Origin of the sequence: Spongiactinospora sp. 9N601, from assembly GCF_044326295.1 — a bacterium.
Taxonomy (GTDB): Bacteria; Actinomycetota; Actinomycetes; order Streptosporangiales; family Streptosporangiaceae; genus Spongiactinospora; species Spongiactinospora gelatinilytica.
The window spans coordinates 1-113,536 of record NZ_JBIRBB010000011.1; the positions used below are offsets into that span (position 1 = coordinate 1).

At 70.4% G+C, this 113,536-nt stretch carries 106 protein-coding genes, 4 tRNA genes and 2 pseudogenes (1 of these 112 cut by a window edge); 70 read left to right on the forward strand and 42 right to left on the reverse strand.

Annotation, left to right across the window (positions count from 1 at the left end; all coding sequences use genetic code 11):
- Positions 1-420 precede the first annotated feature (420 nt).
- Together ACH34R_RS25685 and ACH34R_RS25690 are read right to left on the reverse strand one after the other, a co-directional pair.
- Positions 421-897, reverse strand: a complete 477-nt coding sequence (locus ACH34R_RS25685) for a hypothetical protein (RefSeq protein ID WP_397564080.1) — start codon at positions 895-897, stop codon at positions 421-423.
- 377 nt (positions 898-1,274) lie between these two features.
- Positions 1,275-1,565: a hypothetical protein gene (locus tag ACH34R_RS25690; protein WP_397564081.1), complete on the reverse strand. Its 291-nt coding sequence runs from the start codon at positions 1,563-1,565 to the stop codon at positions 1,275-1,277.
- A 44-nt stretch (positions 1,566-1,609) separates the two neighbouring features.
- On the opposite strand from ACH34R_RS25690, the pseudogene ACH34R_RS25695 reads away from it, so the two are divergent.
- From ACH34R_RS25695 to ACH34R_RS25770, 16 genes and pseudogenes are all read left to right on the forward strand, one after another.
- Positions 1,610-1,846 (forward strand): annotated as a pseudogene (locus ACH34R_RS25695) (helix-turn-helix domain-containing protein); the annotation flags it as partial.
- A 106-nt stretch (positions 1,847-1,952) separates the two neighbouring features.
- Positions 1,953-2,315 carry a hypothetical protein gene (locus ACH34R_RS25700; protein ID WP_397564354.1) on the forward strand — a complete coding sequence of 121 codons (363 nt, stop codon included), beginning with the start codon at positions 1,953-1,955 and terminating at the stop codon, positions 2,313-2,315.
- A gap of 60 nt (positions 2,316-2,375) precedes the next feature.
- Positions 2,376-2,546, forward strand: coding sequence for a transposase (locus ACH34R_RS25705; RefSeq protein ID WP_397564082.1), 171 nt, complete (start codon positions 2,376-2,378; stop codon positions 2,544-2,546).
- A gap of 313 nt (positions 2,547-2,859) precedes the next feature.
- Positions 2,860-3,786 carry a hypothetical protein gene (locus ACH34R_RS25710; protein ID WP_397564083.1) on the forward strand — a complete coding sequence of 309 codons (927 nt, stop codon included), beginning with the start codon at positions 2,860-2,862 and terminating at the stop codon, positions 3,784-3,786.
- Positions 3,787-3,791: 5 nt separating this feature from the next.
- The gene (locus ACH34R_RS25715) at positions 3,792-5,681 is read left to right on the forward strand and encodes a hypothetical protein (protein ID WP_397564084.1); all 1,890 of its coding nucleotides are present in this window, start codon (positions 3,792-3,794) and stop codon (positions 5,679-5,681) included.
- 196 nt (positions 5,682-5,877) lie between these two features.
- Positions 5,878-6,447 (forward strand): hypothetical protein, encoded by a 570-nt coding sequence (locus ACH34R_RS25720; RefSeq protein WP_397564085.1) that lies wholly within the window; start codon positions 5,878-5,880, stop codon positions 6,445-6,447.
- A gap of 258 nt (positions 6,448-6,705) precedes the next feature.
- Positions 6,706-8,010 carry an IS256 family transposase gene (locus ACH34R_RS25725; protein WP_397564086.1) on the forward strand — a complete coding sequence of 435 codons (1,305 nt, stop codon included), beginning with the start codon at positions 6,706-6,708 and terminating at the stop codon, positions 8,008-8,010.
- 76 nt (positions 8,011-8,086) lie between these two features.
- Positions 8,087-9,763: a lysostaphin resistance A-like protein gene (locus tag ACH34R_RS25730; RefSeq protein ID WP_397564087.1), complete on the forward strand. Its 1,677-nt coding sequence runs from the start codon at positions 8,087-8,089 to the stop codon at positions 9,761-9,763.
- A gap of 53 nt (positions 9,764-9,816) precedes the next feature.
- Complete coding sequence (locus tag ACH34R_RS25735) at positions 9,817-10,707, forward strand: hypothetical protein (RefSeq protein WP_397564088.1); 891 nt, start codon at positions 9,817-9,819, stop codon at positions 10,705-10,707.
- A 136-nt stretch (positions 10,708-10,843) separates the two neighbouring features.
- A complete protein-coding gene (locus tag ACH34R_RS25740) occupies positions 10,844-11,860 on the forward strand; it encodes a lysostaphin resistance A-like protein (protein ID WP_397564089.1) in 1,017 nt (338 codons plus the stop codon).
- Positions 11,854-11,994: a hypothetical protein gene (locus ACH34R_RS25745; protein ID WP_397564090.1), complete on the forward strand. Its 141-nt coding sequence runs from the start codon at positions 11,854-11,856 to the stop codon at positions 11,992-11,994. Before ACH34R_RS25740 ends, ACH34R_RS25745 begins: the two co-directional genes overlap by 7 nt.
- 102 nt (positions 11,995-12,096) lie before the next feature.
- The gene (locus tag ACH34R_RS25750) at positions 12,097-13,095 is read left to right on the forward strand and encodes a thymidylate synthase (protein WP_397564091.1); all 999 of its coding nucleotides are present in this window, start codon (positions 12,097-12,099) and stop codon (positions 13,093-13,095) included.
- 29 nt (positions 13,096-13,124) lie between these two features.
- Positions 13,125-13,592 carry a nucleoside-diphosphate kinase gene (locus ACH34R_RS25755; protein WP_397564092.1) on the forward strand — a complete coding sequence of 156 codons (468 nt, stop codon included), beginning with the start codon at positions 13,125-13,127 and terminating at the stop codon, positions 13,590-13,592.
- Complete coding sequence (locus ACH34R_RS25760) at positions 13,589-14,452, forward strand: hypothetical protein (RefSeq protein ID WP_397564093.1); 864 nt, start codon at positions 13,589-13,591, stop codon at positions 14,450-14,452. Before ACH34R_RS25755 ends, ACH34R_RS25760 begins: the two co-directional genes overlap by 4 nt.
- A 238-nt stretch (positions 14,453-14,690) precedes the next feature.
- Complete coding sequence (locus tag ACH34R_RS25765; protein WP_397564094.1) at positions 14,691-14,822, forward strand: hypothetical protein; 132 nt, start codon at positions 14,691-14,693, stop codon at positions 14,820-14,822.
- Between the two features lie 13 nt (positions 14,823-14,835).
- The gene (locus tag ACH34R_RS25770) at positions 14,836-15,483 is read left to right on the forward strand and encodes an exonuclease domain-containing protein (protein ID WP_397564095.1); all 648 of its coding nucleotides are present in this window, start codon (positions 14,836-14,838) and stop codon (positions 15,481-15,483) included.
- An 843-nt stretch (positions 15,484-16,326) separates the two neighbouring features.
- Here ACH34R_RS25770 and ACH34R_RS25775 read toward each other — a convergent pair.
- On the reverse strand, positions 16,327-17,550 hold the full coding sequence (locus tag ACH34R_RS25775) for an ATP-binding cassette domain-containing protein (RefSeq protein WP_397564096.1): 1,224 nt from the start codon (positions 17,548-17,550) through the stop codon (positions 16,327-16,329).
- A gap of 384 nt (positions 17,551-17,934) precedes the next feature.
- Here ACH34R_RS25775 and ACH34R_RS25780 point away from each other — a divergent pair, with 384 nt between their 5' ends.
- Positions 17,935-20,799, forward strand: a complete 2,865-nt coding sequence (locus ACH34R_RS25780; protein WP_397564097.1) for a BTAD domain-containing putative transcriptional regulator — start codon at positions 17,935-17,937, stop codon at positions 20,797-20,799.
- Between the two features lie 100 nt (positions 20,800-20,899).
- Here ACH34R_RS25780 and ACH34R_RS25785 read toward each other — a convergent pair whose 3' ends face one another.
- Positions 20,900-21,058 (reverse strand): hypothetical protein, encoded by a 159-nt coding sequence (locus ACH34R_RS25785; protein WP_397564098.1) that lies wholly within the window; start codon positions 21,056-21,058, stop codon positions 20,900-20,902.
- Positions 21,059-21,276: 218 nt separating this feature from the next.
- Between ACH34R_RS25785 and ACH34R_RS25790 the strand changes: the two genes are divergently transcribed.
- From ACH34R_RS25790 to ACH34R_RS25835, 10 genes are all read left to right on the forward strand, one after another.
- On the forward strand, positions 21,277-22,284 hold the full coding sequence (locus tag ACH34R_RS25790) for an ATP-binding cassette domain-containing protein (RefSeq protein ID WP_397564099.1): 1,008 nt from the start codon (positions 21,277-21,279) through the stop codon (positions 22,282-22,284).
- 1 nt (position 22,285) lies between these two features.
- Positions 22,286-23,059, forward strand: a complete 774-nt coding sequence (locus tag ACH34R_RS25795; RefSeq protein ID WP_397564100.1) for an ABC transporter permease — start codon at positions 22,286-22,288, stop codon at positions 23,057-23,059.
- A complete protein-coding gene (locus tag ACH34R_RS25800) occupies positions 23,056-23,844 on the forward strand; it encodes an ABC transporter permease (protein WP_397564101.1) in 789 nt (262 codons plus the stop codon). The genes ACH34R_RS25795 and ACH34R_RS25800 overlap by 4 nt, the downstream gene beginning before the upstream one ends.
- Positions 23,845-23,906: 62 nt before the next feature.
- Positions 23,907-25,184, forward strand: a complete 1,278-nt coding sequence (locus ACH34R_RS25805; protein WP_397564102.1) for a hypothetical protein — start codon at positions 23,907-23,909, stop codon at positions 25,182-25,184.
- Positions 25,181-27,508, forward strand: a complete 2,328-nt coding sequence (locus ACH34R_RS25810) for a lantibiotic dehydratase (RefSeq protein WP_397564103.1) — start codon at positions 25,181-25,183, stop codon at positions 27,506-27,508. Before ACH34R_RS25805 ends, ACH34R_RS25810 begins: the two co-directional genes overlap by 4 nt.
- Positions 27,478-27,852: a hypothetical protein gene (locus tag ACH34R_RS25815; RefSeq protein WP_397564104.1), complete on the forward strand. Its 375-nt coding sequence runs from the start codon at positions 27,478-27,480 to the stop codon at positions 27,850-27,852. Before ACH34R_RS25810 ends, ACH34R_RS25815 begins: the two co-directional genes overlap by 31 nt.
- Entirely contained in the window at positions 27,849-28,094 is a 246-nt protein-coding gene (locus ACH34R_RS25820) for an acyl carrier protein (RefSeq protein ID WP_397564105.1), read from the forward strand. The genes ACH34R_RS25815 and ACH34R_RS25820 overlap by 4 nt, the downstream gene beginning before the upstream one ends.
- A 50-nt stretch (positions 28,095-28,144) precedes the next feature.
- Entirely contained in the window at positions 28,145-29,542 is a 1,398-nt protein-coding gene (locus ACH34R_RS25825; RefSeq protein ID WP_397564106.1) for an AMP-binding protein, read from the forward strand.
- The gene (locus ACH34R_RS25830) at positions 29,542-30,789 is read left to right on the forward strand and encodes an ATP-grasp domain-containing protein (RefSeq protein WP_397564107.1); all 1,248 of its coding nucleotides are present in this window, start codon (positions 29,542-29,544) and stop codon (positions 30,787-30,789) included. Before ACH34R_RS25825 ends, ACH34R_RS25830 begins: the two co-directional genes overlap by 1 nt.
- A gap of 109 nt (positions 30,790-30,898) precedes the next feature.
- Positions 30,899-31,876 carry an IS3 family transposase gene (locus tag ACH34R_RS25835; protein ID WP_397564108.1) on the forward strand — a complete coding sequence of 326 codons (978 nt, stop codon included), beginning with the start codon at positions 30,899-30,901 and terminating at the stop codon, positions 31,874-31,876.
- Between the two features lie 517 nt (positions 31,877-32,393).
- Here the strand turns inward: ACH34R_RS25835 and ACH34R_RS25840 are convergent.
- From ACH34R_RS25840 to ACH34R_RS25860, 5 genes are all read right to left on the reverse strand, one after another.
- A complete protein-coding gene (locus ACH34R_RS25840) occupies positions 32,394-33,182 on the reverse strand; it encodes a metallophosphoesterase (RefSeq protein ID WP_397564109.1) in 789 nt (262 codons plus the stop codon).
- 38 nt (positions 33,183-33,220) lie between these two features.
- Positions 33,221-34,210 (reverse strand): NAD(+) diphosphatase, encoded by a 990-nt coding sequence (gene nudC, locus ACH34R_RS25845; protein ID WP_397564110.1) that lies wholly within the window; start codon positions 34,208-34,210, stop codon positions 33,221-33,223.
- Positions 34,211-34,295: 85 nt separating this feature from the next.
- Entirely contained in the window at positions 34,296-35,318 is a 1,023-nt protein-coding gene (locus ACH34R_RS25850; RefSeq protein ID WP_397564111.1) for a hypothetical protein, read from the reverse strand.
- A 101-nt stretch (positions 35,319-35,419) separates the two neighbouring features.
- The gene (locus tag ACH34R_RS25855) at positions 35,420-36,289 is read right to left on the reverse strand and encodes an HAD-IIB family hydrolase (protein ID WP_397564112.1); all 870 of its coding nucleotides are present in this window, start codon (positions 36,287-36,289) and stop codon (positions 35,420-35,422) included.
- A 253-nt stretch (positions 36,290-36,542) separates the two neighbouring features.
- Positions 36,543-36,755, reverse strand: a complete 213-nt coding sequence (locus ACH34R_RS25860) for a hypothetical protein (RefSeq protein WP_397564113.1) — start codon at positions 36,753-36,755, stop codon at positions 36,543-36,545.
- Between the two features lie 27 nt (positions 36,756-36,782).
- Between ACH34R_RS25860 and ACH34R_RS25865 the strand changes: the two genes are divergently transcribed.
- The 3 genes and pseudogenes from ACH34R_RS25865 (at position 36,783) to ACH34R_RS25875 (ending at position 39,140) form a co-directional block, all read left to right on the forward strand.
- Positions 36,783-36,920: a hypothetical protein gene (locus ACH34R_RS25865; RefSeq protein ID WP_397564114.1), complete on the forward strand. Its 138-nt coding sequence runs from the start codon at positions 36,783-36,785 to the stop codon at positions 36,918-36,920.
- Between the two features lie 784 nt (positions 36,921-37,704).
- Entirely contained in the window at positions 37,705-38,049 is a 345-nt protein-coding gene (locus ACH34R_RS25870) for a tetratricopeptide repeat protein (protein WP_397564115.1), read from the forward strand.
- 69 nt (positions 38,050-38,118) lie between these two features.
- Positions 38,119-39,140 (forward strand): annotated as a pseudogene (locus ACH34R_RS25875) (IS5 family transposase).
- A gap of 77 nt (positions 39,141-39,217) precedes the next feature.
- On the opposite strand, the gene ACH34R_RS25880 reads toward ACH34R_RS25875, so the two are convergent.
- Positions 39,218-40,603, reverse strand: a complete 1,386-nt coding sequence (locus tag ACH34R_RS25880; RefSeq protein WP_397564116.1) for a transposase — start codon at positions 40,601-40,603, stop codon at positions 39,218-39,220.
- A 24-nt stretch (positions 40,604-40,627) separates the two neighbouring features.
- On the opposite strand from ACH34R_RS25880, the gene ACH34R_RS25885 reads away from it, so the two are divergent.
- Positions 40,628-40,897, forward strand: a complete 270-nt coding sequence (locus tag ACH34R_RS25885) for a hypothetical protein (protein WP_397564117.1) — start codon at positions 40,628-40,630, stop codon at positions 40,895-40,897.
- Positions 40,898-41,092: 195 nt separating this feature from the next.
- Here the strand turns inward: ACH34R_RS25885 and ACH34R_RS25890 are convergent.
- The 4 genes from ACH34R_RS25890 to ACH34R_RS25905 form a co-directional block, all read right to left on the reverse strand.
- Positions 41,093-41,167: transfer RNA gene (locus ACH34R_RS25890), tRNA-Val, on the reverse strand.
- A gap of 5 nt (positions 41,168-41,172) precedes the next feature.
- Positions 41,173-41,245: transfer RNA gene (locus tag ACH34R_RS25895), tRNA-Gly, on the reverse strand.
- 79 nt (positions 41,246-41,324) lie between these two features.
- Positions 41,325-41,395, reverse strand: a tRNA-Cys gene (locus tag ACH34R_RS25900).
- A 63-nt stretch (positions 41,396-41,458) separates the two neighbouring features.
- Entirely contained in the window at positions 41,459-43,489 is a 2,031-nt protein-coding gene (locus ACH34R_RS25905; RefSeq protein WP_397564118.1) for an N-acetylmuramoyl-L-alanine amidase, read from the reverse strand.
- 182 nt (positions 43,490-43,671) lie between these two features.
- On the opposite strand from ACH34R_RS25905, the gene ACH34R_RS25910 reads away from it, so the two are divergent.
- From ACH34R_RS25910 to ACH34R_RS25925, 4 genes are all read left to right on the forward strand, one after another.
- Positions 43,672-43,959 (forward strand): hypothetical protein, encoded by a 288-nt coding sequence (locus ACH34R_RS25910; RefSeq protein ID WP_397564119.1) that lies wholly within the window; start codon positions 43,672-43,674, stop codon positions 43,957-43,959.
- Positions 43,960-43,971: 12 nt separating this feature from the next.
- Positions 43,972-45,792 carry a glutamine--fructose-6-phosphate transaminase (isomerizing) gene (gene glmS / locus ACH34R_RS25915; protein WP_397564120.1) on the forward strand — a complete coding sequence of 607 codons (1,821 nt, stop codon included), beginning with the start codon at positions 43,972-43,974 and terminating at the stop codon, positions 45,790-45,792.
- A 117-nt stretch (positions 45,793-45,909) separates the two neighbouring features.
- The gene (locus tag ACH34R_RS25920) at positions 45,910-46,986 is read left to right on the forward strand and encodes a hypothetical protein (protein WP_397564121.1); all 1,077 of its coding nucleotides are present in this window, start codon (positions 45,910-45,912) and stop codon (positions 46,984-46,986) included.
- Between the two features lie 92 nt (positions 46,987-47,078).
- Entirely contained in the window at positions 47,079-48,167 is a 1,089-nt protein-coding gene (locus ACH34R_RS25925) for a mechanosensitive ion channel family protein (RefSeq protein WP_397564122.1), read from the forward strand.
- Here the strand turns inward: ACH34R_RS25925 and ACH34R_RS25930 are convergent.
- Together ACH34R_RS25930 and ACH34R_RS25935 are read right to left on the reverse strand one after the other, a co-directional pair.
- Positions 48,144-49,724: a hypothetical protein gene (locus ACH34R_RS25930; protein ID WP_397564123.1), complete on the reverse strand. Its 1,581-nt coding sequence runs from the start codon at positions 49,722-49,724 to the stop codon at positions 48,144-48,146. The genes ACH34R_RS25925 and ACH34R_RS25930 overlap by 24 nt on opposite strands.
- Positions 49,725-49,768: 44 nt before the next feature.
- Positions 49,769-50,476 carry a hypothetical protein gene (locus ACH34R_RS25935; protein WP_397564124.1) on the reverse strand — a complete coding sequence of 236 codons (708 nt, stop codon included), beginning with the start codon at positions 50,474-50,476 and terminating at the stop codon, positions 49,769-49,771.
- 144 nt (positions 50,477-50,620) lie between these two features.
- Between ACH34R_RS25935 and ACH34R_RS25940 the strand changes: the two genes are divergently transcribed.
- Positions 50,621-51,226: a hypothetical protein gene (locus ACH34R_RS25940; protein ID WP_397564125.1), complete on the forward strand. Its 606-nt coding sequence runs from the start codon at positions 50,621-50,623 to the stop codon at positions 51,224-51,226.
- Here ACH34R_RS25940 and ACH34R_RS25945 read toward each other — a convergent pair.
- Positions 51,219-51,833 carry a TetR/AcrR family transcriptional regulator gene (locus ACH34R_RS25945; protein ID WP_397564126.1) on the reverse strand — a complete coding sequence of 205 codons (615 nt, stop codon included), beginning with the start codon at positions 51,831-51,833 and terminating at the stop codon, positions 51,219-51,221. The genes ACH34R_RS25940 and ACH34R_RS25945 overlap by 8 nt on opposite strands.
- A 97-nt stretch (positions 51,834-51,930) precedes the next feature.
- Here ACH34R_RS25945 and ACH34R_RS25950 point away from each other — a divergent pair, with 97 nt between their 5' ends.
- On the forward strand, positions 51,931-53,100 hold the full coding sequence (locus ACH34R_RS25950; protein WP_397564127.1) for an FAD-dependent oxidoreductase: 1,170 nt from the start codon (positions 51,931-51,933) through the stop codon (positions 53,098-53,100).
- A gap of 63 nt (positions 53,101-53,163) precedes the next feature.
- On the opposite strand, the gene glgC is transcribed toward ACH34R_RS25950, so the two are convergent.
- The gene (gene glgC, locus ACH34R_RS25955) at positions 53,164-54,399 is read right to left on the reverse strand and encodes a glucose-1-phosphate adenylyltransferase (protein ID WP_397564128.1); all 1,236 of its coding nucleotides are present in this window, start codon (positions 54,397-54,399) and stop codon (positions 53,164-53,166) included.
- A gap of 82 nt (positions 54,400-54,481) precedes the next feature.
- Here glgC and glgA point away from each other — a divergent pair, with 82 nt between their 5' ends.
- The 3 genes from glgA to ACH34R_RS25970 all read left to right on the forward strand — a co-directional run bounded on the left by glgA (position 54,482) and on the right by ACH34R_RS25970 (position 57,620).
- Positions 54,482-55,663, forward strand: a complete 1,182-nt coding sequence (glgA, locus tag ACH34R_RS25960) for a glycogen synthase (protein ID WP_397564129.1) — start codon at positions 54,482-54,484, stop codon at positions 55,661-55,663.
- 4 nt (positions 55,664-55,667) lie between these two features.
- A complete protein-coding gene (pgeF, locus tag ACH34R_RS25965; protein ID WP_397564130.1) occupies positions 55,668-56,402 on the forward strand; it encodes a peptidoglycan editing factor PgeF in 735 nt (244 codons plus the stop codon).
- Positions 56,403-56,489: 87 nt separating this feature from the next.
- Positions 56,490-57,620 carry an MBL fold metallo-hydrolase gene (locus ACH34R_RS25970; protein ID WP_397564131.1) on the forward strand — a complete coding sequence of 377 codons (1,131 nt, stop codon included), beginning with the start codon at positions 56,490-56,492 and terminating at the stop codon, positions 57,618-57,620.
- Between the two features lie 13 nt (positions 57,621-57,633).
- On the opposite strand, the gene ACH34R_RS25975 is transcribed toward ACH34R_RS25970, so the two are convergent.
- The 3 genes from ACH34R_RS25975 to ACH34R_RS25985 all read right to left on the reverse strand — a co-directional run bounded on the left by ACH34R_RS25975 (position 57,634) and on the right by ACH34R_RS25985 (position 59,709).
- Positions 57,634-58,605 (reverse strand): hypothetical protein, encoded by a 972-nt coding sequence (locus tag ACH34R_RS25975; RefSeq protein WP_397564132.1) that lies wholly within the window; start codon positions 58,603-58,605, stop codon positions 57,634-57,636.
- A gap of 90 nt (positions 58,606-58,695) precedes the next feature.
- Positions 58,696-59,100, reverse strand: a complete 405-nt coding sequence (locus ACH34R_RS25980) for a nitroreductase family deazaflavin-dependent oxidoreductase (protein ID WP_397564133.1) — start codon at positions 59,098-59,100, stop codon at positions 58,696-58,698.
- Positions 59,101-59,145: 45 nt separating this feature from the next.
- The gene (locus ACH34R_RS25985; protein WP_111168590.1) at positions 59,146-59,709 is read right to left on the reverse strand and encodes a GNAT family N-acetyltransferase; all 564 of its coding nucleotides are present in this window, start codon (positions 59,707-59,709) and stop codon (positions 59,146-59,148) included.
- 116 nt (positions 59,710-59,825) lie between these two features.
- Between ACH34R_RS25985 and ACH34R_RS25990 the strand changes: the two genes are divergently transcribed.
- From ACH34R_RS25990 to ACH34R_RS26045, 12 genes are all read left to right on the forward strand, one after another.
- On the forward strand, positions 59,826-60,893 hold the full coding sequence (locus tag ACH34R_RS25990) for an alpha/beta hydrolase family protein (RefSeq protein ID WP_397564134.1): 1,068 nt from the start codon (positions 59,826-59,828) through the stop codon (positions 60,891-60,893).
- Positions 60,894-60,960: 67 nt separating this feature from the next.
- Complete coding sequence (locus ACH34R_RS25995) at positions 60,961-62,289, forward strand: FAD-dependent oxidoreductase (RefSeq protein WP_397564135.1); 1,329 nt, start codon at positions 60,961-60,963, stop codon at positions 62,287-62,289.
- A 48-nt stretch (positions 62,290-62,337) separates the two neighbouring features.
- Positions 62,338-62,547, forward strand: a complete 210-nt coding sequence (locus ACH34R_RS26000) for a DUF5957 family protein (protein ID WP_397564136.1) — start codon at positions 62,338-62,340, stop codon at positions 62,545-62,547.
- Between the two features lie 105 nt (positions 62,548-62,652).
- Positions 62,653-62,994 (forward strand): NADH-quinone oxidoreductase subunit A, encoded by a 342-nt coding sequence (locus ACH34R_RS26005; RefSeq protein WP_397564137.1) that lies wholly within the window; start codon positions 62,653-62,655, stop codon positions 62,992-62,994.
- Entirely contained in the window at positions 62,985-64,163 is a 1,179-nt protein-coding gene (locus tag ACH34R_RS26010; protein ID WP_397564138.1) for a hypothetical protein, read from the forward strand. The genes ACH34R_RS26005 and ACH34R_RS26010 overlap by 10 nt, the downstream gene beginning before the upstream one ends.
- Positions 64,164-64,394: 231 nt before the next feature.
- The gene (locus tag ACH34R_RS26015) at positions 64,395-65,279 is read left to right on the forward strand and encodes an NADH-quinone oxidoreductase subunit H (RefSeq protein WP_397564344.1); all 885 of its coding nucleotides are present in this window, start codon (positions 64,395-64,397) and stop codon (positions 65,277-65,279) included.
- Entirely contained in the window at positions 65,276-65,797 is a 522-nt protein-coding gene (locus tag ACH34R_RS26020) for an NADH-quinone oxidoreductase subunit J (protein ID WP_397564139.1), read from the forward strand. The genes ACH34R_RS26015 and ACH34R_RS26020 overlap by 4 nt, the downstream gene beginning before the upstream one ends.
- Positions 65,794-66,099 carry an NADH-quinone oxidoreductase subunit NuoK gene (locus ACH34R_RS26025; RefSeq protein WP_397564140.1) on the forward strand — a complete coding sequence of 102 codons (306 nt, stop codon included), beginning with the start codon at positions 65,794-65,796 and terminating at the stop codon, positions 66,097-66,099. Before ACH34R_RS26020 ends, ACH34R_RS26025 begins: the two co-directional genes overlap by 4 nt.
- On the forward strand, positions 66,096-67,904 hold the full coding sequence (locus tag ACH34R_RS26030; protein WP_397564141.1) for a proton-conducting transporter membrane subunit: 1,809 nt from the start codon (positions 66,096-66,098) through the stop codon (positions 67,902-67,904). Before ACH34R_RS26025 ends, ACH34R_RS26030 begins: the two co-directional genes overlap by 4 nt.
- Before the next feature lie 4 nt (positions 67,905-67,908).
- Positions 67,909-69,381, forward strand: coding sequence for a NuoM family protein (locus tag ACH34R_RS26035; protein ID WP_397564142.1), 1,473 nt, complete (start codon positions 67,909-67,911; stop codon positions 69,379-69,381).
- Positions 69,378-70,751 (forward strand): NADH-quinone oxidoreductase subunit N, encoded by a 1,374-nt coding sequence (locus ACH34R_RS26040; RefSeq protein ID WP_397564143.1) that lies wholly within the window; start codon positions 69,378-69,380, stop codon positions 70,749-70,751. The genes ACH34R_RS26035 and ACH34R_RS26040 overlap by 4 nt, the downstream gene beginning before the upstream one ends.
- A 98-nt stretch (positions 70,752-70,849) precedes the next feature.
- Entirely contained in the window at positions 70,850-71,539 is a 690-nt protein-coding gene (locus ACH34R_RS26045; RefSeq protein WP_397564144.1) for a CHAP domain-containing protein, read from the forward strand.
- A gap of 9 nt (positions 71,540-71,548) precedes the next feature.
- Here ACH34R_RS26045 and ACH34R_RS26050 read toward each other — a convergent pair whose 3' ends face one another.
- Both ACH34R_RS26050 and ACH34R_RS26055 read right to left on the reverse strand, forming a co-directional pair.
- Entirely contained in the window at positions 71,549-72,862 is a 1,314-nt protein-coding gene (locus ACH34R_RS26050) for a S28 family serine protease (protein WP_397564145.1), read from the reverse strand.
- 4 nt (positions 72,863-72,866) lie between these two features.
- A complete protein-coding gene (locus ACH34R_RS26055) occupies positions 72,867-73,424 on the reverse strand; it encodes an NADPH-dependent FMN reductase (protein ID WP_397564146.1) in 558 nt (185 codons plus the stop codon).
- 122 nt (positions 73,425-73,546) lie between these two features.
- Here ACH34R_RS26055 and ACH34R_RS26060 point away from each other — a divergent pair, with 122 nt between their 5' ends.
- Positions 73,547-74,497 (forward strand): AraC family transcriptional regulator, encoded by a 951-nt coding sequence (locus ACH34R_RS26060; protein WP_397564147.1) that lies wholly within the window; start codon positions 73,547-73,549, stop codon positions 74,495-74,497.
- Here ACH34R_RS26060 and ACH34R_RS26065 read toward each other — a convergent pair.
- Both ACH34R_RS26065 and ACH34R_RS26070 read right to left on the reverse strand, forming a co-directional pair.
- The gene (locus ACH34R_RS26065) at positions 74,494-74,694 is read right to left on the reverse strand and encodes a DUF397 domain-containing protein (protein ID WP_397564148.1); all 201 of its coding nucleotides are present in this window, start codon (positions 74,692-74,694) and stop codon (positions 74,494-74,496) included. The two genes, ACH34R_RS26060 and ACH34R_RS26065, sit on opposite strands and share 4 nt — an antisense overlap.
- The gene (locus ACH34R_RS26070; RefSeq protein ID WP_397564149.1) at positions 74,682-75,503 is read right to left on the reverse strand and encodes a helix-turn-helix transcriptional regulator; all 822 of its coding nucleotides are present in this window, start codon (positions 75,501-75,503) and stop codon (positions 74,682-74,684) included. The genes ACH34R_RS26065 and ACH34R_RS26070 overlap by 13 nt, the downstream gene beginning before the upstream one ends.
- A gap of 223 nt (positions 75,504-75,726) precedes the next feature.
- Between ACH34R_RS26070 and ACH34R_RS26075 the strand changes: the two genes are divergently transcribed.
- Genes ACH34R_RS26075 through ACH34R_RS26085 form a run of 3 tightly spaced genes read left to right on the forward strand, consistent with a single transcriptional unit; the run spans position 75,727 to position 77,533 of the window.
- Positions 75,727-76,248 carry an ATP-binding protein gene (locus ACH34R_RS26075; protein WP_397564150.1) on the forward strand — a complete coding sequence of 174 codons (522 nt, stop codon included), beginning with the start codon at positions 75,727-75,729 and terminating at the stop codon, positions 76,246-76,248.
- Between the two features lie 8 nt (positions 76,249-76,256).
- Positions 76,257-77,168 carry a ketopantoate reductase family protein gene (locus tag ACH34R_RS26080; protein ID WP_397564151.1) on the forward strand — a complete coding sequence of 304 codons (912 nt, stop codon included), beginning with the start codon at positions 76,257-76,259 and terminating at the stop codon, positions 77,166-77,168.
- Positions 77,168-77,533 (forward strand): ArsR/SmtB family transcription factor, encoded by a 366-nt coding sequence (locus ACH34R_RS26085; protein ID WP_397564152.1) that lies wholly within the window; start codon positions 77,168-77,170, stop codon positions 77,531-77,533. The genes ACH34R_RS26080 and ACH34R_RS26085 overlap by 1 nt, the downstream gene beginning before the upstream one ends.
- 141 nt (positions 77,534-77,674) lie before the next feature.
- Here ACH34R_RS26085 and egtD read toward each other — a convergent pair whose 3' ends face one another.
- The 6 genes from egtD to ACH34R_RS26115 form a co-directional block, all read right to left on the reverse strand.
- Entirely contained in the window at positions 77,675-78,640 is a 966-nt protein-coding gene (egtD, locus tag ACH34R_RS26090) for an L-histidine N(alpha)-methyltransferase (RefSeq protein ID WP_397564345.1), read from the reverse strand.
- 33 nt (positions 78,641-78,673) lie between these two features.
- Positions 78,674-79,384: an ergothioneine biosynthesis protein EgtC gene (gene egtC / locus ACH34R_RS26095; RefSeq protein ID WP_397564153.1), complete on the reverse strand. Its 711-nt coding sequence runs from the start codon at positions 79,382-79,384 to the stop codon at positions 78,674-78,676.
- Complete coding sequence (gene egtB / locus ACH34R_RS26100; RefSeq protein ID WP_397564154.1) at positions 79,385-80,728, reverse strand: ergothioneine biosynthesis protein EgtB; 1,344 nt, start codon at positions 80,726-80,728, stop codon at positions 79,385-79,387.
- Entirely contained in the window at positions 80,722-81,945 is a 1,224-nt protein-coding gene (gene egtA, locus ACH34R_RS26105) for an ergothioneine biosynthesis glutamate--cysteine ligase EgtA (RefSeq protein ID WP_397564155.1), read from the reverse strand. Before egtA ends, egtB begins: the two co-directional genes overlap by 7 nt.
- Positions 81,946-82,039: 94 nt before the next feature.
- Entirely contained in the window at positions 82,040-82,279 is a 240-nt protein-coding gene (locus ACH34R_RS26110; RefSeq protein ID WP_397564156.1) for a zf-HC2 domain-containing protein, read from the reverse strand.
- A 98-nt stretch (positions 82,280-82,377) separates the two neighbouring features.
- Positions 82,378-83,007, reverse strand: coding sequence for an RNA polymerase sigma factor (locus ACH34R_RS26115; protein WP_397564157.1), 630 nt, complete (start codon positions 83,005-83,007; stop codon positions 82,378-82,380).
- A gap of 153 nt (positions 83,008-83,160) precedes the next feature.
- Here ACH34R_RS26115 and ACH34R_RS26120 point away from each other — a divergent pair, with 153 nt between their 5' ends.
- The 3 genes from ACH34R_RS26120 (at position 83,161) to ACH34R_RS26130 (ending at position 87,458) form a co-directional block, all read left to right on the forward strand.
- Positions 83,161-84,117: a sigma-70 family RNA polymerase sigma factor gene (locus ACH34R_RS26120; protein ID WP_397564158.1), complete on the forward strand. Its 957-nt coding sequence runs from the start codon at positions 83,161-83,163 to the stop codon at positions 84,115-84,117.
- A gap of 65 nt (positions 84,118-84,182) precedes the next feature.
- Entirely contained in the window at positions 84,183-85,949 is a 1,767-nt protein-coding gene (locus tag ACH34R_RS26125; protein WP_397564159.1) for a thiamine pyrophosphate-binding protein, read from the forward strand.
- A gap of 87 nt (positions 85,950-86,036) precedes the next feature.
- Positions 86,037-87,458: an NAD(P)-binding protein gene (locus ACH34R_RS26130; RefSeq protein ID WP_397564160.1), complete on the forward strand. Its 1,422-nt coding sequence runs from the start codon at positions 86,037-86,039 to the stop codon at positions 87,456-87,458.
- Between the two features lie 306 nt (positions 87,459-87,764).
- On the opposite strand, the gene clpX is transcribed toward ACH34R_RS26130, so the two are convergent.
- Positions 87,765-89,063 (reverse strand): ATP-dependent Clp protease ATP-binding subunit ClpX, encoded by a 1,299-nt coding sequence (gene clpX / locus ACH34R_RS26135; protein WP_397564161.1) that lies wholly within the window; start codon positions 89,061-89,063, stop codon positions 87,765-87,767.
- Positions 89,064-89,439: 376 nt separating this feature from the next.
- On the opposite strand from clpX, the gene ACH34R_RS26140 reads away from it, so the two are divergent.
- The 8 genes from ACH34R_RS26140 (at position 89,440) to ACH34R_RS26175 (ending at position 99,511) form a co-directional block, all read left to right on the forward strand.
- Positions 89,440-91,023 (forward strand): alpha/beta hydrolase, encoded by a 1,584-nt coding sequence (locus ACH34R_RS26140; protein ID WP_397564162.1) that lies wholly within the window; start codon positions 89,440-89,442, stop codon positions 91,021-91,023.
- A 512-nt stretch (positions 91,024-91,535) separates the two neighbouring features.
- Positions 91,536-91,607: transfer RNA gene (locus tag ACH34R_RS26145), tRNA-Cys, on the forward strand.
- 114 nt (positions 91,608-91,721) lie between these two features.
- Positions 91,722-93,854: an NAD-dependent DNA ligase LigA gene (gene ligA / locus ACH34R_RS26150; RefSeq protein ID WP_397564163.1), complete on the forward strand. Its 2,133-nt coding sequence runs from the start codon at positions 91,722-91,724 to the stop codon at positions 93,852-93,854.
- A gap of 855 nt (positions 93,855-94,709) precedes the next feature.
- Entirely contained in the window at positions 94,710-95,456 is a 747-nt protein-coding gene (locus ACH34R_RS26155) for a lytic polysaccharide monooxygenase (RefSeq protein ID WP_397564164.1), read from the forward strand.
- Positions 95,457-95,757: 301 nt separating this feature from the next.
- Positions 95,758-96,519, forward strand: a complete 762-nt coding sequence (locus ACH34R_RS26160) for an IclR family transcriptional regulator (RefSeq protein WP_397564165.1) — start codon at positions 95,758-95,760, stop codon at positions 96,517-96,519.
- 41 nt (positions 96,520-96,560) lie between these two features.
- Complete coding sequence (locus tag ACH34R_RS26165; RefSeq protein WP_397564166.1) at positions 96,561-97,706, forward strand: sensor histidine kinase; 1,146 nt, start codon at positions 96,561-96,563, stop codon at positions 97,704-97,706.
- The gene (locus ACH34R_RS26170) at positions 97,699-98,340 is read left to right on the forward strand and encodes a response regulator (RefSeq protein WP_397564167.1); all 642 of its coding nucleotides are present in this window, start codon (positions 97,699-97,701) and stop codon (positions 98,338-98,340) included. Before ACH34R_RS26165 ends, ACH34R_RS26170 begins: the two co-directional genes overlap by 8 nt.
- A gap of 88 nt (positions 98,341-98,428) precedes the next feature.
- Complete coding sequence (locus ACH34R_RS26175) at positions 98,429-99,511, forward strand: hypothetical protein (RefSeq protein ID WP_397564168.1); 1,083 nt, start codon at positions 98,429-98,431, stop codon at positions 99,509-99,511.
- Here ACH34R_RS26175 and ACH34R_RS26180 read toward each other — a convergent pair.
- Together ACH34R_RS26180 and ACH34R_RS26185 are read right to left on the reverse strand one after the other, a co-directional pair.
- Positions 99,501-100,427, reverse strand: a complete 927-nt coding sequence (locus ACH34R_RS26180) for an ROK family protein (RefSeq protein ID WP_397564169.1) — start codon at positions 100,425-100,427, stop codon at positions 99,501-99,503. The two genes, ACH34R_RS26175 and ACH34R_RS26180, sit on opposite strands and share 11 nt — an antisense overlap.
- An 18-nt stretch (positions 100,428-100,445) precedes the next feature.
- Positions 100,446-101,630 (reverse strand): ROK family transcriptional regulator, encoded by a 1,185-nt coding sequence (locus tag ACH34R_RS26185; RefSeq protein WP_397564170.1) that lies wholly within the window; start codon positions 101,628-101,630, stop codon positions 100,446-100,448.
- Between the two features lie 314 nt (positions 101,631-101,944).
- Between ACH34R_RS26185 and mmsA the strand changes: the two genes are divergently transcribed.
- From mmsA to ACH34R_RS26200, 3 genes are all read left to right on the forward strand, one after another.
- Positions 101,945-103,492: a multiple monosaccharide ABC transporter ATP-binding protein gene (mmsA, locus tag ACH34R_RS26190; protein WP_397564171.1), complete on the forward strand. Its 1,548-nt coding sequence runs from the start codon at positions 101,945-101,947 to the stop codon at positions 103,490-103,492.
- Entirely contained in the window at positions 103,489-104,787 is a 1,299-nt protein-coding gene (gene mmsB / locus ACH34R_RS26195; protein ID WP_397564172.1) for a multiple monosaccharide ABC transporter permease, read from the forward strand. The genes mmsA and mmsB overlap by 4 nt, the downstream gene beginning before the upstream one ends.
- Positions 104,788-104,864: 77 nt before the next feature.
- Complete coding sequence (locus ACH34R_RS26200; protein ID WP_397564173.1) at positions 104,865-105,986, forward strand: substrate-binding domain-containing protein; 1,122 nt, start codon at positions 104,865-104,867, stop codon at positions 105,984-105,986.
- Between the two features lie 22 nt (positions 105,987-106,008).
- Here ACH34R_RS26200 and ACH34R_RS26205 read toward each other — a convergent pair whose 3' ends face one another.
- The 8 genes from ACH34R_RS26205 to ACH34R_RS26240 form a co-directional block, all read right to left on the reverse strand.
- Positions 106,009-106,383 carry a 4Fe-4S dicluster domain-containing protein gene (locus ACH34R_RS26205; protein ID WP_111169294.1) on the reverse strand — a complete coding sequence of 125 codons (375 nt, stop codon included), beginning with the start codon at positions 106,381-106,383 and terminating at the stop codon, positions 106,009-106,011.
- The gene (locus tag ACH34R_RS26210; RefSeq protein WP_397564174.1) at positions 106,380-107,963 is read right to left on the reverse strand and encodes an FAD-dependent oxidoreductase; all 1,584 of its coding nucleotides are present in this window, start codon (positions 107,961-107,963) and stop codon (positions 106,380-106,382) included. The genes ACH34R_RS26205 and ACH34R_RS26210 overlap by 4 nt, the downstream gene beginning before the upstream one ends.
- A complete protein-coding gene (locus ACH34R_RS26215; protein WP_397564175.1) occupies positions 107,960-108,946 on the reverse strand; it encodes an ABC transporter substrate-binding protein in 987 nt (328 codons plus the stop codon). The genes ACH34R_RS26210 and ACH34R_RS26215 overlap by 4 nt, the downstream gene beginning before the upstream one ends.
- Positions 108,943-109,338, reverse strand: a complete 396-nt coding sequence (locus tag ACH34R_RS26220) for a 4Fe-4S binding protein (protein WP_397564176.1) — start codon at positions 109,336-109,338, stop codon at positions 108,943-108,945. Before ACH34R_RS26220 ends, ACH34R_RS26215 begins: the two co-directional genes overlap by 4 nt.
- Positions 109,335-110,972, reverse strand: a complete 1,638-nt coding sequence (locus ACH34R_RS26225) for an FAD-dependent oxidoreductase (RefSeq protein WP_397564177.1) — start codon at positions 110,970-110,972, stop codon at positions 109,335-109,337. The genes ACH34R_RS26220 and ACH34R_RS26225 overlap by 4 nt, the downstream gene beginning before the upstream one ends.
- Positions 110,969-111,727 (reverse strand): ABC transporter ATP-binding protein, encoded by a 759-nt coding sequence (locus ACH34R_RS26230; protein WP_397564178.1) that lies wholly within the window; start codon positions 111,725-111,727, stop codon positions 110,969-110,971. The genes ACH34R_RS26225 and ACH34R_RS26230 overlap by 4 nt, the downstream gene beginning before the upstream one ends.
- A 5-nt stretch (positions 111,728-111,732) precedes the next feature.
- A complete protein-coding gene (locus tag ACH34R_RS26235) occupies positions 111,733-112,599 on the reverse strand; it encodes an ABC transporter permease (protein WP_397564179.1) in 867 nt (288 codons plus the stop codon).
- A gap of 482 nt (positions 112,600-113,081) precedes the next feature.
- Positions 113,082-113,536, reverse strand: partial view of a hypothetical protein gene (locus ACH34R_RS26240; RefSeq protein WP_397564180.1) — the 3' portion only. The gene runs 121 nt beyond the window's last position; 455 of the gene's 576 nt are visible here — the last part of the coding sequence; its start codon lies off the right edge, out of view; it ends in the stop codon at positions 113,082-113,084.

Sequence of the window (113,536 nt, forward strand, 5' to 3'; positions counted from 1 at the left end):
GAAACCGCGGGCCTGTGGAACCCGCCCACCCGGCGCGACAGCCGGGCATCCACGCTGACCGCAGCGGGGCAATCGACCTCCAGCCGAATCCCTCAGCCGGCCAGCTCAAGGTCGAGAAAGATCGAGGCTAGGCTATAGCCTGCGCCAGAGTTAATGACTCAGGACACTAGACCGGGGGACGCGTCGGCTCGTCGACAGGCCGTAGCGCGGCCGCCTGATGTACGAGCCGCACGCCGAAATGAAGAGCCGTACGACGCGATCACCAGGGCACGGATGCGGTATGTCAAGTAAAGGCCGATGACTTCATCTTTCGGATGCCTGTACCAAATAGGCGTTGTCGAGCGCGGATAAATTGTCAGTCCGGTTGGCGGGATAGATGTCAGTGTGGCCATGTCGGTGAGCCGCTGAGCCGGATGTTACTCACCGGCTCTTTCGATCGACTCGGCCGAAGCATCGAGTCGATGAGTTCTGGAGCCACCTCAGCGGCCCGCTCAGCGGCCCGGTTTGTGATGTAGCGCGACGTGTGCATGTTGCCGGTTCCCCGGCGTTCACCTCGGCCTGGGGCCGCGCACCGGCTCGGTACGGCGCATGCCGACAGGACGGCCCGCCCGGCGCCCAGTGGAACCGCAGCCGGCCGTAGCGGCGCCGGGCCGCGTCGGCCGAGATGCCCAGCCCGGCGCCGACCTGCGCCCAGCTCGCCCCGGCCTGCCGGTCGGCCAGCACCGCCAGCCGCACCGCCTCGGCCGCCAGCTCCGCAAACTCGCGTACCGCGCGGGTGTGCAGGCCAGGGCCTGGTTTCCTCGCCACCGACAAGTCACCGGTGAGGTTGTCCACCGCGTGGGTCTGGGTCCGCGCCTCCTGTAGCGTCCAGGCCAGCGCGGCCCTCAGCCTGCTCACCGCATCGAGGCGGCGCCGTTCCCGGTAGGCCGCCTGGCGGCAGGCGGCCGAGCACCAGCGCCGCCGCCCCCGCACTGCCTGGCCGCACCGGCAGATGTCACTCATATGCGGCGCATTACCCCGTATATGAGTGACGATGCCCCCCGGGGCGGAGCAAGGGGAACCTGGCGGACATGGCGCAGGCGTGGGTCAGCCTGGGGCCGGTTGGCCGTGGCGGGGTCGATCAGCTCGACCCGTTGCACAATGGTCTCCCGCACGCCCTGGTCGAGCTGGGCCGTGACGCGGCCCCCTGAGCAGCGACCAATCGGCCAGTGGCGGTAGCGGGCCGACGCCAGCGGACCTATCGCCATCCAGCGGTCTGATACAGGTGAGCTGCTCTACGTGAAGACGCGGTCGACGACGGCGGCCTGCTCGGCGGTGCCCGCACGGAAGTACCGGGCCGAGGTGTCGAGGGAGGCGTGGCCGAGCAGGGCCTGGACCTGGGCGACGTCGGCGCCGCCCGGCCGGCGGCATTGCCAGGAGATGCCCAGCGCGCAGCCGCACGCGATGGTGCCGTTCATCTGAGGAAGCCGGCGCTGCCACTCCTTATCCAGGTCGTAGGCGTCCGACCGCCGTGGGATGAGCTTGCCGCACAAGCAGCAGATGATGCGGAACATCGGGCGCGCCATGGCCTCGTCGCCTTCCTGTCCAGGGCCGGGGTGTGCTGTGCCCCATGCTGCCCGGCGGCGACCGGTCCGCGGGCCTGATCCGGCGAACGAGGCGACCCGCGGCCAGGCGAGTTCCGGCCGTCGCGTCAGCCTTCGGACAACGGCAAGGGCAACGGCACGGCAGGGTGGCCTCTCGATCGCGCAAGGTGCATTACGTGCGGCAGGTCGTGCACGCGTTCAACGAGCGGGGGTTCGACTCGCTGGACCCAAGATGGAGCGGGGGGCGACCGCGGAGGATCAGTGAGTGGGTCCGCGAGCGTATCTGCCTGATCGCCCGGGCGACCCCCACCGAGTGGAGGCATCACCGCGTTCTCCACTTGGAGCCTGGCCAAGCTCGCCGCCCACCTGATGCGGATCAGGCTGGTGACCTCGATCAGCCCGCAGCACCTGGCGCGGATCTTGAAGGCGGGCGGGGTCTCCTGGCAGGCCACTACGACCTGGAAGAGCAGCGACGACCCCGCCTTCATCGCCAAGATGCAGCAGGTCCTGGCCCTGTATGACACCCGGCCGCAGGGCGGGCGGGTCATCTGTGTGGATGAATTCGGCCCCCTCGGCCTCCAGCCGCGTAAGGGCCGCACCTGGCGGCCGCGTGGGCGTCCGCGGCGGCTGCGGGCGACCTACCACCGTGACGACGGCGTCCGGCACCTGCTCGGCGCGTTGGACCTGGCCACCGGCAGGCTCTACTACCGGATCCGCCGCCGCAAACGGTGAAAGGAGTTCCTGGCCTTCCTCAAATCGCTGCGGGCCAAATGGCCGGGTGAGCGCCTGTATGTGATCTGCGACAACTACTCGCCGCACAAACGCGCCGAGGTCCGGGCCTGGGCCCGGGCCAACGACGTCGAGCTGGTCTACCTGCCGATCTACGGCTCCTGGTTGAACTGGATCGAGTCCGTATTCGCGGGCCCTGCGGTACTTCGCATTGCACGGTACCGACCACCGTAGCCATGAGGAGCAGAACGCCGCCATCGCGACCTACATCCGCTGGCACAACCAGCACGCGGCCCCGAAGGTCAGCTTCGCGGCCAGTTCCCCGATCCGGTCGTAGACCGGTTACCCCACCAAGGTTGCGTGATGTGCCACTAGTATGATTGTTTACGGATATTTATCCCTTTATGGTCGCCGTCGCCCGGGCAATAGTATGGCGAAAATTGAGCCCACGGATACGTAGTTCGATCACCGATACCACCTCCGGGCCCCAGATTTGTCGGTGGTCGCTCGTATGGTTGTCGTGCTGGCGAGGTTCAAGGAGACGAGCATGGCGAATGGCGTTGCCTCCGCTGAGGCGACAGGCGGTGCGGGGACGATCTTCGAGTATCGGGTGGCTGCGCTTGCGCTGAGTAGATTGCTTCGCGGGGCGCATCCGCCGGTGGGACCCCACAGGCCCATTATCACTGTGGCACTTCAGCAGAGGATTGCTGGCAGCTTGCTCGACGATGTTGTCGTGCGGGCCGGCTCTACCAGCCTGAGTACGACGATCGAGTTCCAGGTGAAGAAGACACTGTCCGTCACGGGCAGCAGCAGGGAGTTGATCTCCGTCCTCGGCCAGGCGGTGGAGACATGGCGACAGCGCCCAGACGACCTCGAAAGTGGCCGCCTTATCCTCGGGATCGCCGCAGGAGGGCCCGAGGCTGAGCTCAATGATCTCGCGCAGCTGGCATCGAAGGCACGCGGTCATCACACGGCAGCGTCGTTCCGGCTCCTGCTCAGCGAGTATGTTACGAGTCGGCAGCTGCGCTCCCGATATGAGCACCTTGTTACGGCGCTGAGTACAGCGACCGGTATCACAGAACAAGCGTTGGTCGAGGTTGAGGCTCATCGGGTGCTATCGCGCCTGCACGTCTGGACCGTCGACCCAACTGAAGATGGGCGCGATTGGCGTCAAGGGCTCGACGACGCGAGGGCGCTGGCTGATGCTAGCGGTATGACTGCCAGCGACCTGCTGGGCAAACTCACCGAGTTCGCCCAGACCATTGGGCCCAATGCGGGCAACATGGACGCTGATGCAGTCCGGGCGTCCTTCCGTAGTAAGTTCGCTGTGGACCTCGCGGCAGCAGCCCCCGCGCCCAATGCCGCCACGATCAATGCCAGACATGAAGGCTCCGGCTCAATGATCGTCGGTCAGACGATGACCTTCCACGGTCTGACCATCAACACGCACATCCCCGGCAACCCTCCATCGTAGGGAGCGTGACAAGCGTGGAGGCGGTATTCACTGGCCCCGGCCCGGCGTTCGCCGCGGAATACATGTCGATCATCTACGGCGAAGAGTTCGTCGAAGCTGTTCCGATCACGGCGAGCGAACTGCGTCCCGGCTCAGAGGACTGGTTCATCCGGCGTGAGGGTAAGGGATGGTATGAGAGCGAGCACTGGCTTCACGAGCCCGGCGTCATCGTCCTCGTCGGCGACCTTGGGACAGGGCGCGGGACAGCAGCTCTCCATAGGCTCCAGCAGAAGTGTCCGCCGAACCGGTTGATGAGGCTGGAGACCAGATGGGAACGGCCCCGTGTCCGGCTGCTTCCGTCAGCCATCCCGGGGTACGGATACCTGCTCGACCTGTCGGAGTACAGTAAGCGTCCCGCCGATGACTTCGGGAGGGAGCTGCGTGATTGGGCGGCGGAGTCAGGTGCTTACCTGGTCGTCCTCGCGGCCGAGGCGGCTTCAAGGGAGACGTGGAGCCGTCCTCTCGTCGATCGCACTGTGCAACTGCGCGCACCTAATGGTAGGGATCTCGCCGCCAAGGAGCTGCAGGCGGCAAGCCTCAACCACCTCGCTGCGCGTCTTGACGAGAGCGCCTTCGCTAAAGTCTTGGCGTCCCCGCTCCCCGTGAGCGAGGTGCTGAGGCTGATCTGCATTCTTCGAGATAACCCTGACGCCGGCGGCGAAACAATCGCCGAAGAGTTCCTCGGCTGGAAGAACTGGTTCGAAGAGAGGTGCCCGGTCGCATTCGAGCCCCGTACGCTCATATGGTCAGCCGCGATGTGTGATGGCGGGCTGACGACCTCTGTGCTCGCCATGGCCGAGGCGCTCCGAACCCAATTCGGGCAGAAGCAGCGGAGTCTTGCTGAGATCTTCGGGGAGGCGTTCCCCTCGACACGCCTCAAGGAGGCGCAGCTCACGGAGGAAGGTGACCGCGTTTGCTTTTCTGAGGAGTATCATGGGCTCGCCGAAGCGGTTCGCCTGCACCTCTGGCGGCAGTTCGCGGGGTACCGGGACGAGTTGGCTGAGTGGGCGGTCGGCCAAGCTGCGAGTCTGGCGGTCGAGGACGATGCGCGCCGGATCGTTACCGCGCTTATGGACGTGGCCGTTCACTTCCGCCTCCACTCCCTGGTCCAGAAGCTGTTCGACGCACTGGCCACCATGCGGCCCAAGCTGCTCGTCGAAGCGCTCTCAAAAGCGGCACTGGACCCTGTGTTCGGGGCATACATCCGCGATCGTTTGTATGCTTGGCCGGCCCGTCGTTCGCAGGAGGTCGTCGACATCGTCGCCGCTGTGTGCCGCGGCGAGTTCGGACGAGAGAAGCCCAGCATGGCGATCACCAGGCTGGGGCGGGCCGCGCTCAACTCGCCGAACCCGGTCAGCCCAGCCCTAGTAGAGGCGTTCACGTCGCTGGTAGTTTCTCGGCGCCGTGAGCTGTTGCTCAAATCCGTCTGGGTGTGGCTCGGCTCGGCCGGGATGGAACGTGCCGGTATTAGCGCCTTCCTGTGCCTGGCGAGTACCGACGAGGGCATCCGCGCGCTCTTGGATGAGCGCAGTCACGAGATCTCCGCTGATGCTGTCAGCGAGAGGCTTGTCCAAGCCTTCCAGAAGGCGATCGCTCGCGAAGAGACCTACGAGGCTTCCTTTGCGGTGATGAAGTCCTGGGGACAGGCTACCGACCTGGTGGGTCGGGATCGCATTGTCGAGCTCTTCGGCGCTGCCGTGAGACCGAATACGCGCGGCAACATCATTTATGACCTCCAGAATGCCGAGGAAACGAAAGGCCTCATTGGCGATGTCCTGACATACGCCATTCAGCAGCCACAAAGAGCGTTCGGTGCTGCTGAGGTGGAAGAGGCCGACGGTGCCACTGTGGCCTGAAAGGCCGCTCAGGCGCACGCGGACGATTAAGTTCAGGATGGCCCTGCCGACCACGGTTCCGGGAATCTCATTCGTGGGGCGAGGGCGGACCTGGTACCGCCCTGCCCTCCCCGGCAAGGCGACTCCGGAGTACCCGACCCCCGAGCGGCACGTCTCCGCGGCAGCGGCGCGGGCCGCGGTCCTCTCGGATGTCAATATGGTTGCGCGCACGATTACCCAGACGCTTGCTCCTGACGAGGTATTCAGTGCCGAGCAACGGGTGCGAGTCAAACTCGCAGACTGGCAACGCACATCGGCATATCGAGACATCGAGTTCCTGACTCGCATCCGAGTGACTCTGGGAAGACGCGACGCTGTTCGATCTGAGCAGTTCGCTGATGCTCGGCGGTCGGCATGGCTCGCCAGCTTCATCGCTGAAGACGCCTCGATGGCAGCGCTTAACACCCATCTGGCCGATGTCACTCGTGCTCGAGTGTGGTGGCTGAGGCAGCAGCTCAACCAGCACGAGCCCGACTTGTCCTGGGAGGTATTCGATGAACGGGTCCGACCTCTAATCGCCGACGCCCACCGGCCTGAACGTGACATCGACCGGATGGCGCGGATCCTTGTCGCAACCACGGACCGGATTTCCGAAGATCCTTCTCGTCTGCCCATCCTCCTGCAGGTTATGGAGACGACGTTTGACTTTATGAAATGGCCCGAGCTCTCAGCCGAGGTCCGCGAGCTTCGTACGAGGGCTGTGGCCGATCGGGACAGCGATACATGAGTCGTTTTCATCCCCTTGTGGCGCTGGTTACAGCGTGATCGCGAAGTCGGCGTTCACCTGATGGTATAGAGAGCCCCTGGTAGACGGGGTGATCACCACAATCACGTCCGTCATAAGCTGGGCTCCGGATGCTGTTCACGCCAGGCGCGAACGGCTTCACTCAGCTGTAGCTCCAGCGCAGGACCCGTCCGGCTCAAGGCGTGCCCAGGGGGACTGTACGGTTTTCGGTGTAACTCCTGATCATGGAGAACGTACCTGATGAGTACTGTGATCCAGGCATCGACGGAGATCGACCTGGAGGACGCCGCAGTGGCGCGCAAGAAGCCCGAGAACTCGACGGATCGGGAGCTGGTGGCCACGCTGGTCGACCAGGCCCGGGCCGAGGGAGTGGAACTGGTCGGTGAGAACGGGCTGCTGGGCCGGCTGACCAAGCTGGTGCTGGAGTCCGCGCTGGAAGGCGAGATCACCGACCATCTCGGCTACGACAAGCACGAGCGAGGCGGCGGCGAGACGGGCAACACCCGTAACGGCAGCCGGTCCAAGACCGTCATCACCGAGGTAGGACCGGTCGAGATCACCGTCCCGCGGGACCGGGACGGCAGCTTCGAGCCGAAGATCGTGCGCAAGCGGCAGCGGCGCCTGTCCGGCGTGGATGAGATGGTCATCTCGCTGGCCGCCAAGGGCCTGACCACCGGCGAGATCTCCGCGCACCTGGCCGAGGTCTACGGCGCCGACGTCTCCAAGCAGACCATCTCCACGATCACCGACAAGGTGCTGGAGGGCATGACCGAGTGGCAGAACCGGCCGCTCGACCCGGTTTACCCGGTGATCTTCATTGATGCCATCCACGTGAAGCTCCGCGAGGGCCAGGTCGCCAACCGGCCCATCTACGTTGCGCTGGCCGTCACCGTCGACGGCGAGCGCGACATTCTCGGGCTGTGGGCCGGCGACGGCGGCGAGGGTGCCAAGTTCTGGCTGCACGTGCTCACCGAGATCAAGAACCGCGGCGCCGCCGATGCGCTGATGGTGGTCTGCGACGGCCTCAAGGGGCTGCCGCCGGCCATTGAGGCCGTCTGGCCCCAGGCCGTCGTGCAAACATGCGTCGTCCATCTGCTGCGCGCCTCGTTCCGGTATGCCGCCCGCCGACACTGGGACGCCATCGCCAAGGCACTCAAGCCCGTCTACACCGCCCCGACCGAGGCCGCCGCCCTCGAACGCTTCATGGAGTTCGCCGAGCTCTGGGGCGGCAGGTACCCGGCGATCGTGAAGCTGTGGGAGGACGCCTGGGCCGAGTTCGTGCCCTTCCTCAACTTCGACACCGAGATCCGCCGGGTGATCTGCTCGACCAACGCCATCGAGTCGGTCAATGCCCGGATCCGGCGGGCGGTCAAGGCCCGCGGCCACTTCCCCAACGAGCAGGCCGCGCTCAAGTGCGTCTACATGGCGATCATGAGCCTGGACCCCACCGGCAAGGGCCGCAAACGCTGGATCACCCGCTGGAAGGCCGCCCTGAACGCCTTCGCCATCACCTTCGAAGGCCGCTTGACCCCGACCACCCGATAACTAGTCAAGATCGAGATACACCGAAAACTGGACACACCCGTTCAGCCAGGTCGTCGCCGCGCTGATCGTCCTCGCCATGCTGATCGTTCCCACCCTGGCCGTCAAGGCGGGCGAGTGGCTGCGCCGCGGCCGGACCCGCCGCCCCTCCTACACCCTCGACACCGACAGCATCGAGCCCTACCAGGAGGAGCTGCGGGCGGCCATCCCGCCGCCGGTCGCCTGCGCGCTGGATGAGGCCACGGCGACGGTGGCACAGCACACCCGGGCCGACCGGGTGCTCCTGGCCGAGGTCACCATGCCGGGTCATCACCACGACGGGCCCTGTGCATTCGATTGGAACGCCACCACCCTGCCGAAGATACGGCCGTTCCCGGCACCCTTCATCGCTGTTGGCCGCGAACTGCGGCAGGGGTCTCGCCTGGACATGCTGCGGTTCGTGCTGGCTCATGAGGCCCGGCACCGGGCCCCCGGCCTGCAGGTCCCCCAGTTCCTGCTGCCGGTGGCGGGCACCGCCGGGTTCTTCCTCGCTGGGCTGCTGGCCCCCACCCTGGCCAGCGCCGTGATAGCAGCCATCGCTTTGAGGGTCGCGGTCACGCTGGGCCACTGGTTGGTCGAGCTGACCTGCGATCACGCCGCCGCACGGGCTCATGGCGACGGCGGGCGATTCTTTGCGACCTGTACCCCCCGCCGGTTCCGTTCCTGCGCCCGCGCCTGGCCCTGGTGGCAACGTGTTCTGGCAGTGGCGACCAGGCTTCAGCCGTCGCATCCGCCGATGTGGCTGCGCGCCTGGTACTGCCGCCGGGTCCACCGTGCCACGCTCGATGTGGACCCGTCTCGGCCGTTGACGGTCGGGCTGCTCTTGTTCCTGGCAACATATGTGCCGTCGATGATCTCGACCGTGGCAGGCTGGATGGACCAGGCCAGCCGGGAGGGCGCGCACGACGGGATGCCCGTCACCTACCACATGGCGGTGACCGTCGTGACCTGTGCGCTGGCCTGGTGGTGCGCGTCCGGGGCCAGGCTGCGGTACCGGGTCATCGTCGCCCTGGCCGTCGTTTCCGTGCTGTTCGCCGTGGAGCGCGTGCCCGAGCCATGGAATTCGATCGCCGATCCGCTGGTGATAGCCGCGCTGGCCGGCTGGCTCGCCGTCCGCCACCTCGGCCCGGCCGCGCGGCCGTTCCCGGTCCGGCGCAGCGACCTGCTGCTTCTGGCGGTCCCGCTTCCGGCCATGTCGTTCGCCAGCGACATCTGGGGCCGGATGCTGGAGTGGCTGCCCCCGCCCGGCTCCGAGAAGACCCAACTGGAGACGCTGGGGATCAGCGGTGACGCCGAGTTGCTGGCCAAGATCGTATGGACCAGTGTCCTGGAAGAGGCGACCTCGACGCTGCTGATCATCGGCCTGCTGCGGCGCCGCATGCCGGTATGGGCGATCTTCACCGTCACCGCCGTGCTGCGGATCGGCGTCCACCTGTACGCAGCCGGGGGCGCTCTCGGGCCGGTCGCGATGTCGGTCACGATGACCGCCCTGTTCTTGTACTGCCGCAGGCTGTGGCCCCTCGTCATCGCGCACGCCATCTACAACCTGGTGGTGAGCTACCTGCCGCTGCCGCTCACCGCGATCGTGATGGGAACGGTCGCCGTCGCGCTCATCGTGTGGGCGACCCGGCGACTCACCGGGCACGGCCCACGGGCCACAGGCACGGTCACCGCTCCGGCAGACGCGGTCACCGCTCCGGCGGCCCCCGGCAGGTGACCGCCATGACACCGCCACACCGGCAACGAACAGGAAGGGAAGAGGGGGCGCTGATGCGCATCCAGTGGGAGGCCCTGCCGCCCGAACTCCGCGATGACCTGGAGGCCGGGCTCGGCGCGGTCATCAAGGCCGAGCCCAGGCACGGCGGGGCGATGCCGGGGGTCGCCGCCCGGCTGTGGCACGAGGACGGCACGAGCACCTGGCTCAAGGCGTGCCCGCGCGACCATGACGCCGCCTGGCTGTATGAGCGGGAACGCCGCGCCGGGCTGATCCTGCCCCGCGATGCGCCGGCGCCGCGTATGCGGTGGTCCAGCACCGATCACGGGTGGGTCGCCATGGCCCACGTATTCGTGAACGGGGCACCGGCGGACCTGTCGCCCGGCTCCGACGACGTTGCGATGGCGCTGGCCACCATCGCCCGGCTCGGCGAGCTGCTGACCCCGTGCCCGCAAGGGGCGACCCCGGTGGCGGCCCATCTGTCCAACCTGCTGGCCAAAGCGCACGCCATGCTGGACGACGACGATGCGCTCCCCGGCCGCGACCGGGCGATGTACCGGGACGTGCTCGATGGATTCGACCCGGCCGGCCTGGTGGGCGGCACGTTGTTGCACTTCGAGCTACACCCGGGCGCGCTCCGCCTGGTCGCGGGGAACATGCTCGTGCTGGATTGGGGACTGGCCTGCCAGGGCCCGGCCTGGGTCGAACCGGTCCTGTTCGCTCCCTGGCTGATCTTCGCGGGGCACTCACCGCGGCGGACGGAGTCCCTGCTGGCCGACCTCGCGGTGTGGCAGGCCGCGCCGCCCGATCCGGTTACGCGGCTGATCGCCCTGTGGACCATGTTCCGCTTCCATAAGGCCGCGCACGCGCCCGCCTCGGCGCGCGCCGGGTGGGAGCATGCCGCCCGGTCCGGCCGCGCGTGGCTGAAACTCCGGCTCGCCGGGTGAACCGCATCGTGGGCGTCTCGCACGGGGCGCCCTTCGCCGCCTGTCCCTGCCCGCTCATCCACCTTTGCCCGCCCGTCCTCCTCCTTTGTGCGGGGGCGGGACGCCCATTGATCACGAGGCCCCCGGAAACAGTCTTATGACAGCCCCCTCAACCACCCCGGGCGCATCTCGTGCGCCGTTCCATGCTCGCCCGTTACAGGCCGGGCTGCTCCTTACCCTGGTCGCCTACCTGCCCTCGGTGGCCCTGACCGTCCTGCGCTGGCTCCCCGGCTCGCCCAGCCGATCGGTGCTCCTCGCGCTCACCGGCCCGGTGCTGGCGTTGCTGCCCATCATCGTGCTCACCGGGTACTGCCTGCCCGCCCTTCGGCCGGGCGGGCGTGCCGCCGTCGCCGGCGCGGGCATCGGCGCGGCCATCGCCGTGTATACGCTGCCCTCCCCCTGGTCTACGGTCGTCTTCTGCCTGGCCCTGACCGCGCTGTGCGGCATGCTCGCCGTCCGCCATCTCGGGCCGGCCGCGCAGCCGTTCCCGCTGCGGTGGTGCCGGGATGGGCTGCTGGCGTTGATCCCGATCCCGGTGATGCTCGCCTCCGCCGCGCTGATGTACCTGGGCAAGGCGGTGTTGCCGCCGCCCGGCCCCCGCCAGACCCAGATGCAGGCCCTCGGCATCACCAGCGAACCCGTGCTGCTGGCCTCGATCGTGCGGACCAGCGTGATGGAAGAGGCCGCCTCGGCGCTGCTGGCCCTGGGCCTGCGGCGGCGTGGCATGCCGGTCTGGGCGATCGTGGCGATCAACGCGGTCGTGCGGGCGGCGGTCCACGTGTATATGGGAGGTGGCGCCTTCGGGCCGGTGCTGATGTCGGTCACGATGACGCTGCTCATCCTGCGCTACCAGAGGTTGTGGCCGCTCATCGTCTCGCACGTGACCTACAACCTCGCGGTGAGCCACCTCCCCCCGCACGCCACCTTGGCCGGCATCGCGGCGATCACCCTCGGCCTCCTGGCGGCCCTCGCGGTACGGGCCGCCCGGCGCATCATCGGTCGCCGCCTGCCGCGCCCACCACAACCTGACCTTGACCGGCCGGACGGCCCCGCGAGCGCACCCCCCGGTCCGCCCTCCGTCACCGCGAACGGACAGCGACCGCCGACATGCTGATACGCCCCCTCCCCGAATACATGGGCTTGGCGCTGACCTGGGCCTTCTTTCATCCTCCACCGATCCTGCCGCTACTGCCGATGGAGTTGCTCAAGCCGCTGATCACGCCTCTGGCAGTGATCTGGAGCGGTTGACCTCCTTATCCCGATGCATTGTGTGGGCACGCCAGAGCCCACGTACGCCTCCCCGGCCGAACGAACAACCGAATAGCCCCCACCGGCTCCCAAGGAGCGCCTATGCACCCCGCGATCTACGACCGCTTCGAGGACGCCTACCTCACCGTCCTCGGACACGTCCTGCACAAGTACGAGTACCGCCCCACCCCGCGCGGTGCTCCGGCCAGCGAATGCCTCAACATCAGCTTCACCCTGCGCGACCCCCGCAACCGGATCGTCTACCTGCCCCAGCGGCGCACGAACATCGTCTTCTGCTACGCCGAGCTGCTGTGGTACCTGACCGGCCGCGACGACCTCAACATGATCGGCTACTACGCGCCGAAGATGCGGAACTACTCCAGCGACGGACAGCGGATGACCGGCACCGCCTACGGCCCCAAGCTGTTCGGCCGCCACCACCCCGAAGGCGCCGGCCAATGGGACCGCATCGTGGACCTGCTCGCCCATGACCCCGGCTCCAAACGCGCCGTGATCTCGATCTTCGATCCGGCGGAGCTGGAAAAACCCGACAACCCCGACGTGTCCTGCACCATCGCCCTGCAGTTCCTGCTGCGCGGCGGCTGCCTGCACGCGGTGACCTTCATGCGCGGCAACGACGCCGTCACCGGCCTGCTCAGCGACGTGTTCTCCTTCACCGCACTCCAGGAGTTCACCGCCCACCACCTCGGCGTCCCGCTGGGCACCTACACCCACCACGTCGCCTCGATGCACATCAACGACACAGACGCCGACCGGGCCGCCACCATCTTCGCCGCCGACCGCCCGCGTGCCTCTTTCCCGGTGATCGCGATGCCACCGACCCGCTGGAGTGACCTGGACCTCATCACCCGCTACGAACAAGCGCTGCGCCTGGGCGAGCAGCAGCTCAGCCTCCGCGACCTGGCCTGGCAATCCTTTCAGCCCTACTGGCAGCAGGTGATCCTGTTGCTGGAGGTCTACCGGCAGATCCGCCACACCGACCACCCGATCACCCCCGGCGTACTGAACGCCCTCGATGCCGGTCACCGGTGGCTCATCGCCAACCGCTGGCCCAGCAGGATCCCCCGGGACGCGGCGTGACCCCGGCCGGCGGATGGGGCCGCTGGACGGTGATCCTATGCAAGCCGGACGCCGTTCGCCGGGGCCTGGTCCCGCAGATCCTCGCCTGGATCGCCACCGTCGTGAACATCCGCATCACCCGGCAGGTGACGGCCACCGAGGGGCAGATCCTCGCGCACTACGCCGACATGGTCGCCATCGACCACCGTTTCCCGTTCGATGTCGCCGCCGAGTTGCGCCGCAACTACGCCGGTTCAGCCGTCACGGTGGCGCTCGGCCACGGTTCCTGCGGCGACACCGCGCGACAGGTCCGCGCGCTGCTGGGCCACTACGACCCCAAGCGCGCCCGCACCGACACCATCCGCGGCCACTTCGGCATCGACACCGCCGAAAAGGCCGCCGCAGAGGGCCGATTCATCGACAACCTCGTGCACAGCAGCGACGACGCCACAGGCGCCGAGCGCGAGTTCGGCATCTGGTTCGACGAACCGTTCCGTCGATACCTGGAGGAGCCATGATCCCTGAGACCACCGGCGCGGGCAGGCTACGGCTCATGCCCGCCGATCAGCAGGCGACGCTCGACCCGTACATGGCGCAGATCATCACCAACCGCAAGTCCGGCCTGTCGCTGAACCACATCATCGGCTGCCCGCTGGACTGTGGGTACTGCGTGCGGCACTTCTGGGGCAACTTCGAGCAGAAGATCCCCCAGCTCCTCATCCCCACCGACGAGGCCGTCCAGCGGCTCATCGAGCATCCGCAATTCCGGGCCGGTACCACCCCGATCCAGCTTTTCAACAAGGCCACCGACTCCTTCCTGCCGGGAGTGAAGCCGCACACCTTCGACGTCCTGGAGGCGCTGGACGCGCGTGGCCTGAGCAACCTGGTGCTCATCATCACCCGCTTCCACGTCACCGAGGCCGACATCCAACGGCTGGAACGGCTGAGGCATGTGCGGCCGACCCTGCTGTTCACCTACAGCGGCATCCGGGATGCCCGGGTCGAGCCGATCGCGAAGTCCACCACCACCGTGGACTCCATCAAAGCCGCCGCCGTGAACCGTGAACGGACCAAGGTCATCCTCTACTGGAGGCCGATCGTCCCGGGCTGGAACGACGACCCCGCCACGATGACGCATGTACTCGACGTGGCCGCCGGGGCGAGGGTGGACGCGATCGTGTTCACCGGCTACTACCACAAACAGGAAAACGCCGGCCACCTGCGTGAACTGGGCGTGGAGGTGCCCTACGGCCAGGACTGGCAACGCCGCAAGGTCCTGCCCGCCGACCTGGACGCCCGGGTCGTCCAGGCGTGGCGGGATTCCGGCATCGGCATTCCGCTGTTCCGCAAGACCTCCTGCGGCGTAACCGCCTCCTAGGAACTGCCGGACTACAACGGCCACTACGGCGTGCCCGAACTGTGCGACATCTGCCCGCCCGACCAGGTCGCCCGCTGCGCCGCCGCCCTACGCGCCCCCACCGACGCCGAGTTCGCCGCCGCGCTGGACTCCTTCGGCTTCGACCCCGGCACACCGTTCGCGATCGAGGAAGGCCACGTACTGACCGGCGGGCTGGGCGAGCAACGCCGCTACGCCCTTCGGATACCAGATCTGGGAGGTGGATCACCCGCATGTGCACACCGCGCACGGCAGGGCTCTGCAAGGCTACGACCTGACCGACGACCAGCGGCAACGCCTCGACAGTGCCCGCGAGCGGCTGGCCGCCGCGGCCCGCCACGACGACGACTAGAAAGAGAACCCACATGCCAGACCAGCCGTGGACCGGCGCGCCGCTGGTCGCGCTCGACCTGGAAGGCAGCGGCGCTCAAGACCACGAGAACGAGGCGATCTTGGAGATCGCCTTCGTCCCCCTCGTCGCCGGCCGCCCGGACATGGCCACCGCCTGGCATTCCCTGGTGAACCCGGGGCGGCGAATTCCCCGCCGCCCCTGGTCCCCACCCGGACTGACCAGCGACCAGCTCGCCGCCGCCCCACCCATAGACGACCTACACCCTCAGCTTCAGGCCGGGTTGTCCGGCCGGGTGCTGGTCGGCCACAACATCGGGGTGGACTGGCGGCTGCTGCACCGCCACCTGCCCAACCTGCAGATTGCCGGATTGATCGACACACTCCGCCTCGCACGTGTGATCCACCCCGGCAGACAGCGGCTCAGCCTCACCGATCTGCTGGGCCAGCATGGCCTCACTCAGCAGATCGACGTTCTGGTTCCCGGGCAGCAGCCACACCGGGCGCTGTGGGACACCGCCGGAGCCGCATTGCTGCTGCCCGACTTGATCCGGCAACTCCCCGGCGAAGGCACGCTGTCGTTCAGTGCCTTGGAGAAGATCGCCGGGTTGAGCGTGAACGACGAAAGGAACGCGGTCGAACAGCAGCTTCCCCTAGAGTTCTGAGTGCTTTTGTCCCCCAGAGTCGCCTGTGGTAGGAGCCGGAATGGCTCGGCGCCATAGGGCGCCTATGGATGGACGAGAAGCTTATGACCCTTCGCAATCGCCTCAGCAAACCGCTCCAACAGCAGCAGATGCCGATCGTGGTCGTCCACTGCCTCCTCACGGCCGCGCTCACGGCGCGTACAGTGCGCTGACCACTTACGCCTGACCATCGAGCCGGGCTGGCCCGCCGCCTTGCGGCACGCCGGACGGTATCTAGCCGACCTCGCCCAACGTGGTGAGCTCACCCGCGGCCTGCGCGCCGTACCCGCCCACCATCTGCGGTTCGCCTGGAAACGAGCCGGCATCCCGCCCGACAGCAGGCCCTGCTCGCCGCCACCGCGGCGCACGTCATACTCCACCGCCCACCTCCCCGCACCTTCGAGGTGATCCGCGTTCTGGCGGATCCCGATCTGGCTAGGTTCACTGCGGTGACCAGCGACATCACCGACCCCGGCCACCCGGCCGACGAAGCAGCCTGGCTCCGCCACGCTCTGGCCGACCACATCCGCGACCGCGCCGCGTCCATTAGCCCGCAGGTCGAATCCGCGTTCCGGACCGTCCCCCGGCGTGTGTTCCTGCCCGGTGTCGATCCGGCCGTCGCTACGTCCCTAAGGTCGTGGTCGCCAAAAGAGCAGCCAACGGCAACGCTCTGTCGTCGGCGTCCAGTCCCAAACTGGTGGCCGCCATGCTGGACAGCTCGACGTAGGCCCCGGCGGGCACATTTTGGAGATCGGAGCCGCCGCCGGGATCAACACCGCCCTGATGGTCCAAGTCACTGGGCACAGTGCGTGTACCTTGGTGCCGTCAGCATGAGCGAGCGTCACACAGGTCGTCCAGGAGGGCGGCGACGCCGGCGGATTCGGCGGCGTCCCTGATACGGCTGTTCTGGGGCTGGTCGTCAACGCGGCCGAACACGATGTTGTCGTGCGCGGTGAGCTTGTAGCGGACGAAGTCCTGGAACACCACAGCGCAGCCGTGACGCAGCCCGCGCAGGTCGGTGGCGGGGTGGCCGTCGCGGGTGAGTGTTCCGCCGGTGGGGGCGTACAGGCCGGCCAGAAGTTTCGCGGGGGTGGTCTTGCCGGACCCGTTGGCTCCGACGAGGGCGATGATCTCGCCCTGGTGGAGGGTGATGTCGATGCCGTGCAGTGTGGGGCGGTCGGCGCCGAGATAGGTGAAGGTCAGACCGCGCGCACGCAGCGTCTTGAACGGGCGTGCGGGTTCGGCGGGCCAGGGGGGCGGCTCGACGGCCGCGGCTGCGAAGGCGTGCAGGTCTTTGAGGAAGTAGAGGGACTGGCCCACGTCGTTGAGCATCTGACCGGCCATCGCCACGCGGCTCGACAGCAACCAGAGCCCGGCCAGGCCTGTGGCGGCGGCCAGGGACACCACGCCGGTGTTCACCAGCGCCCAGACCGCGGCGATGACCCCGACGATCAGGGCGCTGGAGGCGAGTTTGGCGGCGATCTCGCGTCCCGCGTGTGTGCGGATCAAGCGGGCCATGCCGTCCAGCTCCCGGGCGTACTCGCCGTCCCAGTGGGCGTGCAGGGCCGCGCCGAGGTCCAGGGCCCGGATCTCCTTGGCCTCGTCCCGGCCGGTGAGCAGCCGTTCCAGGTACTCGCGGCGGCGGCTCTCGGCCAGGGAGTGGTGCATGGCATACAGGGCGTTGCGCCGGTCCTTGGCGGCCTTGAACAGCGGCAACGCGCTCAGCGTGGCCAGCGGGAGCAGCCACCAGGCCATGGTGATGAACACGCCCGCCATGGCCACCACGGTCAGCACCGCCTGCGCCATCGCGACCAGCATCGTGATCACCTTGGCGGGCTCGCGCCGCGAGGCGTGCACCGCGCGCTGCAACCGGTCGTGGAAGTCCGGGTCCTCGAACTCCGGTAGTTCGGCGTGGGCGGCGGTACGCAACACCAGCGAGATGACGTGCCGGTCCACCCGGTCGGTGAGGATCTGCTGCCGCATCCCGCTCAGCGCTTGCAGGATGCCGCCCGCCGCGCCGAGCGCGACCAGCGCTGTCGCCCCGGGCACCAGCCGCCACTGCTCTGGACCCCCAGGCCGAGGCCGACCTCTTCGCCCGCATCCGTCACCTTTTCGCCGGCAGCACCGTCCTGCTCATCTCCCACCGCTTCTCCAGCGTTCGCAGCGCCGACCGCATCTACGTCCTGGACCACGGCCGAATCATCGAACACGGCACCCACGCCCAACTTATGCACACCCAGGGCCACTACGCCGACCTCTTCCTCACCCAGGCGGCGGGCTACCTCACCAGCACGCAGTGACGCCGGAAGAAGTGGACATGAAGTGGCCTGTGGAATGGACATTCCAGCGCTGTACCGTGCTCACGAAGGAATGGCCACCCATCGAACGCGCGAGGCGTTGGCACCGACCTAAAGAACTAATGGTTTCTCGATTATGGCTGAGGTCAGTACAGACGCGGGGTCCTACGTCTTTCGCGTGCTTGGGCCGCTCGAAGTCACAGGATCTTCTGGTCGAATTGACATACCGCCGGGACGGCAGGAAGTGATCCTTGCGGCTCTGGTGCTCAACCTCAACCGCGTGGTCGACACCGCGTACCTGGTGGACCTTGTCTGGGCGGAGAACCCGCCGAACACCGCGCGTACGCAGGTGCAGATATGTGTCTCCAGGATCCGCAAGGCGCTGGTCACCGGCGGCGCTGGAGCCACCATCGACACCCGGGCACGCGGATATCTGCTGCGGGCCTCGGAGGAGGCCACCGACGTCGGACGCTTCCGCCGCCTGGTCGATGACGCCCGGGAGCTGGCCCGTGCCGGGCGCAAAGCGCAGGCCGTCGCCCAGCTCCGCGAGGCTGCACGGCTGTGGCGAGGACACTGCCTGACCGGCGTGCCCGGCGAAGCCCTCACCAACGCCGCCGTGCAACTGGATGAGAGCCGGATCGAAGCACTTGAGCTCTGTCTGCGGCTTGAGCTGGAGCTGGGCCGGCACGACCGCTTGATCGGCGAGCTCCAGTTGCTGGCCGCCGAGCACCCTTTGCGGGAACGGCTGCGCGGGTATCTCATGCTCGCTTTGCACCGGTCCGGTCGGCAGGCCGAGGCCCTGGAGGTCTACCGGCAGGCCCGCGAACTGCTGGCGGAGGAACTCGGCCTCGACCCGGGCAAGGAACTACAGGACCTGGCGAACGCCATCTTGGCCGATGACTCGGCTCTGACCGTCGCGGCGGAGATCGAAACAAGGGAGCCCGCACCGGCCATCGAACCGAAGGCGGCCACCAGGCCGATGGTGACGCCACGGCAATTGCCGGTCGATGTCGTTGATTTCGTGGCGGACGATGTCCTGATCAAGGGGATATGTACGGCGCTGACCGAACGACAGCACCAGGATTTGTCAGGTGTCGTACTCCTGACCGGCAGGCCTGGAGTCGGCAAGAGCACGATGGCCATCCATGTCGCGCACCGCCTGGCAAGCGGCTGGTATCCCGACGGGCAGCTCTACTGTGACCTCCGCGGTACCAGCGAGCAGCCGCTCGATCCGAGACAGGCGCTGGGCCGTTTCCTCCGGGCGATGGGTATTCCGGGCCAGGGCATTCCCGAGCCGATGGACGAACGCGCCGAGATGTACCGCAGCCTGCTGGCCGAACGCCGGATATTGGTGGTGCTCGACGACGCCGCGGGCGAAGCGCAGGTCCGGCCGCTGTTGCCCGGCAGCGGGCGGAGCGCCGTCGTGGTCACGAGCCGCAGCGGGCTGACGGGCCTGCCCGGCTCCTGCGGCTTCGCCCTGGAGCCGCTCGACATGGATCGAGCCGTCAGACTGCTCGGCAAGGTACTCGGGGAACAACGCATCGCCGCCGAGGCGGACACGGCTCGGGTCCTCGTGCGTCTGGTGGGCGGGCTACCCCTGGCATTGCGTATCGTCGCCGCCCGACTGGCCGCCCGGCCGCACTGGTCGCTCGCCTCGATGGTGCGCCGGCTTGAGGACGAGCACCGCCGTTTGGATGAGCTGGTGCACGGCGAGCTCTCGATCCGGGCCAGCCTGGCCCTCAGCTACGACGGTCTGGCGGCGGCGGACCGCCGGTTGCTGGGCCTGCTCGCCCTGGTCGACGGTACGGAGATACCGAACTGGGTCGGCGCGGCGCTGACCGACGACCGCGGCTCAGATCCCGCTCATCTGCTCGAACCGCTCCTTGAGATGCGGCTGCTTGAGATCATGGCGATAGATCCGGCGGGCGAGTTCCGTTTCGAGCTGCCGCAGACCGTCCGGATGTTCGCGTACGACCGGCTGATGGCGGAGGTCTCCGCTGCCGACCGTGCCGCCGCGGTGCGGCGCCTGGTCGGCGGCTGGACCGCGCTGGCGGAGTACGCGCATCAACAGATCTACGGTGGGGCGTACACGATCGTCCCGGGCCGCGCCGAGAAATGGCATCTTCCAGTGGAGTACGTACAGCGCAACCTGAACGATCCGCTCGGCTGGCTGGAGGAAGAGCACGGCAACCTGTCGGAGGCTGTCGAGCTGGCGGCCCGATTCGGGCTGGACGAGGCCTGTTGGCAGCTTGCCACCACCCTGGTGGCCTTGTTCGAGGCCCGCGGCTTCACGGACCTTTGGGAGAGCACCCATAAAGTGGCATTGCGAGTCGTTCGGGAGTCGGGCAACATCCTCGGCCAGGCAGCCACCCTCCGCTCGCTCGGCGCCCTGCACCTCAACCGCGGTGAATATTCCACCGCCGCTCCGTATCTGGACACGGCGTCGAGGATTTTCGAGGAGATAGCGGAGCCGACCGGTCGGGCGCTGTGCCTGCGCGACCAGGCGCTGATCGTGCGGGAAACCGGCGACGATGACCGGGCGCTGGCGCTGTACGAGCGAGCCGAGCGATTCTTCGTCACGGCGGGGGATATCATCGGCCGGGCCCATGTGCTGGGTGAGATGGCATACATCCACATGCGGCAGTCAGATTTCCCCCAGGCCCGTTCGTATCTCGACGAGGCGCTCGGCATCTGCCGGTCGGCGGGCTTTGATCGTGGTCAGGCCATGCTGCTGCGGCGGCTTGGCCAGATGCTGACCTATCAGGGCGAGTTGGAGGCCGCCGAGCGGACATTTCTAGAGGTGCTCGCGATGGTGCGAGCGAGCGGTGACATCGTCGGCGAGGGTTATCTCCTGTTCGATCTCGGCCGGGTCAACGTTCAACTGTTCCGCGTGGACACCGCCCTTCAGCACTTCAATCAGTCGATCACCGTGCGGGAGGGGTTCCTCAACCACAAAGGGGCCGCCGCCGTACATGCGGAGATCGCCGCTCTGCTCAAGTAGTCTCTGAGCCGTCCGAGCTATCGGAGCCGCTCGTCGGCACAGGAGCACTCGCTCCTGTGCGGAGAGCGTCTCAGCCTTTTTCGCGGGCGGGCGTGTTCTGTCAGGTCCACGGGGTATCGCCGAACGCGCTCATGGCCAGCGGCGTTCCGGTGACCGAGAGCCCGTGCTCTGATCGCTTCGGGAGCTCGGCCGTGCCCGGGAACAGGGTGAACGCGATGGCCGCGACAGCCGCGAAAGCGGCGGACTTCTTGACGTTCATCTCAGGTCTCCTTCGATCGTCATCCCTGCGGCGTTGCCGCGTCGTTGCAATAAGCGTGCGGCCGACGCCCATTCCGGCCGCATTTCGCCGCTATCACCGCGTTATCAGCGCCATTACCGGTGCTGATGCAGATGGAATGCCTGGGCGATAAGCCGCCCGGCGAGATTGATCGTGCCGATCCCGCCAGCCCTTCCGGGGCGGCATTCAAGGAGCAATAGATGACCCTAAATAGCCTCGATCCGGCGACGCTCGCCCCAGACCGCGTCCCGGACACAAAACCGCAGGCCACCCCCGCGATCAACGCCGTCGATCTGGCCCGGGAGTTCGACCGGAAAGGACCTCCGGTGCGTGCGCTTCGTGGCCTTTCCCTGACCGTCGCCCAGGGCGAGGTGCATGGGCTGCTCGGCCCGAACGGCGCGGGGAAGACCACTCTCGTCAAGATCCTCAGTACCATCCTCCTGCCGACCAGCGGGCGGGCGACGATCCACGGCCACGACGTCGTGCGCCAGAGTCACGAGGTCCGTCGCTTGATCGGCCTGGTCATGGGCGGCGACCGCGGCCTCTACACGCGACTGACCGCCCGGCAGAACCTTGAGTTCTGGGGCGCCGTACAGAAGGTTCCGCGCAAGCGCCTGCGTTCGCGCATCGAGTACCTGCTGCACCGGCTCGGCCTGGAGAAGAAGGCCGACGTGCGGGTCGAGACGTACTCACGAGGCATGAAGCAGCGGCTGCATCTGGCCCGCGGCCTGATCAACGACGCCCAGGTCCTGTTCCTCGACGAGCCGACCATGGGCATGGACCCCGTCGCCGCACGCGAGTTCCGCACACTGATCCGTGAGCTGCGGGGGGAGCGGCGCACGATTCTGCTCGCGACGCACGACATGGCCGAGGCCGAGAGCCTATGCGACCGGGTCAGTTTCGTGCGCGACGGCGCGATCGTCGCCACCCGCTCGCCGCGAGCCGTGACTGAACTGGTGTCGGTCGCGCAAGGTCTCGAACTGGACGGCGTCGACGCCTGCCTGACCGCGGCGCTGGCCGGGCTCCCGGGCATCACCTCGGTCACCACCGAGGGCGGGACCACACGGGTCCTGATCCGCTCGCCGGACGACTTCCGGCAGGTGCTCTGCTTCGCGGCCGAACGCGGCGTCACCTCACTACGCACCCTCCAACCCTCCCTTGAGGACGTCTACCTGCGGCTCATCGGCGACCGCGGGCTGGAGGTCTGACATGGACCTGGATGCCGTGCGCGCCGGGTTCCTGCTCCAGTTGCGCTTCTATCGTCACTATCCCGACCAGCTCACCCCTCTGCTCACCGCCCCGCTGTACGGCGGCATCTTCGCGATGATCATGAGCAGTAGCGGGCGGCAGGATCTGAGCGGTGCCGCCGCGCTCGCGCCTTTCTACATGGCCCTGTGGGCGTTCGCGCTGTTCAGCGGTGGCTGGATCATCCAGACCGATCGCTGGGAAGGCACGATCGAGTATGTCGTGTCGGCCCCCGCCGGCTTCGCGGGCGTGGTCTTCGGCCGGATCGGGGCGACAGTGCTCCCCGGGATCCTGGCATTCGCCGAGACCTGGCTGTTCGCCCGGTACGTGCTGCACAGCGACGTCACGGTGCATCACTGGGGCCTGTTCATCGTCTCCTTCGTCCTGACCTTGTTCGCGACGGCCGCGACCGCGCTGCTGATGGCCGTGGCCTTCGTGCTGGCCCGCAACGCTGTCACATTCTCCAACTCGGCCAGCTTCCCGTTCTACGTGCTCGGCGGGATCCTGGTGCCGGTCGCTCTGCTGCCGGACTGGATGCAGCCGCTGTCGAGGACGGTCTACCTCTCCTGGTCGGCCGATCTCCTGCGGGGCGCAATGGACGCCGGACCGGTACCGCACCCGGTGCTCGGCATCGCCATGATCGCATTGCTCGGGCTCTGCGCGCTGATCGCGGGCACCGCCGTGTTGCGGTGGCTGCTCGTCCAGGTGCGGCGCACCGGGGAATTGGGGCTGCGATGAACCTGCTCCTGGTCATCCGTCGCGCCTTCTGGCTCGGCGCCCGCGACTATATGTCGATCTTCACCTGGAAGACCTGGCTGACCAACTGGTTCGTCCGGGTCGTTGCCCAGGTCAGCTTCTTCGCCCTGGTCGGGCGGATGGTCGGCTCGCCGGAGCAGACCGAGTTCCTGCTGGTCGGCAACGCCGTGATGCTGGCCGCGATGGTCGGCATGTGGGCCGTCAACATGGTCAGTTGGGAGCGCAGTGCGGGCACCCTGCCGCTGCTGGCCGCCGGGCCGACCCATCCCGCGGTCGTGCTCGCCTCTCGCGGCTCGTACCTGATCATCGACGGCACGGTCTCGGCCTCCGGCGCTCTGCTGGTGACGGCGTTCCTCTTCGGCATGCCACTGCCGTGGCCGCACCTGGCCGTGGTGATCGGCCTGATCGCGGTGGTCGCCGCCTCGGCGTACTGCTTCGGGATTCTCGCCGGCAGCCTGCTGCTGGGCTTCCGGTCGATCGAGATGGTCGTGACCAACGTCGGCCTGGTCACCCTGATGTTGCTGTGCGGAGTGAACGTGCCGCTGGACTTCTATCCCGAACCGGTCCAATGGGTGTCGTCCGTACTCCCGCTGACTCACGGGCTGCTGGCCGTACGCCGCACGATCGCCGGGGATCTCACCGGCGCACTGCTACCGGCCGCACAGGAGGTGCTGGTCGGTGCGGGGTGGCTGACCGTTTGCCTGCTCATCGTCACCACGATCATCCGGCGCGGACGCAGACGCGGCACCTTGGACTTCGCGTCGTGACCGCTCCCCCGCCCGTACCGCCGTCCGCTTCGACGGGCTCGAACCCTGCCCGAAGGAACCCGATGACCACCAGCTCCCTGACCTGCGGGCCGCTTTCCCTGCAACAAGAGGCAGCGCAGCGCAACTGGCACGGGAAGGACATCATCTCGAAGTCCTTTGACCTTCCCGCGTCGATCTCCGAAGAGGAACTACACCGGCGCGTGCGCCGGATGATCGAGCGAGAGCGCGGGCTGCGGACGGTCGCATACGACCGGGAGGGCGTCACGTACGCCGATCGGCTCGCGGCCCCGATCTACTACGTCACCTGTGCCACTCCGTCCCAGATGGACGAGGCGTCCCGGGCGGCCCGCCGGGTGGAGTGGGCACCGAACGGACCCATCTGGCGGCTGGTGGTGTTCCGGCGTACGGGTGCCGCCCCGAGTGCGCCCCGGCGCGCGCTGCTGGTCATCGACCATATGATCTGCGACAACGTCACCGTCGGCCTGATGGTCCGCGAGATCCTCACCGGCCGAGAACCGGACGCCGTCCGGGGCGGTGGTCGTCATGACGAATGGTCACGTCAGCAACGCCTTCACTTCGACCCCGGGGACCCCGAGGTCCGCAGGCGGGCGCGCGAGTTCTGGACGGCGGCGCTGGGGGGCACGTCACCGCGCCGGGCGACACCGCTGCCCGGTGTGCGCGACGCTTCGCCCGGCGTGAGCCGCGGGGCCGTCGCGCTGAGCGTCCACGTCCCGGTTGACGCCGAGAGCGCCGCCGCAGCCGCCCGCGAAGCCGGGGCGACCCCGTTCACGCTCGCCCTGGCATCGTTCGCGGCCACCCTGGCCAACGGCGCCGGCCTTGATGACCTGTCATTCGCGATCACCACCCCCGGCCGCCCGCCGGACTTCGCCGCCGCCTACGGCTGGATGGCGACTCAGGTCCCGCTGCGCGTCGCCGGGGAGGGCCTGCGGGAGTTCGGCACGGCGCTGGACGCCGTACGCGGGGCCTGGAGCCGGATCCTGGGCCGGCTGCACAACCCGTGGGAGTTCGTCGTCGCGGCCTGCGCCGACTCCGGCGAGCTGGACTGGGACCCCTGCGGGCGGAGACAACTGGTGATCAATTATTTCGCCGAACCGGTGGCCGGGATCACCGGCGAGCACTATCGCGACAAGCATCCGGAGTATCTGCGCGGGATGCGCTGGATCGAGCTACAGGTGGTTCCGCTCGTCTCGGGCGGCTATCTGTTCAGATTCCTCTGCGACTCCGACGACGTCGACCGGGAAAGCGTCCGCGACCTGCTGCGACGGCTCGCCGACGGCTACACCGACCACGTGAACACGATTCTGGGAGCCATCCGATGACCACAGCGCATTCCGTCCGCATCGGTGAGAGCGAGTGGAGCCTTTGGCCGACGGCCATGGTCCGCAGCGCGGGCTTCCCCGCCGACGCGGTCCAGCGCCTCGCCGATGACCGCCTCGCCGCCTTGGCGGACCAGGCCGGCGCCGACGACGCCGAGTTCCGTGCGGCCTGGCACGCCGCCGCCGAGCGCACCAGCGGGGAACTGGCCACCGTGGCCGGGTCCGACCGTTTCCGCCTGGCGGTGAACTGGCAGAACGCCCGGTTCCTGGACACCGGGGTCGAACCGTTTCTACGCCAGGTCGCCGAGGGCAGGCCCGCCACCAGCAGGCGGCGGGACCGCGAGAAGGCCATCGCGACCTACTGGCAGCGCTACTGCCTCAAGAACGAGTCCATCGGGTTCTTCGGGCCGACCGCCTGGGCGTCGGTCGGCGGCGACGCTGCGCTGGACGTCACTCCGGGCCGTGATGTGGTCGCCGAGGGCACGGTCTACCTCGAACGGTGGGCGGTCGACACGCTCGCCCGCAGCCTGGCCGCGAAATACGACCTGCGGCCCTGGTTGCGCCCACGCCGCAGCTCGATGCTGCGCCTCGACGGCGACCGGGCCCGGCTTCCGTACGGCAGTGGCGAGACGGTCGACCCGCTGACCGCCACCGTGCTGACCGCGGCCGACGGCACGATGACCGCCCGGCGCCTGGCTCGGCTGCTGATCGACGCACCGGACCTTCCGGTGGCCACCGAGGAGGCGGCGTTCGCGCTGTTCGACCGGCTGCGGCGCAAACGATGGCTGATCTGGCGCCTCGAACTGCCCACCTCGTTGACCGCCGAGGAGGACCTGCTCGCCCTGCTCGACGGGATCGACGACGAGGCCGTACGGGCGGAGACGACCGGCCAGGCCGGCGAGCTGGTCGAAGGCAGGCGGCGGCTGCAAGCCGTGTGGGACGAGCCCGCTGAGCTACGCCGCGAGCTCGACCGGCTGGGGCAGACCTTTCACCGGCTCACCGGCACCGAGAGCACCCGTAACGCCGGACGTGCGTACGGCGGACGCACGCTCGCGTACCTTGACTGCCGCCGTGATGTGTCCGTGCGGATAGGCGACCGGTTCGTCGAGTCGATGCGCCCGATCACCGGTGTACTGGACAGTATCCGCTGGCTGACCTGGTGGATCCGCGAGCGGCTGGAGCCGGATGTCCGCGCCGCGTACCGGTCCGCCCGTGACCGCGTCCCTTCCGGGGCCGACGTGGACGTGGCCACCTTCTGGGGCGAGTGCACGCCGCTGATCGGCGGCCGGTTCGACGCGGTCGTGCAGGAGGCCATGGCCGAGTTCCACCGCAGGTGGGAAGCCGTTCTCGGGGACGGCGGCGGCGAACGCCGCGCGGAGTTCACCTGGGTGGAGCTCGAAACGGCGTTCAAGGAGATGTTCGACGCGCCCGGACCCGGTTGGACCCAGGCACGGCTGTCCTGCCCGGATGTGATGGTGGCCGCCGACAGCGAGGACGACGTCCGGGAAGGGAACTACACCGTCATCCTCGGCGAGGTCCACCCCGCGATGAACTCCCTCGACTACATCTCCCTCATCCAGAGCAATCGCGACCCCGATCTGCTGCGTGCCGGGCTGGACGCCTCCTTCCCCGGGCCCCTGCTCATGCCGGCCCTGCCGACCGAGAGCCGGCCGCCCTTCACCAACCGCTCTCACCCGGGTCTGCACCGCGACCACGACCACCGGTTCGTCACCATGCCGCACGTCCCGCTGCCCCGGACGGGAATCACCGTCCTGGCGGCAGACGCCCTCGTGCACGACGACGACGGCCGGCTCGTCGTGTCGACACCGGGCCACGACGCGGGGTTCGACGTCTTCGACCTGTTCAGCGAGATCCTGAAAGGACTGATGCTCCAGCACTTCGGTCTGTTCCCGATCAGGTCGCACCGCCCGCGCATCTCGGTGGACGACGTGATTCTCGCCCGCGAGGGCTGGCGCTTCACCGTGGACGCGCTGGAATTTGCGCGGATCAAGGACGCCCCATCCCGCTTCGTCGCGGCGCGCCGGTTCGCGGCGCTGTTCGGTCTTCCCCGGTGCGTCTTCGTCAAATCCCCGGTTGAGACCAAACCGTTCTACGTTGATTTCGCCGCGCCGATTTTCATTGACATCCTCGCCGCGGCCATCCGCCGCGCGTCGCGGGAGGGGGCCGCCGGTGCGGCGACCACTCTCACGTTCGTCGAGATGACGCCCGGTCCCGACGAGCTTTGGCTCGGCAGCGCCACCGGCCCTCGTTATACCTCGGAGCTGCGCTTCGCGGCGTGCGACCGCCGTACGCCGAACAGCCGATGAACGGCTTCTCCTCCATCCTGACCGCGCTCGGCGTCGAGCACATCCACCTCGCCTATCACTACGTGGACGCCGATGACCTCGACGGCTACAGCTCGCTGCTGGACGCCACCGTGCAGGTCAACATACCCGATCTGTTCCAGGCACGGACCCGGCACGAACCGCGGAAATTTCTGGCCGTTGGCCGCCGCGTCGTCGTACTCGGAAAAGTCCATACCGAAGGTCCGACCATGGCGGTCGAATTCGCCGACGTCTTCACCTTGTCCAACGAGGCGCTGATCCTGCGTCAGCATCGCTATCTGTTCGCCGGCAACATCAGTTCACAGAAAGAGGAATCAGTTCGATGAATCGCGCAGCTACCGAACTCGACCAGGTCGTCGCGCTCGTCGAGGAGGTCGTCGGAGTCCAGGGGCTGACCGCCGACAGCAATCTCTTCGACGTCGGCGGCGATTCGCTCACCGCCGCCCATCTGTCCCTGCTGTTCGAGGAGCGCTTCGGCACCCCCATGGACGTCTTCACCATCTACGCCTCCGAGAATCTGGCCGAGATTCACCAGGGGCTGCTCGTCAACGCCGGGTCCCCCGCATGACCACCCTTGACACCAAGCCGCAGGGGACGCGTTCCGCTCTGCTGAGCCGGGTGCGGGACATCGCCGCCGAAAGGGCCGGACGCGTCGCTATCGCCGGGCCGCGGGCCACCCTCACCTACCGTGAGCTCGTCGAGCGGGCCGATACCTGGGCCGGGTCGCTGGCAGCGTACGCGCCGCCGCCCGGGGCCGTGGTGGCGCTCCGGGTCCTGGACTCGACGTTCCTGGCCCCGGCCTTCCTGGCCGTACGGGCCGCGGGATTGGTACCGCTCCTCGTCGATCCGCTCGCCCCGGCGGCACGGCGGGCCGCCGTCCTCGAAGCGACCCGGCCGGCGCTACTGATGGACGTGCTCCCCAGTCCCGAGATCGCCCCGGGCGCACCGCAACCGCGGACGCTGCGCGACGACGCGGGATACATCAGCTTCACCTCGGGCACCCAGGGCCCGCCGAAGGGCATCGTCGCGCACGAACGCGGCGTGCTCCACTTCGTCGACTGGGAGATCGCCACCCTCGGCATCCGCCCTGCCGACCGGATCGCCATGATCAGTCCTCCGACGTTCGACGTCGTCTTCCGCGAGATTTTCGCCGCTCTGTGCGCCGGTGCGCAGCTCATCACGGCCGATTCTGCCACCCGCGCCGATCCGCGTGCGGTCGTCCCCTGGCTGGCCGAGCAACGGATCGATATCGTGCACGCGGTCCCTGGACTGGCAACGCGCTGGCTTGCTGCGACACCGGGCGCGAGGCTCGACCACCTGCGATGGACGATATTCGCCGGGGAGCCGCTGCACGCCTGCCATGTGGACGGCTGGCGGGCCATGGCCCCGCATTCGCGGATCGGCAACCTCTACGGTCCGTCGGAGACCACGCTGGCCAAGTTCTGGTACCCCGTGCCGGTGGAGCGCCGTCCTGGTCTGCAACCTGTCGGCCGGCCGCTGCCGAACACGCGCCTGCTGCCACTGGAGGCCGCCGATGGTCTCTTCCGGGTCGGCATCGAAACCCCCGACGGGTCCTTCGGCTACCTGGACGGCACGGCGTCCGCAGCGGACAGGGCCGCTTTGCGGCGGACCGCAGGCACCACGGTCTTCCACAGCCAGGACAACGCCACCATGGACGAGGATGGCAACTTGATCATCAAGGGCCGCCTCGACTCCCGGGTCAAGCGGCGCGGCGTCTTCGTCGACCTCAGTGCCATCGAGGAGGCGGCGAACCGGCTCGCCGGCGTCACCCAGGCCTGCTGTGTGCAGACCGGCCCGGCAACCGGCGGCACCATCCTGCTCTGCGTCGAGACCGACGAGGCAACCTCGGCGCGCCAACTGCACAAGGCCCTGCTGCGCACCCTCGGCCCGGAATCACCGGATCAGGTGATCGCACTGCCCAGCCTGCCACTCTCCGCGAACGGCAAGATCGATCGGCAGGCGCTCCTCGCCGTCGTCGAGACTGGAGCCGCCTGATGACCGGCCGCTTCGTGGTCATCGTCGACCCGTACTCGTCCGGCGTACTCTACGCCCCGGCCGTGCGCCGCGCGGGTTTCACCCCAATCGCCGTCCGATCCACCCCGTTTCCCGCAGCCCAGTTCACCGCCGCTTTCCGTCCGGACGACTTCGATCGGGCGCTGATCCAGGACGACGGCGTCGAAACTCTCGTGGCGGAGCTCGCCCCGCTGGACATCGCCGCGATCATCCCGGGCTCAGAGAGCGGGGTCACCCTCGCCGACCGGCTGGCGGCACGCCTCACCCCCGCGTCCGCCAACCTGCCCGCTCTCGCCCACTGTCGCAACCACAAGGGCCACATGACCGCCGCAGTCGCCGCGGCCGGGCTGCCGGTCACCCCAACGGTCTGCGTACGCGACCCGGAACAGGCGAGCTCCTTCGTCGTCCGCCCGGACGTCGCCGGACACGACCTGGTGATCAAACCCACGACCAGTGTCTCCACCGACGGCGTGACCCTGGCCCCGGGCGGACGGGGCTGGCGGCCGATCGTCACAGGACTGCTCGGCCGCACCAACGCCACCGGCGTACGCAACGAGGAGGTCGTTCTCCAGCGCCGCCTGATCGGAACCGAATACGTCATCAACACATTCACCGCCGACGGTCGGCACGCGGTCACCGATGTCTGCCGCTACACCAAGGTGAGCAACGGCGACAGCTTCGCCGTTTACCGGGACGTCGAATTCCTGGCCATGGACGAACCCCACGTTCCCGAGCTCATCGCCCACGTACGCCAGGCCCTGGACGCCCTCGGATTCCGATTCGGGCCCGCGCACACCGAGGTGATGCTCACCCCGGACGGGCCGCGCCTGATCGAGGTCAACTCCCGAATCGCCGGAAGCGGCATGGCCGCGGCGGCGGCACTGGCCACCGGCGACAACGCCGTCGGACGGTTCGTCAGACATCTGCGGGGCGAGCGTGACCAACCTGATGGTTTCACACTGCGCCGAGCGGTGAAGGTGGCTATGTTCATCGCCACCGACAGCGGGGTCGTCACGAACACCGCAGCGTACGAGTCGATCCGTGCCCTGCCGACCTGCCGGGGCATGCACCTGAACATCCGCGACGGCGACCAAATCCAGGCGACCACAGATCTCTTGTCATCGTTACGGCTCGGTTGGGCCCTGCTGGCCCACCAGGACCCGGCTCAGGTGGAACGCGATTACGTCAAGCTGCGGCGGTATTCCGCCAGCATGCGAGTCCTACGCTAGCCCACGGCTTCCCGGTGACCCCGGTGATTTCGGTGATGGAGCCCTGGGTCGGCGTCCTCGCCACCCCCCAGCGCTGAACGCCCGGCCGTACCTCGCGGAAAGTGAGAATATGCCACCGAGCACCCGAGCCACCCCGCCACTCGGCGCCCGGGACGCGGGGGGTGGCGGAGAAGCCCGCGATCTCCTTATACCGCTCCGAAATCTCGGCCGGCTCTGGGGCCGCGGCTGGTCCCATGAAACCAGCCGATCAACAGAGGCGCACGATGAACGCGCCGATCGCCGGTGCGCCGCGCCGGGTCATCGTCGGAGTCTCCGGCGCGACCGGGACGGCGAGCGCCGTGAACGTCTGAAGGAGAAGATCGAGACGTTGTTCGAGGACAGCCATCAGACGTACGGCTATCGGCGGATTCACGCGGCTCTGCTCCGATCGGGTGAACAGGCCGACGACGAGCTCGTCCGGAACCTGATGCGCGAGCTGGGCCTGCGGCCCTCACAGAGCCGGCCGTGGCGCCCGGTCACCACCTCGCCGGACGGTTCGTTCCAGGGGATTCCCGACCTGGTGCGGCGGGACTTCACCGCCGAGCGGCCGGGTATCAAGCTGGTCGGCGGTATCACCTACATTCCCACCTGGGAGGGGTTCGTTTATCTCGCCACGGTGATCGACTGCCATTCCAAGATGGTCGTGGGCTGGGCGATGGCCGACCATTATAAGACCGCGCTCATCTGTGACGCGATCGACGTGGCCGCCGGTAATATCGCGTTGGAGGAGGGGTGTGTCTTTCATTCCGACCGCGGCTCGAACTATACGAGTGGGGAATTCGGGCGGCACCTAGCCCGGTACGGCATGCGGCGATCCGTTGGGCGCACGGGTGTGTGCTGGGACAATGCGCTTGCGGAATCGTTCTTTGGCGCGTTGAAGAACGAGCGGCTCAACGGGATGGTGTTCACCAGCCGGGCCAAAGCGCGACGAGAGGTTGTCAAGTACATCGAGGGTTTCTATAATCGGCGGAGGCTTCATTCCGCGAATGGGTACCGGACACCGCTTGAGGTGCACCATGAGTACCTGAGCCGGCAGCTCGCATCATGAACTGATCATCAGGAAGCTGTGCGGAGGACGCGGGGCACCTCAGAGCGTTCTACCGTTCGGCGCTGCAGCCCTTCCTGGAGCGCATCAACGCCTACCTGGTGCGCTGGATCCGCAAGAAATACAAGCGGTTACGGTCCTTCAAGAAAGCCGACCAAGCCTGGCAGCGCATCACCCGCCAGCATCCCCGGCTCTTCGCCCATTGGGCATGGACCGCTTGTTACTGGTGATCAGGATGATAAGAGCGGAGTGACGGGAGACTGTCACGCTCCGTTCTGTGGGAGCCCGGGGGCGTGATTCCCCCGGGCGACCCGACCTAAGGGCCTGGTGTCGCTGCCGTTGCTGAGCGATGAGCTGTTCGCGGTCTTGGATACTGAGGTGGCGGGGTGGCCACGCTGCTCAAGCGGCACGGCTGGTCTGCGGCGGGGGATTCAGGTGCGGCGCGTCGGCAAAAGCAGGTGCGCCTGGTGGGCCACGGCGTCGGCGTGTTCGGCGACGGTGGTCCGGCCGATCGGGGCGCTCACCAGCGCAATACGTATGGCTCCTGCATGCGCTGGAAATGGCCGACGTTAACGCAGTCGGTCACCCCAATGCGCATTCGCCCTGACAGCGGCTGATGTACGTGGCCGAACAACGACCAACGCGGCTGCTGCTCAATGATCAGATCCAACAGGGCCTCTGAACCACGTTCAGGCCGGCCAGCGACAACGTCATAGGTGAGTGCCGGCACCGCTGGCGGGATGTGCGTGCACAGAACATCGACATCAGTCAGCTTCTCGACACCGGCCTTGTACTCGTCCGCGGTGCGTAGGTAAGGCATCCACACGTCGGAGCGCCCTCCTCGGTCGGCCGGGTTCCGCAGTCCGCCGCCGACGAACCCGAATCGCAGGCCGCCGATCTCGGCCACCGCGCCGTCCAAGACCGTGAGTCGGTCATTGGCGAACTCCGACCACAGCTCCGGGGCATCGACGTTGCCGGGCGTAGCGTATGTTGGCACGGTCATGGCGGCGAACAGCCGGGAATACTGCTCGCGGATCGCGTCCCGGAGCATGTCGGCGGCGTTGTCCAAACCGTCCCACAACCGTCGGCTGTACTCGGCCAGCTCCGCTCGCATCTGGCTGCGCCGGAAATGCGCGAGGGTGGCCACCTTCTTCGGGCCGAACAAGCTACCCAGGATACCGCCGCTGTAGTCGTGGTAGTCGACGAGGTTGATCAGATCGCCCAGCACTACGAGCACGTCAGCGCCGTCACCTGCACGCGCCAGCGCGTCCGAATTGCCATGGACATCAGAAACCACGTGGATACGCACGCCATCATTCCTCTCGAGCAGGATTCATCTACCGTGGCCTAGAACTGCCGGGATGGAAGGTCCTGCCCGTACCATGATTCGATGAGCTGGGCGGCTAACGAAGAGCCGAGAGGCTTTAGCATTTCTCCGGTCTCGATCATTCGGCGAAACCTGTCGCGAGAAGCCCAGACGGCTTCGTCCACTTCATCGCCGTCCAGGGTGAGCCCAGAATCATGCGATTCAGCCCGGGCTATGAACCCGATCATCAAGCCCGTGGGGAAGGGCCAAGGCTCGCTTGCGGCATAGCATACCCGCTCAATCCTTACCCCATAATCTTCGGCGGCTTCCCGGGCAACAGCACTCTCAAGCGATTCGCCAGGATCTACGAAACCGGCAATCAGCGAAAGCCGGCCCGTGGGCCAGCCACGTCGATGGCCGAGCAGTACTCGTTCTTCAGCGTCGACCACTAACGCCATGACGGCTGGATCGCTAGTCGGGTAGTGCTCGGCTGAACACGCCGGACAATAGCGCATGTGCCCCCAGGCGGCCGAGACGGTCATGCTTCCGCAGCGAGGGCAGAAACGATGTCGCTCGTGCCAGTTATCGAGCGAAACCGCATGGACGAGTAGACCCACTTGGGTTGATGAGAGCAGCTCGCCACCCTCTCGAAGACCACAGAGCCATGTTGCGCCCGCGGCCGACTTGTCCAAGCTCTCCTGACGCACCGAAAAGTAGCTCAAGCCGGAGGAGTCGTCTCCCAGGTAGTATCGCTGGCCTCCTTCCCATGCTTCTTCAGAAGTAGGAGAGAATGTGACGATATCCAGCCCCTCAGAGCGATTTCTGCGGACAATAGTCTGACCATTTGAAATCAGGAAGCATCGGGCTCCATCGCTCTTCCAGAGCGAATTCAGCAACCGTTCATCGGTTCGTCGATGAGTATGGCGCACCATTCCCGTCCGCGCAAATGTAGGCGCGTCATTGGATCGCTTACCTTGACGGGCCCATGAAGCGGGAGCGTAATGCGGATCACGCGACCTGGATTCATTCATGAACAGTCGGCCTCTCGCATGAAACGGGTACGACCATGGTCGGGAAGTTGTTGATAGCTCCGTCGGCGTGCAGAGCCGAGATTCGTCATGGAGTGCCACTCAGAGCCGTGTGAATTATAGACTCTCTACGGGAAAAGCCGGAGAGCGGAGCCACCGGATTCAGCGCCGCTAGCAACGCACGGCGGTCACGGCGGCTTGACGGAAACCTGCTCACCGACCATTCATCATACTTTTCATCATAATTTTGAAATCGCAGTAAGGCCTCCCGGAAAGCTCGCTCCGCATTGTCGTTTCCCGGGCGATGCTTCAACGCGAGGTATCTGATCAACACGCTCATACAATCGTCAACGCTATGGAAAGTTGAATCTTTCACCAATTGGAGATCGGCCGTTATCTCCTTAATCACCTGCTCGCCATCTTCCATTGCGTAGTAGACTGGATGCCATTCCATCCTTTTCGGCATCCTGCCGGATTTGGCCAGATCGAGCAAGATTGGCACTTCATGCCGCATAAGACAGCTACTATTGTCGTAGGGCGCCTCGTAGGCGGCCAGAAAGATGTGAACTTGTCCAGAGTAAAGCTCCAAGAACCTTCGTGATATTACATACCACAATGGGGATTGTAGCTTCCATTCTTGATGAATTCGCAGTTGGTTGAGTATCGAGCCGAGCGCCGTCGACTCCAGTACCTCGAATCCCTTCCTTGCTGCATATTCACTGATATCGGCTCCGCCCGACCAGAGCGCCAGCCTTCTGTCCTTCCGCACGAGTAGCAAGTTCGACAAGATATCAGCGAATTCGCAGTACTTATGGCTCGCAGGCTTTGACCTCATTTGACCGTACTGCCGATTTATGGCCTCCTGTTCACGAAGTCCGGCAAGTAGCAGCTTCCAGGATTCCGTAGTGGTCTCTATGGGTACACGCGCGTACCGCATTAGGCGGCTGTAGACCTCCCAAGACGGATGTCGCTCGGGATTATCGTCATAGTGAACGGACGGCGCCACCACCCCAGAGTTCAGCAGTGTCTTCACCGAGAGCACACGGGGATCCCGGGGATCCCGTTGCCTTTCGGCCGATCGGTATGCGTATGTATCCAGTATTCCCAGCATGGCCGCCCTCACCTCTAGTCGTATATGGCATTTGACCAATCAAATAATCGCTCACTGACGCCATGCTGGTTTGATGAGCCCAATACGCTCAGCCTTGGCGATCACCTCGTGAGTCGTTGACTCTGTCCATACCGGCTGATCCAGCCTGCCACACCCTGATCTGAATTACGTCCGATTATACCCATGGAAGCGGCCCGGACCTCGGGTTCGGCGTTTTCGACGGCCAGGGCGATGTCGGCGATCTCGAACATTGGAAGGTCGTTATGGCTGTCGCCGAAACATATTAGAGCGGGGGCATTCAGTTCGGTTCTCAGGCTGGACAGCGCTGCAGCCTTGGTCGCCGTCCGCGACATTACATCGAGCCGCCAATCTCCTTTAGCGTAGATGTCCTCAGACAAGACTTGATAGCAGGTATCGTGGCTTGCGGCTAAGATGTCACGTAGTTCGAGGAGTGGTTCGTAGTCGCCGACGATTGCGATATTGAAAACCGCATAACGGTCGATTGACGACAACTCGCATATGGGCAGCAGGCGGGGGTCATTCCTCCGACGGGCGAGGAACGCCTCAACCCTGGGAGTTGACCGGTCGGCTTGCCAGCACACACGATCTCGCTCCTCATGCATGACGAAGACGATCGGCCGAATCCGTCGATGCCTGCCACTCCACTCAAGTACATCGTCGGCGACATCGGGTGTGAGCACCTGCGGAGGCCTTGCCCGACCAGTGTTCGGATCGACGATAATGGCGCCCCCATACGTGACAACAGGCAGCCGGAGCTTCAGGGAAGCGGTAAGTGGTGCGGCAGAGGTAAACGAGCGAGCTGTGGCGTAGGTAAAAAGACCGCCGTCTGCGACGTACTGGTTGATAACAGCAACCGTCTCTGCGCCGAGAGTAGTGTCCGGGCGAAGTAGGGTGCCGTCGAGGTCCGATACGAGTAGCGAGCCTTGTAGCACCGTCCATGTCTTCGTCATTTGTGAATGACTGGGCAGGTTCTATCGCTCTGTATGAGCGGGTAGAGCCAACTCCTACACTGAGCAGCAACGCGACCTGCCCCCTCTTTAAGCCGGGTGTCGCGCTCGATATCGGCTAGGGTTGCGAACGGGTCTCCAGCTCCAAAACGATCTGTGGTAATCACGAGGGCACGGTCTATCTGTGGATCAGCGGGCATCGACGGTATGCCGTCTTGGAGGGCGGAATCCGCCTTCGTCTTGGTGGCGGTACTCACTATGGGTTGCTCACTTCCTCTTCGGGATTGGTGAAGTCGACGCCGAACAGGGCGTCGTGATCCAGCAGCGTCCACAACTCGACAGTGTGTCCGTCGGCGTGGTGACACAGCGCCACCTGACGTCGTTGCCGATCCTCGACCGGCGCCGCTGACATCTGCGCAGCGTCGGTGGCGTGAGCGGCGGTGGCTGCGGTGGCGGTGTCGGTGACCACACCCCGGCCGGGCCCGGGAGCGTGGTCATGAACCAGGAAGACCCCAGCGTCATCACCAGCACGGGCGACACCCGCCGCCGGCCCACGACGACCGGGATCGGGATCTTCGTCTCGGGGAACCACAGGTTGCACCGGGCGATCTGCCCAGGCTCGCGAGCCACCTGATCCCCCCGGGCCGGCACTCGCATACTCCGGCCCGGTCACGGCCGGCCGACGATCTGTTCTGCGAGCAGCGGGGCGGGCATCGTCGGCCACGTGGTGAGCAGGAGGGGGATCTGCGACTCGAACGCATCGGCCATCGACCCGCGCGAGGGCCGCTGATGCTTCGGTGGGGCATTGGATGCCGGCGCTTGGCGCAGTGTGTTCCGGGAGATTCCCAGTCGCCCGGTGATCGCCTTGATGGCTATCCCTTTGGGCTCGGCGGATCTGCGCCTGCTCCTCCATTTTGATCGCCCTCCTAGCATCAAGGGGGTCGGTTTTCAGACAGCTTCGGTAGTCGGCGAACCCGTGCTCGACAGGGCGAGACTAAGCCGCCCAAAAGGGCCCCAGCTTTTCGCGACCGGCGGTCTTCGTTTGAAAGTGTCTGGTGATGGTGTCCCATCGAGTGATGTAACTGGGAACTATCAAATCGGACATCGCACGGGTCAGGAACTCCGCCTGCGGGAAAGTTCCACCACTCCGCGCGACGCGATCTGTCTGGTGCGTATTTCACTCCTGTGACGTGTGTTCGATGGGGTGGCCATACCTTCGTGCGCACGGTACAGCGCTGGAATGTCCATTCCACAGGCCACTTTATGTCCACTTCTTCCGGCGGGCTTTCGGTGGGCCCACGCGCGGAGGCGCCATGCGTGGCCAACGCCCCTCCACCATGCGACGCCTGCGTGTGGCGCACGAAGTGACAACCTCGCCCGTACGGCTGGTCTCCCGCTGCACAGGTGTACGTCGGAGTGTGAGCACAGCCCAGCAGGCCGCCATGATTTACCACAGCGTGGCTATCACAGCCCAACGCCTGCGTGATCCGGCCGCCGAGGCCGCTGCCCTCTGCAACCTGGGATGGGCCCGATACCAGGCCGGCGAATATGCTGACGCCGGGGAGCTGAAGGAGCGGGCGCTCGCGCTGTTTGAAGAGGCAGGCGATCTGTGGGGACAAGCTAATACTCTGCACGTCATGGCGTATGCCAGGCGCATGACCAAGGGGCATGCGGAGGCACTGGGCCTGGGTGAGCGGGCACTCGCGCTGTATAAGCAGCTCGGTGACCGGCTGGGGGAGGCCAATGTCCTGGGCGGGTTCTAGGAGCTGTTTGGGGTTCGGATCTTGGTGAGGTCCGGTGGCGGGCTGGTCGTGGCTGATAGAACCTCGGGTGTGGCACGCTTTGATGTGACGGATGCCGAGTGGGCGTTGATCGAGCCGCATCTGCCGGTGGCGGCTACCGGACCGCTGCCACGGCGGGTGCGTGATCAGTTCAACGGGATCTTGTGGCGGTTTCGCACCGGGTCCGGCCGGCGTGACGTCCCGGAACGGTATGGGGCGTGGTCCACGGTCTACTCCCGGTTCAACGGCTGGGCCAAGACCGGGGTGTTTCAGAGGCTGATGGACGCGCTGATCGCTGAGGCGGCATCGCGTGGGCAGGTCGGGCTGGAGCTGGTCAGTGTGGACTCCACGATCGTGCGGGCGCATCAGGAGTCGGCCGGGCCGGCGGTGGCCGGGGAGACCCTGGATGCGCTGGAGCAGGCGCTGACCGAGGAAAAGGGGGCTCCGCTTGCGGAGCAGCCGCCGGTGCTGCGGGTGATGTGCCGCAGGTCGCATCCGGCGTCGAGGGAGCGGGTGCGTCGCCGGGCCACGATCGCGTCCTGACCCGGCGACGCCGCGAGGCCCGGGCGAAGGCTGCCGGGCTCGGCCGATTCCGGGGCGGGCTGAGCAGCAAGGTCCATGCCGCGGTCGACGCGGCGGGGTTGCCGTTGGCCTTCGTGCTCACGCCCGGGCAGGCCGCCGACTGCCCGCGGTTCATCACCGTCCTGGACAAGATCCGCGTCCCCGGCCGGGTCGGCCGTCCTCGGACCCGCCCGGCTGCGGTGGCCGCGGACAAGGCGTATTCCTCCAAGGCCGATCGGGCCTATCTGCGCCGCCGCCGGATCATCGCGGTCATCCCGGAGAAGAGCGATCAGCAGGCCAATCGGAAGAAGAGGGGTTCGGCCGGCGGGCGGCCGGTCGGCTTCGATGCGGTGCGCTACCGGCTGCGCAACACCGTTGAGCGTTGCTTTCAGAAGATCAAGGCCTGGCGCGGGCTGGCGACCCGGTACGACAAGTCCCGGGAAAGCTACGAGGCCGGGCTCCACCTCCGAGGCTCGGTCATGTGGCTGAAACTCCTCACCTCGACCACATGATCCGAACCTCAAACAGCTCCTAGGAGCATTCTGAAGATCTTGCTCGGTGGGTCGGCATGGGTCGGCCCACCGTCTCGTCATGGAGTGATCAGGGTGAGAGTCCAGATACCGTTGGTGTGGGCGAGTCCGAGGGTGATCAGGCGGCGGAGGTTGAGAGCGGCGGCGCGGTGGTGGAGCCAGCGGTCGTTGGCACGGGTGCCGCGATAGCGCAGGCGGCGGTTGCCGCGGGCGACCAGCCAGGCCACGGCGCGTTCCACCATCGGCCGCCAGCGGCGGTAGTCGTCCTGCCAGGCGGGGTCGGTGGCGGCCTGGTGGCGGGCGGCGGCCTGCAGATCGTGGTGCGGGCGGATGGTCACCACCCGGCCGGTGGCGGCGGTGGTGCAGCGATCACGCAGGGGGCAGGCGGCGCATAAGCCGGTGAAGGTGGCGCGGCGTTGCCGGTAGCGGCCACCTTGTGCCGCGAGGGGGACGGTGTGCCCGGCCGGGCAGGTCACCGTGCCGGCGCCGGTGTCGATGGAGAAGTCGTCCAGGGTGAACCCGCCCGGGACGGCGGGTTTGAGCGCGGGTGGTTTGATCAGCAGCCGGTGCCCTGCGGTGGTGAGGGTGGCGCGCAGGCCGGCGGCGGCGTAGGCGGCATCGGCCAGGATCTGCAGCGGCCCGCGCTCATGGGCGAGCAGGGCGGGGGCGACGGCGCTCTCGTGGTAGGCGGCGCCGGCGCCGGGTCGCAGGGCGACGGCGGTGAATAGGCCGGTCTCCGGCTCGACGGCCAGGTGAGCCTTGTAGCCGTCGTCGCGTTGCTGTCCGCTCTTGTGAATGTGGCGGGCCTGGGGGTCGACGGTGGAGATGATCCGATCCGCAGGGGTGCGGCGGGCGATCCGCCATCGGCCATCGGTGCCGTCGGTGCCATCAGAGTCGTCGGCGGGTTCGACGTCCTGGCCGGCGATCAGCGCCAGCAGGCCGATCGCGTGTTCGGCTGTTTCGTCCAGGTCTTGGCCGCTCAGGCGGTCCAGCAGGGTGAGCGCATCGGCGACCAGCCCGCTGACCAGGGCGTTCTTGGCCTCCTCGTCGTCCCAGGCGATCTTCGGTTTGCCCGGGGCGGTGTAGTCATGCGCGTGGCAGTGGGCCGCCACGATCGCGCTCGCGCCGGGCACCTGGCGGGCCACCCGGCGGATCGCGGCGATCAGCTGGGTGATGGTGTCCTGGGTGGCGACCGCATCGGCCAGCACCGCCGAGTCCAGCGCCCGCCGCGTCCGGCCTGTCAGCACCCCGGTCTGCTCCACCACGGTGCGGACGATGCCGAAGATCCGGTCCGGGTCTGATGAGCGGGCCAGCCGACGCCGGATGTAGGTCAGCAGCGACGGATCGAACCCCCGGTCATACAGACCCAGCCCGCAAGCGGCCTTCCACCGCAGATCGAACCGCAGCGCTCCGACCGCCTGTGGCGCCCGGCCTGTGACGGACACCCGGGCGGCGCCACCGGCACCGGTATGCCGGCCTCCGGCGAACCGGCGGAAGAGGCGGTGCCGCCGGTCGTTGCCGGGGCGGTGTTTCACGGGCTGCGGCACCATCACAAGACGGTGCTGGACGAACTGGACGTCCCCGAAGTGCTCGTGTGTGAGCGGATGGGGCACCAGATGGGCGGCATCCAGGGCCGGTACAGCCATGTGACCGAGCTGATGCGGCGGCGGTTGAACAGCGGGCTGCAACGCCGCTACGCCGGCCTGGCGAAGACCGTCCGAGCGGGAGGGAAACGATGAGCCGGGGGTGGTCCCGATGCTGCCCGCCGGCAGGCGAACTCCACCCGAGACTGGGTGGTGAGGGAGCGGTGACCCCTACCCGTGGGAGAGTCGGGAAATGATCTTCGGGGAGCGGCATGCTCCCGTTCTGCTCCCGTTCTCATGATCAACGATCTTAGGAAGTGTGATCCCCGGGCCTGTGGCCAGGGGAAATGGTGGTGGGCGATACTGGGATTGAACCAGTGACCTCTACCGTGTCAAGGTAGCGCTCTCCCACTGAGCTAATCGCCCCACAGAGCGGACGACGGGATTCGAACCCGCGACCCTCACCTTGGCAAGGTGATGCTCTACCAGCTGAGCCACGTCCGCGTGATCGCCTGGGGCGGTGTGCGCCCCGGCGTGCTCGACCACTCTAGCGGATTTCGGGGGTGGACGATCCGGCGGTGAGAGGTGGAGACGGGATTTGAACCCGCGTGCACGGCTTTGCAGGCCGCTGCCTCGCCTCTCGGCCACTCCACCGGAAACCGCAATGACCAGGGGATTCTATCGCGGAGGGGGTGAGGGCGGGGGTGTGACGCGCGGTCAGGGGGAATGCTCGACGTCTTTGGCCTTGACGAACATGACGCGGTGGCCGAACTGGATCTGGTGGTAGGTGAGCCTGCCGCGTACCAGCCGGTGGCGGGCGGGGTTGAAGGATGAGGCGCGCAGGTAGGTGGCGGGGACGGTGAGGCCGATCGTGTAGCGCTGGCCCGCGGGGAGGCGGTACTGGAGCGGGACCAGTTTCTGCCGCCTCATCCCCCGGGGGTAGGCGGAGGCGCCGGGGTAGGCCCGGCCGTACACGGGGGCGGAGGAGTCGCGGGCGGTGACGGTGCGGGCCTTGACGGGGACGGCGGTGGGGGCACTCGGCGGGTTGTGGAACCAGGCCCGCCGGCCCAGGTACCAGATCGCGGTCCAGTCGCCGCTTCGCCCCGCGACGGCGTAGCGCTGGCCGGTGGACACCCGGGCGGCGTGGTCGTAGACGCTGCGGGTGGAGCCGCCCGTGGGGTGTTTGCCGATGTCGGAGACGAGAGGTGCGCCGGGGCGCGGGTCGGTGTAGAGCCAGACGGAGGCCGCGCCGCGCGAGGGGCAGGGTACGGCGGGGCGCTTCTTGTCGCAGCCGGTGAAGTAGGGGCGGTGACGGTCGTAGGAGGGCAGGATCATGACCGTGCCGGCGGACGCCCGCCGCTCGTCGCCGCGCAGCAGCGGATCGTCCGGGCCGTGGTAGGCGTCCCCGGAGGCGTCGGGCTCGCCGGCCGCCGCCTCCTCGTGCGCGCCGGTCGGGTCGCCCTCGTCCCACCCGGCGTCCGGTGGCCACTGCTCGTACTCCTCACCGGCCGCCGCGTTGAAGCGCGGCGGGTCCTCGCCGTGGCCGTGCAGCGGCGCGCCCAGCAGGTCGAAGTAGCGGGCCCAGTCCCAGTAGGGCCCGGGGTCGTCGTGCATGCCCTTGACGTGGGCCGGGGTGATGCCGGGGACGTTGTCGTGGCCCAGGATGTGCTCCCGGTCGAGCGGGATGTCGTGCCTGGCCGCCAGGTACTTCACCAGCTTGGCCGAGGCGCGGTACATCGCCTCGGTGTACCAGGCCCCGCCCTGCGCCAGGTATCCCTCGTGCTCCAGCCCGATCGAGCGGGCGTTGACGTACCAGTTGCCGCTGTGCCAGGCGATGTCCCGGCCGCGCACGTGCTGGGCGACCTGGCCGTCGCTGGAGCGCAGCGTGTAGTGCCAGCTCACGTACTTGGGGTCGGCGACGAGCCTGGTCATGGTGTCGTAGGTCGCCTCGCCGTCGTGGACGATAATGTAGTCGATCTTGCGCGGCCCGTGCGACCTGTCGTGGTTGCCGTAGGCGCCCTTGCCCGTCCGCCGGTAGGCGGCGGGTATCCAGTCGCAGTTCAGCGACGACGGGCACTCGGCGGCCGGGGCCCCGCGCCGGCGGGCGGCCGGGGGCACCGGTGGCACGGGCGTGGCGGTCAGGCGCACGGCGTGCCCGTCGTCGGTGGTGCGTGCCATGCCGGTCCTGATGGTGGCGAGGACCTCGTCGGCGAAGCCGGTGGCCGGGCTGCCGGGCGTGGCGTAGGAGGCGACGGCCGTGTACCAGGCGGCCGGGTCGGGGGACAGGGGCAGGCGCAGCCGGCGCTGGCGTTCGGCCAGCAGCGCCGCGCCGCCGCGGATGTTGGCCGCGGCCTGGGAGCGCAGCGCCGTGGCGGGAAGCCCGGTGAGCGCGGCGGCCTCGCGCAGCGTCGCGGAACCGGGGGAAGGGGCGGCGGCCGGAGCGGGCGGCACCCGCAGCGGGCCGCGGCGCTCGTCGCCCCGCCGGTCGCCTTCGCCGTGCCCCGCCCCTCGCACGGCCTCCGCGTCCACCAGGTGCATCGGCCCGTAGCCGCCCGACGCGCTCGGCAGCCAGTCGTGCGTGTCCCACCGTGAGTGCAGGTAGGACACCGCGAGCAGCACGCTCTCCGGCACGCCGTACTCCCGCGCGGCCTGCCGGTAGGTCGTCTGGCGGTCTTCGGCGAGCCCGGTCGCGGGCAGGGCGAGGAAGGAGGCGACGGCCACGGCGGCGGCCAGCGAGACACGGCGCATGACTACTACTCCCTGCTGCTGTTCGACTACTCAGAGTAGACGATAATGAGCCATGTCAGGCGGACGCCTGCTTGATCATGTCCTACCTGGAGGGAACGGAAAAGAAGATCTGACCTAGAGTTCGGCCCATATTCTGCCCGGAATCGGGCAGAACCCTTGGTATACCGAGCGGCGACTGCGTAATGTCCTGCGCTGTGTCCCACGCCTGGCATCAGCATGAAGATCTGATCGCGCACCTCACCCGGACGAGTCCGCTCGGCCGCGGCGAGGCGGCCCGGGTGGTGGCCGACGTGCTGGCGTTCTTCTCCGAGCCGGTGGAGGAGTTCGTCAGGCGCCGCCATGCCGAGCTGAAGGCGCGCGGGCTCACGAACGAGGAGATCTTTCCGCGGATCGCCGGTGAGCTGCCGCAACGGCGGGTGGCCGCCCCCAAGCTGTCCGTGCGGCAGCTTCGCAGGATCGTCTACGGGTAAGGAGCACGCTCGATGTGCGGAATTGTGGCCTATGTCGGATCCAAGGATGCGGCGCCGATCCTGCTGGAGGGTTTGCAGCGGCTGGAGTACCGGGGCTATGACTCGGCCGGTCTCGCCATCGTCAACAAGACCCTGCGCACCCGCAAGGTCAAAGGGCGGGTCGCCGACCTGGCCGCCGCCGTTCCCGCGCGGTTCAAGGGCGGTGTCGGCATCGGCCACACCCGCTGGGCCACCCACGGCGTGCCCAGCGACGTCAACGCCCACCCGCATGTGGACGGCGCCGAGCGGGTCGCGGTCGTGCACAACGGGATCATCGAGAACGCCGACGAGCTGCGCGCCAAGCTCACCGTGGACGGGGCGACCTTCACCTCCGAGACCGACTCCGAGGTGCTGGCGCACCTGATCGCCCGTACCGTCAAGGACACCGACTCGCTGGAGGAGGCGGTCCGCACCGCGCTCAAGCGGGTGGTCGGCACGTACGGCATAGCCGTGCTCGACGCCGAGCGCCCCGGCGAGGTCGTCGTCGCCCGCAACGGCAGCCCGATCGTGCTCGGCATCGGCGAGAAGGAGATGTTCGCCGCCTCCGACGTGGCCGCGCTGGTCCGGTACACCCGCCAGGTCGTCCACCTGGAGGACGGCGAGCTGGCGACGATCAAGGCCGACGGCTTCCACACCTTCACCATGGACGCCACCGAGACCGCCAAGGAGCCGCTCACCGTCGACTGGGACGCCGGCCACTACGACACCGGCGGCTACGAGCACTACCTGCTCAAGGAGATCTCCGAGCAGCCTGAGACCGTCGCGCGCACCCTGCGCGGCCGGGTCGACGACCGGTTCCACATCGCCCACCTGGGCGGGCTCAACCTCACCCCGCACGAGACCCGCGCGTTCCGCAGGGTGAAGATCATCGGCTGCGGCTCGGCGTACTACTCCGGCCAGATCGGCGCCCAGCTCGTGGAGGAGCTGGCGCGCATCCCGGCCGATGCCGAACCGGCCAGCGAGTTCCGCTACCGCAACCCGGTCGTCGAGCACGACACCCTCTACGTCGCGATCAGCCAGTCCGGCGAGACCTATGACACTCTCGCCGCCGTGCAGGAGCTGAAGCGCAAGGGCGGCAGGGTGCTCGGCATCGTCAACACGGTGGGCAGTGCCATCGCCCGCGAGTGCGACGGCGGGATCTACCTGCACGCCGGGCCCGAGGTGTCGGTCGCCTCCACCAAGGCGTTCACCTCCACCGCGGTCGCCTTCGCGCTGCTCGCGCTGCACTTCGGCCGGGTACACGACCTGTCGCCCGCCGACGGGCGGCGCATCTGCGAGGGGCTGCGCCGGTTGCCCGCCCAGATCGAGGAGATCCTGGCCAAGGACGACGAGATCGCCGGGCTGGCCCGCAAGTACGCCGACCACGCGGGCATGATGTTCATCGGCAGGGTGCGCGGCTACCCGGTGGCCCGCGAAGGGGCGCAGAAGCTGAAGGAGATCTCCTACGTCCACGCCGAGGCGTACCCGGCGAGCGAGCTGAAGCACGGCCCCCTGGCGCTGATCGGCCCCGACATGCCGACCGTCGCGATCGTCCCCGACGACGAGCTGCTGGACAAGAACCTCACCACGCTCGGCGAGATCCGCGCGCGCGGCGGCCGGGTGCTGATGGTGGGGCACCGCGCGGCCGATCCCCGGCTGGCCGACGACTGCGTGGTGGTGCCGAAGAACGAGACCGAGCTGGACCCGATCCTGCTCACCATCCCGCTCCAGCTCCTGGCCTACCACGCGGCGGTGGCGCTGGACCGCGACGTGGACAAGCCGCGCAACCTCGCCAAGAGCGTCACCGTGGAGTGAGCCGCCGCCGCTGATCCGGCATAACGGGAGGCGTCACGGCTTGTGATGATTTGGTGGCATTGGGTAGTGGGAGGTTAGGGAGCCTTACTGGTCGCGGTCCTGCTGGGGGAGGGTGCGATGCGCCGGCGGCGGTTTCTCGCGCTCGGGGCCGCGGTCGCGGCGGCCGGGAGCGGCGCGGGGCTCGCGGGCTGCGCCGCCGGCCGTACGGCACGCGCCCCCCTCGCGCGGGTCTCCGTCGTCGCCTCGACCGCCGCCGGCGCGTCCTCGGAGCGGATCGCCCGGGCCATCGCCTGGACGCTGCGCGAGGAGGGGCTGGTACGCGACGTCCGCGTGGACTGCCGGCACGGCGCCCCGGCCGCGGTGGCCACGGCGGCGCTCGGCGGCGACCGCACCGGGGCCACCCCACGGGTCGCCTCCGGCTGGGGAACGGGCGAGCGCTGGCTGCTCACCGGCGTGCCGATGCTGAGCGCGGCCGAGATGGACGACTCCGGCGAGATCCTCGCGCAGGCCACGCCGCTGGCCCGGCTGCTCGGTGAGCGGGAGGTCCTGGTCGTGTCCCGGGCGTCCAGGTTGCGGGGGTTCGAGGAGTTCGCCGACGTGCTACGCGGTGACGCCGCCGCCCTGGTGGTGGCGGGCGGGCCGATGGGCGGGGCCGAGCACGTGCTGTTCGGCATGATCGCCCAGGGGCTCGGGGTGGACGCCCGGCGTGTGCAGTACGCCGCCTACGGCGACCCGGCGCAGGCCGCCGCGGCGGTGCTCGGCGGGCGGGTCGCGGCCGGCATCGGCCCGGTACGCGAGTGGGCGGCCCGGCTGTCCTCCGGCCGCGCCAGGGCGCTCGCGGTCTCCTCGGCCGCGCCGGTCGAGGGGATCGACGCGCCGAGCCTGCTGGAGTGCGGCGTGCGGGTCGACTACGCCGACTGGTGCGGGCTGCTCGGGCCCGCGGGGATGAGCGCGGAGGAGCGGGCGGCGGCGGTCGCGGTCTGCGACCATCTGGAGACCTCGGCCCGCTGGCGGCGGACCTGCCGTACGCACGCGTGGGTCCGGCACCATCTCGGCGGCGACGGGTTCGCGCAGTGGCTGGGCGGCGAGACGCGCAGGACCCGCGCCGCGCTGCGTGACCTGGGCCTGCTCAACAGGCCGGACACCATCCACGCGAACACGATCTCCTGGGGTTGCTGCGCACACCGCTACTAGTACACCGCTACCAGTCGTCGGCCCAAGCCCTCTGAGATCCCTTTCCACCAATGCGGCACAGTGGTAGGAGTGTCGTAAAGGGGGCCTATAGCGTGTCCGCACTACCGAACCTGCTCGGCCTGGTGGTGGCCGTCGCCGTGGCGGTGGCGGCAGTGGAGATCGTCCGCCGCGTGCTGAAGTCGCGGCTCATCGGCCCGCGCTGGGGGCTCGCCGAACCTCTCGTACGGCGGTGCACCTGGCCGGGGTTCGCGACCGCGGTGGTGGTCGCCGCCAACCTGGCCTACGAACCGACCGTGGACCGGCGGGTGCCCACCCCGCCTCCCTGGGTCGAACTCGTGGACCGCACCCTCGCGCTGCTCACCATCGGCTGCGTGACCTGGCTGGTCATCCAGGCCGCCTACGCCATCACCGACGTCGTGCTCGACCGGCTGATGGCGGTGGAGGGCGACGGCAACCGGCGTGCCCGCCGCATCCGCACCCAGATCACGCTGGTGCGCAGGGTCGCCGCCGCGGTGGTCATCGTGGTGGCGCTCGGCGCGATGCTGTTCACCTTCCCCTCGGTGCGCGCGCTGGGCGCCGGGCTGCTCGCCTCGGCCGGCATCGTCGGCGTGGTGGCCGGCATCGCCGCGCAGTCCACGCTGGGCAACCTGTTCGCCGGGCTGCAACTCGCGTTCAGCGACGCGATCAGGCTGGACGACGTGGTGGTCGTGCGCGGGGAGTGGGGCCGGATCGAGGAACTCACCCTCACCTACGTGGTGCTGCGGCTGTGGGACGAACGCCGGCTGGTGCTGCCGGTGTCCTATTTCACCCAGAACCCGTTCGAGAACTGGACCAGGCACGGCAGCAGGGTGATCGGCCATGTGTACATCCGTGTGGAGTGGTCGGTCCCGGTGGATGAACTGCGCACCGAGCTGTACCACTTCCTGCGCGAGCACCCGCTGTGGGACCAGAAGGACTGGATCCTCCAGGTCACCGACCTGCTGCCGAACGGCCTGGTCGAGCTGCGCGCGCTGATGAGCGCCGCCGACTCGGCCAGTGCCTGGGACCTCAAGTGCGACGCCCGCGAGCACCTGCTCGCCTACGTCCGCCGTGAGCACCCGGAGGCGGTGCCCCGCTTCCGCATCGTGGACGGCGGCCGATGGGAGGGGGACGAGCGGTCAGGAGGAGGCGACCGGGCGTAGCACCCGCGTCGCGCCCGCGATCAGCGCCGTGGCCAGCACCCACCCCGCCACGATCAGCAGGTTGGCCAGCCAGAGCGTCCAGCCGACCGGCTCCCAGGCCCCGCGCTGCTCGAACACGCTCACCGGGACCAGCAGGTCCAGGGTGTACACGAACGGGTCGAAGTGCCGGACCTCCTCCATGTCGATCTTGGCGGGCGGGATCAGGCGGAACACGGTCATGCCGGTGACCAGCAGTAACGCCGCCCACACCGCGGCCAGCCAGGGGCGGTAGCCGTACCCGACCATGGCGTCGAGCAGGCGTCCCCAGGTCCGGCCGGGCAGCCGCAGCGTGCCGCGGCGCTCGCGCTGCTTGGCCAGCAGCACCCGCCGCGCGTCCGGCTCGTGGCCGATCCTGCGGTACCAGCCCGCCAGTTGCTCATACGGCTGGGGCCGGTACCCGTTGGCGGACCCGCGCAGCCAGCGCAGCCGGTCGGCCAGGGCCCAGTCGCCACGCAGCGACTCGTAGACCAGCCCGTTGAGACGGACGTCGCCGTCGTAGGCGTCCGGCTGGTCGAGCAGCACGCCGATCCTGGAGTAGCCCAGGTTGATCGTGCCCTGGAGCGAGTCGGGCGTCAGGATCACCTCGTCCACCTGCGCGTGGCTGAGGTGCAGCCCGATCCGGCCGGACGCGCTCACCGTCGACCCGTGGAAGGACAGCACGCCGTCGACCCGCGCGCCGCGCAGCCGTACCGTGCCCTCGGCTTTGAAACCGTCGTTGAACTCGACCGTGCTGGCCTGCAGATGGTCGCCGTTCACGGCGACCGAGCGCACCTTCGTGACCTCGGCCCCGCGCAGGTAGAGGCCGCCGTTGAAGCGCGCGCCGATCAGCCGCAGGCCGCCGGAGGCGCGCAGCCCGCGCATGAACGCGCCGCCGTCCACGGTGAGGCCGCCCGCCCACACCGCCCACACGTCGGTGGTGTAGCCGCGCTCCTCCAGCTCGCTCTCCGACATCGGCCGCCGGACGTCGATCTTGTTGGTCCTGTCGTTCTTGCCGTGCCCGCGCCGCAGCGGGGCGGTGATTCGCGCGTGCGACATCCGTAACTGCCCGCTGACGTGGGCGTTGTCGAGCCGGACGCCGCGGTGGATGTGTGATCCGTCCAGCTCGAACAGTCCTTCGACGGTGGCCCGCGCGGCGCGCACCCGGGAGATGTCACAGCCGCGCAGCCGGATGCCGTGGGCGGTGATGTCGGTGATGTCGACCCCGTCCGCCAGGTGGCAGTTGAGCAGGTGCACCTTGGCGGTGACGGTGGCGTCGGACAGGTCGAACGAGCCGGTGATCCGCGCCCCGGCGAGCCGCAGGCCCGCGGTGCGCCCCGGCTCGGGGTCGCGGACGCCGAGCAGCAGCGCCACCAGCAGCTCGGCACGGACCGTCCGCTCCGGACCCCAGCCGTCGCCGGACGCCGGGTCGTCATGTTCCCGGTCGCCGACCCGGAAATCCACCCATTCCCCCGTGGGATAGGCGTTCCAGACCTGGCGCTCGGCCGGGGTCAATCGCCAGAACCGTCGCGATCTACGCACAGCGCGAACCATAACGCAGAACGCGCCACCTGCCGACGGGCCCTTCAGACCGGGCGGACGGTCCTGCCGATCCGGTCGAACAGCGGCTGGCGGTCCTGCTGGTCGGTGCTGAGCGTGACGATGCAGGTCTTGCCCGCGCCCGGCACGTAGTACTGGGTGCCGTGCACCTTGACCCCGCCGGACGCGAACATGTAGACGATCCGCACCCCTCTGCCCTCGTCGAGCGGCACCTCCCCGGCCTCGGTCACGGTGGCGTCGAGCCGGTGGAGCTGGTCCTTGGCCACGTCGATCAGATCGGCGGCGGCCACCGCGCCGCCGGGGCGGCAGAAGCCGTTGAGGTTGGTGGCGAAGCTGGTGGCGGAGCGCCGGACCGACGCGGGGTCGGAGGCCCACACCGCCTTGCTGGCCGCCAGCTCGCGCAGGCTGTCCTTGGCCTCCCGCATCGTCCGCCCGGACAGGCCCGCGGCGGCGAGGCCCTTGTCCAGGTCGTCCCGGCCGAGATCGAGCGCGGCCCAGTCGCGCGGTACCGAGACGGTCACGCCGTTGGTGGCGTCACCGACCCGCTTGAACCCCTCGGGCACGCCCGCGGGCAGCCGCTCGTCGGGCAGGGCGGCGCCGGCCGGCGCCTTCTCGCCCGTTCCAGGGCCCGCCGCCGGGCCCGCGCCGGAAGCGCAGCCCGCCGAAGTCCACACCACCCCCGCCACCGCCAGGGCGCCGCCCAGCCGTCTCGCCGTCGATCGGTGTCGCCACACCAGAGTCCCCCTCCTCGTCGACATGACACGTGACATGACGCCGGGCAGCCTACCGATTGTGCGTGATCCATTACCCAAGGTATCCGAAGCGTGGTAGGAGTAAAAACGCGCTGGCGTGGTAGGGGGATCGTTGGGGTGGTGGAGATGTCGCAGAATGCCATCGTGCGCCTGGGCCGCTGGCTCGGCCTCGGCCCCAACCCGCTGCGCCGCCGATGGGACCGCATAGAGGCGGCGGGCCGGGTGACGGCGCTCATCGGCCTCGTCGTGTCGGTCGTGGCCGGGATCATCGTGGCGACCGGCACCTACCAGGCCCACGAGCGGGCGGTCCAGAGCGAGGCCAGGTCCTCCCAGCCGGCGACGGCCCGGCTGCTCACGGACCCCGCGATGATGAACCCACCGCCGGCCGCCTCGCCCGGGCGGGCGGCCGGGAGCGGATTCGCGCAGGCCCGCTGGACGGCTCCGGACGGTTCGGTACGCCAGGGCACGATCCCGGCCGCCGCGGTCTGGCGCGCCGGGCAGGACGTCACGATCAGGGTCGACGCGAACGGCACGCCCGTCGGCGACAACCGGGCGAACCGCTTCACACCGCTGTCGGCGGTGATGATGGCGATCTCGTTCCCCATCGGCGCGTCGGCGCTGCTGTGGCTGGCCCTGCTGGGGCTGCGGGCCTTGGTCGAGCGTCGCACGCTACGCGAATGGGAGGACGAATGGCGCACCGTCGAGCCCAGGTGGCGTAAACGGATCATTTAGCCGTGGGCGGTCCCGCCAGGCCGTGCAGCAGCAGGTCGGTGAGGGTGTCCACGACCTCGTCGTCGGAGTAGCCCGGCCCGGAGTCGCCGGGCAGCAGCGCGTAGGCCAGCGTCGACAGCATCGCCCCCAGTGCGGCGGCGATCAGCCTGGGGTCCCCGGGCAGCGGGCGTCCGCTCGTGCGCAGGTGTTCGAGGTGGTCGCACAGGATCTCGGTGTCGTCGGTCAGTCGCCGCCACACCTCCCCGCTGGCCGGGCCCGCGGCCATCGCCGACTCCATCAGCGCCACCGTGACCGGCCGGTCCTCCCGCATCAGACGCCAGCCGACGTTCAGGTGCTCGCGGAGTTGCGCGCGGTCGGTGAGGTCGTGCGGGGGGTGCTCGGTGCCCGCCATCTGCTCGTGGGCCCGCCGGCGCATGTCGGCCAGCAGGGCGCCCAGTAGTTCCTCCTTGCTCGCGAAGTGGTCGTAGAAGGACCCGGTGGCGCGGCCCGCCGCGGCCGTGATGTCGGTGATCTTGGTGTTCAGGTAGCCGCGTTCGGTGAACTGCCCGCGGGCCGCCTCCTTCAGCGCGGCCTCGGTCTCCGCCGCCTTGGCCTTGCGTACTCCCACGTCGTCCTCTCCCTTGACTGTCCTTCGCCCGGCACATCATACTGAACCCGTTTTCGCCGAATAGAGGTTCGGTGAATGAGGATTCAAGGAGGGTGTCATGCGGGCTGTGGTCATCGGGGGCGGGGTGGCCGGATCGGCGAGCGCGATCGCGCTGGCGCGGATCGGGGCGCAGGTGACGGTGTACGAGGCGTACGAGGACCCGGCGGGGACGGTGGGGTCGTTCGTGAGCCTGTCGGTCAACGGGCTGCGCGCCCTGGGGGCGCTGGGCGTCCTGCCGGAGGTGCAGCGGGCCGGGTTCGCGGTGGAACGGCAGCGCATGTGGTCCGGCCGTGGCCGGCCGCTCGGCGACGCGCCCCGAGGCCGCCGCTCCGGCGACCCCCTGCTCAGCGTCACACTGATGCGCGCGGATCTGGTCCGGGTCCTGCGCGAGGAGGCGACCCGATCCGGCGCCCGGGTGATCACCGGCCACCGCCTGACCATGGGCACATCCAGTGGCGATGCCGCAGTCGCCCGCACCGGCCACCCCTGCGGCGATCCCTCGATCGCCGGGGCCGACGTGGTGGTGGGCGCGGACGGTATCTGGTCGGTGACCCGCAAGCTCTTGGACCCTGCGTCCCCCGAGCCCGCCTACGCGGGCATCTACGCACTCTCCGGTGTCGCCAGGGGCGTCGCCGCCATCGGGTCCGGTTTCAACATGCTCTTCGCCCGCCGGGGGGCGTTCATCCACCTGCCCGCCCCGGACGGCACGGTGTGGTGGGCGGCCCAGGTCGCCGCCGCCGAACCACCGGCCGACGTGCGCGCGGTCGGACTCGGCGAACTGGCCGGGCTCTTCCCGGAGGAACCGGTGACCGCCGTGCTACGAGGGGCCACGGAAGTGGGCGCGGCGACCCTGTTGCACGTCCTGCGCCCGGCCGAGCGCCGCCAGGACGGCAGGACCGTGCTCGTCGGAGACGCGGCGCACCCGGTGGGGGCGGGGCAGGGCGCCTCGATGGCGATCGAGGACGCGGCAGCACTCGCCCACGCACTCGCCACGGCCGGCGACGTCCCCACGGCCCTGGCGGAGTTCGACCGGGTACGGCACGACCGCACCGGCCGCCTGGTCAAGGTCGCCGCGGCCAACCGCGACGCCAAGACCGCAGGCCCCCTGACCGCCCGCCTGCGCGAACTGGTCATGCCGTACTTCTTCGGCCACATCTACGAACGCACCACCGGCTGGCTCTACGACCACACCCCCGCCCCCCTGCCCCGCGCCGGTGCCCTGGACTGAGGAGGGAAGCGCGCCGGTTATCAGCGCCCGAGCCGCGGCGCGCAGCGCCGCAATGCACGGCGCTCAGCGTTCGACTACCTCGTTCTTTGGGATGACCACGACGCCGTGCCGGGTGACGGCGAAGCGGGAGCGGTCGTGGTCCAGGTCGTAGCCGATGCGGGCGCCGTCCGGGATGATGACGTTCTTGTCGATGATGGCTCGTCTGATCATCGCGCCCCGGCCCACGCTGACGCTGTCCATCAGCACGGACTCCTCCACCAGGGAGCGGGAGTGGAGTACGACGCGTGGCGAGAGGATCGAGCTGACCGCTGTGCCGCCGGAGACGATCACGCCGGGGGAGACCAGTGAGTCGAGTGCCCTGCCGACCCGCTCGCCCTCGTTGTGCACGAACTTGGCGGGCGGCAGCGGGTCGTGGCCGGTGTAGATGGGCCAGCGGTCGTTGTAGAGGTTGAAGATCGGGTGGGCGGAGATGAGGTCGAGGTGGGCGTCGTAGTAGGCGTCGAGGGTGCCGACGTCGCGCCAGTAGCCGCGGTCGCGTTCGGTCGAGCCGGGCACCACGTTGTCGGCGAAGTCGTAGACCTCCGCCCCGCCCGACTTGACCATCATCGGGATGATATTTCCCCCGATGTCGTGTCTACTCGTGGGATCGAGCGCGTCCTCCCGCAGCGCGTCGATCAGCGGCTGGGTGCGGAAGACGTAGTTGCCCATCGACGCGTAGATCTGGTCGGGCGCGTCGGGCAGCCCCACCGCGTCGATCGGCTTCTCCCGGAACGCCACGATCCTGCGCCCGGCGGGATCGGCGTCGATCACCCCGAACTGGTCGGCCATCGCCAGCGGCTGCCGGATCGCCGCCACCGTCACGTCGGTGCCGCTCTCCACGTGCTGCTCGACCATCTGCCGGGGGTCCATCCGGTAGATGTGGTCGGCGCCGAACACGATCACGTGCTCCGGCATCTCGTCGTAGATCAGGTTGAGGTTCTGGAACAGCGCGTCCGCCGACCCGGCGAACCACTGCGGCCCCAGCCGCTGCTGGGCCGGCACCGGCGTGACGTAGTTGCCCAGCATGGCCGAGAGCCGCCAGGTGCGTGAGATGTGCCGGTCCAGGCTGTGGTTCTTGTACTGCGTCAGCACGACGATCTTCAGGAACTGCCCGTTGGCCAGGTTGGACAGCACGAAGTCGACCAGCCGGTAGATCCCCCCGAACGGCACCGCGGGCTTCGCCCGGTCGGCGGTGAGCGGCATCAGCCGCTTGCCCTCGCCACCGGCGAGCACGATCGCAAGAACGCGGGGCGTTGTCATAGCCAGGACGATTACCCTCCGACCCATCCTCAAACCCGTCCCACATGATCTCATGAGGCGCGGTCACATAGGGTTTGTTGACATGCGCGTCGATCTGCTGAGCAGGGAGTATCCCCCCGAGGTGTACGGCGGGGCCGGCGTCCACGTGGAGTACCTGGCCAGGGAGCTGCGCGGGCGGGTCGACCTGCGGGTACGCTGCTTCGGCGGCCCGCGCGCCGGGGCCGGGGTGGACGCCTACCGGGTGCCGTCCGGGCTGGCCGGGGCCAATCCGGCCCTCCAGGTGCTCGGCGTGGACCTGGAGATGGCCGCCGGCTGCCAGGGTGCCGACGTGGTGCACAGCCACACCTGGTACGCGAACCTCGCCGGGCACATCGCCAAGCTGCTGTACGGCGCGGCGCACGTGGTCACCACGCACAGCCTGGAGCCGCTGCGGCCGTGGAAGGCCGAGCAGCTCGGCGGCGGATACGCGCTGTCGGCGTGGGCCGAGCGCACCGCGCTGCTCTCGGCGGACGCGGTGGTGGCGGTGTCGGAGGGCATGCGCAGGGACGTCCTCGCCACCTATCCGGAAATCTCACCGGAAAAGGTGACAGTGATTCACAACGGCATCGACACCGCCGAGTACGCCAGGGACGAGGGCACCGACGCCCTCGCCCGGCACGGCATCGACCCCCACCGGCCGTACGCGGTGTTCGTCGGCCGGATCACCCGGCAGAAGGGCCTGGTCCACCTGCTGCGCGCGGCACGGGAGCTGGCGGAGGGCGCCCAGCTCGTACTGTGCGCGGGCGCGCCGGACACCCCGGAGCTGGCCGCCGAGGTCGCCGCGCTGGTGGGCGGGCTGGACCGGCAGGGCGTGGTGTGGATCTCGGAGATGCTGCCGCGCCGCGAGGTGATCCAGATCCTCTCGCACGCCACCGTGTTCGTCTGCCCGTCGGTCTACGAGCCGATGGGGATCGTCAACCTGGAGGCGATGGCCTGCGAGACCGCCGTCGTGGCCACCGCGACCGGCGGCATCCCCGAGGTGGTGGACGACGGGGTCACCGGCCTGCTGGTGCCCGTCGACCAGGCGGCCGACGGCACCCCGCACGACCCCGGGCGGTTCGCCGCCGACCTGGCCGAGCGGATCAACGCGCTGCTCGGCGACCCGGCGCGGGCGGCCGAGCTGGGCCGGGCCGGGCGCGCCCGGGCGGTGGAGCGCTTCTCCTGGACCACCATCGCCGCCCGGACGGCCGAGTTGTACAGCCGTGTCACGGCTGGGAGAGGATGACCCGGTGATCACGATCGGTGGCGGGCGCGTCCGCATGGCGTACACCGACAGGCACGGGGGTGTCAGCGCCGCGCCGTACGGCAGCAGGAACCTCGGCGGTCATGTGGGCGACTCCCCCGAGGCGGTCGCGCAGAACCGCGCCCGGACCGAGGCCGAGCTGGGCATCGGCCCCGGCCTGCTGGTCTTCCCCCATCAGGTGCACGGCACCGACATCGCCTACGTGACCGGGCCGTTCCCCGGCGAGCCGCCGGCCGCCGACGGCGTGGTGACCGACCGGCCCGGGATCGCCCTCGGGGTCCTCGGCGCGGACTGCGCGGGCGTACTGGTGGCCGACCCGGTGAACGGCGTGATCGGCGCGGCCCACTCGGGGCGTCCCGGCACGCTCGACGGGGTGGTCACCGCACTGGCCGGGGAGATGGCCCGCCTGGGCGCCGACCTGCCGCGGGCCACAGCGGTCATCGGCCCCGCGGCGTGCGGGCGCTGCTACGAGGTCCCCGCCGAGATGCGCGAGCAGGGCGCGCGGGTGCTCCCCGAGACGTGGTCCACGACGAGCTGGGGCACGCCCGCGCTCGACCTGCGCGCCGGCATCGCCGCCCGGCTCGCCGCGGCCGGGATCACCGACATCCGGCACGACGACCGCTGCACCATCGAGTCGCCCGAGCTGTACTCCCACCGTCGCGAGCGCAGGACCGGGCGGTTCGCCGGGATCGTCTGGATGCCGGGGACACCGGACTCGTGAACCGCTCATGATCACGACGCATCGCGGTCGGAACGGTTGGCTAGTGTCGATATATCGCGTCTTTTGCTGATCGCTGGAGGGCTTTCGATGGAGGGGAACCGGGTGCGGTTCGTCCGGGGGATGCTGGCGACGGCGGCGATGCTGGCCGCGGCGGCCGGTGCCCGGGCGGCATGGGACATCCGCGCGTCGCTCGGTGCCGCGCCCGCGGGCGCGCGGGCGGCGCGGGTCCGCAGGTCGCCACGGTACGCCGGAGCCGCATTCCGCAATCCCATGCCCGCCGCGATCGTGCCACGGGGCGCGGGTGGCAGGGCCCTGCGCGAGATGCTGTTCCGGCGGCGGCGGCGCAAGCCCGCGGTGCCCGTCCCGGTGGTGACGCCGCAGAGCGGGCCGGTGGCGCCGTCCGGCGGGTTGCAGGCCACCTGGCTCGGCCACTCGACGACGCTGGTGGAGATCGAGGGCCGCCGGGTGCTTTTCGACCCGGTGTGGAGCGACCGCTGCACGCCGGTGCCGCTGCTCGGCCCGCGCCGGATCCATCCGATGCCGGTGCCGATCGAGCGCCTGCCGCATCTCGACGCCGTGGTCATCTCGCACGACCACTACGACCACCTCGACATGCCGACGATCCGCACGCTCACCCGCACTCGCGCGGTGCCGTTCGTGGTGCCGCTGGGCGTGGGCGCGCACCTGGAGCGGTGGGGCGTGCCCGCCTCGCGGATCGTCGAACTCGACTGGGACGAGCACGCCATGCTCGGCGGCCTGCGCTTCACCGCGACCGCCGCCCGGCACTTCTCCGGCCGCTCGCTGCGCCGCAATCCGACGCTGTGGAGTTCGTGGGTGGTCGCCGGACGCCGGAGGCGGCTGTACTACTCCGGCGACACCGGCTACTTCGACGGCTACGCGGTGATCGGCGCGGCCCACGGCCCCTTCGACCTGACGTTGATCCAGATCGGTGCCTACAGCCCGGCCTGGCCGGACATCCACATGACGCCGGAGGAGGCCGTGGCCGCGCATCTCGACCTGCGCGGCGGTGTGCTCATCCCGGTCCACTGGGGCACCTTCAGCCTGTCGGGCCACTCGTGGTCCGAGCCGGTGGACCGGCTGTGGCGCGAGGCCAAGGCCAGGGACGTACGGCTGGCCGTGCCCCGGCCGGGTGAGCGCGTCGATGTGGACGACCCCTCCCCGGCCGACGGCTGGTGGCAGGCCGTGGCGGCGCCCTGACGCCGCCGTCAGATCACGAAGCGGCCTGGTGGATCTGCCGGGTCAGGTCGGTCGTGCGCCGGACCGACTCCTGCCAGGAGGTGCCCGCGGGGTGGGCGGTGAGCAGGACCATCACCAGCCGCTCGCCCTTTCCGGCCAGCCCGGTGGTGTGCAGCACCGGGCGTCCGAGGTCGGGCACCACGATCCGGTCCAGCCGGGAGGCCGAACGGCCGGCCGGGACCGCGCCGAGCGTCCCGGCGAAGGCCCCGCGCACGCGGCTCGCGTCTTCGCGGCACCGCACCGGCGGGGTCGTCCCGAAGCCGGACCAGCCCTGCTTGACCGCGAACGGGCGGGGCACCGCGCTCGGGATGCCGAAGGACTGGTCGAAGCCGTCCTTGCCGCACTTGGCGGCCTTGCGCAGATGGCCCAGGATGAGCCCGCTCACCTTGGGATCGGCCCGGTCGAGCAGGTAGCGGTAGGTGGTGACGATGTCGGACGCGCTGAGCGAGGAGTAACCCCAAAAGCCCGGCTTGTAAATCGGCGGCGGGAGGGTGTCCTTCAGCCCGAGCCGCTTGGCCATCCGCTGGACGATCCGGCGCTCGCCGCCGCGCCGCCAGAACGTGGTGGCCGCGTCGTCGTCACTGGCCCGCAGCATGCTCTTCAGCAGGGCACGGTCGGCGGCCGAGACGGGCTTCCCGCTCTCCAGGAGGTCGATCGCGATCAGGATCTTGACCACCGAGGCGGACCTGAACCTGCGGTGCTCGGCGTGCCGCAGCGCGACGCGGCCGGTCTGCCGGTCGAAGACGACGTACCCGGCGGTCGTCCCGCGTGGGATCTTCGGTCGCGGCTTGCGCGTCATGGGGGTCGTGCCCGCGCCGGCGGGGGCACGACCGGCCGTGACAGGCGTGCCCCTGTCCGCCGCTTTCGCCGCCGGCCCGCCGTTCGTCACCGCGGGCGCGCAGGCCACCACGAACGGCAAGGCGGCGGCGATCACCAAAGGTCTCACTCGAATCATTCGCACATGCCTATCAGATCCACCGACGCTTCGCTTTGTCGCGAAGCTTCCGGGCGGGCCGGGCGGTGGTCCCCGGAATCCTCAGGACGCGCGTTCGAGCACGACGATCGGGATCTCCCTGTCGGTCTTCTTCTGGTATTCGTCATAGTCCGGCCAGGTGGCGGTCATGGTGCGCCACATCTCCGGCTTCTCCTCCCGGTCGGCCGTACGGGCCCGCGCCGGGAACTTGTCCGCGAGCACCTGGACCTCCACCTCCGGGTCGGCCTGGAGGTTCAGGTACCAGTCCGGCGGGATGTCCGAGCCGCCGTGGGAGGCGACGATCAGGTAGTCGTCGCCGTGCCGCTGGTAGATGAGCGGCGTGGTGTACCTCTTGCCGGACTTGCGGCCGGTGGTGGTGAGCAGGAGGGCCGTCGTACCGTTCCAGTCGTGTCCCTCGGCTCCGTCGGTCGCCTGATAGCGCTCGACGTGCTCCTTACCGAAAAGCATGAATATGTACCTTTCCAAGTGGCCTGAAGCGTTCCAGAGAGGTAACTACCCGCGGGATCGGAAACCTTCCCATTCATCCTCCAACGCGGAGTGAACGATGGAGTCACGCCATTCGCCCTTGGCGCGGACATGGTGCCGAATCCGGCCCTCCTCCACCATTCCGGCGACCAGCATGGCGAGCTGGGCGGCGGTGTTGGCCGGAGCGCGGGCGCCCCAGATCCGGTGCAGGCCGAGCTGCTTGAAACCGAGCTGCAACACCAGGCGGACCAGGTCGGTGCCCATGCCCCGGCCCCAGTGGTCCGGACGCAGGCCGAGCCCGATCTCCGCGCTGTGCGGATGCTCGGCCTCGACCGTGATCCGCGCCACGCCGATCGTCTTCCCGCTGTCGGTCTCCTCCGCGGCCAGCAGGTACAGCAGGCGCGGTTCCGGACCTGCCGCCGCGGCCAGCGCCTCATCGATCATCCCGAGCACCTGATCTCGGGTCTTGGGGTCGAAGGGAAGGTGTTCGGTGGCGGCGGGGTCTCCATAGACGGCGAGCAACGCCTCGATGTCGCCGTGGTCTACCTCGCGCAGCCGCAGTCGTTCTCCAGTGATCTCAACGCCGCGCATGCGCCGACGCTAACGCCTTCCCGGCCGCAGTGCCATAGATCAGTACCGCTGAATCGGCCTATGCGCGTGCTTCGCGCCCCTTGCGGGGCCGCGAGACGTTTGGGAGACTCCGCAAAGTGCGGGTGACTGTGCTGATCGGCCCCGAAGCGCCGGGTGACCGGGCCCTGATCGAGGAGATCGCCGGCGCCGAGCTGACCCGCCTTTCGGCGAGTGGGCAGGTGCTGGCCGCGGACGACGCGCCCGCGCTGCGGTCGCTGCTCGCGGTCCCGGCCGAGGCGTTCGTGGTCCTACCGGGCCCGCTGGCCGCTGCCAGGGACCTGATGACCGCACCGGGGCCGCACGCCGCGCGCACGGTCTGGCTCGACCTGCGCCACACCGGCCCCGCGCGGGTCGCGGACGGGGCCGCGCACATCCACGGCCGGGGGATGGACGGGCTGGCCTGGGCGCTGCGGCACGCCGTGTACCGGACCCGGCATCCGGCCCGCCGCGTGCCGTACGGCGGGCACCCGGACCAGTGGGCCGACCTGCGCCTCCCCGCGGAGCCCCGGCGGGCGGGCGCGGAACCGCCCGTGGCGGTGCTCGTGCACGGCGGGTTCTGGCGCTCGGTCTGGGGGGCCGACCTGATGGACGCCGCCGCCGTGGACCTCGCCGGACGCGGATTTTCGGTGTGGAACCTGGAGTACCGCCGCCCCGACGCGCACGGCTGGGCGGCCACCACCTCCGACGTGGCCGCCGGGCTGGCCGTCGCCTCGGCCGGACCCGGCCCGCTGGTCGTGCTCGGGCACTCGGCGGGCGGGGCGCTCGCCCTGCGGGCGGTGGCCGACGCCCCCGGGCGGGTCGCGCTGGCCGTGTCCCTGGCCGGTGTCCTCGATCTCGCCGAGGGCGACCGCCGCCGGATGGGCAACGGCGCGGTGGCGATGGCGCTCGGCGGGCACGTCGCCGATGTGCCGGACGTCTACGCGCAGGCCAGCCCGATCGAGCGGCTGCCGCTCGGCGTACGGCAGCTCATCGTGCAGGGGGCGGGCGATGAGGCCGACTTCGTCGACACGGGACGCCGCCACGCCCGCGCGGCAGGGGAGGAGGCGGTGCTGCTGGAGCGGCCGGGCGGCCACTTCGACGTGATCGACCCGGGATCGGCCATCTGGCAGGCGATGATCGAGGAGATCTTCCGGCTGCTGTCCTGACTCCGCTCTGGACTTCTCCGCCGCCGCGTCGTAACACGGGGATATCGATCACGATAGGAGCGTTCGCGTGGAGGTCTCGATCGTCGGCGCCGGGCTGGTCGGCTGCCTGCTCACGTGTTTCCTGGCCCGCCGGGGGCACGCGGTGACACTGTACGAACGGCGCCCCGACCCCCGCCGCGCGGGCGCGGAGCGGGGCAGATCGATCAACCTGGCCATCTCCGAGCGCGGCATCGACGCGCTGCGCAGGGTCGGCCTGGACGAGGTCGTGCTGGACACGGCGCTGCCGATGCCCGGCAGGATGATGCACGCCGTGGACGGCGAGCTGACCTTCCAGCCCTACAGCGCCGCCCGGGACCGGGCGATCAACTCGATCGGCCGCGCCGACCTCAACCGCACCCTGCTGGACGCTGCGGCCGGGCTGCCCGGAGTACGGCTGTGCTTCGACCACCGGCTCACGTCCATGGACCTGGACTCCGGCCGGATGGTGTTCCAGACGCCAGGCGACCCCGGCACGGTGACGGCCACCGCACCGGTGATCATCGGCACGGACGGGGCCTTCAGCGCGGTGCGCGCCGCGATGCAGGGCAGGCCCGGATTCGACTACAGCCAGGAGTTCCTGGACTACGGCTACAAGGAGCTGGTCATCCCGCCCGCGCCGGACGGCGGGTTCGCGATGGACCCCGGCGCCCTGCACATCTGGCCGCGCGGGCACTCCATGATGATCGCGCTGCCCAACCCGGACCGCTCGTTCACCTGCACGCTGTTCTGGCCGAAGGCCGACTTCGCGAGCCTGACCACGCCCGAGCGGATCAGCGAGCTGTTCGCCGAGCGCTATCCGGACGCGCTCGCGCTCATGCCCGGCCTTTCCGATGACTATCTGCGCAACCCGACCGGGCACCTGGTCACGATCCGGTGCGCGCCCTGGGTGGTGCCGGGCGGCGCGGCCATCACCGCGCTGGCCGGTGACGCGGCGCACGCCATCCTGCCGTTCTACGGCCAGGGGGCCAACTGCGGGTTCGAGGACTGCGTGGAGCTGGACCGATGCCTGGCCGAGACCGGCGACGACTTCGCCGCCGCGCTGCCGCTCTACCAGGAGCGGCGCAAGCGCAACGCGGACACCATCGCCGAACTGGCCCTGGCCAACTTCGTGGAGATGCGCGACAAGGTCGCCTCCCGGATGTTCCTGGCGCAGAAGCAGGTGGAGCACGCGCTGGAGCGCCTGCTGCCCGGGCGCTACGTCTCGCAGTACGAGCTGGTCTCCTTCAGCACCGTCCCGTACGTGGAGGTGGAGCGGCGGATCGCCCGGCAGCGGCGCTGGGTCGTCGCGGCGGGGGCGGGGATCACCGCGCTGTCCGCCGTGGCCGCACTCGGTGGCGCGCGCAGACGCCATAAGTAGGCTCTCTACATGTAGGCTGTCTATGTAACGATGGTCGAAGGAGGGGCTGTGAGGACGTTCGGCGTGACGCTGGCCGGGCTGGTCGGCGGATTCATCCTGGGGATCGTGCTCTCCGAGGTCATCGCGGTCACGACGGCCCTGATCACCGGCCGTCCGGCGGGGGTGAGCCACCTGCCGGTGTACACGGGGCTGGCCGGGGGCGTGCTGGCGCTCGCCGTACGGCTGAGTCGCCGCAATCGGTCGCGGACGGAGGTCTGACGCCCGTACTCATACGGGCTGACCTGGGGTTTTCTTAGCCCGGCCGGGTGGTTGCGGCGGAGGCCGCGGGGAACGACGGCAGGCACCAGACCTGCCGGAGGGACCATGGAAGCACCCGTGCCCGGCGTGCTCGCCGCGCTGGGCCTGCTCGCGGCGGGCGTGGCCGGGGTCTACGCCGCCGCGCGCGGGCCGGGGCCGCTCGCGACGTGGCCGTTCCTGTCCGGCGCGCGGCCCGCCGAGCACGCGATGTCCCGCTACCACGTCCGGTGGTACGCCATGTCGCTGGTCTTCCTGGCCTTCGACATGGAAATGGTCTTCATGTACCCCTGGGCGCTGGTGGTGGCCGAGGTCGGGACCATGGCGGTCGTCGAGATGTTCGCGTTTCTCGGGCTGCTCATGGCCGGGGTCGTATACGTGTGGCGCGAGGGGGCGCTGCGGTGGGCCTGAGCGGCCGGCTCGCCCGCTGGGCGGGGCCGCGGCCGCTGGTGGTGGCCACGCCGTACGGCACGCGCCCGCGGTTGCACGCCGAGGCCGAGATCGCCCGCCGCCGCTGGCACCCGGCCGCCGCGCCCGCGGTGGCCTCGCTCCTGGTCGTCTGCGGGCCCGTCACGGGAGAACTGGCCACCGCCGTGGCGGAGGTCTGGAACGCCATGCCGGACCCGCGGACCCGGACGGACCTCCCGCCGGACGCGGGCCCCACGGAGGTCTCTCACGCCTTGGACGAGGCCGCGGCCCGCCCGGCCCGTGGGGCCGGAACGACCCGGCCCACTGGTGGCATGGGAGCGTCCGGTGGTGGCGGGACGGCGGGGCGTGGTGGCGGTACGGGGGCGTCCGGCAGGGGTGGAGCGGCCGGGCCCGGTGGTGGCATGGGGGTGTCCGGTGGCGGCGGGACGGCCGGGCATGGCGGCGATCATGGCGGCGGTATGGAGATGCCCGGTGGGATCGGGATGGCCGGGCGTGGGGAGGACCGGGACGGGCTGCGGCTGGACGTGCTGCACGTGCCGCTCGGTCCGGTGCTCGCCGACTGGCCGGGCGGGCTGGTCGTGGACGCCACGGTGCAGGGCGATGTCGTCCAGGAGGCGGTGGTCAGGGTCGTCGGCGCGGCTCCTGGCGCGGGCGAGCCGTTCTGGGACGAACCATGGCACAAAGCGCAGAGCGGCGAACGCGTCCCGCGTGGCGCGGCTGAACGACGCGGGGCCGCCGAGCGCCTGGACGGCCTGGGCCGGCTGCTGGCGGTGGCCGGCTGGCCCGCGGCGGCCCGCGCGGCCAGGACGCTGCGCGACCGGATGCTCGCGGACCGGCCGGCGGCGGCACTCGCCGCCGAGTTCGCCCGGTTCGAGCGCCGGGTGCGCGGCTCGCGCACGCTGCGCTGGATGCTGCGCGGCATCGACGCCGGGCAGGACGACGTCCTGGGGTACGCGCTGAGGTCGCTCGACTCTGTCGGCGCGGCACTGGACCGGATGGACGACGACACGCCACTACCGGCGAACGGCCCCGACCAGGTAAGCACCCCCGACCGGCTGCCCGCCCTGCTGGCCGGAGCCGAACTGGCGGCGGCCCGCCTGATCGTGGCGGCCCTCGACCCCCGCACCGAGGCGGTCGGCGGCCATGGCTGACAGAACGCCGGACTCGCCGGACCCCCGCGCCGTTCCTGGACGGACGGCTCTGACAGATGGCGCGTCCGTATGCCGCTCCGAAGGGGGGCGGCACACGGACTTGCTGCGCGAGGCCATCTGGCTGATCGAGGACCTGATCGCGATGCTGCGCCGCGATCCGGCCACCGTCCGGCCGAGCACCTTCGCTCGCGAGTCCGTGTGCCGCTCCGAAGGGGGGCGGCGGCCTTGGGAGTGATCCTGGCGTTTCCCGTCGTGCTGGGCGGGCTGGCGCTGGCCGCCGCCGTACTGGACTCCCGGACCCGGGGGACCGGCTGGGCGGGACCACTGCGGGAGGCGGCGCGCCTGCTCGGGCAGCGGCGGCGGCGGACCGTCGCGGCCGACGGCCTGCTCGCCACCGCGGGCGTGTGCGCCCTCCTGACCGCCGCGACCCTCGCCGGGACCGCGGTGCTCCCGCTCGGCGAACGCCCGCTCGCCGACCTGGCCGTGGGCGTCGTGTGGTTCAACGCGATGGAGGTGGCGGTGTGGGCCGCGCTCTGGCTCACCGGATGGGGCGCGAACTCCTTCTACCCCCTGGTCGGCGGCTACCGCTTCCTGGCGCAGGGCCTCGCCTACGAACTGCCGCACATGTTCGCGCTGATCACGGTCGCGGTCGGCGCGGGCTCGCTGCGGGTGCCCGAGGTGGTGGCGGCGCAGCGCGGGCTGTGGTTCGCCGTGGCCATGCCGGTCGCGTTCGCGGTCTACCTGCTGTCGGCGCTGGCGATGGCGTTCTGGGGCCCGCTGGGCGGGCCGCTGGGCGTCGATGCCGCGGGCGGCGTGCGGGCCGAGCTGTCCGGCCCCGACCTGCTGATCTTCCAGGCCGGGCGGTACGCGCTGCTGGCGGTCGCCGCGGCGGCGGCCGTGCCGTTCTTCCTGGGCGGCGGGGCGGGTCCGCTGCTGCCCGCCTGGGCCTGGACCCTGGTCAAGGCGCTCGCCGTGCTGGCGCTGCTGGTCTGGGCCGGACGCCGTACGGCGGGCCTGCGGATGGACCGGTTCACCGAGGCGTCCTGGCTCGTGCTGATCCCCGCCATGCTGCTGCAACTGCTGGTCACCGCGAGCGTGGCGGTGGCGGCCCGGTGATCGCGGGCATCGCCTTCTGGGCCCTCGCCGCGCTCGCCGTGGCGGGCGGCGTCGCCGTCTTCGTGGTCGACTCCATGGCCAGGGCGACGTTCGCGCTGCTGGTGTCCTTCCTGGCGGTGGGCCTGACCTTCCTGCTCATCGACCTGGAGTACCTCGGCGTGCTGGTCATCCTGATGATGATCATGGAGATGTGCGTCATGGCCGTCTTCATGATCATGTTCATGATGAACCCCGGCGGCCTGATGCCGATGACCATGGTGCACAACCCGCGCGGCGCGGCGCTCATCGCCGCCGTCGTGTTCGTGTCGCTCGCCGCCGGGGCACTGGCCGTCCCGCCGCCGCCGCGTCGCGGCGCGCCCCCCGCCGACCCGGCCCGCGCCCTCGGCCTTTCCATCATGGGGGACAAGATGCTGGTCATGATGATCATCGGCGTCGCGATCCTGGCCACCATGATCGCCTCCGTGGTGCTCGCCGTCCACGGCGGGCGCTACGCCGCGGATCGGAGCCGGTCCCGGTGAGCGCGCAGGGCTTCCTGCTGCTGGCCGCCGCGCTGTTCGCGACCGGCCTGTACGGCGCGCTGTCGCAGCAGTCGATCGTCATGCTGATGATGGGCCTGGAGCTGATGATCAACGGGGTGCTGGTCGCGGCCGGGGCGAGCTGGTACTACTTCGCCCCGGCCCGCGCCGACGGCCAGGTGCTGGTCCTGGTCGCGATCACGGTGATGGCGCTGGAGATGGCGATGGGCTTCGCGGTGACCATCGCCGTCTTCCGCGCACGCGACGTGGACATGACCGAGGGCGCGGGCGAGCTGGGCGGATGAACGACCTGTTGTGGCTGCTCCCCGGACTGCCCGCGGCGGCGGGCGCGGCGCTGCTGCCCATGCGCGGGCGGGTGGTGCCCGCGCTCGCGGTGTCCGTCGCGGCGGTGACGCTGCTGATCGCGGTGTACGCGGCGGCCACCCGGCCCGCGACCCTGCCGATCCCGTCGGTGGGCGGCCTGCGGGCGGGACTGGCGGTGGACGGGCTCGCCGCGGTCATGGCGGTGACGACGACGGCGGTCGCCCTCGCCGTAGTGGTCTACGCGGCGGGGCAGATCCGTGCCTCGCGCGGCAGGTTCTTCGGGCTCATGCTCGTCTTCACCGCCGCCATGCTGGCCACCGTCACGGCGGCCGACCTGCTGGTGCTGCTCATGGCCTGGGAGGTCATGGGCGCGTGCTCCTACGCGCTGATCGCGTTCGACTGGCGGGACGGCGGGCGGGTGCGCGCGGGCGGAGTCGCCTTCCTCACCACCCGCGCCGCCGACCTCGGCCTGTACGTCGCCGCCGGATGCGCGCTGGCCGGCACCGGCTCGCTGGCCGTCGCCGGCCTCGCATCCGCCCCGCGTCCCTGGCTGGACCTGGTCGCGGCCGGGATCGTCCTGGCCGCGCTGGGCAAGTCGGCCCAGCTCCCGTTCGCCTTCTGGCTGTCGCGGGCGATGGCCGGGCCCACGCCGGTCTCGGCGCTGCTGCACTCGGCGACCATGGTCGCGGCCGGGGCCTACCTGCTGCTGCGCGTCCAGCCGCTGCTCGCCGCCACCGGCTGGGCGGCGCTCCTGGTCGCCTGGGCGGGCGCGCTGACCGCGCTGCTGCTCGGCGCGGTGGCCCTGGCCCAGGCCGACCTGAAGCAACTGCTCGCCGCCTCGACCAGCGCCCAGATCGGGTTCGCGGTACTGGCGGCGGGGCTGCCCGCGCTCGCGGGCGGGGCGGCCCACCTGGTCGCGCACGCGGCGGTGAAAAGCCTGCTCTTCTTGTGCGCGGGCGTGTGGCTGGCCGCGCTCGGCACCCAGGACCTGCGCGAACTGCGCGGCGCGGGCCGCGGGCACCGGCCGGTCGGGGTGGCCTTCGCGCTCGGCGGGGCGGCCCTAGGCGGGCTGCCGCCGCTGTCGCTGTGGGTCACCAAGGACGCCGTACTCGCCGCCACGGGTTCACCGGCGCTGTTCATCGTCTGCCTCGGCGCGGTGCTGGTGGCCGCCGGCTATGCCGCGCGGGTGGTGTTGGCCGTCTGGCTGCCGCCCGGCCATGGCGGCAGCGTCCGGGCCGGGGCGCTGGAACTGCTGCCGCTGCCGCCGCTCACCGTGGTCGCGGTCGCGTTCGGGCTGGTCGGCCTCTGGTACGACGAGTGGGCGCGCTTCGTCGGGGCCGGGCCCGGCGAACCGCGTCCGGCCCTTCCCGGGCTGGCCCTGACAGGCGTACTGGCCGTCGCGGCGCTCGCCCGCGTCCTGCGGCACGGCCCCGACGCCGCGCTCGCCCTCCCGGGGTTCGCGGGCTGGCTCGGCCTGGAACGCGCGGCCGTCGCAGCGGCCTGGCGGCCCATGACCGCTCTGGCGGGGGCGCTCGCGCGGTTCGACGACCGGGTGGTCGGCGGCGCGGTGCGAGCCGTGCCGCGCCTCGGTACGGCCCTGGCCCGCTGGACGCGCACCCGCGCCGAGCCCGCCCTGGACGGCGTGATCCACGCGCTCGCCCGCACCGCCCGCCGCCTCGGGACCCTGGCCAGACGCCCGCAGACCGGCCAGGTCCACACCTACCTGGCCCAGGCCGCGGTCTGCCTGATCATCATCGCGGTCCTGGCCCTCGTGGTCTGGGGGTGAGCGGGTGCTCTCGCTGGTGATCTTCCTGCCGCTCGCCGCGGCGGCGGTGCTCGCGCTGCCGCGTACCGGCCGGGCGGCGGGGGCCGTCTGGATCGCCGCGGCGGCGGCCGACCTGGCGCTCGCGGTGGCACTGTGGGCGACCTACCCGGGCGGCATCGGGCACGAGACACGGCTGCGCTGGATACCGACCGTGTCGGCCGGCTACCACATCGGCGTGGACGGCCTGTCGCTGCCGTTGATCGCGATGACCTGCGTGCTGTTCCTGTGCTGCGCGCTCTACTCCGCGCGCGGCCCGGTCTCCCGCTCCTACGCGGCGCTGTTCCTGTTCCTCCAGACGGTCTCCGTCGGCCTGTTCGCGGCCCTGGACCTGCTGCTGTTCTTCGTGTTCTTCGACCTGTCCATCGTCGGCATGTACTTCGTGATCGCCGGCTGGGGGCACGGCGACCGCGCGCGGTCGGCGCTGATGTTCTTCCTCTACACCTTCCTCGGCTCGCTGGTCCTGCTGCTCGGGTTCATCGGGCTGTACGTGGGCGGGCGCACGTTCGACATCGCCGACCTGGCCCGCGTCCCGCCGTTCGCCGACCGGCCGGGCGCGGCGGCGGTGGTGCTGCTCGCGGTCGGGGTGGGGCTGGCGGTCAAGACGCCCGCCGTACCGTTGCACACCTGGCTCCCGCCCGCCCACACCGACGCGCCCGCCGCCGGCTCCGCCGTACTGGCCGGGGTGCTGCTGAAGATGGGCGCGTACGGCTTCGCCAGGATCGCGATGCCGCTGCTGCCGGGGGCCTGGCAGCGGTACGCGTGGGTGATCATCTGCGTGGGGCTGGCCGGAGTCCTCTACGGCGCGCTGGTCGCGCTGGCGCAGGACGACGTCAAACGGCTGATCGCCTACACCTCGGTCAACCACATGGGCTACATCCTGCTCGCGCTCGGCGCGGCCGGCCTGGCCGCGCCGAGCGCGCCGCGCACGCTCGCGGTCAGCGGCGCGGTCACCCAGATGGTCAGCCACGGCCTGCTCACGGGGGCGTTGTTCCTGGTCGCGGGCGTGCTGTGGGACCGCGCCCGCACCTACGACGCCCGCCGCCTCGGCGGCGTCGCGGCCACCGCGCCCAGGCTGACCGCCCTGGCCGCGCTCGCCGCGTTCGGGTCGCTCGGGCTGCCCGGCCTTTCCGGCTTCATCGCGGAGTTCCAGATCTTCGCGGGGGTCATCGGCACCGGCCTGCCGGCCGCGGTCGTGGCGGGCGCGCTCGGCGTGACCGGCATCCTGATCACCGCGGCGCTGTTCCTGCGGGTCCTGCACCGGGTGTTCCTCGGCCCGCCCGGCGAGGCCGGGGTCACGCCGGACACCCGGTGGCCGGAGACCGCCGCGATCGTCCCGCTGCTCGCGCTGTCGGTGCTGATCGGCGTCGCCCCGAGGTGGCTGCTCGACCTCATCGAGCCGGTCTCCGCCGCGATCGTGTCGCTGGTGGGCCGCCCGTGACCGAGAACCCCTGGGACCTCCTGCCGGAACTGCTGATGCTCGGCGGCGCGGTCGGCGGCCTGCTCACGGGCGCCTTCTCGGCCCGTGAGCGGCAGGGGCGGGCGGCCTGGATCTGTGTCATGGCCCTGGTGGCGGCGGCGGTCGCGGCGATGGCCGCCGCCGTGCGGCCGGCCGGCATGGCCTTCGAGTCCTGGGCGCTCGATCCGCTCACCCACGTCGTCCGGGTCGTGGTGGCCCTGGCGACGGCGGCGGTGGTGGTGCTCGCCCGCCGCCGGGCGCGCGGCCATCCGCGCGAGGCCGAGCTGTACGCGCTGCTGCTGCTCGCCGCGCTCGGCACGGTCGCGCTGGCGGCGGCCGATGACCTGCTGGTCCTCGTGTCGGCGTACCTGCTGGCCAGTGTGCCCGGCTACGCGCTCGCCGGGTTCGCCAAGGACGGGCCGGGCACCGAGGCGGCGCTGAAGTACTACCTGATGGGGGCCTTCCTCGGCGTGCCGATGCTGGCCGGGGTCACCCTGCTGTACGGCGCGGCGGGCACGACCGCCTATGGCGGCCTCGCCGGTGAGCGGCCGGGCATCGCGGCCGTCGCCGCCGTGCTGCTGCTGGCCGGGGTGCTGTTCAAGGCGGGGGCCGTGCCCGCGCACTTCTGGGTGCCCGACGTGACGCAGGGCGCGCCGATCGCGGTCGCGGCGTTCGTCACCACCGTGCCCAAGGCGGGCGCGCTCGCGGCGCTGCTGCGGCTCGGCGGCGAGGTGTTCGGCGCGGCCGGGTACGGCTGGCGGCCACTGCTCGGCCTGGTCGCCGTGGTCACCATGACGCTCGGCAACCTGGCCGCCTTCCACCAGGACGACGTACGCCGCCTGCTGGCCTACTCCACCATCGCCCAGGCCGGCTACGCGCTGGTGCCGGTCGCCGTCGCCGGGGCCAGCGCGCTGGCCGTCCCCGCGCTGTTGTTCTACGTCGCCGCCTACGCCGTCACCAACCTCGGGGCCTTCGCCGTCGTGGCCGCCACCGGCCGTACCACCCTGGCCGGGCAAACCGGGCTGGCCCGCCGCTCCCCGGCGCTCGCCGTCGCGCTCACCGTGTGCCTGCTGGGTCTGGTCGGCACGCCGCCCACGGCGGTGTTCGCCGGCAAGCTGCTCGTGCTCGGCGCGGCCTGGGACGGCGGGCATCCGTGGCTCGCGGTGGCCGTGGTGGTCAACACGGTGATCAGCCTGTTCTACTACCTGCGCTGGATCCGGCCGGTCTTCGCGGGCGGGGACGCCGGCCGGCCGGACCCGTGGGCGGCGGGGATCGCCTGCGCCGCCGCCGCGCTGTCGGTCCTGCTGGGCATCGGGGCGGGCGTCGTTACGCCACTGATGTCCCTTGGATGACTCGGTTTTATAGCGGATGGGCATTTGTCTAGTTATCCCGGGCTTGGCGGGTTACCGTCAGGGCGGATGGTGGCCGAGGCGAGGAGACCGCGCGCCCTGTGGATCAGATTGTCGAAAATCTGCTCGATGTCATGCGCGCGGAGCTCGGTTACCGGGAAAAGGGCGGGCAGTACACCAAGTTCGGCACGTGGTACGCGAAGAAGGTCGGCGATCCGCAGTACCGGAACGCCCCCTGGTGCGACATGTCCATCGCGTGGGCCGCCGAGCGGGCGGGGGTCGCCGACTACGTCGGCTCGTTCGCCTGGACCCCCTCGCACGCGGTCTGGTTCAAGCAGCACGGAGCCTGGACCGACGAGCCCGAGCCGGGAGCGCTGGTCTTCTTCGACTGGGGCGGCTCCAAGAACTACAAGAAGATCGACCATGTCGGCGTCGTGGAGCGGGTCGCGGGCGGCAAGATCCACACGATCGAGGGGAACGTCGACCGGGTCTGGCTCAAGCGCAAGGTCCGCGACGAGAGCAAGGTGGTCGGGTACGGCCTGCCCCGCGTCGTCAAGGAGGCCCGGCCGGCCGCCGCCCGGGAGCCCGCCACCCCCACGCCCACCCCGGGCGACGTCGGCGGCGGCCTGGTGTTCGGGTTCCCGTTACCCCTGGAGGGGGCCCTCCTGCTCATCGCGCTGGTCGCCGCCCTGTCCGCGCTCGCCCTGGGCAACGTCCGCAGGCGGCCCCGCCGCGCCGAGCCCCCTCCGGCGGAGACGGAACCGGAAGAGGCCCCTGCGCAGGTCCGCTGACCGGGCTGCTTATCGGGCCCAGCGGCGCAGGTCGGCGATGGCCTTGTCGCGCTGCGGGCGGGGCAGCCTGCCGATCACCTCGCCGAGGAAGACGTGATGGACCCCAGGTGCGGTGTAGACGGCCGAGTCGCGGCTGCCCGGCCCGAGCCGGTAGGGCTCCGCGCTCACCGGGTCGGTGCCGCCGTTGACGAACATCAGGCGGTGGCCGCGCGTTCGCACGTACCGGTCGATCTCACGGACCGCCGTACCGTCGTAGGTGATCGGGATGTCGCGCGGCACGTACGTCCCGGGCCGGTACTCCCGCTCATAGCGCAGCAGGGGACGCAGATGCGGGAACGACAGCGTCTGCCAGCCGGTCTCCTTCGCGCCCTGGTAGAAGGCCGACACGTACGGCGTGAGCGCCTGGTCGCTGAAGAACCGGAACCCCAGCACCCGGTCGAAGCTCCGGTACAGCTCCTCGTCGGAGGCGTCCAGCTCGGGCAGGCTCGCGCAGGCGGACTGGTCGTTGTAGGACCAAAACCCCCACTCATAATCCATCACCGAGTGCTCGAACGCCCGGTCGATGTCCCCGACCAGGCCGAACGTCCAGCCGTGCGCCGCCGCGTCGGCCGTCAGCAGGCCCACCATGGCCGCCCGCCGCTCCAGGATCTCCCTGGCCAGCGCCCTGACGTGGGTACGGCAGCGCGGATCGTCGCCCACCGTCTGGAAGAACCGGTCGTAGGCACTGTCCTCGTCGTCATCGACGTTGTTGGGGGCCACGTAGGCGACGGTGCCGTCGATGTCGCCGGGGTGGTACAGGCGGTGCGCCACGGACGCCTGACCGCCCTTGCTGCCGCCGGTCCCGATCCACTTGCGGCGGTAGATCCGTTTCAGCGCCACGACCAGGCGGTGCTGGTCGGCCGCGCCCTGTCGGATGGTGGCCTTGCTCCAGTCGGTGGGCACCGGCCGGGAGCCGGGGTAGTAGCGGTACTCCATGGAGAGCTGGTTCGCGCCGAGGACGGTCGTCGGCTCGGTCTCGAACATGGTCTCCGGCACGGTGTGCCCGGTGGTGTGGAAGACCATCGGGCGGTCGGCCGCGCGGTGCTGGAGCATGACCCGCTGCTCGAACCAGGCCCCGTCCGGCCGGTCGTGATCGACCGGCTGCCGGTAGCGCAGGTGGAACCAGCGCCTGCCGGGCAGGGTGGACGGTTGTTCCGTCACGGTCATCCCGGGGACGGCCCGCAGCCGGTCCGCGATGTCGCCGGATTCGGCGTGAGCGGTGGTCACGGTGCCCATGGACGCCAGGAGCAGGGCGAACGCCGCCGCTGCTTTTCTGAAGGCCATGGCGTCAGCCCCGCAGGGTCCGCAGGGCGCCGCCCCAGGCGAGCACCTGGTCGAGAACCAGGGTCAGCCTGCCCTCCTGGGCGGCGGTGGGCTTGAACGCGGTGAAGTTCTCGAAGTCGTGGTGGATGGAGAGCGTCACCTGCTGTGCCACGGTGGCCACGCCGACCTGCGCGAGGATCTGCCGCAGGTGCTCCACCGCCCGCGCGGCCCCGTCGATGCCGTAGCCGACGAACCCGGCCGCCTTGTCGTTCCACTCGGCGTACAGGAAGTCCAGGGCGTTCTTGAGCGCGCCGGGGACGGAGTGGTTGTACTCGGGGGTGACGAAGACGAACGCGTCGAAGGCGTCGATCTTGGCCGACCACCGCTTGGTGTGCTCGTGCTCGTACCGGCCCATCGCCGCGACGCTCGCCTCGTCCAGGTTGGGCAGGCCGTAGTCGTTCAGGTCGATCAGTTCGTACTCGGCGTCGCCGCGCTTGACGGCCAGGTCGCGCACCCAATGGGCGACCGCTTCGCCGTTGCGCCCTGGGCGGGTGCTGCCCAGGATGATGCCCACTTTGATCATTTCGCCGGGTCCCTTCCGGGGTCGATGTCGTCGATGACAACCGTAGGAACCACAGGTGAGATGACCAATGCTCGAACATCCGCACTTTATACGTGAGAGTCTCAGCCGTTAGACTCGTCGGCGTGGACGTGCTCAGTGACGTGGTGGCTCTGATGCGGACCGGGCGGCCGACCTCCGCCCGCATCTCCTGGCGCGCGCCCTGGGGGCATCGCTTCCCGCAGGTGCCCGGCGCGGCCTGCTACCAGGTCGTGCTGCGCGGGTCCTGCTGGCTCATTCCGGACGCGGGCGACCCGATCCCGCTGAGCGTCGGCGACGTGGTGTTCTTCCCGCACGGCGACGCGTACGGCCTGGCCGACGACCCCGGCACCCCCCTCGTCCCGCTCGGCTGCGACCCCCTCGGCGAGCCCCGGTTGTTCGCCTCCGCCGGATTCGGCGGCACGGGGGCCGAGACCGTCACCCTGTGCTGCGGCTACCGCCTCGCCCGCGGCGGGACCCACCCCATCCTGGCCTCGCTGCCCAGCGTGATCCACCTGCCCGCCACGCTGGGCCGCCACCCCGAGCTGCGCGCGGCCGTCGACCTGCTCTCCGGCGAGATCGCCGACCCGCGCCCCGGCGCGGACACCGTGGTCTCCTCGCTGCTGGACACGCTCCAGCTCTACATCCTGCGGGCCTGGTTCGGCGACCGGGGCGACGTCTGCGGCCACACCGGCTGGGCCGCCGCCCTGGCCGACCCCGTGGTCAGCCGCGCCCTCGACGCCATCCACCGCGACCCGGCCCACCCCTGGACCGTCGAATCCCTCGGCGCACACGCCGGCCTCTCCCGCGCCGGCTTCGCCCGCCGCTTCACCACCCTCGTCGGCCGCCCGCCCCTGGCCTACCTCACCTGGTGGCGCCTGTCCGTGGCGGCCCGCCTGCTACGCGAGTCCGACGCCTCGGTCGCCTCGGTCGCCGACCGCGTCGGCTACGGCTCGGAATTCGCCTTCGGCAACGCCTTCAAACGCGAACACGGCCTCGCCCCAGGCCGCTACCGCCGCGAATCCTGCACCCCCATGGAGGTAGGCCGTATCAACTAGTGGCCGTCCTTGATCTGGCTGATGAAGTCGGTCCAGTCGGTGGGGGAGATGCGGAGGGTGGGGCCGGTGGGGTTTTTGCTGTCGCGGATGAGGATGGTTCCCGGGATGTTGGTGGCGACTTCTACGCATTCTCCGCCGTTGTCACCGCTGGCTGTGGCTTTGCGCCAGATGGGGATGTCCTGGGCTAGTTGGCCCATTGCTTCATCATCCTCTCGATGAGTGCCAATGACTCCTTTTGCGAATAAGCGTCATCTCGGATGCTGTCACATCGGGCCGTGAGCCGGGAGAGGAGCCTTGGCTCCGCTGTCACCAATCCATCGCCAGCGGACTGGATCGTGGCAACGTGGACATCGTTGGGCAGGCGCGCCATGGCGAAGGCGCTCAGGAGGCCGGGGGTGCAGCCCGCCGCGATCGGAACCACCTGAATGGTGACGCTGGGATGCTCCGCCGCTTGGAGGAGGAAGTGGAGCTGTTCATGGAGCACTCGCGGACCGCCGACAGGCCTCATCAGGATGGTTTCGTCCATCATGACCCACACGCGAGGTGGTTCGTCCCGGTTGAGAATGTTGCGGCGCTCCATCCGCTGGGCAACTCTCTGCTCCACTTCCTTGGGATGTACCGCTCGCTGGTAAATCGCCCGGGCGTACGCCTCGGTCTGGAGAATGCCCGGTACGAGCATCGGATCCCAGAAGCGGAGGGAAAGCGCCTGGGGCTCCACCTCCAGCCACCTGCCGAACCATCCCATCACGCCCATTTCGCGAATCATGCGCTCGTAGATTCCGGTGAAATGCCGCTTCTTGGTCAGTCCGAAGGCGACGTCGAGCGCTTCGGCCACATTCCGCTTCGGCCGCTTGGTCCCCCGCTCGATATGAGAGATGAGCGTTCGGTGACATCCGATGCGGACTCCCAGTGCCACCTGCGACAGCCCGTACTCCTGCCGCAGCCTGGCCAGCTCCGCCGCGAACAGGGCCTGTGCCGACGCACCGGGCTCGATGCCTCGTCCCATACTTCCTCCCGACCGAGTGTGTGACGACTTGTCGTCATCCTGCGCTGAATTGTGACGACGTGACAGATTTGACGTCACGGTATGTCACCCACCGTCACGCCATAGCTTCCCGTCACGCGCATTGTTACCGGCATTCTGATCGGGCGGCTACTCGTTTCGCATTTCACGTGGCAATGGAATTCGGCGAGTAGTTGTAGGCGTATATAACAAAGTGAGGCGCATCATGACTGTGGGCCGGATAAGCGGCAGTATTCTCCAAACCCAGTACGGTCGGGCAGAAACCCTCAAACTGGTCGCGCTGCCCGATGCGGTGGGCCCCGCTCGGGCGTACTGTGCGGCGACGCTGCGCGGGTGGGGCTACACAGACCCGGACTTCCTGTTCAACGCCGGACTCGTCGTCTCCGAACTGGTGACGAACGCGCTCGAAGCGACCGCCCTGCACGATCCGCCCGAGGCGACGGGCCACCTGCTGGAGGAGGGGTCCCTCGTCAGGCTGACGCTGACCGTCCTGGCCGACCTGCTGTTCATCGAGGTCTGGGACCGCGTGCTCCGCCCGCCCCGGCCGCGATGCGACGTGCCTGACGACGCCACCCGCGGACGTGGGCTGCGGATCGTGGCGGACCTGGCCTGCCAGTGGAGCTACCGCTACTCCGAAGGCCCCTGCGGCCCGTACGGGAAGACCGTGTTCGCCGTGCTCCCGGTGCCGATACGACCGATCGAAGCATCTAAATATTTGGATGTATGATCGGCCGCATGAGGGTACTGGTGGTGGGCGCAGGGGCGCTTGGGCAGGTGTTCGGGGTGTGGCTGGCCGCTGGGGGAGCGCAGGTGGGGTACCTGGTCAAGCCGGGGCGGGAGCGGTGGGGGGAGGGTGGGGTGCCGGTGTACCGGCTCAGGCGGGGTGGGGCGGTGGAGCGGCGGCTTGTGCCGCGGGAGGTGTTGACGGAGCCGGTGCCCGGGGAGTGGGACATGGTGTGGCTGTGCGTCGATTCCACCGCGTTGCGCGGGCGCTGGATGGCGGACCTGCGGGACGCGACCGGATCGGCCACGGTGGTCACGATCACCCAGTCCGGGCAGGACCTGGCGATCCTCGCGGAGGTCTGGCCGCGGGAGCAGATCGTCCAGGTGACGCCGGCCGTGTTCGCGTACCAGGCGCCGCTCGCGGTCGAGGTGCCCAGGCCCGGCATCGCCTACTGGGTGCCGCCCGGGGCCACCCTCGGTGTTCATGGGGGCGAGGCGCGGGTGCGGGAGGTGGTCGCGGCGCTGCGGGCGGGTGGCGTACGCGCCAGGCCGGAACGGCGGGCGGGCCGTGGCGACCTCACCGCCGCACGGATGATGCCCTTCGTCGCCGCGCTGGAGAACGCCACCTGGTCCATCAAGGCCACCAGGTACACGCTGGCCGCCGGGGCCGGCCGTGAAGCGCTCGCGATCATCGCGGCGCGGCACGGCAGGCGTCCCCCGCCCGGCGTACCCGCCTGGGCCGCCGCGGTCGCGCTGCGCGTGTTGCCGAGGATCGTCCCGTTCGACCTGCCCGCCTACCTGCGGACGCACTTCACGAAGGTCAGCGCGCAGACGGGCCTGATGCTGCAAGAGTGGATCGAGGAGGGGGCGGTCCGCGGGCTGCCCGCCGCCCATCTCAAGGCACTGAGCGCAGGGAGGTCCTGATGCCCGGCGAGGGCCCGGCGAGCGAGGTGCTGCGCCTGTTCGGCGTGACCCGGCCGCTGTTCATCGCGCTGGGCGACGAGCGGCGCCAGGAGATCATCGTGTTCCTGCTGGAGTCCGGCGCCGCGCGCAGCGTCGGTGACGTCGCCGCCCGGCTGGGGCTGTCCCAGCCCGCCACCTCACACCACCTGAAGATCCTGCGCGACGCGGGCCTGCTCACCGTGCAGCGGATCGGCGCGCAGCGCCTGTACGCGCTCAACGGGGCCGACTACGCACGCCTGCTGACCCCGCTGCGCGACCTCACCGCCACGATCATCGCCTGTGCAGCGGCACCCGATCGTCCCGATGCCGCTTCGGGCGGGCGGTGATGCGGCGCGAGATCGGCCTGACGCCATCGGCCTACCGGCAGCGGTTCGGGCCGCGCCCCGAGCCGGGGACGCCGTCACGACGGCGTCTGGCCGGTCACCCCCGGATAGCCGCCGGCCCTGTGCCCGGTGCCCGCCGGGGGATCAGGCCATGGCGAGCATCAGGGCGAAGTCGCCCGCGGGGTCGGTGTACAGCTCGACAGGGGTGAAACCGGCGGCCTCCAGCTCCGCCGCCAGCGGCTCCGGGCGGAACTTCGCGCTGATCTCGGTCCGCATCTCCTCACCGGCCGCGAAGGCCACGTCGAGCCCGAGGTCGGCGACGTGGGCGCGCATCGCGCGGGTGGCGCGCAGCCGCATCTCGATCCAGTCGTTCCCCTCGTCGTACCGGGCGACGTGCTCGAACGCGTCAGGGTCGAAATCGGCCCGCAGCTCCCGGTTGATCACACGCAGCACGTTGCGGTTGAACTCGGCGGTCACCCCGGCCGGGTCGTCGTAGGCGGCGACCAGCCGCCCGGTGTCCTTGACCAGGTCGGCGCCGAGCAGCAGCGAGTCGCCGGGGTCGAGCGTGTCGCGCAGGCCCTTCAGGAACACCTCGCGGGGGGCGGGCTCCAGGTTGCCGATCGTCCCGCCGAGGAAGGCGACCATCCGCCGGCCGGTACGCGGCAGCAGCCCGAGATGACGCTCGAAGTCGGCGCACACGGCGTGCACCTCGATCCCGGGGTAGCGCGCCGCCACCCGCTCGGCGGCCTCGCCCAGCGTCACCGCGTCCACGTCCACCGGCAGGTAGGCGCGCAGCCCGCGAGTGGCGAGCGCGTCGAGCAGCAGCACGGTCTTCTCGCTGGTGCCCGAGCCCAGCTCGACCAGGGTGTCCGCGCCGCTGCGCACGGCCACGTCGGTGGCGTGCGCGCGCAGGATGGACAGCTCCCGGCGCGTCGGGTAGTACTCGGGCAGCCTGGTGATCCGGGTGAACAGGTCGCTGCCCGCCGCGTCGTAGAACCACTTGGGCGGCAGCCACTTCGGCCGCGCGGAAAGGCCGGACCGGACGTCGCTTTCGAGGGCCTGACGCAGGTAGGCGGGGTCGAGATGGTCGGTCAGCCGGACGTTGGGCATGGTGTCGCGCACGTGGTCTCCTGGGTCGGTGGGTCACAGCGGCTCGACGCGCACGCCGCCGGGCGTCACGAGGACGAGACGCCGGTCGGGTACGGGCCGCCAGCTCGGCCGGTCGGACAGCGGCTCGCTGGCCACGAGCACGCCGTCCTCGCCCGTGTCGTCCACGTAGAGCGTGTCGCCCCACGTGGTGGCCGCGACGGTGGCGCCGTCGCAGGCCAGCAGGTTGAGCCGGCCTTCGGGATCTTTGGTCCCGGCATGGGTGACGACCTCGGCGAGGGCGTCGCCGAGCGGTGCGCCGCCGCGCACCCGTGCGAAGACCGCGGCGGCCACCCACGCCGCGTCGCACGTGCTCTCGGCCGAATCGACCAGCGAGCGGACGGCCTCGGCCCGCACCCGGCCGTTGTGGCTGAGCAGCAGCCGCCCGTCGGCGAACGGCGCGGTCGCGCTCTCCTCGATCGGCATGCCGATGGTCGCCGATCTGACCGCCGCGATCAGGCAGCCCGAACGGGCCGCCCTGGCCAGCCCCGGCAGGTTGGCGTCGGTCCAGATCGGGATCGACCGGCGGTAACGCACCGCCTCACCGGAGACGGGGTCGTACCAGCCCATGCCGAACCCGTCGGCGTTGATCACGCCGTGCCGCTGCATCCGCGGCGCGTACGACTGCCGGACCAGGCCGTGTTCCGGCTCATCCAGCAGGGCGGCCAGGCTGCGCGACGGCCCCAGCCAGGCCGCGTGCCGGCACATCTAGCCGGCCTCGCCGGGGGCGGCGGTGCGGGCGCAGCGGAAGCCGGTGAAGATCTGCCGCCTGATCGGATAGTCCCAGTTGCGGAAGGTGGTGCGGACCGCCGCCGGGTCGGCCGCCCACGACCCGCCGCGCAGCACCCGGTATTCCTGGCCGAAGAACACCTCGCTGTACTCGCGGTAGGGGAAGCTGCGAAACCCCGGATAGCCGGTGAACCAGGAGCCGGTCCACTCCCACACCTCGCCGATCATCTGCTCGGTCCCGTAGGCGCCGGCCCCGCCGGGGAAGGCCCCGAGCGGGGCGGGACGGGCCGCGAGGTGCCCGAGGTTGGCCAGCCCCGGGTGCGGCTCGGTGTCGCCCCAGGGATATCTGCGCGCCCGGCCGGCCGCCGGGTCCCAGCCGCACGCCTTCTCCCACTCGGCCTCGGTGGGCAGCCGCTTGCCCGCCCAGCGCGCGTAGGCGTCGGCTTCGTACCAGCTCACGTGCTGCACCGGCTCATCCGGCGGCACTGGCTCGGTGCGGCCGAAGCGGGTCCGCCACCAGCCGTCGCCCTCCTTGGACCAGAACAGCGGAGCGGAGATCGCCCCTTCGGTCCGCCAGCGCCAGCCCGCCGGATCCCACAGCCGCTCGTCGTCGTAGCCGCCCGCCTCGATGAAGGCGATGTAGGCGGCGTTGCCGACCGGCAGCCGGTCGATCCAGTAGGCCGGTAGATCGACCCGGTGGGCGGGGCGCTCGTTGTCGTAGGCCCACGGCAGCGTGCTGGTGCCCATCTGGAAGGGGCCCGCGGGGACCAGCACCTCGTCAGGCCCGCGCCCCGGACGCGCGGCGGGCAGGTCGCCCTCGCGGACCAGGCCGGGCCTGCCGGACAGTTGCAAGGTGGCCAGCATCGTCTCGTCGTGCTGGTGCTCGTGCTGGATCACCAGGCCGAACACGAAGCCCGCCCGGCGCAGCGGATCGGGGTCGGTGAAGTCGATCGCGTCGAGCACGTCGAGGGTGCGACCGCGCACCCCGCCGATGTACCGTCTGGCCTCGTCGGGGCCGAGGATCGGCAGCGACGGGCGGTCCTTCCTGGGGTGTTTGAACGCGTCGTAGATGTCGTCGATCTCCGGGCGCAGCGGGGTGATGCCGCCCGCCTCGCGAAGCACCCACAGCTCCTCGTAGTTGCCGATGTGCGCGAGGTCCCAGACCAGCGGCGACATCAGCGTGGAGTGCTGGCGCAGCAGCACGTCGTCTTCCGCCGAGGTGTAGGCCAGCGACCGGTCGCGCACCGTGAGGAGCTGCGCCGCGATCCGCTCCTTGAGGCGGCCGGCGTCGAGGTCGGTCACCGCGTCAAGGTTGCTCACCATGATCTCCCATTCCCGTGTGTCATCCCTTGCGTGCCTTCGAGCAGGTCGGTGGCCGGGGAGCGGCCCGCGGCGACGCGCTCGGCGAACATGGCGACCTTCGCGGTCAGCTCCACGGGCGCGCCGAGCCGGGGGAGGGCGGCGAGGGCCGCCGCGAAGCACTCCGTGGCCGCCCGCCTGATCCGCGGGTCGGCCAGCCCGTCCCGTGAGGCGTGCCGCCACAGCCACCGGCAGGGCTCGGCCGCGGCGAGCGCGGCGTCGGCCGCCCGGTCGTCGGTGATCAGCGCGTGCGTCACCGCCACGCACACCGGCCAGTCGTCGGGGTGCTGGGCGTCGAGGTAGCGGACCTCCAGCCAGCCGCGCGGGCGGACCGGCGGGAACAGCGTGGTCGCGTGGTAGGCCAGATCGGCCCCGGTCGGGGGCGGGCCCGGCGCGGCCAGCCAGTCGCCGAACGTCGAGCCGTCGGCGACCGGGTGGAACCGATCGCCCTCCCTGCGCAGCATCACCCGGGCGGCCAGCAGGTAGTCGGTCCAGGCCGACACCGGGTCGCCGGTCGCCCGGACCGGGGAGGTGCGGGTGCTGTCGAGGTTCTCCCACACCGCCTGGCGCCCGGACATCCAGCCGCACGGCCGCCCGCCGCTGAGCGGGGAGTTGGCGAACGCGGCGGTCAGCACCGGGCCGAGCGCGTGCGCGCGCTCCCAGCGCACCGCGGGCCGGTCGCCGAGATCCAGGTTGACCTGCACGGACGCGGTACTGCACATCATCAGCGGGCCGTACGGCCCGCCGAAGAACGCGGCCATCGCCTCATAACGCGGCTCGCGAAGCTGCCTGTGGGCCCGGCGTACCGGGTCGAGGCCCACGCCGGCGAGCCGCAGCCCGGCCGCGCCCAGCACCGCCCGGGCCAGCGCGACATCGGCCGCGACCCGCTCGATCGCGGCGGACAGCGGAGCGGCCGGACCGGACAGCTCCAGTTGGCCGCCGGGCTCGAAGGTGACCCGGCAGCCGCCGGGCAGCACAGGGTCACCCGGGGGTAAGGCCAGGGCCTCGGCCACCCGCCGGATCGGCACGTGCAGATCCGCGGACGCGCGGTCGTAGACCAGGAACTCCAGCTCTACCCCGACCATGCCGTCACCGTCGCCGCCGTCGAAGCAGCGCCGCGCGAAATCCTCGACATCGGAGGCGTCGTGGAGCGGCGCGTCGTCGATCGCAGGAGCCGCCATGCTCATCCCCCCTCGCCGGTGGTCACGGATCTACAGACCCGCGAGACCCCGCGGCGTTACAGGGGGAGGCGGCAAATTTCGGGACAGGAACCCGTCAACCGCGGCGCGCCGCGCGGAAGGCGCTCAGCAGCCGGTCGCGGGTGACAGGGGAGAGGGACGTGGCGGGGAGGTCACGCATGGCGGCGATCGTGGCGCGGAACTGGGCGATGTGGCGCGTGCAGTCCGCGCAGCCCCTGGTGTGCTCCTCCAAGGCCCGCCTGGCGTCGTCGGCGAGGTCGTCATCCAGATAAGCGGTGACGTGCTCGCCGACCTCCGCGCAGCTTAACCGTTTCACGTCAACGACCGCCTTACCCTTCTGGGACTGAACCGCTTCATCTGCGACTACCGTCTCACGTTCCGGAACCGACCCGATTCGTTACCGCCGTACTGCGTCTAGCGTCTCATCGCCTCAAAGTAATCTTCCAGCCGCTTGCGAACCGCCGCCCTGGCGCGGTGGAGCAGCACGCGCTGGTTGGCCGCTGAGATGTCCAGAATGGCGCAGACCTCCTCGGAGCTGCATCCTTCCACGTCGCGCAGGGTGATCACGCTGCGCTGCCGGGCGGGCAGCGTGGCCAGCGCCGCCGCGATCCGGCCGCGGACCTCCGAGGCCAGGATCTCGCCCTCGGGGACGGACCAGGCGGCGGGAAGATCCTTCCAGCCCGGGGGAAGGGGGGAGCGGTCGCCGGCCGGGCCCGCGCCGTCCAGGGCGGGCTCGTCGTCCCGGTCGAACGCGCTGCTCCACGGCACCGTGCGGCTCTCCCTGGCGCCCCGCTTCTTGGCGGTGTTCACCAGGATGCGGTAGACCCACGTCTTGACCGACGAACGCCCCTCGAACCCGTCGATCCCCCGGATCACCGCCAGCCAGGTGTCCTGCACGACCTCCTCGGCGGAGTCGCTGGTGGACACGTAGGATCTGGCCAGCCGCAGCATCCCCCGCGACCAGGTGTCCAGCAGCGCCGCGAACATCGTCTCGTCCCCGGCGCGCAAGGCCGCGGCGACGACGTCGTCCGGGGGCAACCCCACGATCTCTCCTCCCGGTCGGGGCGTATGCAGCCATCATGACATCGCCGTCCGACACTTCCACGTCGGTGTTGTGGGCGGGACTCCTGTGCTGGACTGAGGCACGGATCGCGGGGTAGCCGCTCACGGTAGGCGCGACCGAGTGAGGTGAGGACGATGCGCGGGCTGGACGGCGGCGCCCGGGCCGAACCGCATGAGCCGTACGACGAGACCGATCTGCTCGGCCAGTACCTGCTGCAGATCGGCCGGACGCCCCTGCTGACCGCCGAGGAGGAGGTGGAGATCTCCCGGCGCATCGAGGCCGGCCTGTACGCGCGCCACCTGCTCGACGCGGGGGACACCGGGGACGAGGAGCGCAGGGCGGCCCTGGCGGCGGTGGCCAAGGACGGCGAGGCGGCCAAGGACCACATGCTCCGCGCGAACCTGCGGCTGGTGGTGTCGGCCGCCAAGAAGTACGCCCACCGGGGCTGGCCGATGCTGGACGTGATCCAGGAGGGCAACCTGGGCCTGATCCGGGCGGTCGAGAAGTTCGACTACGCCAAGGGGTTCAAGTTCTCGACGTACGCGATGTGGTGGATACGCCAGGCCATCGAGCGCGGCCTGGCCGACAAGACGCGTAACGTGCGGCTCCCCGTCCACGTCGTGGACCGGCTGTCCAAGATCCACCGGATGGAACGCCACCTGCTGACCCGCCTGAACCGCGATCCCACCGACGAGGAGGTCGCCAGGGCGGCCGGGATGTCCGTGCCGGATCTGCTCGAACTACGCCGGGTCGGCCACGACACCGTCAGCCTGGACACCCCGATCGGCGACGGCGAGGACACCAGGGTCGGCGACCTCATCGCCGACACCGAAGTGGTCCCGGTCTCGGACCTGATGGAGTACCAGGCGCTCGCCCAGGAGCTGCGCGCCCTGGTGGACACCCTCCCCGAACGCGAGGCGTTCATCGTCACCCTGCGCTACGGCCTGAACGACGGCAAGACCCACACCTACCAGGAGATCGGCGAGCGGCTGGGGCTCACCCGTGAGCGCATCCGCCAGCTGGAGCGCCAGGCGTTGCGCTCGCTGCGGTCGCCGGAGCACGTCCAGCCCCTCCTGGACTGGGCGAGCTGACCGGCTTTGCCGGGCCTTTCGCGGGCCCGCCGCATACAACGACATGGTGGGGTACGTCCCCGGGCATGCCACGAATTCTCGCGGAATCTCTCATCGAACGGCTGGCCGAGTGGGGCGTCGACACCGTGTTCGGACTCCCGGGCGACGGCATCAACGGCATCATGGAGGGCCTGCGGCGGCACCGGGACAAGGTGCGGTTCGTGCTGGTCCACCACGAGGAGGCCGCCGCGTTCATGGCCACCGGACACGCCAAGGCCACCGGCAGGCTCGGAGTGTGCCTGGCCACCTCCGGTCCCGGCGGGCTGCATCTGATGAACGGCCTCTACGACGCCAAACTCGACCACGTGCCGGTGCTGGCGATCACCGGCATGCAGGAGACCTCGGTGCTGGGCACCGGCTACCAGCAGGAGGTTCACCTGGAGCGCCTGTTCGCCGACCTGGCCGAGTACAACGAGCTGGTCACCAATCCGGTGCAGCTCCCCGCGCTGGTGGACGCCGCGGTACGGCACGCCTACGCGCGGCGCGGCGTCGCCCACCTCACGCTGCCCAACGACCTCCAGGTGGCCGACGCGGACGCCGACCCGTGGCAGCACGTGGCCCCGGCGCGCCCGCCGCACACCGCGCCGGTGTACCTGCCGCCGCCCGGACGTCCCCGCGAGGAGGACCTGCGGCGCGCGGCGGCGGTGCTCAACGCCGCCGAACGCCCCGCGCTGCTGGTGGGCGCGGGCGCGCTGCACGCCAGGCAGGAGGTGCTGGCGGTGGCCGAGGCGCTGTCCGCGCCGGTGATCAAGACGCTGCCCGGCAAGGCGGTGATCCCCGACGACTCGCCGTACACCACGGGCGGGCTGGGGCTGCTCGGCACCCGGCCGAGCGAGGAACTGGTGGACGACGTGGACGTGCTGTTCATGGTGGGCACCAACTTCCCCTACACCCAGCACCTGCCCCCGGCGGGCGCGACCCGGGTGGTGCAGCTCGAAGCCGACCCGGTGCGGGCGGGGGCGCGGCTGCCCACCGAGGTGCCGATGATCGGCGACGCCAAGGAGGGGCTGCGGGCGCTGTTGCCGCTGCTCGACCGCAAGCGCTACACCCGCCATCTGGCGAAATATCAGGCCAAGATGGCGGCCTGGCGGGCCGACATGCGCGCGCTCGAAAGCGCCGACCGGGACCCTGTCGCGCCGCAGTACCTCGTTTCGGTGCTCGACCGGCTCTGCGCCGACGACGCCATCCTGACCTGCGACAGCGGCACGGTGGCCACCTGGGCGGCGCGGCACTGGACGGTGCGGGACGGCCGGGAGTTCTACCTGTCGGGCAACCTCGCCAGCATGGCCCCCGGCCTGCCGTACGCCATCGCGATGCAGCACGCCTTCCCGGGCCGCCAGGTCATCGCCTACATCGGCGACGGCGGGTTCGCCATGCTGATGGCCGAGTTCCTGACCGCGGCCCAGCACCGGCTGCCGATCAAGGTCGTGGTGAACAACAACAACTCCCTCGGGCAGATCCTGTGGGAGCAGATGGTGCTGGGCTACCCCGAGCACGGGGTGCGGTACGCCGAGCCGTGGTCCGACTTCTCCGGGTGGGCGCGGTCCTGCCGCGGCTACGGCGCCAAGATCAGCAAGGCCGCCGACGTCGAATCGGCCGTCGCCGAGGCCCTTGCCTTCGACGGGCCCGCGCTGGTCGACGTGGACGTCAACCCGGACGAGCCGCCGCTGCCCGGCAAGGTCTCCTACGAGCAGGCCAAGAAGTTCGCCCAGGCGTTCCTCAAGGGGCAGCCGCGCCGGGCCTCCATCGCCACCACCTTGTTCAAGGACCGCATCCAGCAGATGGGGGACTGACCCGCCTTCCCGCGCCGGGAAAACCCGTGGCGCGGGCGCGTCCCGCCCTGTCACCTTTGGCCTGGGGGACGAAGGAGGCGGAACGCCATGGCGTCGATCGTCATCTGCGGCGGGGGCCCGATCGGACTGGCCTGCGCCCTGTTACTGGCCCGCGACGGGCACTCGGTCACCGTCCTTGAGGCGGACCTGGCCGAGCCGCCGGCCGATCCCAGGGCGGCCTGGGAGTCCTGGGAGCGCAGGGGAGTGGCGCAGTTCCGCCAGCCGCACAACGTGCTGCCCAGGTTCTGGCGGATCGCGGAGCGCGAGTCACCCGAGGTGATCGACCTGCTGACGGAGGCCGGGTGCGCGTGGGCCGACCCGCTGTTCCCGATGCCGCCGGCGATCACCGACAAGGCGCGGCGGCCCGGCGATGACCGTTTCCTGTTCATGCCGGTCAGGCGCGCGGTGCTGGAGTCCGCCCTCGCGCTCGCCGCGGCGCGGCGGCCCGGCGTGACCGTGCGGCGCGGCGTCCGGGTCACCGGCCTGCTGGGCGCGCCCGCCGCCGTCCCGGCCGTCACCGGGGTCCGTACGTCGGGCGGCGAGGAGATCCGCGCCGATCTGGTGGTGGACGCGATGGGCCGGGGCACGCCGTCCTCGGCGTGGCTGACCGCGCTGGGTTCGGCGGGGCCGCGCACCGAGCCGGAAGACCACGGCTTCGCGTACTACACCCGCTACTTCACCGGGCCGGAGCATCCGGTGCGGATGGCGCCGCCGTACACCCAACTGGGCACGTTCGCGCTGCTCACGATCCCGGGCGGGCACGACACCTGGTCCGTCACCTTCGTCACCGGCCGTGGTGACGCGCCGCTCAAGCACCTACGCGACCCCGAGCGCTTCGCCAGGGCGCTGCGCGCCTGCCCGGCGCATGCGCACTGGGGGGCGGGCACGCCCGTCACCAGGGTGCTGGCGATGGCCGGGGTCCTGGACCGCAGGCGGCGGTTCACGGTGGCCGGCCGCCCGGTGGCCACCGGGTTCGCCGCCGTTGGCGACGCGAGCGCCTGCACCGCCCCCACCGCCGCGCGCGGCCTTTCCGCCGGGCTCATCCAGGCCGAGGCCCTACGCGATCTGGTACGGGGGCGGACGGCGGGCGGGCTCGGCGGCGAGGAGTTCGCGACCGCGTGGGAGGAGACCACCGAGCGGCTGACCGGGCCCTACTACATGGACCAGATCGCCACAGACCGGGCGCGCGCCGCCGAGATGGCCGCACTGCGCCAAGGGCAGGTCCCGCCGCCACGGCGGGACACCGAGATGGCCCGGCTGGAGGCCGCGGCGACCCACGACGCCGACGCCTTCCGCGCCCTGGCGGAGGCGGCCACCTGCCTGGCCACCCCCCAGGAGGTGCTGTCCCGCCCGCCCCTGACCGCCCTACTGGACCGGCTCCCACCGGCCACCCCAAGGCCCCTGCCCGCCCCCGCCCGCAGCGAACTGCTGGCCCTGCTCACCAACGACCCGGCGCCCACAGGCCCCTGACCCCGTTCCTGGCCGTGGTGAGCCGCTCGCGGCCGGGTGGCGGCCCGGCGGGCCTGCCACGGTGACGAAGGCTCCTGACTGCGCTCCTGGCCGCAGGGCGCTGCTCGTGGGCACGGCGGATCCCTGACCTCGTTCCTGGCCGTGGTGAGCCGCTCGGGGGCGGGTGGCGGCCCGGCGGGCCTGCCACGGAGGCGAGGGCTCCGGGCCGCAGGGGGCTGCTCGTGGGCGGTGACGGCCCGGCGTGGCCGGGAGCCGGTGACGGCGGGTCCCTGACCTCGTTCCTCTCCTGGGGTTGCTTCCGCGCCGTCAGGCGGACTTGTCGCGGCGTTCGGATCCGCGGTCGAGATGGTCGCGGGGCACCAGGGTCGGGTTGACGTTGTCCAGTACGGTGTCGCGGGTGACCACGACCCGGGCCACGTCGTCGCGGCTCGGCACCTCGTACATCACGTTGAGCAGGACCTCCTCGACGATCGCCCGGGTGGCCCGCGCGCCGGTGCGGCGCAGCAGCGCCTGGTCGGCGATGGCGCCGACGGCGTCGTCGTCGAAGACCAGCTCGACGCCGTCCAGCTCGAAGAGCTTCTGGAACTGCTTGATCAGCGCGTTGCGCGGCTCGGTGAGGATCCGCGTCAGCGCCGTGCGGTCCAGCGGCTGGAACGTGGTGACCACGGGCAACCGCCCGACCAGCTCGGGGATCAGCCCGAACTTCAGCAGGTCCTCCGGCATGACCTCCGCGTAGGGGTCGCCGGTCTCACGGTCCTGCCCGGTGCGCAGCGTCGCGCCGAACCCGGCGCCCTTGTGCCCGGCCCGCTGCTCGATGATCCGGTCCAGGCCGGCGAACGCGCCGCCCACGATGAACAGCACGTTGGTGGTGTCGATCTGGATGAACTCCTGATTGGGATGCTTGCGCCCGCCCTGCGGCGGCACCGAGGCGGTGGTGCCCTCCAGGATCTTCAGCAGCGCCTGCTGCACACCCTCACCGGAGACGTCCCGGGTGATCGACGGGTTCTCGCTCTTGCGGGCGATCTTGTCGATCTCGTCGATGTAGATGATCCCGGTCTCGGCCTTCTTGACGTCGAAGTCGGCCGCCTGGATCAGCTTGAGCAGGATGTTCTCGACGTCTTCGCCGACGTAACCGGCCTCGGTCAGCGCGGTCGCGTCGACGATCGCGAACGGCACGTCGAGCATCCTGGCCAGCGTCTGCGCGAGGTAGGTCTTGCCGCAGCCGGTGGGCCCGATCAGCAGGATGTTGGACTTGCCCAGCTCGACCGGCTCCTCGTGCGAGGAGTCGCGCCTGCTGCGCCCGCCCCCCGACCGGATGCGCTTGTAGTGGTTGTAGACCGCCACCGACAGCGACTTCCTGGCGTTCTCCTGTCCGACGACGTAGCCCTGCAGGAACTCGTTGATCTCCTGCGGCTTGGGCAGATCACCGTGCCCGGTGTCGGCGGTCTCCTCCAGCTCCTCCTCGATGAGCTCGTTGCACAGCTCAACGCATTCGTCGCAGATGTAGACACCGCCGGGACCCGCGATGAGCTTGCGGACCTCTTTTTGGCTCTTGCCGCAGAACGTGCACTTCAGCAGATCACCGCGGTCACCGATGCGTGCCACTCGGAACGTCTCCTCTATGGGGGTCAGAGGGTCACGGGCGACGCCGCCAGGCGCCGGATGCCCGAGTCGGGGGCGCGCACCCCGCCTTCCGATGGTACGGCGAGTGCGCGGCGGACGATGCGCCCCGGCGGAATAGTGGACGCCATTTGGGCCGGTCCGCTCGGCTCATGCTTGCGGATGAGAGGCCGGCATCGCCGTACCGGCCTTCGTGCTGGGCTTTTGAGGCACGGTACCCCGGAAGATGCGCGCATGCAGACGAAACGCTGGTACGTGAGGGGGAAGCCTCCCATCCTTATGGCCGATGGCCGTGGGCCGCCGGGGGACCGGAGAATCTGGACGTCGAGATCAAGAACCCACGCCGGTGATTGGAGATCACGTGCGTAGAACGGTTCCGTTGCTCGCCGCCGCCCTGGCCGCCCTGGTGGGGTTATCCCCGCTCGCGCCCGCCCAGGCGGCTCCCGCGGCGCCCGCCGCCCCCTCCGGTAGCCCGTCGGTCGCCTGGCAGCCGTGCCGGGAGGACCCGACGGCCGATTGCGGCACGCTCGCCGTACCCGTGGACTGGAAGAACCCGGGCGGGCCCACCATCGACCTGGCCCTGGCCCGGCGCAAGGCCACCGACCCCGCGGCCAGGGTCGGCTCGTTGCTGATCGATCCCGGCGGCCCGGGCGGCTCAGGGGTCGACTTCGCCCTCGCCGCCGGCACCTACTTCAGCGCAGAGCTGAACCGCCGCTTCGACATCGTCGGCTTCGACCCGCGCGGTGTGGCCAGGAGCCGGCCCATCGTCTGCTCGGCCGAACTCGCGGGTCAGGCCCCCTACCCGGTCATCAAGAGCCAGACCGAGTTCGACGCCTGGCGTGACTTCGCCAATCGGCTGCGCGCCGACTGCCGGGCCCGCACCGGGCCGCTGTTCGACCATGTGGACAGCGGCAGCGTGGCCCATGACATGGACGCCATCCGCGCCGCGCTCGGCGAGGAGAAACTGACCTACTACGGCATCTCCTACGGCACCCTCATGGGGCAGATGTACGCCGAGCGGTTCCCCGGCCGGGTCCGCGCCCTCGCCCTGGACAGCAACATGGACCACAGCCTGGGCACCGGTCCCTTCCTCTACACCGAGGCCCACACCGCCCAGGACTCCTTCGACGAGTTCGTCAAGTGGTGCGGCGAGGAGAGCCGGTGCGCGCTGCGCGGCCGGGACGTGCGCGCGTTCTGGGCGAGCCTGCTGGACCGCGCCGACCGCGGCGAACTCAGGTTCCCCGGCGAGCCCGACTACCGGCTCACCCGGCTGGACGTGATCGGCATCGCCTTCAGTGCCTTCTACGGGCCGGCGTGGTACGAGCTGGCCGAACTCCTCGTGGCCATCGACGCCGGCGCGCAGCGCCCGCCGGCCTCGGCGGCCCGCCTGGCGGCGCACGCCCCGGAGCGGCGGCACGCGGGGACGGCTCCGGACGAGGTGGAGATCCCCACCCAGGTCTTCTGCGAGGACTTCCGGCTGCCAGTGCGCGACTACAAGGAGTACGCCAAGCACCTGCGTCGCTCCAAGGCCATCGCGCCGGACATGGAGCTCAGCCCGGCCGCCGTCTCGGTCCTCGCGTACTGCCTGAGCGAGCCGGACCCGATCCCCAACCCGCAGCACCGCCTGCGGGTGAGCGGCACGCCGCCGCTGCTGCTCGGCAACGCGCTGCACGACCCGGCCACCGGCTATGTGTGGGCGGTCAACGCCGCCGCCCAGATCGGGAAGGAGGCCCGGTTCGTCACGTACGAGGGCTGGGGACACGGCATCTACGGCCGTGGTGAGTGCACCACGGGCGCGATCGACGACTATCTGATCTCGCTCAAGCCGCCGGCGCGCGGGACACGGTGCGCGGCCGTACCGCCGGAGCCTCCGGCCACGGCCCAGAACAGGTCCCGGCCGCGACCGCCCGCGTCGCCGCTGCTGCCGCACGTTCCGCTCTGGTGACGCCACACCGCTGAACCGGCGGACGCGAACACCGTGAAGGCCCGGCCCTTTGGAAGGGCCGGGCCTGTGCGGATAATCGATCCGGCGGCAATCCAGGAATATCGCGCCACTGTTTGACGTGGCGGATAATCGCGATTAGCATTGTGCCTGCAAAGAACGGTGGTTCATGGCGGGGCGTCAGGTCCCCGGCCGCCGGACGGACGAGACGGCAGGAGTCAGATGATGAACAGGGAGGCGGCGGTCACCGTGGCCCGCTTCACCTGCGATCTGGGCCTCTCGTCCTGTTGTCGCGCCTGACGCGCGCCCATCTCTCTTTCTCGTACCGCCTGCCGGCGGTGATCCCCATGGTCGGCATGGCCGTTTTCATGCCGTCTCGGAAAACATTTCCGCGCTGTGCGGATTTGTAATTCCTTCGCGCTTTCCGATGGCCCGAAAATCGACAATGAGCCCGCCGTGGCGCGAATGGAGGGCTCACAAACGGCCGGCCGTACGCCGGCGCGTGTGACACATATGGCCGTGTGCCCGAGTGGTTGAGGGAACCGCCTGCAAAGCGGTGTACGCCGGTTCGATTCCGGTCACGGCCTCCGATCACGCCCCCCGCCCCGCGCGGGGGGCGTTCGCCGTCCACAGGGCGACCGCCCAGCTCAGCGCTCGATGGCGGGTGTGAAAATGTCGGTGGGGAGCGACATCATGACATCATGAGCGACGCCCTCGCGACGACCCCCGCGGTCTCCGCACCCGTGCCCCCAGCGCCTGCGACCAGCGCGCCCGCGATCACCGCGATCTCCGGCGAGACCGCCTACGCGGAGGCGGTGCGACTCGCCCTCGACGCCGCGGCGGCCTATTACCGTGACGGCACCTCCGCGCTCGACGACGACGCCTACGACCGGCTGGTGCGCGGCATCGCCGCCTACGAGCGGTCCCACCCGGGGCAGGCGCTGCCCACCTCGCCGACCGGCAAGGTGGCGGGCGGGGCGGTGGTCGGCGACGTGCCGCACACCGTCCCGATGCTCTCGCTCGACAACGTCTTCGGCGCGGGGCAGCTCGCCGACTGGGCCGCGTCCCTGGAGCGCAGGCTGGGCCGGCCGGTCGAGGCGTGGAGCGTCGAGCCCAAGCTCGACGGGCTCGCGGTCTCGGCCCGCTACCGCCACGGCCGCCTGACCCAGCTCGTCACCAGGGGCGACGGCAGCGCGGGCGAAGACGTCTCGCACGCGATCGGCACCATCGTGGGCCTGCCCGGCGAGCTGGCCGAGCCGCACACCGTGGAGGTGCGCGGCGAGGTGATGATGATGGCCGAGCAGTTCGAGGCGGCCTGCGCCAAGCGCCGCGCGCACGACGGCACGACGTTCGCCAACCCGCGCAGCGCCGCGGCGGGCACGCTGCGCGCGCAGGACCGGCCCTACGTCTGCGAGCTGACGTTCTTCGCGTACGGCCTGCTGCCCCCGCCCGGCGACGAGTCCGAGTTCGCCACGGGGCTGCGCGAGATGCGGCACAGCGCGGTCATGGCGTGGGCCGCCGGGCAGGGCGTGCAGACCACCGCCGCCACGCCCGTGGCCGGCGTCGTCGCCACCACCCTCGACCAGGTCAACGAGCGCGTCGAGCAGATCGCCGCGGCCCGCGCCGGGCTGGCCTTCGCGATCGACGGCATCGTGATCCGCTGCGACCTGGCCGCCGACCAGGCCCAGGCGGGGTTCAGCTCGCGCGCCCCGCGCTGGGCCATCGCCTACAAGCTGCCCGCGGTGGAGAAGATCACCAAGCTGCTCGCCGTCGAGTGGAACACCGGGCGCACCGGCATCATCGCGCCCCGGGCCGTGCTCGAACCGGTCGAGCTCGACGGCAGCATCGTCACCTACGCGACCCTGCACAACGTCGCCGACATCGCCCGCCGCGGCCTCATGCTGGGCGACAGCGTGGTCGTCTACAAGGCCGGCGACGTGATCCCGCGGGTGGAGGCCCCGGTCGTCCACCTGCGCACCGGGCAGGAGCGCCCGATCGAGATCCCGGAGGTCTGCCCGTCCTGCGGCGACGCGATCGACGCCTCCCAGGAGCGGTGGCGCTGCGTGCGCGGCCGGGCCTGCCGGGTGATCACCTCCGTCAGCTACGCGGTCGGCCGCGACCAGCTCGACATCGCCGGCCTGGGCGAGAACCGCATCCTGCAGTTGCTGGAAGCCGGGCTGATCGCCGACTTCGCCGACCTGTTCTACCTCACCGCCGACCAGGTGCTCGGCCTTGAGCGGATGGGCGAGCTCAGCACCACCAACCTGCTGGCCGCCATCGAAGAGGCCAAGGGCCGCCCGCTCAGCCGGGTGCTGTGCGCACTCGGGGTCCGCGGCACCGGCCGCTCGATGAGCCGCCGGATGGCCCGCCACTTCGGCTCGATGGACGCCATCCGCGCCGCCGACGCCGAGGCGATCCAGGCCGTCGAGGGCATGGGCCCGGAGAAGGCCCCCGTCGTGGTGGCCGAGCTCGCCGAGCTGGGGCCGGTCATCGACAAGCTGGTGGCGGCCGGGGTCAACCTGACCGAGCCCGGTGTGACCCCACGCCAGGCGGAAGACGAGGAGGAGGCGGCCGTCTCCGCCGACCTGCCACTGTCGGGAAAGTCGGTCGTCGTCACGGGCGCGATGAGCGGCCCGCTGGAGACGTTCTCCCGCAACCAGATGAACGAACTGATCGAACGAGCCGGCGGCCGCGCCTCCTCCAGCGTCTCCGCCCGCACCGACCTCCTGGTCGCGGGTGCGAAGGCCGGCTCCAAGCAGGCCAAGGCCGAAAGCCTCGGCATCCACATCCTCACCCCGGAAGAGTTCGCCGCCCTGCTCACCGACATCCTCTGACCATCCACCCGATCCCTCCGGCACCGGCCCCACTACAGGAACGGGGGTATGAGCAGTGCCCGAGGCGCCTCACTCCGAAGGTGGACGCAGCCGAGGGTGATGTCTCCCACCGCCCTTCCCGCGTAAGGCGGAAATACGCGGCAGGGGCGGTTCGGCGGTTGTCCGGCAAGCGGTGGATCTTGTGGGCGAAGCCGCAGCGTGCGGTGGGCCAGGGCGCACTGCGCCGATGCGCTGCCGGAGCGGGTGGATCTTACGGTGTTGAGCCGGAGATGCGCGCCGCGGGCCTGCCTGAAGGTGAGGTCCCTACCGCCGTTCATGTGTAGGCGGACACACCCGGCGACAGCCTCTCGCGGAGTAGTGGAACTTTCTCGCAGTCGGAGCGGGCGACCTGCACTATGTCCAGATTTGGGGTTCCCACTTACGCCGCCCGGTGGGCGGGACGCCATCTGGGTGGCGGAGCCTGAGGGGTGTGCCGGGGCCTGCGCACACGTGATTCCATCGCCACGGTGGGTGGCGGGCCAGCGCGTACTACACCGACGAGCGGTCATGTTCCCGCATCGATGGGCGGGGGCGGGCCGGTGGCGCTGAGTGCTCGCTCGCGCCCGGGGGGTGGTGGCCATAACACGAAGTGCTGGAAAGACGTTCCCCCGGTTGGGGCGGCTTCCGGGTGCCGGGCCGGTGTGGGCGTACCCGGTGTCCTGGTCACGAGGCCGAGGGGGGCGGGTCGGCCGTGCCGCCCGGATCGGTGTTCGGGAGGGTGCCCGATAGCACGGGGGAGGGATCTGTTTGACCTTTTCTAGTTAAGAAACTTTCCTTTAGTTTGGGGGCACCCCTCCAGCCAGAAGGATGCGTGACATGCGAAAACTGATCACAGTCGTGTTCACGGTGCTCGTCGCCGTGGGGGCGACGGTGTTCGTGGCGCCCCCCGCCTCGGCGCACGGCTTCATCTCCGACCCACCGAGCCGCCAGGCCAACTGCGCGGCCGGAAAGGTCAGTGACTGCGGCGACATCATCTGGGAGCCGGACGCCGTCGAAGGTCTCAAGGGCCAGCGCAACTGCAGCGGCGGTGACGGCCGCTGGGCGCCGCTCGACGACGACTCCAAGGCATGGCCCGTCGCCAACGTCGGAAACACCGTGAACTTCAAGTGGATCATCACGGCCAACCACTCCACCAGCACGTGGGAGTACTTCATCGGGGACACCCGGGTCGCGGTGTTCAACGACCACGGCAGGCAGCCCGGGACCAGGGTGACCCACACGGTGAACCTCGGTGGCCACACCGGGCGGATCAAGCTGCGCGCGGTCTGGAACATCGCCGACACCGCGATGGCCTTCTACAACTGCGTGGACCTCCAGGTCGGCCCGGGCGGCCCCCAGCCCACTCCCACCCCGACCGTGACCCCCACGGTCACCCCGACGCCCACGCCGACCCCCACCGTGACGCCCACCCAGGGCCCCGCGGGCGACTGGACGTCCGGCACCGCCTATGCCTCCGGTGACCAGGCGATCTACAACGGCGCCACGTATCAGTGCCTGCAGGCGCACACCGCCCTGGCCGGTTGGGAACCGCCCAACGTCCCGGCCCTCTGGCAACGCCGGTGACGAGCGCGCCGCCCACCGCCTGAGCATCGCCGCCCGGCGCGCGAGCAGCCGGCCTCCCCCATGGCCCACAGGAGGCCGGCCCTCGGCGCACGTTCGCGCAGGCCCCGGCGCCCGCCCCGGGCAATGCCGTTTCCACCCACGCCGCGGCGGGGCATCTGGGGGTTGGCGGAGATTACGGCGTGAGTGGCGGGCTTCGAGGAGAATGAGGGTTCTCGTGGCTCGCTTCCGCACAGTGGGCTGGAGGGTACCTCCCATTCAGCGACACGGTGAGCCTCGCTCGCTTGAGGTTGGGAGGGCTGGCATGGCCGAGGCCGTGCAGGTGGCCGATGGGTTCGCCGGTATCCAGGTGGTGGAGCGGTCGTTTCTGCTGCTCGAACACCTCGCCGCCGCCGGAGGCTCGATGTCGTTGACCGAGTTGACCGAGGCGTCCGGATTGCCGGCCACCACCATTCACCGCATCCTGCGGACACTGGTCGCCGGCGGGTACGTCAGGCAGGAGACCTCGAAGATCTACACGCTCGGGCCAAGGATGATCTTCATTGGGCGGGTCGCCGGCGCCTTCCTCGGAGCCTGGGCGCGGCCGTACCTCGGACGGCTGGTCGAGCGGGTCGGCGAGACCGCCAACCTGGCGGCGATGGACGCCGACGAGGTCGTGTACCTCGCTCAGGTCGCCTCGCAGCGGCACATGTTGCGGATGTTCGTCGATGCCGGGCGGCGGGTCGCGCCGCACGCCACGGCCGAGGGCAAGGTGCTGCTCGCGCAGGCCACCGACGCACAGATCCGCCGCCTGATCGCGGACCACGGGCTGCCCGCGCAGACGTCGCGCACGATCACCGAGGAATGGGCCCTGATGCGGCAGATCGAGCTGGTGCGCGAGCAGGGGTACGCGGTGGACGACGGCGAGCAGGAACTCGGCGTGCGGAGCGTGGCCGTGCCGGTTCCCGGGGCGCCGCGCGATCTCGCGCTGTCCGTCTCCGGGCCGGAGGCGCGGCTGTCCATGCCCGGCCTTTCCGAACTGGTGCCGATCCTTCAGGAGACGGCCATGGAACTCGGCCGCCTTTGACCCGTCCCTGGAGCGGGCCGCCCCCGCCGTAGGCTCGTGGCGTGCAGTGGACCACGCGGGCGCGGGCCGTGGCGATCGGCGCGGGAGTGCTCGCCTGCGCGCTGGCGGGCCTGCTCATCACCCCGGACGCCGGGCCCGTCACCGTCGCGTCGGCGCTGGTCGCCTGCGCGTCGGCCGCCACCGTGCTCGGCGCGCCACCCGCGCGCCGCCGCGCCGTACCCGTCCTGGCCGTGCTCGCGCCGCTCTCGGCAGGGGTGAGCCTCACCACCGGTCCGCCCGTGGCCGGGGCGTGGGCCTACCTGGAGACCCTCGCGCTGCTGCTGGTGCTGATCATCGTGGTCAGGGACGCGCCGGTACGGCACGCCGTGGCCGCCGGCCTGGCGGGCGGATCGGCCGGCGCGCTGCTGATCCTGCGCGTGGTCCCGGCCTCGTCCGTCCTGGAGGCGGTGGGCCTGTGCGCCTTCTGGGCACTGGGCGCGATCGGGGCGGCGGCGATCGGCGCGCACCTGCGCTGGCTGGATTCGGTACGGGTGCGGTCGGTGGCCGCGGCCCGGCGGGCCCAGCGGCTGAACCTGGCCAGGGACCTGCACGACTTCATCGCGCACGACCTCGGCGAGATGGTCGTCCAGGCACAGGCGGGCCAGGCCGCGCGCGACCATGAGCGGGAGGCGCTGCGCCACATCGAGGCGACCGGGCGGCGGGCCCTGACCTCGCTGAGCGCCACGGTCCGCGCCTTGCACGACCTGGACGAACGAGACGAGCCGGGCGACGACGCCGCGCCCGGGCTCGGCGAGCTGCCCCGGATCGTGGCGGGCTTCGCCGCGGCGGGCACCATCCCGGCCACGCTCACCCTGGACCCTGGACTGGCCGGACGGCTGCCCCGGCGGGTGAGCACGACCGTCGCGAGGATCGTGGTCGAGGCGCTGTCCAACGTACGGCGGCACGTCCCCGACGCCGAGTCCGTACGCGCGACGATCTCCCGTGCCGGCCCGAACGTGGTGACGAGCGTCGTCAACGGCCCCGGCCGGGGCGCCCCGGCCCGCCCGCCCTCCACCAGGCTCGGCCTGCCGGCCCTGGAGGAGCGCGTCAGATCCCTCGGCGGGACCTTCGCCGCCGGGCCGCATCCGCACGGCGGATGGCAGGTCCTGGCCGAGATTCCGGTGGATACACTGCTGCCCGATGGCTGAACCGGACCTGACCGTCCTCATCGCGGACGACCAGCAGATCGTCCGCGCCGGGCTGCGGCTGATCCTGGAGAGCCAAGGCGTCGTGGTGGCCGGAGAGGCGGGCGACGGGGCCGAGGCGGTGGCGGCGGCCCGGCGGCTGCGCCCTGACGTGGTCCTGCTCGACATCGAGATGCCCCGCCTGGACGGTATCGAGGTCACCCGGCTGCTGGCCGCCGACGGCCTGCGGGTGGTGATCCTCACCGCCTTCGACACCGACGACTACGTCTACCGGGCGCTGCGCAACGGCGCCTGCGGCTACGTGCTCAAGCACAGCGGCCCCGCCCTGCTGGTCGAGGCGCTGCGCGCCGCGGTGGCGGGCGACGCCCTGATCAGCCCGTCGATCACCGTGAGGCTGCTGCGGCACCTCACCGGGCCCCTCCCCAAAGGCGCCGTCGCGGGCGAGCCGTTGACCGGGCGCGAGGCCGAGGTGCTGCGGCTGCTGGCGCGCGGCAGGTCCAACGACGAGATCGCCGCGGCCATGTTCATCGCGCCCAGCACGGTCAAGACGCACGTGCAGAGCATCCAGCGCAAACGCGGCGCGCGCAACCGCATCGAACTGGCCGCCTGGGCCTGGGAGACCGGCCAGGTCGAGTGACGCTCACGCGGGATCTCCCCCCTGGCGGGGACCCGGGTCCCCGCCGCGGGGGAGGCGGCGGCGGGGCTGGCCGGTGGACGCTGGGGCCATGGCGATCACGAGGCTACGGCCCGAGCGGGTCCTGCGCGGGTGGCCGGTCTGGACCGCGTACGCGGCGCTGGGCTGGTCGGTGGTGTACGCCGCCCTCGGGGTGTTCTGGGCGGCGGGCGGCGGCGGCTTCCCCTTCGGGGCGGCCGATGTCAACGCGGAGGGACACGGGCGGCTGCTGGCCGGGGCGACCGCGCAGGTCACCGGGCCGGTCATGGCCGGGCTCGGCACGGCGGGGGCGGTCATCGCCTGGGCGATGGCCCGCCGGGCCCGGGGGCCACGGCCGGTCTTGCTGCTGTCCGGCTGGGGCCTCGCCGTGCTCCTGACGCTTGTCCTGCCGGAGATCCGCGCGCTGCACCTCGCGCTGTTCCCGCTCATCTTCCTCACCCTCGACAAGATGGACTGGCCGACGGTGAACTTCCTCATCCTGATGGCGGGCGGCTTCGCCTGGGCCGCCGCCACCCTGGCCTACCAGCGGGCGAGCCGGTCGGCGTGCGCGCACTGCGGCCGCCGGGCCGGCCACCGCACGGGGCGCGGCGCGGCGTGGCTGGTGCGCCACCGCCGGGCGCTCACCTACACGGCGGTCGCCGCGCCGTGGGGGTACGCCGTGGTGCGGCTGGCCTGGGTGCTGGACATCCCGCTCGGCGTGCCCGCGGAGTTCCTGCGGCACCTCGCGACCGCCAACGGCGGGGCGGGCGCCAAGGGCATGGAACTCATCCTGATCGGCATGTGCGCCGCCGGGTCGGTGCTGACGGCGGGGCTCGTCCACCGCTGGGGCGAGGTGTGGCCGCGCTGGGTGGTGGGCCTGGCCGGCCGCCCCGTCCCGGTGGCCGTGCCCGTGGTGTGCGCCGGGCTGGCCGCGTGCGCGACGATGGCCGTCGGCCTGTCCTGGGCGCGCGGCCTGCCCGACCTCATCGCCGGCGGCTGGTCCATCGACGTCTACGGCTACCGGGTCGGACCGGTCTTCGCCCTGCCCATCCCGTCCTTCCTGCTGTGGGGCGGCACGCTCGGGCTCGCCGCCCTGGCCTGCTACTACCGGCGCCGGGGGGAGTGCCGGCACTGTGCCGCCGCGATCACGCGCTGATCGGCTCGTCGGGGGCCGGGGTGGCGAGCATCGCGCTGCGGGCGGCCCCGAGCAGGCCGGACTGGCGTCCGAGGGCCGACGGTTGTACGGTCAGCCGGCGGACGAAGCCGAGGGTGCTGAAGCGCTCGACATGGCGGCGCAGCGGGGTGAACAGCAGGGGACCGGCCGCCGAGACGCCGCCGCCGATCACCACGCGGTCGAGGTCGCACAGTGTGGCCGCCGCGACGATGCCACGGGCGAGTGCCTGGGTGCCCTGGTCGAAGGCGGCCAGGGCGATCGGGTCGCCGCGCCCCGCGTCGGCGGCCAGGCCGCGGGCGTCGGTGCCGGTCCAGCCGTGCCGCCGGGCCCAGCGGACCATCGACGGGCCGCTGGCGTACGCCTCGACGCAGCCGGCGGCCCCGCAGGTGCAGGACGGCCCCGCCGGATCGACGACGGTGTGCCCGAGGTGCCCGGCGTTGCCGCTCGGCCCCGGGTACGGCACGCCGTTGAGCACGAGCCCGCCGCCGATGCCGGTCGAGACCACGATCCCGAGCATCGACACCGACCCACGCCCCGCGCCGCGCCAGTGCTCGCCCACCGCCGCCGCGATGCCGTCGCCCACCAGCGTGACCGGGACGCCGGGCACGATGCCGGCGGCCAGTTCGACCAGCGGGAAGTCCCGCCACGCCGGGATGTTGACCGGGCTGACCGTGCCGCGCCGCAGGTCGAGTGGACCGGCCGAGGCCAGCCCGACCGCGCTCGGACGCACCCCTCCGGCCACCGACGTGAGCAGTGTGCGCAGGGCCTCGCCGATCAGGGGCTCGTTCGCCGGGGTGGCGGTCTCGGCGTGCCTGCGCACCGTGCCGTCCGGGCCCACCAGCCCGGCGGCGATCTTGGTGCCGCCGATGTCGACGGCGAGCACGGCTTGGTGGTCCATCGGCCATCCCCGATCTGATCAGTCCGCGAGCAGCGCGGACAGTTGCGGCGAGTACGTGGCGTGCAGTACGAGCGCGGCGCCGCCGACGACGGCGGCGTCCGCGCCGAGCGGCGAGAGCGCGACGTCGACCGTCCGGATGTGCCGGGACAGCGGCCGGGTGGCGAGGGCCGCGGTGACCGCGCCGACGTACCGCTTCTCGACGTGCGAGATGCCGTGCCCGCCCAGCACGATGAGATCGACGTCGGTGATGTTGGCGACGCTGACCGCGACCGAGGCGACGCGTTCGGCGGCCTGGTCGATGACCGCGCCCGCGAGAGGGTCGCCCGCCTCGGCGGCGAGCCGGATCGCGGCATGGTCGACCAGGGCCGGATCACGCTCGAACGGCTCGGCCAGGACGCCGCCGCCCCGCTCGGCGAGCCGCCGATGGACCTCCGCGACGATCGCCGTGGGGTTGACCACCCGCTCCAGGCAGCCCCGGTTGCCGCAGTAGCATTCCGGGCCGTCCGGCAGCACCGAGACGTGACCGAACTCCCCGGCGTTCAGCGAACCGCCCCGGTAGACCTGGTGGTCGAGGATGAGCCCGCCGCCGATGCCGGTGCCCAGGAAGAAGTACGCGAAGTTGGGCACGCCCCGGCCCGCGCCGGACCACCGCTCGCCGACCGCGGCGGCGGTGGCGTCGTTGTCGATCGTCACCGCCAGGCCGGTGGCCTCGCTCAGCATCCGCTTGACCGGCACCCGTGTCCAGTTGGTGAGCTGCGGCGGGGCGACGACCGTGCCGTCGTCCTGGTCGATCGGGCCGGGGGTGGCGAGGCCCAGGCCGAGCACCCGCCCGAGCGGTACGCCGGCCTCGGCGACCACCTCGGCGGTCAGCCCGGCCATGGCCGCCACGACGTCCTGCGGGGAGGCGTGCGGCGGCGTCGGGCGGCGTTTGACGACCAGCGGCAGGCCGAGCAGGTCCACCACCGCGCAGGTCAGCTCGACCGGGTCGAAGTGCAGGCCGACCGCGCTGCCCGCGTCGGGGTTGATCCGCAGGGTGGTGCGGGGCTTGCCGCCGCTGGCGACCCGGCTGGCGCCGTCCTCGCGCACGATGCCCTCATCGAGCAGCCGGCGCACGATGCCGGAGACGGTCTGTGGGGTGAGGCCGGTGTGGTGGGCGATCTCCACCCGGCTGATGCCGTCGGCGAGCTGGATCTGGTCCAGCACGACCGCTCGGTTGTATCGCCCTACCTTGGGGAGATTTGTACCTGCGCGCCGCACCCACAAGGTCCTCTCTGCTCGTCGCCTGCGGGGAACATTCTGCCCTAGCGGGCGTTGACTTAGTAAATCAAATGGATTTAAGGTCCGTCTTCGTAGGTATAACACGCAGGACGTGCAGACCGTTGGGGCAGGGCGCGCCCGGCCGCGGCGGTGGTCCATGGAGAGGTCATCGGAGGCAAGTTGATGTCAACGACGTGCCGCACCCCCCGAGGACCGCATACGCGCCGTCGCCGCGGCCCCGGAGCGACGGGGCCGCGGTCATGACCGACGCCCCGGTGCTCCTTGAGATGCGGTCGATCACCAAGACGTTCCCGGGGGTGACGGCGCTCGCCGATGTCAGCCTCGTGGTCAGGGCGGGGGAGATCCACGCCATTTGCGGCGAGAACGGCGCGGGCAAGTCCACGCTGATGAAGGTGCTGAGCGGCGTCCATCCGCACGGCACCTACTCCGGCGGCATCCTCTTCCAGGGGGAGGAGGTCCGCTTCGGCGGCATCAGGGCCAGCGAGCAGGCGGGCATCGTGATCATCCACCAGGAGCTCGCGCTGGTGCCCGGCATGTCGATCACCGAGAACATCTTCCTCGGCAACGAGCCGCGCAGGCGGGGCGCGATCGACTGGAAGGCCGCCCAGCGCCGGGCGCTGGAGCTGATGGAGCTCGTCGGCCTCCGGGAGGACCCGGACACGCTGATCAAGGACATCGGCGTCGGCAAGCAGCAGTTGGTGGAGATCGCCAAGGCGTTCGCGAAGGACGTGAAGCTGCTCATCCTGGACGAGCCCACCGCCGCGCTCAACGAGGCCGATTCCCGGCACCTGCTGGACCTGCTGCGCGGTTTCAGGGACCGCGGCATCACCTCGATCATCATCTCGCACAAGCTCAACGAGATCGCGGCGGTCGCCGACTCCATCACGATCCTGCGCGACGGCCGGACGATCGAGAGCCTGGACGTCAGGGCGGACGGCGTCAACGAGGACCGCATCGTGCGCGGCATGGTCGGCCGCGAGCTGAGCAGCAGGTTCCCCGAGCACACCCCGCACATCGGCGAGGTGTTCTTCGAGGTCCGCGACTGGACGGTGCGGCACCCGATCTCGGCCGACCGGCTGGTGTGCAAGGGCTCCGGCTTCACCGTGCGGCGCGGGGAGATCGTCGGCTTCGCCGGGCTCATGGGCGCCGGGCGCACCGAGCTGGCGATGAGCCTGTTCGGCCGCTCCTACGGCGTCCACCTCTCCGGCCAGGTCTTCAAGGACGGCAAGGAGATCCAGCTCAGATCCGTGGCCGAGGCCATCCGGCACGGTCTCGCGTACGTCAGCGAGGACCGCAAGGCGATCGGCCTCAACCTGCTCGACGACATCAAGACCTCGATGGTGGCCGCCAAGCCGTCGAAGATCTCCACGTACGGGGTCATCGACCCGGTGCTCGAACACCGGGTCGCCGAGGAGTACCGCGAGAGCCTGCGGATCAAGACGCCCAGCGTGGACGAGGGCGTCACCAAGCTGTCGGGCGGCAACCAGCAGAAGGTCGTCCTGGCGAAGTGGATGTTCACCGATCCCGACCTGCTGATCCTCGACGAGCCGACGCGCGGCATCGACGTCGGAGCCAAGTACGAGATCTACGGGATCATCCAGAAGCTGGCCGACCAGGGCAAGGGCGTCATCGTCATCTCCTCCGAACTGCCCGAACTGATCGGCCTGTGCGACCGCATCTACACCGTGTTCGAGGGAACCATCACCGGTGACGTGCCACGCCGGGACGCCGACCCCGAACTCCTCATGAAGCAGATGACCTCTACCAAGAAGACGCCGACGCCATGAGCCGAATCAAGGACCTGCAGAAGAACCTCTTCGGGGGCACGACCTCCAACGCCCGGCAGTTCGGCATGATCTTCACTCTGGTGGCGATCGTGCTGCTGTTCCAGATCTGGACCGACGGTCTGACGCTGACCTCCGGCAACCTCATCGCGGTGGCCGCCCAGTACTCCTACATCCTGATCCTGGCCATCGGCATGCTGATGGTGATCGTCGCCGGGCACATCGATCTGTCGGTCGGTTCGATCGCCGCCTTCACCGGCATCGTGGTCGCCAAGGCGATGCAGGAGTTCGCGATCCCGTGGCCGCCGGCCATCGTGCTGGGCCTGGTCGTCGGCGCGCTGATCGGCGCCTGGCAGGGCTTCTGGGTCGCCTACGTCGGGGTTCCCGCGTTCATCGTGACGCTGGCCGGCATGCTGCTGTTCCGCGGCGGCAACCAGTACATCGGCAACGCCGACACGGTGCCGGTCCCCATCGGCTTCCGCCAGATCGGCGCCGGCTTCCTGCCAGAGGTGGGCCCGAACACCGGCTACAACAACCTGACGCTGCTGCTCGGCCTGGCCGCCTGCGTGGGCGTGGTGTGGCGGGAGTGGAAGGCCCGGCGGACCCGGCGCGAGATGAACGCCGACGCCGCGCCGATGTGGATCTCGGCGCTCCGGCTCGCGGTGATGGTGGGCGTCATCGTCTTCGCCACCCTGCGCTTCGCGGGCGGCCGGGTGGGCACCAGCCTGCCGATCTCCGGCATCATCCTGATCGCCCTGGTGCTCGCGTACTCCTTCTACACCCGCAACACCGTGGGGGGCCGCCACATCTACGCCGTCGGTGGCAACGCGCGCGCCGCGGAGCTTTCCGGCGTGAAGCTCAAGCGGGTCAACTTCATGGTCATGCTGAACATGTCCGTGCTGGCCGCGCTGGCCGGCATGATCTTCGTGGCGCGGTCCGCGGCCTCCGGCCCCCAGGACGGGCTGAACTGGGAGCTCGACGCCATCGCCGCCGTCTTCATCGGCGGCGCGGCGGTGTCCGGCGGGCTCGGCACGATCAGCGGGTCGATCGTCGGCGGCCTGGTCATGGCCCTGCTGAACAACGGCCTGCAACTTGAGGGCGTCGGCATCGACAAGGTTCAGATGATCAAGGGGCTGGTGCTGCTGCTGGCCGTCGCGCTCGACGTCTACAACAAGAAACAGGGACGCTTCTCGATCATCGGGTCGCTGCTGCGCCAGTTCCGCCGGGACGGCCCGGCGTCCCCTCCCTCGGACCCCGGCTCGGCCACCACGCCCGACAAGGCCAGGGTCGCCGGCTGACCGCCACCGGCGACGGCAGACGCCCCCGTGCGCTCGCATCGCTGCCCCATCACAATCAGGAAGGGTTCGTCCCAGAAATGCGGAAATTCCTCACCAGGAGCATCGCGGCGGCCGGTGCCGTGGCGATGCTCGCCCTGAGCGCCGCGTGCGCCTCCGAGCGTCAAGGCACCACCGCTACCGGCGGCGAGACCGCCGCGAGCCCCGCCAAGGGCTTCCCGGCCGACTCGCTCATCGGCGTCGCGCTGCCGTCGAAGACCTCCGAGAACTGGGTGCTCGCCGGTGACCTGTTCACCAACGAGCTCACGACGGCCGGGTTCAAGGCCGACGTCCAGTACGCCGGCGCGTCGGCCACCGTCTCCGACCAGCAGGCGCAGATCTCCGCCATGGTCACCAAGGGCGCCAAGGTGATCGTCATCGGCGCGACCGACGCCGCCCAGCTCTCCACCCAGGTGGCGCAGGCCAAGCAGTCCGGCGCGGTGGTCATCGCCTACGACCGGCTCATCACCAACACCCCGGACGTCGACTACTACATCGCCTTCGACAACTTCAAGGTCGGCCAGCTCCAGGGTCAGGCCCTGCTGGACGGCATGAAGGCCAAGAAGCCCAAGGGCCCCTGGACGGTCGAGCTGTTCTCCGGCTCCCCCGACGACAACAACTCCGGCGTGTTCTTCAACGGCGCGATGGACGTGCTCAAGCCGCTCATCGACAAGGGCGACGTCGTGGTCGGCTCCGGCCAGCAGGAGGTCAAGCAGACCGCCATCCAGGGCTGGAAGGCCGAGGGCGCCCAGCAGCGCATGGACTCACTGCTGACCTCGACCTACAACGGCGGCAAGACCCTGGACGGCGTGCTCTCTCCCAACGACACGCTCGCCCGGGCGATCATCACCTCGGTCAAGGGCGCGGGCAAGCCGATCCCGGTCGTCACCGGCCAGGACTCCGAGGTCGAGTCGGTCAAGTCCATCATGGCCGGCGAGCAGTACTCGACGATCAACAAGGACACCCGCAAGCTCGTCGCCGAGACGGTGAAGATGGTCACGGCGCTGCAGACGGGCGGCAAGCCGGAGATCAACGACACCGACTCCTACGACAACGGCACCAAGGTCGTCCCGGCGTACCTGCTGCCGCCGGTCATCGTCACCAAGACGAACGCGGCCGAAGCGTACGCCAACGACCCGAAGCTGGCCCCGCTCACCAAGTGACCACCGCGGGGCGGCGGGGAGCTCAGCGCGCGGCGGGCTCCCCGGCGCCCTGCGCGGCGGCCAGGCGGGCGGTGAAGACGTGGTTCTTGTCCAGCCGGCTGCCCGGGGTACGGCCCCGCCCCCAGCCGATGAGCCGCCGGTAGTCGCCCATCGCGCCGCTCGCGCGCAGCGCCGCCTCGTCCCGGTGCGGCGAACCGGCCGGGGCCGGTCCGGTGAACGGCGCGACGTACAGCGCGTCCACCGGGCAGTGCGCCTCGCACATGAAGCACGTCTGGCAGTCGTCCTGCCTGGCGATCACCGGCACCCCGTCGGGGCCGAGGTCGAACACGTCCATCGGGCAGACCTTCACGCAGATGTCGCAGGTGACGCACCGTTCGCGACTGACCACCTCGATCACGCGGCAGCCTCCTCCGGCGCGGTCCAGACCCGGTCCAGCCCGCCGACTCGGATGCGGCGGGCGAGGCCCGGATCGGCCCCCGGGCGGTCCAGGCGCTGGTGCATGCCGCGCGACTCGTCCCTGGCCAGGGCGGCCCGGTACATCCAGCGGCCGTGCGCGACCATGGCCGCGGCCTGGCGCGCCCGCATCGCCTCCCGCCCCTCGCCGGTCAGCCCGGCCGACACCGCCGACCACAGCCGGTCCAGCTCGCCGAGCGAACGGACCAGCCCGTCCGCCTCGCGGAAGTAGTTCCGTTTCAGCGGCATGACCTCCTCCTGGACGGCCTTGACCACGTCCGCGGTCGCAAGGCCGGGAGAGCCGTGCGGACGCAGCCCGGCCCGGCCCGCCCGCCCCGCCGGGCACGACCTCGGGCGGCGGGGCCGCCCGGTGCGCGCGAAGGCGGCGGCGGCGCTCCCGGCCCAGGTGCCCGAGGAGATGGCCCAGGCGCCGTTGTGGCTGCCGCCGCCGCTGACGCTGCCGGTGATCAGCTCGCGGGTGGCCACGTCGCCCGCGGCGTACAGGCCGGGCACGGTGGTGGCGCAGTCCGCGCCGGCGATGCGCAGGCCGCCGGTGCCGCGTACCGTCCCCTCCAGTACGAGCCGCACCGGATACGCCTGGGTGAACGGGTCGATGCCCGCCTTGTCCAGCGGCAGGAAGTAGTTCGGCTGCGCCTGGCGCATCGCCTCGCGCAGCTCCGGCGGGGCCTTGTCCAGCCGGGCGAAGACCGGCCGGCCGTCGGCCAGCAGCCGGGCGATCCGCCGGCGGCCGTCGGTCAGGCCGGCCGCCTGGAGCGCGCGGCCCTCCTCGTCGTAGTAGCCGGCGAACTGCATCATCAGCCCCTTGGTGTGCGAGCCGTACGCCGGGGACAGCGCGTAGGCGTTGGAGAACTCCATGCCGGACAGCTCGGCCCCCAGCTCGGCGGCCATCAGATGCCCGTCGCCGGTGTTCACGTTCAGGCCGAAGGCCCCGGAAAGGAACGCGCAGCCGCCGGTGGCCAGCACGACCGCGCCCGCCCACACCTCCCACGGCCTGCCGTCCTCCTGGCGGCGGACCCCGGCCGCCCCGGTCACCACGCCGTCCGCGTCGGCGAGCAGTTCCAGCGCGGGGTGGTGGTCCAGGATCAGCACCCCGCCGCGGTGGACCTTGCGCCGCATCCTGCGCATGTACTCCGGCCCCTGCAAACTGCCCCGCCGTTCCACGCCGCTGTCGTCCACCGGGAACGGGTACCCCCAGCCCGCCAGCCGGTCCACCTGGTGACGGGTCTCCTCCAGGACCCGCGCCATCCAGCCACGGTCGGCCAGCCCGCCCGCGATGGCCTCGCGCGCGTCGATCGCGGCCTCGCGCAGGGCCGGATCGGGCGGCACGTACCAGAGGTTGTTCCCGCCGGAGGCCGCCGCGCCGCTGGTCCCGCAGTACCCCTTGTCGGCCAGTACCACGCGCGCGCCCGCCTCGGCCGCCGCGAGCGCGGCCCACGCCCCGGCCGGCCCGCCGCCCAGTACCAGGACGTCCGCCTTGCGCACGATCGTGCCCGCGCCGCTCATCCGCGCGCTCCCGGGGCGATCCACTCCTCGATCGAGAAGTCGGACCTGATGAACTTCTGCTCCACCAGGAACCTCTTGGTGTTCTCCAGCAGGCGCAGCCCCTGCGGGGTGAAGGGCTCCTCGGGAAGCTGCTCGCGCAGGGTCGTGGCCCTGGTGACCTCGGCCGGGTAGCCGCCGACCTTGGCGGCGAAGGCCAGGTAGCGGTCCCAGTTCCGCTTGGCGAGCCTGGTCCCCTCCCGCTGCGCGCCCTGCCACACCTTGACGAAGCCGGGACGCGCCCCGAGGAAGGACTCGGGCACCACGGTCGCGCTGGACCCCAGGTAGGCGGGGTGGTCGCGGGAGGCGATGTTGATCAGCGGGTAGCCCTTGAGCCGCAGGGCCTCCATGTTGGCCGCGGGGACGGCGGCGGCGTCCACGTCACCGCGTTCCAGCGCGGCCTCGACGTCGCTGTTGTAGATGTGCACGATCTCCTGGGGCTTGATCCCGGCCTCCGCCAGGGCGCCGAGCAGGTAGCGGTGGATGTAGGAGCCCTTCTGGGTGGCGACCCGCTTGCCGGCCAGGTCGACCAGCCGGGCCGGGCCGCCCTGCTTCTTGGCCAGTACGCCCGCGTCGATGCCGACGGTGTTCTGCGCGATGAGCCGGGTCGGCTGCCCCGCGCCCCGCGCGACCAGGGCGGGCGTGTCGCCGTACAGGGCGATGTCGAGTTCGCCGGCCAGCAAGGCCTGGTTGAGGTCGGGGCCGTTGGGGAAGGAGAAGGACTTCACCTCGGTCACCCCGGCCGGGGCCAGCAGCGGCAGCAGCCGCTTCTCGTCGTTGAGGTAACCGATCACGCCGGTCAGCTTGTTGCCGGTGCCGATCACGCCGATCCGCAGCGGGTAGGACGCGGCCGTGGCACCGGACGCGCCGCCGGCGCCGCAGGCGGCGAGCGCGGGCAGCGCGAGCGCGGCGGTCAGCAGCAGGGCGAACGATCGGCGGCCGATCATGGGTGCTCCTCGGGTGTCCGGAACATGGTTTCGACGGGGGTCTGTGCGCGCGGGGGCGCGCCGCGGGGCAGTTCCGGTCCGACGGCCCGCAGCGCGCCCGGCGTACGGCCGTGCCCCCAGCCGATCTCCCTGCGGTAGGCGCCCAGCAGCCCGGACCGGGTCACGTACGCCTCGTCGCCCAGCGGCGACCCCGGCCCGACCGGCGCCGGCTGCGGCGCCACGAACAGGGCGTCCACCGGGCAGTACGCCTCGCACATGAAGCACGTCTGGCAGTCGCCCTGCCTGGCGATCAGCGGGACGCCGCCGGGGCCGGAGTCGAACACGTTGGTCGGGCAGACCTCCACGCAGCGGTCGCACCCGATGCAGCGCTCCCGCGAGACGATCTCGATCACGACGCCGCCCGCAGGTGCCCGGCGTGCTCCAGCGGGCCGACCGGCGCGACGGGATCGGGGCGCACGGTGATCTCGTCCAGGCCGGACACCAGCAGCCGGTGCCGCAGCGCGGCGTCCTGGGCCGGCCGGTCCTCCCGCTTGTGCATGCCGCGGCTCTCCTGCCTGGCCAGCGCGGCGGTGTACATCCAGCGGGCGTGCGCGGCCATCGCCGCCGCCTGCCTGGCCTGGACGGCGTCCCCGCCCACACCCCGCAGGGAGGCGCGCAGCCCCGCCCAGGTGCCGTGCAGCCGCGCCAGCGCGGGGGCGAGCCGGTCGGCGTGCCGCAGGTAGTTCTTCTCGTACGGGTGCACCTCGGCCTGGACCGCCGCCACGACGTCGTGGTACTCCTCCGGCCGGCCCGGCCGCGCCCCCGGCCGGAGCCCGGCCCCGCCCGCGGGGGTCAGCGCCCGGCGTCCGGTGTGCCGCCCGAGCGCGGCGGCGAACCCGGCCGCGGCCCGGCCGGCCCAGGTCCCCGAGGAGATGGCCCAGGCCGAGTTGTGGCTGCCGCCGCCGGTGAAGCCGCCGCACACCAGCTCGCGGGTCGCCGCGTCGCCCGCGACGTACAGGCCGGGCACCGAGGTCGCGCAGTCATCACCGGTGATCCGGATGCCGCCGGTGCCGCGCACGGTGCCCTCGAGCAGCAGCGTCACCGGGAACCGCTGGGTGAACGGGTCGATGCCCACCCGGTCGAAGGGCAGGAAGAAGTTCGGCTGGCCGAGCCGCATGGCCCGCCTGGCGGCCTCGTCCGCGCGGTCGATGCGGCAGTAGACCTTCTCCGACAGCAGCGCGCGGGCGATCACCGAGCGGCCCTTCTGGCTGCCCGCGCCTTCGAGCACGCTGTCGTCCTCGCGGTAGAAGGTGGCGAAGGAGTAGTAGGCGGTCTTGGTCACGGAGGAGAACTCCGGCGCGATCGCGTACGCGTTGGAGAACTCCATGCCGGACAGCTCCGCGCCCGCCTCGGCCGCCATCAGTGCCCCGTCGCCGGTGTTGACGTCGCAACCGAGCGCCCGGCTCAGGAAGGCGCAGCCGCCGGTGGCCAGCACCACGGCGCCGGCGCGCACCCGGTAGGGGCGGTCGTGCCTGCGCTGGTGCCCGGCAGCGCCCGCTACCGCGCCGGCCGCGTCGAGCAGCAGTTCGACGGCGGGGCTGTGGTCCAGGATGCGCACCCCGGCCCGGCGCAGCATGATCCGCATCCTGCGCATGTACTCCGGGCCCTGCACCCCGCGCCGCAACTGGCCGCCCCGCCCGTCCGGGGGGAAGGGATAGCGGCCGGTCTCGGCCAGCTCGTTCACGCCGTCGTAGGTCTGGTCGAGCACGCGGGTCATCCAGCGCCGGTCGGCGAGGTGGCCGCCGAGCGCCTCCCTTGAGGCCATGGCCTTCTCCCGCTCGGCGGGATGCGGCGGCACGTACCAGATCCCGGTGCCCGCCGAGGCGGTCGCCCCGCTGGTGCCGCAGTAGCCCTTGTCGGCGAGCACGACGTCCGCGCCGGCCTGCGCGGCCTTGCAGGCGGCCCACGCGGCGGCCGGTCCGCCGCCGATGACGAGCACGTCCGCGGTCAGTTCGAGGGAGTCCACGGGGATGGTGGTCACGGTCACGGCAACTCCTGGGTCTGCTCTGCGCGGCTGAGGTCGGGATCGACGCCGAGGCCGACCAGCAGCCGGCGGCGCAGCGTGGCGAATCGGGGGTGGTCGAGGGAACGCGGCCGGGGGATGTCCACGAGGATCTCCTGCGCGATCTTCCCGCCGGCCAGCAGCAAGGCGCGGTCGGCGAGCAGCAGGGCCTCCTCCACGTCGTGGGTCACCAGCAGTACGGCGGGGCGGTGGCGGCTCCACAGCCGGGCGACCAGTGCCTGCGCCCGCAGGCGGGTGAGCGCGTCCAGCGCGCCGAACGGTTCGTCCAGCAGCAGCAACTCCGGCGTGCGGACGAGCGCCCTGGCCAGGGCCACCCGCTGCGACTCGCCGCCGGACAGCGTCGTCGGCCAGGCGTCGGCGCGGGCGGCCAGGCCGACCTCGGTCAGCGCGCGCAGGGCCTGCCTGCGCAGGTCGGAGCCGGTGAGGCCGAGCGTGACGTTGCGCCACACCTGCGACCAGGGCAACAGCCGGTGCTCCTGGAAGACGATCGCCCGCTGGTCGGGGACGCGCAGTTCGCCCTCCGCCTGCCGGTCCAGCCTCCCGACCGCCCGCAGCAGGGTGCTCTTGCCGGAGCCGCTGGCGCCGAGCAGGGCGACGAACTCGCCGGGGGCGATGTCGAGATCGACGTCGTCGAGTACGACCCGGTCGCCGAAGGCCCGCCGCAGGCCGCGGACGCGCACGCCTTGGTGGGTTTCGGTGGGGGTATCGATCGCGGTCATGTCGCTCATTTCGCCGTGTACCCCCGCCGCCAGGCGAGGGCGTACCGTTCGAGGGCGCGTACCAGCAGGTCCGTGGCCAGCCCGAGCAGCGCGTACACCGCGAGGACCACGAACACGACGTCGGTACGCAGGAACTCCTTGGCGTCGGTGACCAGGAACCCGATTCCCGAGGTGGTCGCGGTCTGCTCGGCGACCACCAGGCTGAGCCAGCCGATGCCGAGCGCCTGGCGCAGGCCGACGAGGATCTGCGGCAGCGCGCCGGGCAGGATGACCCGGCGGATCAGCGCCAGGCCGTGGACGCCGCAGGATCTGGCGGACTCGATGAGCCGCTCGTCCAGCCCCTTGATGCCGTGGAAGACGTTGATGTAGAGCGGGAAGATCGGGCCGATCGTGATGAGGGCGACCTTGGCGGTCTCGCCGATGCCGAACCAGATGATGAAGACCGGCACCAGGGCCAGGTGCGGGAGCATGCGCAGGGCCTGGATGGGCGCGTCGATGAGGTCTTCGAAGAGGCGTACCAGCCCGGCCATCAGCCCGAGCACCAGACCGGCGGTCAACCCGATCGCCAGCCCCTTGGCGACCCGTACGAGTGAGGCCCCCAGGTGGTGCTGCAACTCCCCGGTGGAGATCAGTTCGGCGGCCGCGCTCCACACGCGGGTGGGCGGGGGAGTGTTCGCGCCCAGCCAGCCGCGCGAGGCGCCGACCTGCCAGATGACCAGGATGGCCGCGAGTCCCACCAGCCTGCGCCCGCGCGAGGCGATCACCCCGGCGACCCGGGCGACGGGCGAGCCCGGCCCCCCTTGCCGGGGCTCCGGCGGTTCGGCGGGCTCCGCGGGAGCGGGGGCGCGGACGGAAAGGACGGGTTGTGTCATGGGAGGCGGCTCCTTGGGACGTCCGCGGGCATGCGCGGAGACACGCGTACTGAGCGGACGGGCGGTCCGTGTGCGCGCGACGGTGGAGATCAGGGGGGAACGTCGGGGAGAGGCGGCGCGACGATGCGCCGGAAGGCTCCAGGCGACCTGGGGCGGGGGAGTGGACGGCGAACGGCGACGGTGGGGCCGCGTCACCGTGCCCAACGAAGCGGACATCGGCCGACGAGGCGGGCGATCTCGTACATAACCCCCACCATAATCCCGATATACCCTACTGTCCAGATCGGAAATACATAAAGATGCCCGGCCTCCGCCCCGCCAGGCCTTCCTGGAGGGCAAGGCAGGGCAGGGGTGTCAGGTGATCGGCGTCACGCCAGGCTCGCCGGGCCGTGGATCATGGGCCGAGGGTCGGGGCCGGGCGGTGGAGTGGGCTCGTGGTTCGTCATGGACGGCGGGATCCCGTGGGGCCGACGGCTCGCCGTTCACTGCAATGGCGGGGAATGGCCCTGTGTCGACTTCGCCCAGCCGTTGCGGTGGACTCGTTTCTCGTCCAGTAGTTTCGCGCCGCGCGGCAGCTTGTCCATTCCAGGGTATTTGTTGCTTTTTATGGCTTTGGCCTTGTATTGCTGGAACTCCGCAATTGCACTCATGTTGGCACAGTAAATCTGGATGTAGTAGGGGCCATTGGTGACCAGCCGAACATTCTGCGGATCACTCGCGTCATCGTCCGAGCGCCACGAGCCGTCCGGCCCGGGGCGGGTCATCATGACCGGATACCATCGCCTCTCCAAACCGGCCCTGATCACGAGCCACACCTCGGACCCGACCGGGATGTCACCGGCTTTTCCTTCGACGAACAGGGCTTCTTCCCTGACCTTGAGCTCGTCCGCGATATTGGTGATCGTGCCGCTCGGTGGAACGCTCCTGCCCTGGCGAT

What these genes read in the sequence shown, in the direction of transcription:
- ACH34R_RS25690 (WP_397564081.1), bottom strand. Translation starts at nt 1,565, where the DNA reads ATGGCGCGCCCGATGTTCCGCATCATCTGCTGCTTGTGCGGCAAGCTC.
- ACH34R_RS25700 (WP_397564354.1), top strand. Translation starts at nt 1,953, where the DNA reads ATGCGGATCAGGCTGGTGACCTCGATCAGCCCGCAGCACCTGGCGCGG.
- ACH34R_RS25710 (WP_397564083.1), top strand. Translation starts at nt 2,860, where the DNA reads ATGGCGAATGGCGTTGCCTCCGCTGAGGCGACAGGCGGTGCGGGGACG.
- ACH34R_RS25720 (WP_397564085.1), top strand. Translation starts at nt 5,878, where the DNA reads ATGGTTGCGCGCACGATTACCCAGACGCTTGCTCCTGACGAGGTATTC.
- ACH34R_RS25725 (WP_397564086.1), top strand. Translation starts at nt 6,706, where the DNA reads ATGAGTACTGTGATCCAGGCATCGACGGAGATCGACCTGGAGGACGCC.
- ACH34R_RS25730 (WP_397564087.1), top strand. Translation starts at nt 8,087, where the DNA reads ATGCTGATCGTTCCCACCCTGGCCGTCAAGGCGGGCGAGTGGCTGCGC.
- ACH34R_RS25735 (WP_397564088.1), top strand. Translation starts at nt 9,817, where the DNA reads ATGCGCATCCAGTGGGAGGCCCTGCCGCCCGAACTCCGCGATGACCTG.
- ACH34R_RS25740 (WP_397564089.1), top strand. Translation starts at nt 10,844, where the DNA reads ATGACAGCCCCCTCAACCACCCCGGGCGCATCTCGTGCGCCGTTCCAT.
- ACH34R_RS25745 (WP_397564090.1), top strand. Translation starts at nt 11,854, where the DNA reads ATGCTGATACGCCCCCTCCCCGAATACATGGGCTTGGCGCTGACCTGG.
- ACH34R_RS25750 (WP_397564091.1), top strand. Translation starts at nt 12,097, where the DNA reads ATGCACCCCGCGATCTACGACCGCTTCGAGGACGCCTACCTCACCGTC.
- ACH34R_RS25760 (WP_397564093.1), top strand. Translation starts at nt 13,589, where the DNA reads ATGATCCCTGAGACCACCGGCGCGGGCAGGCTACGGCTCATGCCCGCC.
- ACH34R_RS25770 (WP_397564095.1), top strand. Translation starts at nt 14,836, where the DNA reads ATGCCAGACCAGCCGTGGACCGGCGCGCCGCTGGTCGCGCTCGACCTG.
- ACH34R_RS25780 (WP_397564097.1), top strand. Translation starts at nt 17,935, where the DNA reads ATGGCTGAGGTCAGTACAGACGCGGGGTCCTACGTCTTTCGCGTGCTT.
- ACH34R_RS25785 (WP_397564098.1), bottom strand. Translation starts at nt 21,058, where the DNA reads ATGAACGTCAAGAAGTCCGCCGCTTTCGCGGCTGTCGCGGCCATCGCG.
- ACH34R_RS25790 (WP_397564099.1), top strand. Translation starts at nt 21,277, where the DNA reads ATGACCCTAAATAGCCTCGATCCGGCGACGCTCGCCCCAGACCGCGTC.
- ACH34R_RS25795 (WP_397564100.1), top strand. Translation starts at nt 22,286, where the DNA reads ATGGACCTGGATGCCGTGCGCGCCGGGTTCCTGCTCCAGTTGCGCTTC.
- ACH34R_RS25800 (WP_397564101.1), top strand. Translation starts at nt 23,056, where the DNA reads ATGAACCTGCTCCTGGTCATCCGTCGCGCCTTCTGGCTCGGCGCCCGC.
- ACH34R_RS25805 (WP_397564102.1), top strand. Translation starts at nt 23,907, where the DNA reads ATGACCACCAGCTCCCTGACCTGCGGGCCGCTTTCCCTGCAACAAGAG.
- ACH34R_RS25810 (WP_397564103.1), top strand. Translation starts at nt 25,181, where the DNA reads ATGACCACAGCGCATTCCGTCCGCATCGGTGAGAGCGAGTGGAGCCTT.
- ACH34R_RS25820 (WP_397564105.1), top strand. Translation starts at nt 27,849, where the DNA reads ATGAATCGCGCAGCTACCGAACTCGACCAGGTCGTCGCGCTCGTCGAG.
- ACH34R_RS25830 (WP_397564107.1), top strand. Translation starts at nt 29,542, where the DNA reads ATGACCGGCCGCTTCGTGGTCATCGTCGACCCGTACTCGTCCGGCGTA.
- ACH34R_RS25835 (WP_397564108.1), top strand. Translation starts at nt 30,899, where the DNA reads ATGCCACCGAGCACCCGAGCCACCCCGCCACTCGGCGCCCGGGACGCG.
- nudC (WP_397564110.1), bottom strand. Translation starts at nt 34,210, where the DNA reads ATGAATGAATCCAGGTCGCGTGATCCGCATTACGCTCCCGCTTCATGG.
- ACH34R_RS25850 (WP_397564111.1), bottom strand. Translation starts at nt 35,318, where the DNA reads ATGCTGGGAATACTGGATACATACGCATACCGATCGGCCGAAAGGCAA.
- ACH34R_RS25855 (WP_397564112.1), bottom strand. Translation starts at nt 36,289, where the DNA reads ATGACGAAGACATGGACGGTGCTACAAGGCTCGCTACTCGTATCGGAC.
- ACH34R_RS25865 (WP_397564114.1), top strand. Translation starts at nt 36,783, where the DNA reads ATGAACCAGGAAGACCCCAGCGTCATCACCAGCACGGGCGACACCCGC.
- ACH34R_RS25885 (WP_397564117.1), top strand. Translation starts at nt 40,628, where the DNA reads ATGCCGGCCTCCGGCGAACCGGCGGAAGAGGCGGTGCCGCCGGTCGTT.
- ACH34R_RS25905 (WP_397564118.1), bottom strand. Translation starts at nt 43,489, where the DNA reads ATGCGCCGTGTCTCGCTGGCCGCCGCCGTGGCCGTCGCCTCCTTCCTC.
- ACH34R_RS25910 (WP_397564119.1), top strand. Translation starts at nt 43,672, where the DNA reads ATGTCCTGCGCTGTGTCCCACGCCTGGCATCAGCATGAAGATCTGATC.
- glmS (WP_397564120.1), top strand. Translation starts at nt 43,972, where the DNA reads ATGTGCGGAATTGTGGCCTATGTCGGATCCAAGGATGCGGCGCCGATC.
- ACH34R_RS25920 (WP_397564121.1), top strand. Translation starts at nt 45,910, where the DNA reads ATGCGCCGGCGGCGGTTTCTCGCGCTCGGGGCCGCGGTCGCGGCGGCC.
- ACH34R_RS25940 (WP_397564125.1), top strand. Translation starts at nt 50,621, where the DNA reads ATGTCGCAGAATGCCATCGTGCGCCTGGGCCGCTGGCTCGGCCTCGGC.
- ACH34R_RS25950 (WP_397564127.1), top strand. Translation starts at nt 51,931, where the DNA reads ATGCGGGCTGTGGTCATCGGGGGCGGGGTGGCCGGATCGGCGAGCGCG.
- glgC (WP_397564128.1), bottom strand. Translation starts at nt 54,399, where the DNA reads ATGACAACGCCCCGCGTTCTTGCGATCGTGCTCGCCGGTGGCGAGGGC.
- glgA (WP_397564129.1), top strand. Translation starts at nt 54,482, where the DNA reads ATGCGCGTCGATCTGCTGAGCAGGGAGTATCCCCCCGAGGTGTACGGC.
- ACH34R_RS25970 (WP_397564131.1), top strand. Translation starts at nt 56,490, where the DNA reads ATGGAGGGGAACCGGGTGCGGTTCGTCCGGGGGATGCTGGCGACGGCG.
- ACH34R_RS25980 (WP_397564133.1), bottom strand. Translation starts at nt 59,100, where the DNA reads ATGCTTTTCGGTAAGGAGCACGTCGAGCGCTATCAGGCGACCGACGGA.
- ACH34R_RS25985 (WP_111168590.1), bottom strand. Translation starts at nt 59,709, where the DNA reads ATGCGCGGCGTTGAGATCACTGGAGAACGACTGCGGCTGCGCGAGGTA.
- ACH34R_RS26005 (WP_397564137.1), top strand. Translation starts at nt 62,653, where the DNA reads ATGGAAGCACCCGTGCCCGGCGTGCTCGCCGCGCTGGGCCTGCTCGCG.
- ACH34R_RS26030 (WP_397564141.1), top strand. Translation starts at nt 66,096, where the DNA reads ATGAACGACCTGTTGTGGCTGCTCCCCGGACTGCCCGCGGCGGCGGGC.
- ACH34R_RS26050 (WP_397564145.1), bottom strand. Translation starts at nt 72,862, where the DNA reads ATGGCCTTCAGAAAAGCAGCGGCGGCGTTCGCCCTGCTCCTGGCGTCC.
- ACH34R_RS26055 (WP_397564146.1), bottom strand. Translation starts at nt 73,424, where the DNA reads ATGATCAAAGTGGGCATCATCCTGGGCAGCACCCGCCCAGGGCGCAAC.
- ACH34R_RS26065 (WP_397564148.1), bottom strand. Translation starts at nt 74,694, where the DNA reads ATGGGCCAACTAGCCCAGGACATCCCCATCTGGCGCAAAGCCACAGCC.
- ACH34R_RS26070 (WP_397564149.1), bottom strand. Translation starts at nt 75,503, where the DNA reads ATGGGACGAGGCATCGAGCCCGGTGCGTCGGCACAGGCCCTGTTCGCG.
- ACH34R_RS26075 (WP_397564150.1), top strand. Translation starts at nt 75,727, where the DNA reads ATGACTGTGGGCCGGATAAGCGGCAGTATTCTCCAAACCCAGTACGGT.
- ACH34R_RS26080 (WP_397564151.1), top strand. Translation starts at nt 76,257, where the DNA reads ATGAGGGTACTGGTGGTGGGCGCAGGGGCGCTTGGGCAGGTGTTCGGG.
- ACH34R_RS26085 (WP_397564152.1), top strand. Translation starts at nt 77,168, where the DNA reads ATGCCCGGCGAGGGCCCGGCGAGCGAGGTGCTGCGCCTGTTCGGCGTG.
- egtD (WP_397564345.1), bottom strand. Translation starts at nt 78,640, where the DNA reads ATGCCCAACGTCCGGCTGACCGACCATCTCGACCCCGCCTACCTGCGT.
- egtC (WP_397564153.1), bottom strand. Translation starts at nt 79,384, where the DNA reads ATGTGCCGGCACGCGGCCTGGCTGGGGCCGTCGCGCAGCCTGGCCGCC.
- egtB (WP_397564154.1), bottom strand. Translation starts at nt 80,728, where the DNA reads ATGGTGAGCAACCTTGACGCGGTGACCGACCTCGACGCCGGCCGCCTC.
- egtA (WP_397564155.1), bottom strand. Translation starts at nt 81,945, where the DNA reads ATGGCGGCTCCTGCGATCGACGACGCGCCGCTCCACGACGCCTCCGAT.
- ACH34R_RS26120 (WP_397564158.1), top strand. Translation starts at nt 83,161, where the DNA reads ATGCGCGGGCTGGACGGCGGCGCCCGGGCCGAACCGCATGAGCCGTAC.
- ACH34R_RS26125 (WP_397564159.1), top strand. Translation starts at nt 84,183, where the DNA reads ATGCCACGAATTCTCGCGGAATCTCTCATCGAACGGCTGGCCGAGTGG.
- ACH34R_RS26130 (WP_397564160.1), top strand. Translation starts at nt 86,037, where the DNA reads ATGGCGTCGATCGTCATCTGCGGCGGGGGCCCGATCGGACTGGCCTGC.
- ligA (WP_397564163.1), top strand. Translation starts at nt 91,722, where the DNA reads ATGAGCGACGCCCTCGCGACGACCCCCGCGGTCTCCGCACCCGTGCCC.
- ACH34R_RS26155 (WP_397564164.1), top strand. Translation starts at nt 94,710, where the DNA reads ATGCGAAAACTGATCACAGTCGTGTTCACGGTGCTCGTCGCCGTGGGG.
- ACH34R_RS26160 (WP_397564165.1), top strand. Translation starts at nt 95,758, where the DNA reads ATGGCCGAGGCCGTGCAGGTGGCCGATGGGTTCGCCGGTATCCAGGTG.
- ACH34R_RS26170 (WP_397564167.1), top strand. Translation starts at nt 97,699, where the DNA reads ATGGCTGAACCGGACCTGACCGTCCTCATCGCGGACGACCAGCAGATC.
- ACH34R_RS26175 (WP_397564168.1), top strand. Translation starts at nt 98,429, where the DNA reads ATGGCGATCACGAGGCTACGGCCCGAGCGGGTCCTGCGCGGGTGGCCG.
- ACH34R_RS26180 (WP_397564169.1), bottom strand. Translation starts at nt 100,427, where the DNA reads ATGGACCACCAAGCCGTGCTCGCCGTCGACATCGGCGGCACCAAGATC.
- mmsA (WP_397564171.1), top strand. Translation starts at nt 101,945, where the DNA reads ATGACCGACGCCCCGGTGCTCCTTGAGATGCGGTCGATCACCAAGACG.
- mmsB (WP_397564172.1), top strand. Translation starts at nt 103,489, where the DNA reads ATGAGCCGAATCAAGGACCTGCAGAAGAACCTCTTCGGGGGCACGACC.
- ACH34R_RS26200 (WP_397564173.1), top strand. Translation starts at nt 104,865, where the DNA reads ATGCGGAAATTCCTCACCAGGAGCATCGCGGCGGCCGGTGCCGTGGCG.
- ACH34R_RS26210 (WP_397564174.1), bottom strand. Translation starts at nt 107,963, where the DNA reads ATGAGCGGCGCGGGCACGATCGTGCGCAAGGCGGACGTCCTGGTACTG.
- ACH34R_RS26215 (WP_397564175.1), bottom strand. Translation starts at nt 108,946, where the DNA reads ATGATCGGCCGCCGATCGTTCGCCCTGCTGCTGACCGCCGCGCTCGCG.
- ACH34R_RS26230 (WP_397564178.1), bottom strand. Translation starts at nt 111,727, where the DNA reads ATGACCGCGATCGATACCCCCACCGAAACCCACCAAGGCGTGCGCGTC.
- ACH34R_RS26235 (WP_397564179.1), bottom strand. Translation starts at nt 112,599, where the DNA reads ATGACACAACCCGTCCTTTCCGTCCGCGCCCCCGCTCCCGCGGAGCCC.